Here is a 111,811-nt window from a genome sequence, read left to right as displayed (position 1 = left end):
GACCGTGTGCTCTCCACCGGTGGAGGGCAGGACGAGATCACCTGACCAGATGCCGTATCCGTCGAGCTCACCCGCCTTCCCCGCGACTCTGCCGTCGACGACGATCGCCACGACGGCGCCGGCGGTTCCGCTGACCGACAGGTGGGCGATCGGAATGCAGTCGGGGTCGGCCGGGTCGAGCTCGATCGAGACCTCGACGTACCACGTCGCAGAAGCGGTCTTCGTCATGAAGGTGTTCGGCGCCACCGCCTCGTCATCGTCGGTCGGTGCGGCCGCGGCTGCACCGGCGTGCCCGTCGGCGGTCGGCGGCGATGTTGCCGGAGGGGTGATGTGCGGAACTCGGGCCGCGTCATCACCGGTGACGGGCCGATCCGGGTCGGTGGCGGGGATGGTGGCGACTGTCGGAGTCGTCGGCGCGGGGAGCGAGGCGGCGGGCTCCGGCGCGGATGCCGCGGGCGGCGGCAGCGCGACCGCCGGTGCGACGACGGCCGTGGCATCCGGTTCGGTCGGGGTGCGTACGAGGAGACTGCCCCCGATCGAGAGTGCCACGGCCACGGCTGCCGCGACGGGCCACAGCACCGGAGCCGCATATCCGACCGCGGCCGCCGCCTGCGCGGTGGGGAAGAAGGCCGGAGCGATGACGAGACCGGCACCTCCGACGAGGAGCGGGCCGAGCGTGATGGCGCGGGCCAGATGCCTGGCCTCGCCGGCGGCCGCGCGGCAGTCGGCGCACGATTCGAGGTGCGCCGCGACGAACTTCTGCGGGCGCGGGCCCAGATCGCCCTGCACATATCCGCCGAGGAGCTCGATCACGCGCCGGTGGTCGGAACCGGCGGCCGCGCGGCGAAGGTGCGCGCCGATCCACGCCTTCCGGAGTCCGTCCCTCGCGCGGTACGTCAGAGCGGCGACGGCGTTCGCCCGCATGCCGAGCACATCGGCGATCTCGCGAGGGGGGAGATGCTCGACCTCGCTGAGCCAGAGCGCATGCTGCCAGCGCTCCGGAAGCGCGCCGAACGCCTCGACGAGGGCTGCGGAGTTCATCATCGCCTCGACGTCGATCGTGCCGATGCCCGACGGCGGCTCCTCGACCTCGTCGAGCGCGACCGTCGACGGCGCGCGCCGAGCCGCTGTCAGCCAGGTGTTGCGCACGGTGGTGAGCAGATAGGGGCGGAACCTCTCCTCCGGTCCTCGGCCGGCGCGCACCAGCTGCAGGATGCTCAGGAACGCATCAGAGACGACGTCCTCGGGGTCGGGCGGCGCGGTTCCCAGGCTGCGGGCGTAGGCCACGGCGGTCGGAGCGTGTCGGCGCCAGAGCTCGGAGAACGCACGGCGGTCGCCGTCGCGACTGCGTCGGAGGAGGTCGGCGTCGGTCTCGTGGGCGGTGTCTGCGCCAGAGCTTTCCATGGGACCTCGTGTTCCGTCGCACGACGTCCAGGTGTCGCGAAGGGGATTCAGAGATTACCGCAGACCGGGCGGCCGCCCGGTCAGGGTTACGGCGACCATCGGGCCCCGGAACCAGGGAAAGAGGGTGGGATCCCGGGGAAAGGGATCCCACCCTCTGGCCGCTCGATGTGAGGGGTGGGCGGCCGATGACGGAGCGAGCCGATATCCCCAAAGGCTCGGACCTCCGTCATAGGCAAGACCCCGCGGTGGACGGATCATGACGCGAGTCCGCCGAATCGATCGGCTGCTCTGTCCGCGTCAGCGGATGGCGTACACCGCGCCGCCGACGATCACGGCGACCACGGTGGTCCAGCCGATGATCGCGAGCGCCTGCCAGAACAGCACACGCGCCTTGCCGACACCGGCGGCGGCGAGCATCGTGGCGGTGAAGTGCGTCGGAAGCAGCAGCGGGCCGAGGAGGCTGACTCCCGGCACGCCGTAGCGCTCGAACGCGCGCTGGAACTTCTCCCGGCGTGCGGCCTTGCGATCGGCGTGCGGCGCCTCGGGCTCGACCGCCGCCGACCCTGCTCCGGCGAGGACGGGGTCGCCCACGCGAGAGCGGTTCACGATGGCGGTGCGGGCGCCCGAGCTCAGCAGCACGAGCACGGCGACGCACAGGAAGTTTCCGACGATGGCCGCGATGGCGGCGATCACCGGGTGGATGCCGCCGATGATCCCGATGCTCGCAGCACCCTCGCCCTCGATGAAGGGGATCGCGCCGGCGAGGGCGACGATGAGCGGCTGCAGGAGGTCGGGGACCTGGGCGACCCAGTTCTGGAAGATCTCGATGAGGTTCATGGGGTGTGCTCCCGTGGTCTGTGCGGACGGCGTCTCCGTCACGATGGATCCAGTCCACCGCTCGCGGGCTCCGCACGACAGTGCCGGGCCGTCACTGCTTCACGGGTGTATCGCACGTCGTATCCCTGACAACTGTCACGCCCGTATCGTGAGAGCGTGAGCAGCCGCATCGAGCCCCTCGCCCCCGCCGTATCGAGCCCCGGGGCGGTCTCGCTGACGCGCGGTGTCACGGCCACCTGGTGGTACACGCTGACCGCGGTCCTGTTCATCGAGGTCATGCTCATCGGCGCCTGGGTGGGCTTCGTGGCGGCCATGGACTTCCGCGTCACGGTCGTCCTCGTCGTCGCCGTGGGAGGCCTGCTGTGGTGCGCGTCGACGCTGCTGCTGCTGTTCGACTACCGGCACCGCATCGACGCCGGACCGGGCGTGCCCTGGCGTCGGCTGGCCGTGCCGCTTGCCGTCGCCGTGGTCTTCGGCGGAGTGGCGGGAGCGCTCACCGGCAGCTGGCAGCTCGCGGTCATGCCGCTCGCGCAGTCGCTGGTGCTGCTCAACTGGCCGCGCGGCGTGCGCTTCCGCGTGGTCGTGGCGGCGACCCTGCTCCTGGTGGCGCTCGCCTTCGTCGACTCGGCCACCGACGCGCTCGGGATGGGGATCCCCACCTGGCTGCCCGGCGCCTACGCCGCGCTCCTCCCCGGGATGACGGTCAGCTCGCTGTGGTTCTGGGATGTCATGGTGACGCTGGATCGCGCCCGTGCATCGGAGTCTCGGCTCGCCGCGACGCAGGAGCGACTGCGTGTGGCGACCGATGTGCACGACCTCCAGGGGCACCACCTCCAGGTCATCGCGCTGCAGCTGGAGCTGGCGGAGCGGCTGCTGCCACGGGATGCGGATGCCGGTATGGAGCAGCTCCGCGCCGCGCGCGTCAGCGTCGACGAGGCACGACAGGGCACGAGGGACCTCGCGACCCGCTTCCGCTCCGTCCCGCTGAGCGATGAGCTCGCCAACGCCCGAGATCTCCTGTGCGCCGCCGGCCTCGAGGTCGAGGCCGTGATCGATCCGGATGCCGCTGCCGCACCGGCATCCGCTCTCGGTCCGGTGATCCGGGAGACGACGACGAACGTGCTGCGACACGGCGGCGGACGCCGTGCCCGTCTCTCCCTCACCCGGACCGCGGATGCCTGGCGCTACGAGATCGCCAACGACGCGGTGCAGGGCGCCGCAGTCGGTGACGACGGCTCCGGTCTGGAAGGTGTGCGACGCCGGATCGACGACGCGCGGGGCACGCTGGAGGTCCATGCGGACGAGGAGGAATTCGTGGTCGTGGTGACGGTGCCGTCGAATGCCGAGGAGGTCCGATGATCCGCGTGCTGCTCGCCGATGACGAGGGGATGATCCGGTCCGCGCTGGCGGCTCTGCTGCGGCTGGAGGACGACATCGAGGTCGTCGCCGAGTGCGAGGACGGGGAGCAGGCGGTCGCCGAGGCCCTGCGCCTGCAGCCCGACGTCTGCCTGCTCGACCTCGAGATGCCGGGGCTCGACGGCGTGCAGGTCGCCGAGCGTCTGAATCGGGCGATCGCGACGCGCTGCGTCGTCGTCACCCGTCACGCGCGTCCCGGCGTGCTGCGTCGCGCGCTGGCATCCGGCGTCGCGGGGTTCCTGCCGAAGTCCCGCGGTGCCGACGAGGTCGCCGCCGTCATCAGGAGGGTCGCCGCGGGGGCCCGCTACGTCGACCCGGAGATCGCGGCCGATGCGCTCAGCGACGAGCGCTCGCCGCTGACCGACCGCGAGCTGGATGTGCTGCGTGCCGGGCGGCGGGGGGAGACGACGGGACAGATCGCCCGTGCCCTCGCGCTCGCGCCGGGAACCGTCCGCAACCACATCTCGGTGATCCTCGGGAAGCTGCACGTCGGCACCCGGCAGCAGGCCGTGCTGATCGCCGAGGAACGCGGCTGGATCTGAGTGGAACCGCGTCCTGGGGGTCGCTAGGCTGGCGGCCATGGGAACAATATGCTTCGCGCCCGTGATGGGGCGCACCCTCGTGTTCCGCGACCGCCGCGCCTGACGGCGCGCCCGCTCGCACGCATCTGCGCGCCGTCCACCGAGATGTCATCGCACCTCGGGACGGGCAGTCCTCACTGACGCTACTCTCTGCGTCCTGCCACCTTCGAGGTGCTCCGAATCATTCTTCTGGAGCGCACTCATGCCTCGCTCGATCCATGGCGGCCGCCACGAACTCGGCCAGAACTTCCTCACCCATCGCCCCACCCTCGGACGCATCACGACGATCGTCCGGGGAACGTCCGGGTCGATCCTCGAACTCGGCGCCGGCGACGGCGCACTCACCCGCTCGCTGGCCGAACTGGGACGACCGGTCACGGCGATCGACATCGATGAGCATCGGGTCCGCCGACTGCGCGGGCGATTGCCGAGCGTGCGCGTCGAGCACGCGGACGCGACGCGCCATCCGCTCGACGCCGACGTGGTGGTCGGCAACATCCCCTTCCACCTGACCACTCCGATCCTGCGGCGGCTGCTGTCGACGGGGCGGTGGCGCGAGGCCGTCCTGCTGACCCAGTGGGAGGTCGCGCGCAAGCGCGCCGGGGTCGGCGGCGGCACCATGCTGACCGCGCAGTCGGCGCCGTGGTTCGAGTTCGCTCTCGAAGGGCGCGTCCCGGCGTGGGGCTTCTCGCCGCAGCCCAGTGTCGACGGCGGCCTGCTGTCGATCACTCGCCGCGGCTCACCGCTCGTGCCGGTCGCCGAGCGCCGTGCGCATGAGGGGTTCGTCCGGGCGATGTTCACAGCCCGCGGGGCGACCCTCGACGCCGTCGTGGCCACCGCGGGCCGGGTCGCGAGGTCGCGGGCGCGGCAGGCGCTGGCGGCGGCCGGTGCCGCGGACACGCGACTCCCGCGCGACCTCGGACCGGAGCAGTGGGCCGGGCTGTGGCAGCAGATCGGACGACCGGTCTGAGGGGAGGAGGGGTGCGCCGATGCGCACCCCTCCTCCTCTCACAGGTTCTCGAGCACGTCCCGCAGCCGAGCGGCGAACGCGGCCGGGTGGTCGACGAAGCCGGTGTGATCGCCGGGGAACCTCGTCGGCGCGACGTCGAGCTGCACGCCCAGGGCGGTGGTCGTGCGCTCGCACAGCTGGCCCACCGACTCCTCGCCGATGCCGAGCACGAACCGCACGTCTGCACGCCGCAGCACGTCGAGATCGGGCTGCCAGCCGACGCTGCCGAGGTATTCGCGCGCGAACCAGAACTGCTCGTCGGCGAGGCTCTGCGGATCGGCATCCCCGCCGAACCACTGCACGAGAACCTCCTCCGGCATCGCGATGTTCGCCTGTGCGAAGAACATCCGCCACGCGCCGAGGCGGTCGCCGCCGAGGGCGAGCGCGATGAGATCCTCCGCGGTCTGCAGTTGCTCGACGTGATCGGGGAGCAGACGCAGCAGCGGGGGTTCGTGGGCGATCACGACGTCGACGAGGTCCGGCCGATCCTGTGCGAGCGCGAGGACGGTCACGGCGCCGCCGCTCGAGCCGAAGACCGTCGCCGGTCCGCGATCGACGTGCTCGACGAGGGCGGCGAGATCCGCCGCGCGCACGGCAGGGCTCGAATCGCGTGTCGGATCCGCGACGGTGCTGCGCTTGATCCCGCGAGGGTCGGCGGTGAGCACGGTGTGGTCGGACGCCAGCTCGTCGGCGAACGGAGCGAAGGCGTCGGCATCCATCGGCGAGCCGATCAGGGCGAGGAGCGGACCTGCCCCGCGCACCTCGTAGTGGAGGCGCGCGTCCGGGCGGTCGAGGGTCGAGGTGATGTTCATGGGATTCTCCTTCTCTCGGTCACTGCTTCTGGGGTACTGCGGTGGTCAGGGGCGTAGAGGACGACGCCGGGCGGATGCGGCGGCAGCGGCGGATCACGGCGGGCGCGGCGATCGCGGTGAGTACGGCGAGGCCCGCGGGCAGCAGCAACGCGACGGGCAGGGTCCCCGCGGCGGCGAGGAAGCCGATCAGGGCGGGGCCGAGGAGGCCGCCCCCATAGCTGATCATCGTGACGACGGAGAGTCTCCGAGCGGTCTCGCCGCGCTCGGCGAGCGTGCCGATCACGATCGGCCAGATCAGAGCGGTTCCTGCGCCCGCGAGGGCCCAGCCCAGGAGGGCGATGAGCACGGCGATCGGTCGATCGGGCAGCAGACCCGACGCCAGCACGGCCGCATAGCCGATCGCGGCGAGGCCGCTGGTGAGGCGGACGGTGTGCAGCGGTCCGAGCGTTCGACGGAGCGCGTCCCCGGCGAACCGCATCACGGTCATCGCGGCGAAGAAGATGCCGTAGACCAGGGAGCCGGTCGCCGGATCCGCTCCGAGGATCCGGGTCGCGTGCACGCCCGCCCAGTCGGTGGCGGCGCCTTCGGTCAGGAAGGCCGCCGCCCCCAGCGCGCCCAGGGCGACGAGGTGCCCCGATCGCAGGGGAGCGGGCGCGTCGTCTCGCGCGTCCTCCTCAGCGGGCCGGTCGAGCGCGGTCTCGTGAGCCTCCGTCGCCGGCAGCCCGCGCAGCCGCATCCCCACGAGGGCGGATGCCGCCACGAGGAGGCCCGCGCCGCCGGAGATCGCGAGTCGACTGTCCAGGCCCGCGTGCAGAGCGGCGGCGAGCAGCAGTCCGCCGCCCGCGGCGCCGAGCGTCCAGCAGCCGTGCATGCGGGCGATCACCGGCCGACCCATCGCGGCCTCCACCGCCATCGCCTGGGAGCTGAGCGCGATGTTCGTCGCGCCGCAGCTCAGACCGAACAGTCCGGCCGCGAGCAGCAGCATGGGAAGAGACGGGGCGACGCCCGCCAGCATGAGGGCGGCGCCGGCACAGGGCAGCGCCGCCGCCAGCATCCGTCCGTCCGTCCCGGAGAAGCGGCCGGCGGCACGCATCGCCAGCAGGGCGAACCCCGCCACGACGAGCAGCATCACGCCGAGAGCTGCCGGACCGAGGTCGAGGCGCGCGTCGAGCGCGGGGAGCCCGGCGCCCCACACGGCGGTCATCAGGCCGGTCAGCCCGTGGCTGAGGGTGATGATGCGGTGGCGGGAGCGGAGCGTGTCCATGGCTCCAGGGTGCGCCGGGGTCGCCTCTCACCTCCAACACCCGTTCGCGCCCGATTGACGCATTCCTGTTGTGAATCGACGGGCACCGAATCCGGAATGTCACGAACCGTCCCCGCTCGACACCTCAGGGTGACGATGCACGAGGGGATAGCCGTGACTGAGGAAGCGCCGACGAGAGCGAACAGCGAGCTCACGAGACGAGAGACAGAGGTCGCGGAACTGGTGGCAGACGGACTCAGCAACCGCGAGGTGGCCGTATCCCTGCACGTGAGCGTGCGCACCGTGGAGAGCCACGTCGGGACGATCCTCCGCAAGCTCGGACTGCGTTCCCGTTCGGGTCTCGCGCGGCGGCTCGATTCTGTCGTCGACGGCGGGTGAGCGCCGACGGGCGCCGAGCGATTTCGCTGCGGATGTCATGAACTCGCTCCACCGGACACTGCATGATGAGAGCGGGCAGGAAGACGCAGGGAGACCGATGTATGCCACCGAGGCCGACGGCGAGCTGATCCGGCTCGCCCGACGAGGTGATCGCGGCGCCTTCTCCGCCCTGTACGCGCGGCATTCCAAGGCGGTGTACCTCTACGCGTGGAGCATGATGCGCGCGGATTCGGATGCCGAGGACATCGTGCAGGAGGCCTTCCTGATCGCCTGGCGGCGACTGCGCGACATCCGCATCCACGAGTCTTCGGCGCTTCCCTGGCTGCTCGTCACATGTCGCAATCTCTGCCGCAACGCGACGCGTGCACGGCGCTCGGCTCTGCCGCTGGTCGAGGAGCTCCTTCCCGGAGATCGGGTGCGGCAGGAGCGGATGGAGGAGCTCAGCTGGGTGCGGCAGGCGGTTGATCGTCTCGGCGGCATCGATCGGCGGATCATTCACCTGTGCCTCGTCGAGGGGTACTCCTACGACGAGGCGGCAGCGCATCTCGGGCTCTCCTCCGCCGCCCTCGCGAAACGCCTGCAACGCGCGAGGGCGAGTATCCGGGTCGCGCTGCGAGGTGAAACATGAACAACGGGCCCAAGGAAGGCATCTACCTCGATGCCGCCCTCGGGGTGATCGGCGAGCAGATCGAGGAACGCATCGACGAGATGAGCCGTCGTCGGCGGCTGCTCATGCGCGTCGCGGTCCTGGCTCTCAGCGCGGTGACCGTCGTGAGCGGGTCGTACGCCGCCGCTGCTCTGTCCGGCGTGTTCGGCAGTCCTGACGCGGCACCCGCCCCGGCGGCGAGCACCGTCGACGCCCGAGTGCTCTGCATCGACGGGGGCGACGCAGCGGACGCGCCGTTCTTCACCGTGTCGTATCGCGTCCCGGCGGCCGAGGACACGGACGAGGTTGCCCTGTGCAGCGCGGCCCGTGAGCTGCTTGCCTCGGACGCGGCCGACATGGCCGACTCGACACCGGAGACGGTCGTGGCGGTCGCCGCAGGGCTTTTCGACGAGACGACGGCCGCCGCCCCGGGGTTCGTGGTCGAGGGCGCGTCGTTCGCTCCGCTTCGGCTGCGGTCCGGAGTCGCCGCCGTCACCCCCACGATCTGCGTCGACGCCCGCGCCACGATCGTACTGTTTGCCCGCGACGACGAACAGCGGATCGCCGTGTGCACGGAGACCGGGCGGTGACGCGGTCGCGCGTGCCCGGCCCGTTCCGCCGGCTTCGACGGCAGCCGCTGCGTCTCACCGCGGTGGTGCTGCTCTGTGCGACCGCGGTTGCCGGATCGGCGGTGCAATCCGCCGCCGCCGTCGCGCTGGGGACGACAATCAGCGAGAACTGGCGCGGCAGTTATGACATCCTCGTCACGCCGCCGGACGAAGAGCCCGCGGTCACCGGTGACGCCCTGCCGCCCAACGCTCTCGCCGGAGGGTCGTCGGGGCTGAGCATCGCGGACTGGCAGCGGATCGCCGCGGTCGAGAACGTCGAGGTCGCCGCACCTATCGGAGAGATCCTCGTCCCGGCTCTGCGGCCTAGCGCGCCAGCGGTCGTGCTGCCCCGTGCCGTGGTCCAGCAAGCGATCCCACCGCAGGCGTACCGGATGACCCTCACCTACGCGACGGACGACGGACTCGGCGAGCGCATCGTCGAGAGGTCCAGCATCCCACTGGTCGTGGACGGTGTCGGAGACGACCCCCCGTCCGCGGAAGCCCTCGAGGAGTGCATGAACGGAGTTGTCGGCTACGGGTGGAACGGGACGACTCACGACGTCGACCGGCAACGCTACCCCGCGCTGGTGAGTGAGCTCTGCTACAACCCGCTGAGCAGCGGTCCCGCGGCGGGGACGCAGGGCGGCACCGGGGAGTGGAGCAGGGCGCACGCTGCGCCGGGAGAAGACGTCATCGCCCTCGCGCTTCCCGTCGCACCGCAGCCGGTGACGAGGATCACGCTCGTCGACCCGACATCCGAACGTGCGCTTCTCGGCGACGAGGGTGCCTTCCTCGAACCGCTTCTGTCGGTCGCCGACGTGGACCAGGCCGACGTCGAGGCGATGCAGGCATGGGCGGAGGGTCCGGGAGCGGAGTTCGGTGCCGGATTCAACGCGATGCTGGCAGCGGAACTGGGCGCAGCCACGGCTCTGAACGATCCGGCCGCCATCGACGACATCCGCCGCCTGCTTCGTGACAACGGGGAGGATCTCGACGCGCAGATCCGAGCCGGGATCGCCGGCGCCGGCTTCACGCCGCTCATCGTGAGCGAGGCTGAGATCGCCCCGCTGACGTTGAAGATCGAGATCGAGGGATTCGGCGGCGCCGAACGGAGCGGCGACGGCTACGTCCTTCCTGCCGGCATTGACACCGACGGCATCGGCGCACCGCTGGGCACCAGCGTCGCCGATGTGTCGAGCCTGCTGAACCCGTTCCTTGCCGGTGCCGAACGAGTGGCCTGGCCGGGCACCTCCGCCGTCGCCGACGCGGGAGTCGTGTCGTGGAACAGTCTGCGCATCCAGACCATCGGCAAGGGAGCGCCGGCCGTCTACGGCTCGTCGGACGGCGGGATCGTGCTGGAACCGTCCGGCTACTCGGCCGCGCTGCACGCATATGGAGCGTTTGCGGACTCCCTGCAGCTTGGTGCCGACCCCGCGCGAGCGGGAACCGAGTCGGCGTACACCTCGCCTTCGCTGTTCAGCGATGCCAGTCGCACCGAGCGGGAAGGCTCGACGGCGATCCCCGTCGGGTCGTTCGATCCCGACGCGTTGGCCATCGATGAAGCCGCCGCGGATTACGTGCCGATCGGTGCATACGGTGCAGTCGATTCGACGATCATCGGCGGCGAGAACGCCGGAGCGACGATGCGCCCCAGCGTCTCCGGGCTCGGGTTGGTGTCGCCACGCACGGTAGCGATCGGATCGATCCGAAGCGCGGCGCTGTGGGGCGACGAATCACCGATCGCCTCCGTCCGAGTGCGCGTCGGCGGGCTCGACGGATACACGCCCGCAGCGCAGCGCGAAGTCGTGCGGGTGGCTCAACAGATCGAGGAGGCGGGATTCACCGCGACGATCATCGCCGGCTCCTCGCCGCGAGCGGTCGAACTGGCCGTCGACGGATACGCCTTCGGCACCGATGATCCGGCCCAGCCGCAGTCCGTCGGACGACTCGGAACGATCGTGCAGAGCTGGTCTGAACTCGGCGCGGCAGCGCGAGTGGAGCTCGCGGTGTCGTCGACCGTGTGGGCGATGCTCGGCATCGCGCTCGCCGCGGGGCTTCTCCTGCTCGGTGCGACCCAGTTCGCCGCGGTGCCCGCGCGACGGAACGTGGCCGTGGTCCTGCGCGAGATCGGGTTCACGCGACATCGGATTCTCCGCTGGTTCGCGGCCGAAGAGCTCCCCGGCCTGCTCACGGTGGCGATCGTCTCTGCCGCCGCCTGGTTGCTCTCCGGATTCTCACCCCTCGCCGGAGTCGCCGGAGGGCTGAGTGTGGTCGTGCTCTCGCTCACGTCCGCTCTGGCGATTCTCGAGGCATCGCGTCGCGGAGGGGCTACGCCCGCCGATCGTCGGTCACACAGGGTCGGAGCGCGCACCGTCGCGGGATTCGGAGTGCGCCAGGCGCTGGTCCACGCGCCGACGAGCCTCGTGCACCTCTTCGCCGTGATCGTCGTCGGCGTGGCCGCCGCGGCGGTTGCCGAGACGATGATGTCGGGACGTCTGCACGCCGGGCAGAGCAGTCTCGCGCTGCTCTCGTCCGCGCAGCAGGTGCTGCCGCAGGCGGTGCTCGGGGTGATCGGCATCGTCGGTGGTCTGCTGCTCGCCCGAGTGGCCAGACGAGTGGATCTCGAACGTCGGGCGGAGCAGTGGTCGTTGCTTCGTGCGGCTGGCTGGACCGGATCGCAGATCGCCATGGCTCAGCGCGTGGAGGGCGTGACGATCGGCGTCCCAGCGCTGATCGCGACGGGAGCGATCGCCGTGCTGGCGTCGATCCTGCTGGGATGGTCGAGCGGGATCGTGCCGGTGCTGACCGCACTCGTCGCCGGTGCGGCGAGCGCGATGCTCGCCCTGGCGATCAGGATCAGAGGAGGCACGGAATGAGCATCGACGCCGAAGGTGCGGAGGATGCCGCGGCTCCACGACCGAGGAGCCTAGAGCTCCTGGGCGCGGCGGTGGGGCTCGACGGTGTCTCCATCCGGTTCGAACGGCCGGGCGACGAACCGCTGATCATCGTGGACGACTTCGACCTGTCGCTCGAACGCGGCCGTATGCACTGCCTCGCCGGACGCAGCGGCTCCGGCAAGACCAGCGTCCTGCGCGTCGCCGCCGGTCTCGTGCCTCCGGCAGGGGGCGCGGTGACCTGGGAGGGGCTCGAGATCACGGGGCTCGCCGACGACGTGATCACCGCCCGCCGTCGGAAGCACGTCGGATACCTCGATCAGCGGGGGAGTCTCGTGCCTGGGCTGACGGCGTTGGAGAATGTCCTGCTGCCGGCCCTGCCCGAGAAGCGGAGCCGCGTGCACGCACGGCGCGCCCGCGATCTGCTGCATCGTCTCGGCGTCGGTGCGCGGGCGGGGTACTACCCCGAGCGTCTCTCCGGCGGCGAGCGTCAGCGGGTCGCGTTCGCGCGAGCATTGCTCCAGCAGCCCGCCGTCATCATGGCCGACGAACCCACGGCCAGCCTCGACCGGCTCACGGCCGATCGGCTCATCGCCCTGCTGCGCGATCTCGCGGACGACGGCATCGCCGTGCTGGTCGCCTCGCACGATCAGCGGTTGATCGATGCCGCCGACACGCGAACGCTGCTCGCCTGAGACCGATGCTCGCCTGACGCGCGGTGCTCGTCGGAATCATTGACGCATTCCTGTTGTGAATCGGCTATAACGGGACCATGGCCGATGAGCTGGAGCTGCGTCTGCTGCGGCATTTCGTCACGGTGGCGGAGGAGCTGCATTTCCGTCGCGCCGCCGAGCGGCTGTTCATCGCGCAGCAGGCGCTGAGTCGCGACATCCGGCGGCTCGAGGATCGGATCGGCACGTCGCTGCTCATCCGCTCCACCCGCAGCGTCGACCTGACGGATGCCGGTCGCCGGCTGCTGCCGCGTGCCAAGGAGCTCCTCGCGCTGCACGACCTCGCCCTGCGCGAGCTCCGCGACCACGAGCCGCTCGTCGTCGACGTGGTGGACGCGGAGCTGACCCCGGCTCTCGTGCTGGAGGCTGTGCGGAGCCGGGCGCCGGGGAGCGAGTTCATCGCCCGGTTCGGTCAGCGCGGCGGCGGCCGAGGCGGATCGGCGGACGTCGTCTTCGATCGCGTGAGCCGCCCGTCGCCCGAGATGTCGACTCAGCTCGTCCGCTTCGAACCGCTCGCGGTGCTCGTCCCCGACGGGCATCCGCTGGCGAGCCGGGACATCGTGCCCTTCGAGGACCTTCGCGGAACCCGCGTCTGCTCGCGGGCGGGAGGTCACGTGACCGAGGGGTGGATCGACGCCACCGCGCAGCTGCTCGCGCCCTTCGGCATCGATCCCGCGATCGGCCACCCCGTGGTCGCGGGAGGGGAGGAGCTCGCGCAGCACCTGCGCCTGCGCAGCGCGCCCGTGCTCGCTCTCGCCTCGCAGCGGCCGGTCGACGGGGCCGTCCTCCTTCCGGTGATCGACCCCGTCCCGCTCTTCCCGTGGGCGATGTCGTGGCGCAGCGATCTCGACCACCCGGCGCTCGCGGAGCTGCGGGCCGCCGCGGCCTCGCTCTCCGCCGCGAACGGATGGCTCGACGTCCCGGACGGTGCCTGGCTCCCGTCGCCGGAGAGTCGATCCGGCCGCTGAGGTGCGCCGCCCGGACGCACGGTGTCCGTGGCCGGGAGTAGCCTCGGCACATGCCCACGTTCGGAACACTCTCGACTCCGGTCGGGGTGATCAGCGTGGTCAGCGACCGCACGGCCATCGTCCGTGTCGGATGGCGAGCGCCGGCGCCGGCCGATGCCGATGCCTCGCCGGATCCGCTGCTCGCGGAAGCACTCGCCCAGCTGACCGCCTACTTCGCGGGAGCGCTGACGGTGTTCGATCTGCCGATCGACCTCGGCGTGCAGACCGATGCGACGAGGGCCGTGCTCACCGCCCTCCATGAGACCGTGGGCTACGGCAAGCCCGTCACCTACGGCGAACTCGCGGAGCGCAGCGGGACGGCGGTGCCCGCACGCGGTATCGGCTCGATCATGGGCGCGAACCCGCTCCCGATCATCGTGCCGTGCCACCGCGTCGTCGCCGGCGACGGTCTCGGCGGATACTCGGGCGGAAACCCGGGTGAGGGCCTCGCGACGAAGCGCTGGCTGCTCGAACTCGAGGGTGCGCTGCCGACCTCGCTGTTCTGAACCGGCCCTCGTCATCCCGTCATCCGCGGCCGTCGCAGCCTGAGAGAATGGAGGCGCCGAGTCCCGATCCGAGGAGCCAACGTGCCGTTCATCTCCACCCGCGGCGGCATGCAGCCGCAGTCGTTCAGCGAGACGCTGTTGGAGGGCCTTGCGCCAGACGGAGGACTCGCGGTCCCCGAGGTCATGCCGACGGTGGACGGTGAGACGCTCGAGCGCTGGCGCGCCTTGACGTACCCGCAGCTCGCGACCGAGGTGCTCGGACTGTTCGCGACCGACATCCCTCGCGAGGACCTCGCGCGGATGACGGCCGACGCCTACGCGGACTTCCCGGACGGCGTCGTGCCGCTCCGCGCGATCGACGACGACATCACGCTGGTCGGACTCTCCGAGGGGCCGACCCTCGCGTTCAAGGACATGGCGATGCAGTTCCTCGGCCAGGCGCTCGAGTACACCCTGGAGCGGCAGGATTCGGTGCTCAACATCCTCGGCGCCACCTCCGGTGACACCGGATCGGCCGCCGAACACGCTCTGCGCGGCAAGGAGCGCGTCGCGGTGTTCATGCTCTCGCCGCAGGGGCGCATGAGCGCCTTCCAGCGCGCGCAGATGTTCTCCCTCGACGACGCGAACGTGCACAACATCGCCGTCGAGGGCGTGTTCGACGACTGCCAGAATCTCGTCAAGCACCTCGCGGGCGACCTGGTGTTCAAGCGCGCCCAGCACCTCGGCGCGGTGAACTCGATCAACCTCGCGCGGATCACGGCGCAGGTCGTGTACTACTTCTGGGCCTGGCTGCGGGCGACGGATGCCGGGGGCTGGACCGAGCTCTCGTTCACGGTGCCCTCCGGCAACTTCGGCAACATCCTGTCGGGCTTCTACGCCAAGCAGATGGGCCTCCCGATCCGCCGGCTCGTCCTCGCCGCGAACGAGAACAACGTGCTCGACGAGTTCTTCCGCACCGGGATCTATCGTCCGCGCAGCGCGGCGCAGACCCTGGCCACCTCCAGCCCGTCGATGGACATCTCGAAGGCGTCGAACCTCGAGCGGTTCATCTTCGAGCTCGTCGGCCGGGACGCGTCCCGTGTCGTGGGCGCATGGCGCGACCTCGAAGAGCAGGGCTTCTTCGACTTCTCGGCCGACCTGTCGCGCTTCGTCTCGGAGTTCGGCATCGTCAGCGGGACCTCGACCCACGACGACCGGCTCGCGACGATCCGGTCCGTCTACGAGACCACGGGCGAGATCATCGACCCGCACACCGCGGACGGGGTCCGCATCGCGCGGGAGTACCTCGAGCCCGGCGTGCCGATGCTCGTGCTCGAGACCGCGAAGCCCGAGAAGTTCGCCGAGACGATCCATGAGGCGATCGGCATCGAGCTCGCCTACGCGCCGGAGCTGCGCGAGATGCTCGATGCTCCGCAGCACGTGACCGAGATGGCCGACGACGAGCATGCGCTCCGGGCCTTCATCGCGGAGAACGCGCTGCACTGAATCGCAGAGCCCGGGGAGACTCCGGTCACTCCGGGTTGCCGTGCAGCATCCAGGCGATGCCGAACCGGTCGACGAGCATGCCGAAGGTCCCGCCCCACGGCGGGACGTCCAGCGGCACGGTGATCGTCGCGCCGTCGGACAGCCTGTCCCACACCTGTTGCGTGACCTGCTGGGTGTTGCCGCTGAGCGACACCGAGATGCCCTGCGGCTTCTCGTAGGTCATGCCGGAGGGGGTGTCCGAGGCCATCAGGACCAGGCCCTCGGGTGTCGTCAGCTGTCCGTGCATCACCAGGTCGTTCTGGCTCGGATCCTGCACCATGTCGGGGAAGTCCCCGAAGACGCTGATGTCGAGCACACCGCCGAGGACGCTCTGATAGAACTCGAGCGCCTCCCGCGCGTCGGTGCGGAAGGAGAGATACGGGTTGAGATCGGGCATGGACGACTCCGAGGTTGTGCGGACGAGACCCGGGGCGGCCCCGATGCAGGTCAGTCTGCGCCGGGCCGCGCTCGTCCGCAAGGGGTCGTGCGTCAGCTCGGCAGTGCTTTCACCGCTGCGGTCAGCACCTGCGGAACAGTGGGCACGCCCTCGGCGCGGAAGACCTCGGCGCCGGCGTCGTCCCGGATGATGACGGTCGGTGTGAAGCGGATCTCGAGCGCCTCCGCGGCGTCCGGCTCGCGGGCGACGTCGATCTCCGTGATCGTGGCGTCCGGAAGGAAGCGCACGGCATCGGCGAGCACCGAACGGGTGCGCGAGCATGCGCCGCAGAACGACGAGGAGACCAGGGTCAGCTCCATCCGCACCTCCTCGGGGTCGTGTCCGTCCCTTCGATGCAACCTCCGGCGATCGTCGCGTGTTCCCTGACGGGCCAGCGCGCTTCGACCGCTTCAGAACTCCGTGCGCTTGACGAGGCCGCGGTTGGTGCGGATGTGCTCGTAGTCCCACTGGATCTCGCGAGCCGCCGACAGCCAGGCGCCCAGCGCGTCGACGTCGATCTCGTCGGCGCTCCGGTAACGCACCTCTGCGGCCTCGAACGAACCCGACGGCGCGAGTCCCGCGGCATCGAAGGACTGCCCGCTCCAGAACATCAGCCGCACCGCATCCTTCAGGCGGTCGTATCCGACGATCGGGTTGCCGTCGAGGAACCAGACAGGATGCGCATGCCAGACCTTCGCGGTCGCTTCGGGGAGTCCTCGGTCGATCTCCGCCGCCAGCAGGTCGCAGATCTCCCGATCCTCGGGCGCGAGCTTTCGGTGGTAGTCGCGGACGTCGTCGGGGAGGGGCATGTCGTCAGCCTCGGTCCAGCCCGAAGGTGTGCTTCACGAGTGCGCGGACGTCTCGGTCGAGCCCGTCGATGCGGGAGTCGATGGCATCGAATCGGGAGTTGACGGAGTCGAATCGGGAGTTGACGGAGTCGAATCGGGAGTTGACGGAGTCGAACTGGGAGTTCACGGAGTCGAACCGGGAGTTGACGGAGTCGAATCGGGAGTTGACGGACTCGAACTTCCAGTCGACGGCGTCGAACCGGCCGATCACCTCCCCGCGCAGCCCGCTGATCTCCGCCCGGAGAATGCGGATGAAGAGCGTCGACACGATCGTGAGCATGCCGAACATCAGGGCGATGACCGCCCCGATCATGGTCCAGGTCTGAGGTTCGGTCAAGGCGGGCACGCTCCCATTCTGTTCGGACACGGCCATCCTGCCAAGGGGGTGCGTGCGGCGGCAGCCGTTGGGGACAAGTCGAATCCTGCAGGTGCTGGGGAGGAGCGCTGATGTCCTCAGCGGCCCTCGGGCACCGCCCGCGGATGCAGCAGGCCGGATGCCGCGCCGAGCGCGGCCCCGACGAGAGTGTCGACGATGCGCTCGCCGGCGACGTCCATCGCGCCGATCTCCCCGGTCGCGGCTCCCGTGAGCAGCAGGACGAGCGGCGTGATGAACACCAGAGCCAGGGCGTAGTGACGCACCACGACGAGCTCGATCGTGAACTGCAGCGCGGCGAGGAGAAGAGCGAGCCAGAGTCCGGACGGATGCAGCAGCGCGAGAACCGCGTAGACGCCGGTGCCGGCGACGGTGCCGAGCATGCGATGCAGCCCGCGCTGGAACGCCTCTCTCCGTGCCGCCGCGACGCCGATCACGGCGACCGCCGATCCGACGATCCAGTAGGTGCGCGCGGGATCGATGACGAGGCCGAGGAGCACGCCGACGACCGCGACGATGGCGACGCGAAGGAGGAGCACTCGCGCGCCGGTGTCGAGCGTGGGCCCGGGGAGCAGCGTGCTCAGCCGACGCGCGCTCTTCATCCGTGTCCGGGGAGCGAGCAGCGGCGCCATGGCGACGGCGTACGAGAAGACGCATCCGGCGGCGAGGGCGCCGACGTACACGAGGGGCGAGACGTCCGAGACCGCCACCACGTGCGCCGAGAGCCCGAAGACCAGCACGAAGAACAGCGGGTCCGGCGGGCCGAGGCGGAAGCCGAAGGCGAGTGCGGCCGAGACGACCGCCACGACAATCACACCGATGCTCACCAGCCACGGGCTCCCCGCGACGAGCACGCCGGACGCTGCGCTGAGGACGAGGCCGGCCGCGATCAGCGGGAGCGCCCGTGCCCGATCGACGGTGGGCGCTGAGCCGACGTACAGCACGGTGAACGCACCGCTCGCGGCGATGTATCCGAGGGCCGGCTGGCCGAGGAGGGTCATCACGGCGATCGGAACCCCGATGCCGAGCGCGGCCTGCAGCGCGAGCGGCCAGCGCGGCCCTCGTGACGGGGCGAAGGCGAAGAGGCTCACCCCTCCATTGTCGTCTCCGCGCGGCATCCGTCAGCGCGTGGCGAGCCATTCGTCGAAGGTCTGTCGCCCCAGAATGGCATCCGGTCCGGGGAGAGCGTCTCCGGCACGCATGCCGGCCATCTGCGGGCCGGGCACGTTCAGGGCGGGAATCCATCCGTGGTAGCCCTGTCCGCGCGCATAGGCGCGGATCATGTCGGCAAGTCGCTCCTCACGCGGGCCGGCGAGGTCCGGAACCCGTCCCTGCGGCGCTCTGACGGCGAGGTCGGCGAGACGCTCGCCGACCTCGCGAGCGGCGATGGGCTGGGTTCGTGCGTTCGGGGCGACGTGCAGGGGACCGACCTTGGCCCTCGCGAACATCTGCGCCGCGAACTCGTGGAACTGCGTCGCGCGCTGGATCGTCCACGGCACTCGCGAAGCCTCGATCACCTTCTCCTGTGCGACCTTGCCCGCGTAGTAGTCGTAGGGGATGCGATCGATGCCGACGATGGAGAGCAGCACGATGTGCGCGACGCCGGCGTCCGCGGCGGCCGAGACGAGATTCCCCGTCGCCGCGGTGAAGAACTCGATCGCCTCCGCGGCTTTGAGCGTCTCGATGCTCGCGACGTCGATGACCGCGTCGACGTCGGTGAGGGCAGCGTCCAGTCCAGCGCCGGTCACGAGATCGACGCCGTGCGAGCGGCTCAGCACGACGGCGTCGTGCCCGGCCGCTCGCACCGCCTCGACGGTGTGTCGACCGACCACTCCGGTTCCTCCTGCGACGGCGATCTTCATGACGGGCTCTCCTCGGTTCGGGCTCATACTCTTCCGACGACGCGGGAATCGGAAACGTGAGGTGCTCCGGCGGAATCGTGTCGACGCACGATCCGATCGGGGACAGGATAGAGGCGATGGACGATATCGACGCTCTCGAAGCCGAACGCCGCAACCTTCTCGCCCTCGCGTACCGCATGCTCGGCACCGTGGCCGACGCCGAGGACGCCGTGCAGGAGACGTATGTGCGCTGGTACCGCATGTCGGAGGAGGAGCGCGCCGAGATCATCAATCCGGCCGCCTGGCTCACGCGCGTCGCGGGGCGCGTCTGCCTCGACGTCCTCGGATCGGCGCGGGTGCGGCGCGAGAGCTACGTCGGTCCGTGGCTGCCCGAGCCGCTTCCGCGCAGTTCTCCGCTCGTGTCCTCCGCACCGCTCGATCCGCTCGATCGGGTCACGCTCGATGAATCCGTGAGCATGGCGCTGCTGGTGGTGCTGGAGTCGCTCACGCCGGCGGAGCGCGTCTCGTTCGTGCTGCACGACGTGTTCGGCGTGCCGTTCGCGGAGATCGCCGAGACCGTCGGCCGGAGTCAGGACGCGGTCCGCCAGCTCGCCTCGCAGGGGCGACGACGTGTGCGGGATCGTCGAGCGGGGAGGGCCACGCGTGAGCAGCACGACGCGGTGGCGCGCGCCTTCCTCGAGGCGTCGGCGACCGGAGAGCTCGAGCGGCTCATCGCCCTGCTCGATCCCGACGTCGTCCTGCGGTCCGACGGCGGCGGCAAGATGTCCGCAGCGCGCCGTCCCGTGGTCGGCGCCGACCGCGTGGCCCGGTTCCTGCTCGGCATCCCGCATCTCAACCCCGGCATCGAGCTCCATCCCACAGAGATGGCCGATGGCATCGCGCTACTGGCCACGCTGAACGGCCGTACCGACTCGGTCGTGTCCTTCGTCGTCGCAGATGATCGCATCACCGAGATCTTCCTCGTGCGAAACCCCGACAAGCTCACCCAGTGGCAGTGAGAGGGTGCTCGATACGATGGCGACTGTGACCACAGCGACCGTGCGCCCCGGCATCGCCGACCGGCTCTCGCAGATGATCCGGCTGCCCACCGTGTCGGCCGAGCTCGAGGAACGCGGGTCCGGACCGTTCGAGGACTTCGTCGCCCTCATCGCCGAGCTGTATCCGCTCACGCACGAGAAGCTGCGGCTGGAGCGGCATACGGATTTCGGACTCCTGTTCCGCTGGGCGGGGCGCGGCGGGGCATCCGACGGCCCGCTCGTGCTGATGGCGCACTACGACGTCGTCCCGGTCGACGAGAGCGACGCCTGGACCCATCCGCCCTTCGACGGCGTGATCGCCGACGGCTCCGTCCACGGCCGCGGCGCGTTGGACGACAAGGGCCCGCTGATCGTGGTGCTGGAGGCCGTCGAGAATCTGCTCGCCGACGGGTTCGTCCCGGCGCGTGACGTGTATCTCTCCTTCGGTGGCAACGAGGAGACGTACGGGCGTGCGGCAGAGGAGATCGCACGCGTCCTCCGCGAGCGCGGGATCGTTCCCTGGCTCGTCGTCGACGAGGGCGGCGCGGTCGTCGACGCGCCGCTGCCCTTCGTCCCCGGACGTGCGGCGATGATCGGAGTCGGAGAGAAGGGCGTGATGACCCTGCGGCTGTCGGCCCGCGGCGAGGGCGGCCACGCCTCGGCGCCGCCGTCGCTGACGGCCGTGCGGCGCATCGCGCGTGCCGTCGACCGGCTCGGACCCGCCACGTTCCGACCGCACGCCTCGACGGCGATCCGACGGATGCTGACGCAGCTGGCCGCCCAGACGCCGGGCCCCGCCCGCCACCTGCTGCGCCTGCTCGGCTCGGCGCCGCTGCTGACCGCCCGGCTGTTCGCCGCGCTCGGCGGTGAGCCCGCGGCTCTCGTGCGCACCACCGTCGCGCCGACCATGCAGTCCGGCGGCACGGCGGCGAACGTGCTTCCATCCCAGGCATCGGCCACGGTGAACCTCCGGATCGCCCTGGGGGAGACGACGCGACAGACGGTGTTCCGCGTGCGTCGTCGCATCCGCGATCCGCTCGTCGCCGTCGAGGTGGTCGAGGCGAGCGAGCCGTCACCGGAGTCCCCGACCGACAACGCACAGTTCGCACTCCTCGCGGAGGCGCTCGAGGTCTCCCACCCCGGGGTCCCCGCGGTGCCCTACGTGATGATGGCCGCCACGGATTCGCGGCACCTGCACCGGTTCTCGCCGGCGGTCTACCGCTTCGCACCGCTGGACATGTCGAACGCGCAGCGCGCGTCGATCCACGGGGTCGACGAGAGCGTCGAGATCGCCGCGCTGGAGCGCGGGGAGCGATTCCATCGCGCTCTTCTCGAACGGCTACAGTGTGCTTCGACTCGTCGCTGCGCTCCTCGCTCAGTAACCGAGCAAGGAGAGGATCTCGGATGACGCGCACCCGCACGCTGGGAACCCTCGCCGTCGTCGTCGGTTTCCTCGCCTTCGTCGAGTTCACCAGCGGGGTGCTGCAGGGCTATTACACGCCGATGCTCAGCGACATCGCCCGGCACCTGGGCATCCACGACGCCGACGTGAACTGGCTCGAGGGAGCTCAGCTCATGCTGTCCGCCCTCGTCGTCCCCGCGTTCGCGAAGCTCGGCGACATGGTCGGCCACAAGAGGATGCTGTTGATCTCGACGGCCCTCACCGCCGCGGCTGCCCTCGTGCTCCCGTTCACCGACTCGTTCGGCGTGTTCCTCGCGGCCTGGGCTCTCATGGGGTTCTACGTCGTGTGGCTCCCGCTGGAGATCGCCCTCATCTGGTCGCGGTCGCGTCGGATGGAGGGACGCTCGTCGATCACGGCAAAGGCGGCAGGACTCCTCGTTGCCGCTCTCGAAGGCGGCGCGATCATCGGTGCGCTCGTGGGCGGAGCACTCATCGACGTGCTGCCGCTCACCGTCGTGCTGCTGGTTCCGGCGGTGCTCATCGTCGTCTGCTTCTTCGTGATCCTCTTCGGAGTGAAGGAGTCGCCGGATCCGACCGGCGGCATCTTCGACACCGTCGGTCTCGTGCTCATCTCGCTGGCCCTCGTGTGCTTCACCGGCGGGCTCAGCCTGCTCCGCCTCGAGGGCGGACTGGTGAACCCCTGGTCCTGGGCCGTCGTGCTCCTCGGCCTCCTGCTGGTCATCCCCTTCGTGCTCTGGGAGCTGCGCTGCGACGACCCGCTGATCGACGTGCGCATGTTCCGGTCGCCGGCTCTCGGCCCGGTCTTCCTGACCGCCGGGCTCTTCGGGGTGAGCGTTCTCGGCGCGCAGGCGCCGCTGTCGACCTTCGCGCGCACCGACCCGACCGTGTACGGCTACGGACTCGGGACGACCGGATTCGCCACCTCGCTCATCATCGGCGTCTATCTCGTCGCCATGATCACCGGTGCACTGCTCTTCCCGACGATCGCCCGACGGCTGTCGCCGCGGATCACGCTGATGGGAGCGTCCGTGCTCGTGGGCATCGGCTTCCTGCTGTTCCTGCCGTTCCATCACGAGTACGCCCAGGTCATCACGAACATGGTGATCGTGGGACTCGGCTCCGGTGCGCTGGTCGCCGCGCTTCCGGCCGCCGCGGCATCCGCTGCCCCCGCCTCGCAGACCGGTGTCGCCACCGGGCTGACCAACTCGGTGAAGACGGTCGGAGGCGCGATCGCGTCGTGCGTCTTCGGCATCGCCCTGCTGAACGGCGTCGCGACCACGGCCGGTGCGACAGAGGGCACGGCGGGGTCGCTCGCCGGCTACTTCACGGTCTGGGTCGTGTGCGGCGTGACCGCGCTCGCCGCAGCCGTGCTGCTCGTCTTCGTTCCCAAGGCGGCCTTCACGGACCGCGCCGTCGATACCGAGGCGGCACCGGCCGTCTGAGTCCAGCCGCGCCGGAGGCGAAGCTCCCTGACGGAACTCGGAAAGGGGCGGGCGGAGAACACTCCGCCCGCCCCCTCCTGTCAGTCGCCCTTCACGTTGACGAGCTGCCGCAGCGTGTGCCGGATTGACACGAGGCCGGCGGCATCCGCCATCACCTGGTCGATCAGGGGCGATTCTCCGGCTTTCTCGTGGTGCTCCGCCGCGATCTGCGAGCGCGCCACAGCGCGGTCAAACCACTGCCGAGAAAAGCGATGCCGAGCCCGCCGACGACGACGGCTTCCCAGGATTGGTCTCCTCTTCTCATCGACGGCACCCCGTCGCGGACGTCCAGCCAGATCGCCAGCGCGATGAGCGCTCCGCCAGCGAAGACCAATCCCGCGAACAGCCAACGATCCCGGGCCCTGCTCCGCCCGGGCGTCAAGCCTGCTCGCGCGGAGGGTTGTACATGAATTCGATGCGGATGCCGTCGGCGTCTTCGACGAACGAGGCGTAGTACCGGTCGCTGTAGCGGGGATACTCCTTGGGTTCGCGCACGGCGGTCCACCCGGCGTCGAGGGCCACCGCGTGCAGCCGGTCGACCTCTTCGCGGGTGTCCATCGCCCACGCGAGATGCTGCCATCCGACGCGTCCGTGTCGATGCGGACCGGAGTCCTCGTCCCACGTGTAGAGGATGATCTCGGTCTCGTCGCCGTTGTTCCACGAGATCGAGTGGTCGTCCTCGCCGCCGCTGCGGTAGCCCAGCGCCGTGAGAACAGGGTGGAACTGCGCCCGGCCGCGCTCGAGGTCGTCGACGGTGATGCCCAGGTGATCGAGAAGTGCCATGCCGCCAGTCTTCCAGGGGCCGCGGACGTCGCACTAGTGCGGGGCGTGGTACTCGGCTTGGCCGCGCTTCCAGTAGCCCTTCACGACGGCGTTCGACGTATCGACGCCCCACCGGTCGAGGAGCGCCCGGCCCGGCTTCACGATCGACTGCTCGGCGGCGAGGAAGACGAACGGATCCTCGCCGACGGCGTCGTCAGCGGTCAGCGCCTCGAGGAACGCGATGAGCGCCGAGCCGGAAGGAGCGTCGCCGCGGTGCAGCCATTCCACGTCCACCGGAGCGTCGAGCTCGATCTCGCGACCGGCGGAGACTGTCTCGATCACGATGCGCGCGGGGGCGCCAGTGGGGATGAGCGTCGCGAACCGGCGGATCGCGGGGATGGCCGTCTCGTCGCCGGCGAGCAGCCAGGAGCCGGGCGTGCCGACCAGGACCGCGGATCCGCGCGGGCCGCCGACGCCGATCGACGAGCCGAGCGGTGCCTTCGCCGCCCAGGGCGCCGCGACGCCGGCATCGCCATGGACCGCGAACTCGACGTCGAGCCAGTCCTCGCCCCAGGCCAGCGGCGTGTACTCGCGGCTGGGAGCGGCGCGCAGTTCCTCGACCGAATCCGTGGGGCCGGCGGGGAAGAACAGGCGCATGTGGTCGTCGGAGCCGGGGGAGTCGAAGCCCGCGAGATCGGAGCCCGTCAATCGCACCCGCACATAGTCCGGAGCGAGCCACTCGCGGGCGCTCAGGGTGACGTTGCGGAAGCGCAGATCGAGGCCGCGACGCTCGATCGAGAAGTCGGATTTCGTTCGCTCATAAAGTAAGGCTAACCTAATCATGACGAAGCAAGGTCACCCTAACTTCGTCCGTCCGGCGCCCCGTCGCGTGCGCGCAGATCCCGCAGAACAGGAGCCTCTCCATGTCCGTGCCCAGAACCCTCACCGCCACGAGTCTCGGCCTCGTCGGCCTTCTCGCCCTCGCCGGCTGCGCCGCAGGCGCGGCTGCCGAACCCGAGAAGACGGAAGCTGCACCGGCATCCGTCACGATCGAGGACAACACGGGCGAACACGAGATCGCGACGCCTCCGGCATCCGTCGTGGCCCTCGACAACCGCACCTTCCAGACGCTGTCCGATTGGGGAGTGGAGCTCTCCGCCGGCGCCGTGGCCCTGATGCCGGAGACGGTCTCCTATGTGAAGGACGACGCCATCGTCGACGTGGGCCTGCACAGCGAGCCGAACCTCGAGGCCGTCGTGGCGGTCGAGCCGGATCTGATCATCAGCGGCCAGCGCTTCACCCAGCACAACACGGCCATCGCCGAACTCGTGCCGGATGCCACCATCATCGACCTCGAGCCGCGCGAGGGTGAGCCCTTCGACGAGGAGCTCAAGCGGCAGATCACCGTCCTCGGCGAGATCTTCGGAAAGCAGGACGAGGCGAAGAAGCTGGTCGACGAGTTCGACGCTGCCGTGGAGCGCGCGAAGGCCGCGTACGACGACGCCGACACCGTCATGGCCGTGAACACCTCCGGCGGTGAGATCGGCTATCTCGCGCCGACCGTCGGCCGCTCGCTCGGCCCGGTCTACGACATCCTCGGCCTCACCCCGGCGCTCGAGGTCGACGACGCGACGGACGACCACCAGGGAGACGAGATCTCCGTCGAGGCGATCGCCGCGTCGAACCCCGACTGGATCCTGGTCCTCGATCGTGACGCCGTGTTCGCGGCCGAGACGCCCGATTACGTGCAGGCAGCCGAGATCCTCGAGAACTCCGAGGCGCTCGCCGGCGTCACCGCGGTGAAGGACAAGCAGATCGTCTACATGCCCACGGACACGTACCTGAACGAGGGCATCCAGACGTACACGACGTTCTTCAACGACCTCGCCGACGCCCTCGAGGACGCGAAGTAACGCCTACCGGTCGTCGGGTGGGCGAAGCGAGACGACACGTCCGCTTCGCCCGCTCGACGCTTCGGGACTCCCTCATGACCTCCGCTGACCTCGCCTCGCCGCCCCGCACCTCCGGGCGGCTCTTCGACGTGAAGCTGCTCATCGGTGTGCTCGTCGTCGCCGCGCTTCTCGTCATCTCGCTCTTCACGGGCGTCTACGACATCGCGGGCGCCGGTGACGGCGGCGAGATGTTCCAGATCACCCGCGTGCCGCGCACGATCGCGCTCGTGCTCGCCGGCGCCGCCATGGCCATGGCCGGGCTTGTGATGCAGCTGCTCACCCAGAACCGCTTCGTCGAGCCGACCACGACCGGCACCACGGAGTGGGCGGGTCTCGGTCTGCTCGCCGTGATGATCCTCGTCCCGCACCCGTCGCTGACGCTCCGGATGGTCGGCGCCGTCGCGGCTGCCTTCGTCGGCACCCTCGTGTTCTTCGCCTTCCTCCGCCGCGTCGCCCTGAAGTCCTCGCTCATCGTGCCGATCGTGGGGATCATGCTCGGGGCCGTGGTCGGCGCCGTCTCGACCTACCTGGCCCTCGCCACCAACTCCCTCCAGATCATCGGGGTCTGGTTCGCCGGCAGCTTCACGTCGGTGATGCGCGGACAGTACGAGATGCTGTGGATCGTCGCGATCGTGGGCGTGATCGTGTTCATCGTGGCGGATCGCCTGACGATCGCGGGACTCGGCGAGGAGATCGCCACGAACGTCGGCGTGGACTACAACCGGGTCATCCTGCTCGGGACCGTGCTCATCGCCATCACCACCGGAGTCGTCACGGTGGTCGTCGGCAATCTGCCCTTCCTCGGGCTCATCGTGCCGAATGTGGTCTCGATGGTGCGGGGCGATGATCTGCGCAGCAATCTGCCGTGGGTGTGCCTGCTCGGCATCGCGATCGTCACGGTCTGCGACATCATCGGCCGCACCATCATCATGCCGTTCGAGGTGCCGGTGTCCCTGATCCTCGGGGTCGTGGGCGCGATCGTCTTCGTCCTCCTCCTGCTCAGGCAGCGTCGACGTGGCTGAGGGCGCGACGCTCGCCGTGCTTCCGCGGACGGCCGGCGCCTTCACGACGGCACGCGCGCGACGGCGCTGTCTGCTCGTGCTGGGCATCCTGATCGTGCTGGCGGTCGGGTCCGGATTCGGCTTGCTCGCCTGGGGCAATCCGATGCCGGCGGGATCGCCCGGGTTCTGGCGCATCGCGCAGCACCGCGCGACCGACGTCACCGTGATGGTGCTCGTCGCCATAGCGCAGGCGGTCGCGACGGTCAGCTTCCAGACCGTCACCAACAACCGCATCATCACCCCGTCGATCATGGGATTCGAGTCGCTGTACCGTGTGGTGCAGACCTCGACGGTGTACCTGTTCGGGGTGGCGGGACTCGTCGCTATCCAGGGCGTCGGGCAGTTCGCGATCCAGGTCGCCGTCATGGTCGGACTGGCCGTGGCACTGTACGGGTGGCTCCTCTCCGGGCGCTACGGCAACCTGCAGATCATACTGCTGATCGGCATCGTGATCGGCGGCGGGCTCGGGGCCGTGTCGACGTTCATGCAGCGCCTCCTCACACCGAGCGAGTTCGATGTGCTCGCGGCCCGCCTGTTCGGCAACGTGTCGAACGCCGACCCCTCGTACCTCCCGCTGGCGATCCCGCTCGTGATCGCGGCATCCGTCGTGCTCTGGTTCCGCTCGCGGAGGCTCAACCTGATGGCGCTCGGTCCGGATGCCGCGCGCTCGTTGGGTCTGGATCACCGGCGCGAACTCTTCCTCGTGCTGTTCCTCGTCGCCGTGCTGATGGCGACGTCGACCGCACTCGTGGGTCCGATGACGTTCCTGGGTTTCCTCGTCGCCACACTCGCCTACCAGTTCGCCGACACGTACGACCATCGGCTCATCTTCCCGGTGGCCGTGCTCACGGCGTTCACGATCCTCGCCGGCGCGTACTTCGTGATGAAGAACGTCTTCTACGCGCAGGGGATGGTGTCGATCCTCATCGAGCTCGTCGGCGGCACCGTCTTCCTCATCGTCATCCTCAGAAAGGGCAGGCTGTGATCGCACTCGACGGCGTCCGGCGGGACTACAGCAGCGAGGTCGCCATCGGCCCCGTCGACCTGGAGATCCCCGCCGGGGGGATCACGGCCCTCATCGGTCCGAACGGCGCCGGCAAGTCGACCCTGCTCACGATGATCGGTCGGCTGAACGGGATGGATGCCGGTGCCATCGAGATCGCGGGTCTCGACGTCGCCTCGACCAGGTCGAAGGACCTGGCGAAGGTGGTCTCGATCCTGCGCCAGGAGAACCACTTCGTCACCCGGCTCACGGTGCGTCAACTCGTCGGCTTCGGGCGCTTCCCGCACTCGAAGGGCCGGCTGAACCGGGTGGACGAGGAGATCATCAGCCGCGCGATCGACTTCCTCGACCTGGGCGCCCTGGAGGGGCGCTACCTCGACGAGCTCTCCGGCGGGCAGCGCCAGCGCGCGTATGTCGCGATGGTGCTCGCGCAGGACACCGAGTTCGTGCTGCTGGACGAACCGCTGAACAATCTCGACATGAAGCACGCCGTGCAGATGATGAAGCACCTGCGCCGCGCTGCCGAAGAGCTCGGGCGCACCATCGTCATCGTGCTCCACGACGTGAACTTCGCCGGGCACTACGCCGATCACATCTGCGCCATGAAGGACGGCGCGGTGGTCGATTTCGGTTCACCGGAGGAGATCATGACGGATGCCGTGCTCACCCGCGTCTTCGAGACACCGGTGCACGTGATCGACGGCCCCTCGGGACCGCTCGCCGTGTACTACTGACGGACGCGGGCGATCAGAGCTCGATCCCGTGGTCCTCGTCGTTGACGCCGGCGTTGTTCCCGCGTCGCGACTCGTAGCCGAGGAACCAGCCGAGCCACACGATCGCGGCGAGCAGCAGACCGAGCCAGACGTTCTGGAAGATCAGCCCGATGACGACGCCCAGGACCAGCAGGCCGGCGGTGACGGAGACGCGGAGCACGGTGCGGGACATGACCTCAGCCTAGATCCTGTCCCACGGAGGGCGCGGGGTCTTCAGCGGTCGCGATGGTTCTCCGGTGCGAGGCGCGGACCACGGCGCGGCTCCTTCACCCCGCTGGCGTAGATCAGGCGGATGACGCGCTGGCGATGGCCCGCCCAGGGAGCGAGGAGCTCCAGCATCCCGTCGTCGTCGGTGCGGGCGCCCGCGAGCACATGGCCCACCTCGTGCGCCAGATGGAAGTCGCCGACGCTCACGGCGTCGGGGTCGCCGAGCGCCCGGATGCGGGTCTCGGCCGAGGTCCAGGCGCCGACCCCCGGAAGGCTCGTGAGGATCCGTTCGGCTGCCGCCCCATCGTCAGCGGCGCGGACGGCTCGCTCGATCCGGTCGCCGCGCTCGGCGGACCGCACGATCGTCTTCGACTGCGGCGGCTCGACACCTGCCCGGTGCCACGACCACGACGGGATGGTGCGCCAGACGGATGCCGCGGGCGGCGCGAACATCGGCCGCGGGGTGGGGCCGGGCGCACGCTCCCCGAAGCGCGACACCAGGAAGCGCCAGGCGCCGAAGGCCTGCACGGCCGTGACCTTCTGTTCGAGGATCGCGCCGGCGAGTGCATCGAAGATCTCGTCCGTGCGCGTGAGACGCAGACCCGGGTTGCGACGGGCGACCTCGGCGATGAGTGGATGCCGCGACGCGTCGAAGCCCGTGGCGTCGTCGCGCGCGCCGCACAGGTCGGGCACCCGGTCGAGGGCCTCGGCGGCGCCGGCGCCCCACGCGGTGGCCCTGACCTCGCCGCCGCTCGCCCGCAGCGCGAGTGTGGCGGCGCCGAGCGGCGTGCGCACGGCCCGCCAGATCACGGCGCCGTCGATCACGGTCGTCGGGTCCGTTCCCCCGCGGCGCAGCACGCCGACCGTGCGTGCAAGATCGAGGTCGTGCGAAGGGCGGTAGACCGTCTCCTGCGCAGCATCCTCCCGCGCGGCTCCGGCCGCTCCGGCATCCGCTGTCAGGGTCATGCGCCCACCCTACGCGGCGGTGCTGACACCGGTCCGCGCCGCGCGATCCGGCGCAGGAGCGACTCGGGTCAGAAGCGGTCGGGCGAGGGCGTGCCGTGGCCGTAGCGGATGACCACGTCGGCGTGACGGTCGAACCGGTAGCCGATGCCGCGCACGGTGCGGACGATGTCCTCGTAGCGGCCGAGCTTGGCGCGCAGGCGACGCACGTGCACGTCGATCGTGCGCTCGCCGGGGGTCTCGTCGTCCTGCGCCTGCCAGAGAGCCGAGACGAGCTCGGAACGCTCGATGGTGCGACCCTCGCGGAGGACGAGGTACTGCAGCAGCTCGAACTCCTTGTACGTGAACGCGGCGGACTCGCCGTCGATCAGGACGCGCTTGCGGGAGATGTCGACGGTCACGCCCGTCTCCTCCTCGGCGATGTCCTCTTCTGCGGCGGCCTTGGTGCGGGCGATAGCGCCGGGCTCCTGCAGTGCGAGGCGGACGACGTCGAGGTCGCGGCCTCCGGAGCCGTGCGGGGCGAGGGCGACGGTGGCGTGGGTCTCGGCGCCCGGTGCGAGTTCGGCGAGCGTGCGACGCAGGGCGTCGACCAGGAGCGGGAGGCTCACGCCGGCTTCGGCGGCCTTGATCTCGTCGAGTCCGACGTAGAGGGCGAAGCCGCGGGGGGAGCGGACGGCGGGGAGGTCTGCGGCGGCGCCGTTCAGGGGCGCTGCGGCCTCGGACGAAACGGTGCGGGCCTGGGCGGAGGAAGCGGGACGCTCGAGAAGTGCGGTGTTCGACATGATGATGAAGTCCTCAGGACGTGAGCCGGAGAGCGGCTCTGATGCGTTGCATGAATGACCGGCGGAGCCGGGAAGCGAGCAAGGGTGGATGCTCGGTGACGCTGACATCGCAGATGGCGAATGATCAGGTCAGGCGGGGTGGCTGTTCGTTCAGCGACACATTCGGCAACACATGCCAACGCGACCGGGCATCATCATCCCGGCAGTCCCGTTCGCCTCCTGGGCGGACAAAGGGCGTGCGTTGGTGGTCATGGGGGGATTATGTCTGATCGTGTCGCCTCGTGTCAAAACGGGCTCCGTGCGCAGAAGCGGGCGTAACGTTGCTCGAATGACGATCTCGACCACTGTCGGCGGCTTCATCCTCACCGACGAGAAGGATGAATCGCGTTACACCCTCATGCGTGACGGACGGCTGGTGAGCGTGCTCGACTACCGTGACGACGGCCGCACGATCGCGCTGACCAGGGCGTTCACCATCCCGACTTTCCGCGGCCACGGCTATGCGGGGAAGGTCGTGGAGGGCGCCGTGGCCGACATCGAGTCGCGCGGCGATCGCAAGGTCGACGCCGTCTGCTGGTACGTCGCCGACTGGTTCTCGGCGAACCCGGAGCACGCACACCTCCTGCGCTCGCGCTGACGCGCCCGAGTATTTCGTTCTGTTACGCGGCGGCCCTGCGAGGATGAAGCCATGAAACTCGCCGAGGCCCTCACCGCACGAGCCGATCTGCAGCGCCGCATCGAGCAGCTGCGCGCCCGCATCACCTCGAACGCGCGCTACCAGGAGGGCGAGGAGCCGGCGGAGGACGCGGGGGCCCTGATCGTCGAAGCGGATGCCGCGCTCACCCAGCTGCGTGATCTGATCCGCCGCATCAACGCCACCAACTCGCGCCTCGATCTCGGCCGCGACGGCACCATGACCGACGCCCTTGCCGCGCGCGACGTGCTGCGCCTGCAGCACTCCCTGCTGACGGATGCCGCGGCCGCGGCATCCGGAGCGAACGATCACTTCCAGCGCCAGATGAGATCGGAGCTCCGGAAGATCTCCGCGCTCCCGGTCGCGGAGCTGCGCGCCAGGGCCGACGCGGTCGCGCAGGAGCTGCGCGAACTCGACAACCGGATCCAGCAGGCGAACTGGACGAACGAGCTGGAGGAGTAGGGCGGAAGTCGGTAGTCACGACGAAGCGGGCACAACCCCCGCCGGGAGGGGCAAGTTCCGGCACACCTGGAGGGCGGAGGGCAGCCCGGATCGCATCGCGCAGCCCCGCACGCCGCACAGGTGAAAGCGCACAGCGCACCATGCACCACCGCGTGCCGATCGTCGTGACGAGGGTGGGTCAGGGGACCTTCCGCTCTTCTCCTCCGAAGACCATGCGATAGAATGGAGTTCTGCTCAGCCCGTTGGCTGAGGTGGTCAGGCGCCGGGAGGCGTGCTGATCCGAGGCTCGAAACCTCCGGCATCCTCAACAGACACCGGAGGTTTTTCCATGTCTTCTTCCCTGCGCGCCCACCCCCGTACTCGTTGGTGGGCCCTCGCCGTGATCGCTCTCACCCAGCTGGTCGTCGTCCTCGACGGGACCATCGTCAGCATCGCCCTGCCGCGCGCTCAGCAGTCCCTCGATCTCTCCGACGGGCAGCGGCAATGGGTGGTGACGGCGTACGCGCTCGCGTTCGGCGCTCTCCTGCTGCTGGGAGGGCGGCTGTCGGACTACGTCGGGCGCAAGCGCATCTTCATGATCGGGATGGTCGGGTTCGGGGCGGCGTCGCTGTACGGCGGATTCGCGCAGCAGGGCTGGGAGCTCATCCTCGCCCGCGGACTGCAGGGGGCGTTCGCCGCGCTGCTCGCCCCGGCGGCTCTCGCACTGCTGACCGTGACGTTCCCATCGGGGCGCGACCGCAACACGGCGTTCGCGGTGTTCGGCATCGTCGCCGGAACCGGCGCCGCGGTCGGGCTCCTCCTCGGCGGTGTGCTCACCGAGTTCGCCGACTGGCGGTGGTGCCTGTTCGTGAACCTGTTCTTCGTCGCCGTCGGACTCGTCGGGGGAGCGCTGTTCCTCAGCGAGAGCAGGGCGGACGGCGACACGCACTACGACGTCTGGGGCACGATCACGGTGACCCTCGGTCTCGGAGCCCTGGTGTACGGCTTCAGCCTCGCGGAGAACGGCTGGGGGCAACCTCTCACGATCGCCTTCCTGGCGCTCGGCGCGGCGCTGCTCGGAGCGTTCGTCTGGATCGAGAGTCGCGTCGCGCACCCGCTGCTGCCGCCGCGGATCGTCGCGGACCGCGTGCGCGGCGGGGCGTTCCTCATCCAGGGCGTCGCGGGGGCGATCATGATCGGTGCCACGATGTACCTGACGTTCCACTTGCAGTTCGTGCTCGGGATGGGCGCCTTCACCGCAGGACTGGCGACGCTCCCGCTCCCCATCGCGACGATGGTGGTCGCGCCGCTCGCTACCCGGCTGCTGCCGGTCATCGGACCGCGACCGATGCTCATCGTCGGGCCGCTCCTCGCCGCCGCAGGGATGCTCTACCTATCGGGAATCACGCCCGATGGCGCCTACTTCCTTCAGGTCGCGCCCGCACTCGTGATCCTCGGCGTGGGCATGGCCCTCGTCTTCGTCCCGCTCCAGAACCTGGCGCTCACCGGCATCGCCTCCGAGGATGCCGGAGTCGCCTCCGCCGTGGCCAACTCCGCGATGCAGATCGGCGGGTCGATCGGCCTGTCGGTGTTCACGGCGGTCTACGCGGCTTCCGTCGGAGGCCACGCGCAGCGGGATGTGACGGCGCAGCAGCTGACCGACGCGTACGGCTGGACCTTCATCGTGGCGGCGATCTTCCTGGTCGGCGCTTCGGTGATAGCCGTCTGTATGGTGCGGGGCTCGAAAGACGAGCTGATGCCCGCCCACGGTGAGCTCGCGGTCGCCGCGCACTGAGCGCGCCGCGGCATCCGCGCCGGGTGGGCTCCCTGTGATTCACCTGCCAGGAGCGGATGCTGCGGCACGCCTCGGACCGAATGTCCGTGGGGGTTCGTAGCGTGTGAGTATGCGAATCCTGCACACCTCCGACTGGCACATCGGTCGCACGTTCCACGGTCACTCGACCATGGACGCGCTGGCCGAGGTGCTCGCGGCGCTCACCGCGCAGGTGCAGGAGAACGCGGTCGACGTCGTGGTCGTCGCCGGAGACGTGTTCGACTCGGCCACGCCTTCGGGCCCTGCCTACACCCTGCTCGGTGACGCGCTGGTCGCGCTGCACGAGACGGGCGCCCGCGTCATCATGACCAGCGGCAACCACGACTCGGCGGCCCGGCTCGGTTTCCAGGCCCGGCTGCTGCGCGACGGGATCCACGTTCTGACCGACCCGCTCGCCGTCGGTGAGCCGATCACCATCGCCGACGCCGACGGGCCCGTGCATTTCTTCGGCATCCCGTACCTCGAGCCGGCGATCGTTCGTCAGCACTGGCCGGAGGGCGACGCCGAAGGGCGTCAGCTGCGCACCCAGGCGCAGACCATGGCGCATGCGATGCATCTCGTGCGCGTCGGCATGGCCCAGCACTCCGGTCGGTCGGTCGCCATCGCGCACTGCTTCGCCGCGGGCGTCGATGCGACGATCGGGCTGGAGCGCGAGGTGCGGCAGGGCGGACTCGACGTCGTGCCGCTGAGCGTCTTCGACGGTCCCGACTACGTGGCGCTCGGCCATATCCACGGACGCCAGCAGATCAGCGAGCGCGTGCGCTACGCGGGGGCTCCGCTGCACTACAGCTTCGGCGAGCAGCACAAGCCTCGTGGCTCCTGGCTGGTCGACCTCGATGCCGACGGGCTCGCCGGTGTCGAGTGGCTCGAACTGCCGGTGCCGCGGCGCCTGGTCACGCTCACGGGTCCGCTCGAGGAGATCCTGTCCGAGGCGAACGTCGCCGCACACATCGACGACTGGGTCTGCGCGATCTACACCGACGCCGCCCCGCAGGCCGAGCCCATGCGTCGGCTGCGCGAGAGCTTCCCGTTCTGCGCGATGGTGCAGCACCAGCCCGAGGTCGTCGCCGAAGAGCGCGAGCGGAGCTACTCGCAGCGGCTGCGCGCCGCCGTCACCGACGCGGAGCGCATCGACGCCTTCCTCGAGCATGTGCGCGCGGGGCATGGGCCGACCGAGACCGAGAGCCGGCTGATCCGTGCCGTGCTCGACGACCGTGTGCGCGCGGAGGCGCTCGTCTAGATGCGCCTCCATCGCCTCGAGGTCGAGGGATTCGGCCCGTTCCGGTCCCGCCAGACCGTCGACTTCGACGCGTTCGCCGACGACGGCATCTTCCTGATCGCCGGACGAACCGGTGCGGGCAAATCCAGCATCCTGGATGCCGTCTGCTTCGGGCTCTACGGCGGGGTGCCGCGCTACGACGGCGGAGAGAAGCGGCTGCGCAGCGACTACTGCGAACCCGATGACATCTCGGAAGTGGTGGTGGAGTTCAGCGCCTCCGCCGGTCGCTTCCGCGTGACGCGCTCGCCCGAGTACCCGCGCCCGGCCAAGCGCGGCGGCGGCATGACCAAGCAGGCCGCGGCCGTCTCGCTGGAGGAGCGGACGGATGCCGGGTGGGTCGGCCGCGCGGCGCGGGCGGTCGACGTGGCCACCGAGCTCGACGAGATCCTGCAACTGAGTCGCGAGCAGTTCCTGCAGGTCATCCTGCTGGCGCAGAACAGGTTCTCCGAGTTCCTGCTCGCGGGGAGCAAAGATCGTCAGGCGCTGCTCCGGCGACTTTTCGGCACGCAACGGTTCGAAGACGTCCAGTCGCGTTTCGACGACCGGCGGAGGGTCGCAGAGCAGGCCCTCGGTGCTCGCCTCGCGACCGTCGCCGCGCGGGTCGACGAGGCGGAGCGTCTCGTCTCCACCGCCGGCCTCTGGGGGGACGGGAGCGACGACGAGGCGAGTGCCGGCGAGTCCGCGCGTTCAGCCGTGACGACGACGCCGGACCGGCTCGACGACCTGCGGCGCGCGAAGGCTCGTGCCGACTACCAGGCCGAGCGTCGCGCATCAGAACGCGTCGAAGCGGAGAAGCGTTCGGCCGCCGCAGATGCCGTGCTGGCCACCACACGCGAGGAGCAGCGCGCGCAGCGCGAGCGGGATCGTGCGCGAGCCGCTCTCGACCGCCTCGATGCCGAGGAGCCGTCGATGGCGGCGGTCCGCTCCGAGCTGAACGAGGCCCGATCGGCCGAGGGGCTCCGTTCGACCATCGCCTCCGCGGACCGAGCGCGGAAGGCGCTCGACAGCGCGAGCGGAGGAGAAGCCGACGCCCGTGAGGCATGGCAGCGCTTCGCGGTGGAAGTCGATGACGACCTGGCCGCGTGGGCCGCCGAGCGCCTCAAGGAGAGCGGAGCGTGGGAACGCGCGCACGAGCTCGAGCAGCGCGAGGCGGCGCTCGAGGAAGAGCTCCAGACCGCCGAGGCCGCTGTGCAGACTGCAGCGAGTCGCGCTTCGGCAGGAGCCGCAGAGCGCGATGACCTGCCGGTGAAGATCTCCGCCCTGACCGTCGAGCGCGACGACGCGAGGCGCACCGCCGACCGGAGGGGCGATCTGGCCCTGGCTCAGGAGGCCGCGGAAGCCCGCCTGCGGGCGGCCCGCGACGCTGCCCGTCTGCGCACGGACCACACGCGCGCCGAGCAGGAGCTCGCCGCGGCGACCACCGCACACGCCGCTGCGCAGACGGCGCTGGCGCAGCTGAGGCAGCGCCGCTTCGACGGAATGGCCGGCGAGCTCGCCTCGGGCCTGTCCGACGGCGAGGCGTGCCCCGTGTGCGGCGCGCACGAGCATCCGGCGCCGGCGACGCACGTGGATCCCGTCTCAGCCGACGACATCGCCACCGCCGAGAGCGCGCGTGACGCCGCGTCCGAGATCGAGCGTGCGGCGGCAGCGACGTCTTCGTCCCTCCGGGCAGCGCTCGCGGCGGCCGAGACCAAGGCGGACGGACGAACGGTCGAGCAGGCCGAGCACGAGCATCTCGAGGCCGTCGACGCTCACGCGGAGGGTGTCGTCGCGGCCGATCGCGTCAAGACCCTCGAGGCGCAGCTGCTGGCCCTCTCCGACCGGGCTGCGCTGCTCGAGCGCCGACGTGCCGACGATGATGCGGCTCTCGCGGCCTCGCGAGAGCAGCTCGTGCTGCTGACCCAGCGCGTGGCCGACGCGCGCACGCTGATCGCCGATGCCCGGGGGTCTTTCCCCACCGTCGCCGAGCGCCTCGCCGACACGACGGCCAAGGTGACGGCGGCACGTGCTCTCGCCGAGGCCACGGCCGAACGCGCGCGGCGCGCGCAGTCCCTGAGCGAGGCCGAGGCTGAGAGAGACGCCGCATTGGCTGATTCGGCGTTCGACGATGTGGCCGCAGCCGTCGGAGCCCTGCGGTCGGCCGAGGTGCAGGAGGCACTCGACGCGCGGATCTCCCAGCACGCGGTGCAACGCGAGAAGGAACGCGCCATCCTGTTCGACCTCGAGCTGCGGACCCTCCCCGAGGAGCCGATCGACCTCTCGCCCGCCGAAGAAGCCGCAGCGACAGCGCGCGCGAGCTGGATGCACGCGGTCGACGAGGCGAGTCGCGCGAGCGGAACCGCCGAGCGGCTCGACGGGCTGATCGACTCCGCCGCCGCGGAGCATGCCGAGACGGCCGACGACGCCGCCGAGTTCGAGATCCTCCAGGGGCTCGCCGACACGATCGCCGGGCGCGGTGCCAACACCCGCAAGATGGCGCTCGAGACCTTCGTCCTCGCCGCAGAGCTCGAGGAGATCGTAGAGGCCGCGAACCGCCGGCTGTACGACATGTCCACGGGGCGCTACCAGCTGCAGCACTCCGACGCCCTCGCCGCGCGCGGCGCGGCATCCGGTCTGGGGATCGTGGTGTCCGATGCCTTCACCGGGCAGACGCGTCCGCCTCAGTCGCTCTCCGGCGGTGAGACGTTCCTCACCTCGCTCGCGCTCGCTCTCGGCCTCGCCGAGGTGGTCACGGCGAGGGCCGGCGGTATCCAACTGGACACGCTCTTCATCGACGAGGGCTTCGGATCGCTCGACGGCGACACGCTCGACGTGGCCATGCGCACTCTCGACGAACTGCGGCAGGGCGGCCGCACCGTCGGGGTGATCAGTCACGTGGAAGCCATGCAGGAGCAGATTCCCGCGCAGCTCACGGTGCGCGCCACCCCCCACGGCCCGAGCATCATCGAGACGCGCTGAGACGGCCCGGGATGGGGCGGCGCGTCGGCGCCGTCAGACCCCGTATTCGTCGCGGATGAAGTCGCGCAGCTGCACGCTGCACCGCGCGACGGCCTCGCGCCAGTCGGTGAGGGCCCCGTCCTCGGCCTGATCGGAGACGGCGCGGAAGACGCGGATCGGCACGTCGAACTGCTCGGCGACCCAGATGTACGCGTACGTCTCCATGTCCACCAGCGCGGCACCGGTCGGCCGGATCACGGCGGTGACCTCGGCGTCGTCCACGAAGTGATCGCCCGTGGCGATCAGCACGCCGTCGCGGCCGGTCGCCACGCGAGCGGGAAGCGAGACGTGCTGGCCCGCGACGCCGTCGAGATCGGTGACGTCATGCTGGAACGCGGTGCCGATCTCGTGGACCGTCGCCTCGAGATCCGGATCGATCGCACCGGCGGTGCCGACCGCGACGATCTCGTCGTAGTCGCGCGCGTCGAGCGCGCGGGTGAGCGCATACGTGGCCTGGAGCTTGCCCGGGCCTGTCACGAGGCGATCGAACCCATCGAGTGTGTCCGGGAAGGCGGTCAGTTCGGACGCGAGGGCGGCGACGAGGAGTTTCACTTCCTCATTCTTTCAGGTCGCGCCTGGCAGGAGCGTCCATGTGCGGTTCTGTCACCCGGGCGTAACACAGAAGCGCGATACTGATTCGAGGAAGAGTGGAGGCCCCCGTGTCGTTGCAGCAGCAGATCTCCGAAGCCCTCGGTGTCCGGCCCGAGATCGATCCCGAAGCTGAGGTGGAGCGTCGAGTCGGATTCCTCGTCGACTACCTCCGCACGACGGGAGCGCGTGGCTTCGTCCTCGGCATCTCGGGCGGGCAGGACTCGACTCTCGCGGGTCGCCTGGCGCAGCTCGCCGTCGAACGCGTGCGTGCCGAGGGCGGCGAGGCGAGATTCCTCGCCGTGCGTCTGCCGTACCGGGTGCAGAAGGACGCGGCGGATGCCGAGGCCGCACTCGAGTACATCGCGCCGGACTCATCCGTCGAGGTGAACATCCAGAACGGCGTGGACGGCGTCGAAGAGGACATCGAGTTCGCGGTGACGAGCGACATCAGCGACTTCAACCGCGGCAACATCAAGGCGCGCGTGCGCATGGTCACCCAGTACGCGCTCGCCGGACACGACGGCCTGCTGGTGATCGGGACGGACCACGCGGCCGAGGCCGTGACGGGCTTCTACACGAAGTTCGGCGACGGCGCCGCCGACATCCTGCCGCTCTCCGGCCTCACGAAGCGGCAGGGCCGTTCGCTGCTGCAGTTCCTGGACGCGCCCGACCGGCTCGCCTTCAAGGTACCGACGGCCGACCTCCTCGACGGCCAGCCCGGCCGTGCGGACGAGGACGAGCTCGGCCTCACGTACGAGCAGATCGACGACTTCCTCGAGGGACGTCCCGTCGACCCCGAAGCGGCCGGACGCATCGAGGCGAAGTACCTCGCGACGCAGCACAAGCGCCACCTCCCGGTGACCCCCGACGACGACTGGTGGCGCTGAGCGCAGGTGCGCGCCTTTCGTCCCGTGTCGGATGCCGCGGATAGTGTCGAAGCATCCGACAGAACGGGAGCATCGTGCGGATCGACACTGCGGCGCAGCGCGTCATCTGGAGCGCCAGCGATCTGAAGGCGGCCGCGGAATGCGAGTTCGCCTGGTGCCGTGCGATCGACGCGAAGCTCGGCCGCGTGCCGGCCGTCGAGGAGCCGGAAGACGCCACGCTGAAGCGCGCCGCCCTGCTCGGAGATGTGCACGAGCAGAACGTGCTCGCGCGGTACGTCGAAGAGCTCGGTGACGACAGGGTCCACCAGATCGAGAAGGTCTCGTCCGTCGATGCCGACGCTCTCCGTGCAGCCACCGACGAGACGGTCGCGGCGCTCGAGTCCGACGCGCTCGTCATCTTCCAGGCCGCGTTCGCGACCGAGGAATTCGTCGGATTCGCCGACTTCCTGCGCAAGGACGACGATGGTCGCTGGCGCGTGCAGGACTCGAAGCTGGCGCGCAAGGCGCGGGTCACCGCCCTCATGCAGCTGGCGGCATATGTCGATCAGCTCGACCGGCTCGGCATCCCGCGGTCCGATGAGGTCGACCTGATCCTCGGCGACAGCACCCTCAGCACGCACAGTGTCGACGATCTCCTTCCGCTCTTCCAGGTGCGCCGATCGCGGCTGCGGGCGCTGATCGCCGATCGCCGCGTCGGCGATGGTGCGACCGGTGCTCCGCTCGCCTGGGGCGACGATCGCGACGACCTGCAGATCGTCGCGTGCGGTCGGTGCGCCACCTGTGAGGAGCAGGTTCTCGCACACCGGGACCTGCTCGTGGTCGCGCGCATGCGTCCGGTGCAGCGCGCACGTCTGCGCGCGTCCGGCATCGACACGATCGATGCCCTCGCGACGGCATCCGAGGCCCCCGTCGGCATGAACATCGATTCGTTCGAGACCCTCCGCGCGCAGGCGCGCCTGCAGATCCGCGCCGATGCCGAGGGCCTGCCGACCTACGACGTGCACTACGCCCCGGCGATCCACACCCTTCCGCTCCCCAGCCACGGCGACATCTTCTTCGACTTCGAGGGCGACCCGCTCTACACGGAGCCGGCGCCGGACGGCGAAGCGCACTGGGGGATCGACTACCTTTTCGGCTGGGTCGACAACACGGATCAGTACTCGGCCCTCTGGGCGCACACCTTCGAAGACGAGCGTCGTGCTCTCGAAGCGTTCCTCGACTTCGTGAAGGTACGACGGGCCGCGCACCCCGCGATGCACATCTACCACTACGCGCCGTACGAGACCTCGCATCTCGTAGCGATGGCGGCTCGGCACGGAGTGCGGGAGGGGGAGGTCGACCGGCTGCTGCGCGAGGGCGTGTTCGTGGATCTGTATCCGCTCGTGCTGCGCACTGTCCGGGTCGGCTCGCGCTCGTACTCGATCAAGAAGCTCGAGCCCCTCTACATGGGCGACGACGTGCGCACGAGCGATGTGCAGAAGGGCGACGACTCGATCGTGCAGTACGTCGCGGCGCGAGAGCTCGCCGCCGCGGGGGAGCAGGCCGAAGCGGATGCCGTGCTGGCCGACCTCGCCGACTACAACCGCTACGACTGCGTCTCCACCCGTCGGCTGCGCAACTGGCTGATCGACATCGCCCGGAAGGAGGGCGTGACACCGGCGCCGCCGGACGAGATCGACGAGGTGATCTACGAGCCCTCTCCGCGGTCCGTCGCCCTGCTCGCCGACGCGGAACGCGCTGTCGATGCCGGTGGCGACGGGCTCGTGCACCGCATCGCGGCGGCGGCGATCGACTACTTCCCTCGCGAGGCGAAGAGCTTCTGGGTCTCGCACTTCCAGCGTCTGCGCGAGCCCGTGACGATGTGGGACGGCACCCGCGACGTGGTGCGGGTCGATCGACCGTCGTCGACGGTCCGCCGGGATTGGAGCATCGGCGAGGGGCGACGGGCGATGTCCCGTGACATCGAGGTCCGCGGCGAGGTGTCGCCGGGAACGACATTGGGTGTGGGTGCGCAGCCCTTCGCGCTGTACGAGGTGCCGGCGCCATTCGACACCGAGATGCCGTCGCGGGCGGTGCACGTGCCCCACACGGTGACCGTGTCGGAAGTGCTCGACGACGGCTATCTGCTGACCGAGTCCGCGGTGCAGGGGCAGACGTGGGACGAACTTCCGCTCGCCCTCACGCCTGCCGCGCCGCCGCGGGTGGTGTCGCTGCAGGGTGCGATCGACGAGTGGGCCGACGCCGTGCACGCCGCAGCGCCGGGCTTCCCTGCCGACGCCGCGACCGACATCCTGCGACGCCTTCCGCCGCGCACTGCATCGGGTGCACCGATCCCCGCGGCCGGCGACGATGTCATCGACGCGATCGTGCGCGGTGTCCTCGATCTCGACCGCAGCTATCTGGCGGTGCAAGGACCTCCCGGAACGGGCAAGACCTACACCGGGTCGCGGGTGATCGCGCGGCTGGTGAGCGAGCACGGTTTCAAGATCGGCGTCGTTGCGCAGTCGCACGCCATCATCGAGACGCTGCTCGATCGCGTGGTCGCCGACGGAGTGGCGCCGGCGCAGGTCGCCAAGGCGCCGAAGGACAGCGAGGCCGAGACCTCGTACACGGCGATACCGAAGAACGGCATGGCGTCGTTCCTCGCCGAGCATGCCGACGAGGGGGCCGTCGTCGGCGGAACCGCCTGGGACTTCAGCAACACCCAGCGCGTCGATCGGGCCGGTCTCGACCTGCTGGTGATCGACGAGGCCGGGCAATTCTCGCTCGCGTCGACGATCGCTGTCGCGGCGGGCGCCAAGAGGCTGCTCCTCCTCGGCGACCCACAGCAGCTCCCGCAGGTCAGTCAAGGCGCTCACCCCGAGCCGGTCGACACGTCGGCCCTCGGCTGGGTGATGGACGGCGATCCCGTCGTGCGTCCGGAGTACGGCTACTTCCTGGCGCGCTCGTGGCGGATGCATCCACTCGTGGCCGCGCCCGTGTCGAAGCTCGCCTATGCCGGGAAGCTCGCATCGGCACCCGGCACGGAGCGCCGGTCGGTCGACGGCATCGAGCCGGGGCTGCACGTGATTCCTCTCCGGCATCGTGGCAACGCGACCCAGTCGCCGGAAGAGGCTGCCGAAGTGGTGCGTCTGGTCCGTGACCTCGTGGGCCGGCCGTTCACCGACAACGATGCGGATGCCACGACCAGGGCGCTCGAACAGTCCGACATCATCGTCGTCACGCCGTACAACGCGCAGCGCCAGCTCGTCCTCGATGCGCTGGCGGAGGCAGGGCTCCCCGATGTGCCGGTCGGCACGGTCGACAACTTCCAGGGGAAGGAGGCGGTCGTGTCGATCACCTCTCTGGCGGCGTCGAGCGGACGGGATGCTCCTCGGGGCCCGGAATTCCTCCTGCTGCAGAACCGGCTCAACGTCGCGATCTCTCGGGCGCAGGTGGTCGCCTACCTGATCCACTCCCCGGCGCTGCTCGACGACCTGCCGTACACGCCCGAGGGGGTCGCCCGCCTCAGCGCCTTCGCTCGTCTGGTCGGAGCAGCGGAATGAGCGCAGCCCTGCACGGGACCGCCGACATCCTTCGCGCCGCGGCATCGTGGGCGTGGTTCCCGCGAGACAGCGATCGGGCCGACGATCACCTGCTGCTCGTGCGCTATCCGACGCGGTTCGGAGGAGGAGTCCGCGGCTCGCAGGTGCGCTCGTCGTCGGAGGCCGCGACGGTGCTGGATCACGCCGTCGAGCGAACGAGGGAATGGGGCGAGTCGCGGCTGACGTTCTGGACCAATCCTTCGGACGGCCCCGACCTCGAGGAGGAACTGCGGCGACGCGGTGCGGAGCACATCGACACGGTCGCGGTGCTCGCGGGCGCGATCGACGAACTCACCGTCGACGTGCCGCCGGAGGCGACGGGCGAGGTCGTGCGCACGCTCGATCAGGTGCGCGCTGTCGACGCGATCAACGTGCCGGTGTGGGAGCAGGCTCCGCTCGACGACGAGGGTCTCCGCGTCGAGCTGGCGGAGGTGACCGCCCGGCGCGAGACCGGTGAGGGCGTGCGCGTGCTCGGGCGCCTCGACGGCCAGCCCGTCAGCACCGGTGGGTGCACGATCGTCGACGGCTTCACACGGCTCTGGGGTGCGGCCACTCTCCCGGAATTCCGCGGCCGAGGGGTGTATCGGGCCGTGCTCGCCGAAAGGCTGCGCGCGAGCGTCGGACTCGGCGCGACGACGGCACTGGTGAAGGGCCGCGTCGCCACCTCGGCGCCGATCCTCACCAGAGTCGGATTCCACCACTACGGCGATGAGCGGGCGTATCGCCTGGACCTCGCGTAGATCCGTCGGCGAGGGAGCGAGCTCGAGAACTCAGACCGTGCCGTAGAGCCGGTCGCCCGCGTCGCCGAGTCCGGGCACGATGTACCCCTTCTCGTTGAGACGCTCGTCGAGCGCGCCGAGCACGAGCGTGACATCGCGATCACCGGCCATGGCCTCGATCGCGGCCACGCCCTCCGGGGTGCCGAGCAGGCAGATCGCGGTGACGTCCTTCGCGCCGCGGTTGAACAGGAACTGGATCGCCGCCGCGAGCGAGCCGCCCGTCGCGAGCATCGGGTCGATGGCGAAGCACTGCCGGTCGCTCAGATCGTCGGGGAGACGTTCGGCGTAGGTCGTCGGCTCGAAGGTCTCCTCGTCGCGGACCATGCCGAGGAAGCCGACCTCGGCGGTCGGGAGAAGCTTGACCAGGCCCTCGAGCATGCCCAGGCCGGCACGCAGGATCGGCACCACGATCGGGCGCGGCTCCGAGATCTTCACGCCCATCGTCGTCGTCACCGGCGTGGTGATCTCGATCGGGCTGACCTTGACGTTGCGCGTCGCCTCATACGCGAGCAGCGTCACGAGCTCTTCGGTGAGCTGCCGGAAGACCGGCGACGAGGTGCGCTGGTCGCGCAGCACCGAGAGCTTGTGGGTGATGAGGGGGTGGTCGGCGACGTGAACACGCATGGGTACAGGCTAATGCGCGGCGCGGCTCCGCACGACATCGGTACCGCCGGATGCCGGAGACGGCTGTCGTAGGCTCGACCCATGACCGCCGCCGACGACCTCGCGATGCGACGCGCGCTCGTGCTCGCCGCAGAGGCGGCCGCCGCCTCGGAGATCCCGGTGGGCGCCGTCGTCGTCGATGCCGAGGGCCGCATCATCGCCGAGGGGCGCAACAACCGCGAGGAGACGCACGACCCCACCGGCCACGCCGAGGTCGAAGCGCTGCGCCGTGCCGCGGCATCCGCCGGCTCCTGGAACCTCCAGGGGCACACGCTCGTCGTGACGCTGGAGCCGTGCATCATGTGCGCCGGCGCGATCCTGCAGGCGCGGATCAGTCGCGTCGTGTTCGGGGCGTGGGACGACAAAGCCGGGGCCGCAGGCTCCCTGTACGACGTGCTGCGCGACCGCCGCCTGCCGTACCGGGCGGAGGTCATCGGCGGCGTCGAGGCGGATGCGGCGACTGCTCTGCTCCGCGCCTTCTTCGAGCCGCGACGCTGACTCCGTTTTTCGGAGACGTCCACGTTCTTCGGATCGAACCGCACGAATCGTCCGCAGACCGTCGAATCCTCCGAAAAACGTGAGGCGGGTCAGTCCGAGGACTTGAGCACGAAGACGTCGGTCGAGGGCTGCGGGTCGATCGCGGGGCGGTACACGTCGGGCTCGATGTAGACGACTCGTGCGACCGGCACGGCCTCGCGGATGCGGGCTTCGATCGCGTCGATGTCGTCGGCGGCCTCGCGCAGCGGCTTGTCGGCGCTGAGCGCGATCTTCGCGGCGACCATCAGCTCGTCCGGGCCGAGGTAGAGGGTCTTCATGTGGATGATCTTCTCGATCTCATCGCCCGCGTTGATCGCGTCGACGATCCGGTCGTAGTCGGCCTGCGTCGCACCCTCGCCGACGAGCAGGCTCTTGGTCTCGACGCCGAGCACGATCGCGATGAGCACGAGGAGCACGCCGATCATGACCGTGCCGAGCGCATCGAAGACCGGGTTCCCGGTGATCAGCGTGAGACCGACGCCGAGCAGCGCGAACGTGAGACCTGTCAGCGCGCCGACATCTTCCAGGAGCACGACGGGGAGCTCCGGCGCTTTGGAGCGGCGCACGAACGAGACCCACGACTGCCCCTTCTCACGAACGAGGTTGCTCTCGCGGACGGCCGTGCGCAGCGAGAATGACTCGAGTCCGATCGCGATGACGAGGACGACGAGGGGCAGCCACCACCACGTCTTGTCGAGTTCGTGCGGGTGCGTGAGCTTGTCGACGCCTTCGTAGATCGCGAAGAGGCCGCCGACGGAGAAGAGGATGATCGAGACCACGAACGCGTACACGTAGCGCTCGCGGCCGTAGCCGAACGGGTGGGAGCGGTCGGCCTCGCGCCGCGCCTTGCGTCCACCGAGCATCAGGAGCAGCTGGTTGCCGGAGTCGGCGACCGAGTGGATGGCCTCGGCGAGCATCGACGCGGAACCCGAGAGCGCCCAGGCGACGAACTTCGCGAGGGCGATGCCCAGGTTCGCCAGGAACGCCGCGACGATGGCCTTGCTGCCTCCGGATGCACTCATGCCACGAGTCTAGAACTGCTCCCCGATGGATTCCGGAGCGCCCGCCGTAGGATGACGACATGGCTGAATCGCTTCCCTCTCTCGCGTTCCTCGGTGCCGGTTCGATGGGGGGCGCGATCCTCCGGGGTGTCGTCGCCTCCGGCATCCGCATCGACGGCGGAATCACCGCGACCAACCGCACTCCCGAGAAGGCCGCAGCCTTCGACGACGTCGACGGCGTCACCAGCATCGCGCTCTCCGAGCAGCCGGAGGGCAACGCGGATGCCGTCGCCGGAGCGCGCATCGTGCTGGTCGGGGTCAAGCCGGCGATGGTGCCCGATCTGCTCCGCGAGATCGCCCCGCACCTCGCTGACGATGCGATCGTCGTGAGCCTTGCGGCGGGCGTGACGCTCCAGACCTTCGCCGACGTCCTCGGCGAGGATGCCCGCGTGATCCGCTCCATGCCGAACACGCCGTCCACGGTCCGCAGGGGCGTGGCGGGACTCGCTGCCGGCGCGTCCGCGACCGCCGAAGACCTGGCGCTCGTCCGTCGCCTCTTCGAGACCGTCGGCGCGGTCGTCGAGGTGCCCGAGTCGCAGATCGACGCGCTCGGGACGATCTCGGGTTCCGGCCCCGCGTACGTCTACCTGCTGATCGAGGAGTTCACCAAGGCGGCCGTCGGGCTCGGCTTCAGCGACGCGGATGCCCGGTTGATGGCGGAGCAGACGTTCATCGGCGCGACAGCGCTGCTCGAGGCGTCAGGAGAGGATCCTGCCGAGCTGCGCCGCCGCGTCACGAGCCCGAAGGGCACGACCGAGCGCGCGATCGCCGTGCTGCAGGACGCCCGGCTCGACCGCACGTTCTCGGACGCGGCCGCGGCGGCTCTCGCCCGCTCCAAGGAGCTCGCGGCAGGAGCCTGAGCGATGCGGCTGCTGATCGCCGGGGAGATCTGGTACTGGCGCGGCCCCGCGCCGTTCCACTTCGTGACCGTGCCGCCCGCGGAGAGCGAGATGATCCACGAGATCGCTTCGGTCGTGACCTACGGCTGGGGGATGATCCCCGCGACGGTCACGATCGGCGCGACCACCGTGACGACGGCCCTCTGGCCCAAGGACGGCGGCTACATCGTGCCGATCAAGAAGGCGCTGCAGGACCGTGAGGGCGTGACCGTGGACGACGTCGTCGATATCGCCCTCGACATCGACGCCTGATGGCCGGCGGAATCAGGCGAACGCGCGGAATCAGGCCGTTTCATGGGGAATCGGCCTGATTCCCGATGATTGCCTGAATCGACGAGGCGCCGCGGGGTCCGGTGTGCGCGACCGGACGCCGGGTCAGCGGTCGAGGGCCGCGAAGCGTTCGATGTCGCTGTTGGTTCCCGACACGATGATGAGGTCGTGGTTAGTGACGATCGTGTTCGCCTCCGCGTAGCGGAACGGCTTGCCGGGGCTCTTCACTCCGACGACGGTCACCTTGTACTTCGAGCGCACGCCGGATTCGTTGAGTCCGACGCCGCGGATGAACTTCGGCGGGTACATCTTGGCCAGCACGAAGTCGTCGTCGAAGCGGATGAAGTCGAGCATCCGGCCGCTCACGAGGTGCGCGACGCGCTCGCCGGCCTCGCGCTCAGGGTAGATGACGTGGTTCGCGCCGACGCGGGCGAGGATCTTGCCGTGCGACTGCGAGACGGCCTTGGCCCAGATCTGCGGCACCTTGAGGTCGACGAGGTTGGCGGTGATGAGGACGGATGCCTCGATCGACGAGCCCACGGCGACCACGGCGACCTGGAAGTCGCCGGCGCCGATCTGCCGCAGCGCGTCGATGTTCTTCGCGTCGGCCTGCACGGTGTGCGTGACGCGGTCCGACCACTTCTGCACGAGCTCGAGGTTGTCGTCGATCGCGAGCACCTCGCGGTCGAGCCGGTCGAGCTCGCCAGCGCACGCGGCGCCGAATCGACCGAGACCGATGACGAGGACGGGAGCGTCGCCCCGGAGGACTTCAACCAACGATCGGCCTTTCCACGGGCAGCGAGTAATACTGCGATCGCGACGTCGCGGCGACTGCCGCGGCGAGAGTCACTGTACCAACGCGCCCCATGAAGATGGTCGCTGCCATCACGTAGGACGCCGAATCGGGGAGCTCCGCCGTGAGACCGGTCGACAGCCCGACCGTGCCGAACGCCGAGATCACATCGAAGAGCACGTGACTGATGTCGGCCTTCGTGATCTGCGCGATGATGATGGTCGACAGGGCCACGATCGTGGCTCCCCACGCGACGACGCTGAGCGCGACGCGCTGCACATCGCTGGGGATGCGACGGCCGAAGACCTCGACGGACTGGCGTCCCTTCGCCTCCGACCACACGGCGATCGCCAGCACGGCCAGCGTCGTGACCTTGATACCGCCGGCGGTCGATGCCGAACCGCCGCCGACGAACATGAGCATGCTGGCGGCCAGGAGCGAAGACCCGTTCAGGTCGTCCATCTCGATGACGTTGAACCCGCCGGAACGGGTCATCGCCGACAGGAAGAAGGCCTGGAACGTCGTGTCGGCGGCATCCATCGACCCGAAGGTCTTCGGGTTGGCGTACTCGAGGATGAGGAACACGGCGGCGCCGAGCACGAACAGCAGCACGGTCGTCACGAGGGTGAGCTTCGTGTGCAGAGACCATTTCTTCACGTGCCAGACGTGTTTGGCCAGCGTGTAGATGACCGGGAAGCCGATGCTGCCCAGGAACACGCCCACCATGAGCAGGAAGAGAACGAGGTAGTCGTCGGCGAAGACCGCGACACCGCCGTCGTTCGGCGCGAAGCCCGTGTTGGTGAAGGCCATCGCCGCGAAGTACGGCGCCTCCCACAGGGCGGCGATGGGATCGACCTTCGCCATCACCAGCGCGGGGTAGAGGAGTGCAGCGAGGGAGGCTTCGATGATCAGCGCGGACACGGCGACCGTGGTGAGCAGTTGGCCGACCTCGCCGAGGCGCACGGTCTGGCTCTCGTTCACGACTCCGCCGTGCGCGCGCAGAGGGTTGGTGTCTCCGGCGGCCATCAGCTTGGCCCGCAGTCCGAGGCGCCGGGAGATGAGCATGCCCATGAGCGAGGCGAGCGTCAGTACCCCGAGCGCACCGATGTTGACGCCGATGAAGACGACCACGTGGCCGAACGGTGACCAGTAGTTCGCCATGTCGACGGTCGCGAGGCCCGTGACGCAGATCGTCGAGACCGCGGTGAAGAGGGCGTCACTCAACGGGGTGACCGTGCCGCTCGCCGAGGCGATCGGCAGGGACAGCAGCACGGTGAACACCAGGATGAGCAGAGCGAAGACGACGATCGCGAAGCGCGACGGCGACGAGGTGACGATGTGCTTGACCCAGTCGGCGACGCCTTCCAGGCGCTCGCGAGGAGACGACGCCGAAGCGATGCCCGACATCGCGTCCCCCTTCGTCCTGCGCCTGCCCGCTGTGCGGTCACACGGCGCCTTTCGCCGAGCCTTCGTCATGGTACTCCGTGCCGGGGACGACTACCCTGATCTCATGACGGACATCTTCGACGTGATCGCAGACGGTACGAGGCGCGACATCCTCCAGCTCCTGCTGCGACGCACGGCCGAAGGCGAGTCGGGCACGAGCGTGAGCCACATCGTCGCCGACCTCGGCATCAGTCAGCCCACGGTGTCGAAGCACCTCAAGGTCCTGCGCGACGCCGAGCTGGTCTCGGTGCGCGAAGACGGGCAGCGCCGCTTCTACAGCCTCTCCGTCGAGCCGCTCGAGGTCGTCGACGACTGGCTGGTGCCTTTCCTCGTGGACGCGTACGGCGACGATGCGCCCGACATCGACTACCCCGTCATCCCGCTGACCGACAGCGCCGCCCACGCGGCCGAGGTGGTCGGCCGCGCCGCGGCATCCGCCAAGCATGTCGTGACGTCTGCGCTCAAGCGCTTCGGCGCCTGACGGCATCCGCTCGGGCGGTCGCATTCCGCTCCGGACATGACTCGCCCCCGATGACAGGGGGGCATGTCATCAGGGGCGATCCGCGGGCCCCAGCCCGCGTGGACTCGGCGGTGCCGGCACAAGTCCTGCCGTCACCATCGCAGGTCTGGCTGGGTGGAAGGCCCGCAACAGCTATGCCTCAGCTGGGACTCCGTCCGTCCTCCGCGGTTCCCGGTGTCATCGGCGAGCGGCCTTGCGGCGGAAGAGCCATGCGCCCCACATCACCGCGATCAGGAGGATGAGCAGGCACCAGCCGATCGCCCACCACGGCTCGTCGTGCAGCGGCGCGTCGGTCAGCAGTCCGCGGATGGTCTCGACGATAGGCGTGATCGGCTGGTTGGCGGCGACGGGCTGCAACCACGCGGGCATGCTGGCCACGGGGACGAAGGCGCTGGAGAGGTACGGCAGGAACAGCAGGACGAAGCCGTAGCCGTTGGCCCCCTCGGGGCTGCCCGCGGCGAGACCGATCGCGGCGAACAGGTACGTGATCGCCAGGATGTAGAGCGCGATCAGACCTGTCAGGGCGATCCACTCCAGCAGCGTCGCGCTCGGCCGGAAGCCGACGAGGATGCCGACGCCGATCACGATCGCCGTTGCGATGAGGTTGCGCAGCACGCTGGCGACGACATGCCCGGTGAGCACAGCTCCGGCGCGCAGCGGCATCGTGCGGAAGCGGTCGATGATCCCGGTGCGCATGTCGTTCGCGACATACACGGCTGTCGACGACGCGCCGAAGCCGGCGCAGGTGAGGATGATCCCCGGGACCACGTAGTCGACGTAGGCGCCGGAGGGATCGATCGCTCCGCCGAACACCCACGTGAACATGAGCATGAGCATGATCGGGAGCATGATCGCCATCAGCAGCGATTCGCCGTCGCGCAGGGAGTGACGCAGGCTGCGGCCGACGAACACGGCCTCGGCCGTGAGTCCGCGCAGGCGAGGCCGCGGCGCGGGGAGCGGGGGGACGGATGCCGTGGCGCGGGGCGCGGCGATGGCGATGTTCATGCGAGCTCCTTCGAGGTGCGAGCAGCGGGTGAGGTGACGGCGAGGAACACGTCGTCGAGTGTCGGACGACGCAGAGTGACGATGCCGTCCGCGCCCTCCTCGTCGAGCAGGTCGAGGGCACGACGGAGGTCGGGGATCGATCCGTCGGTGGGGATCTCGCGGCGGAGCTCGCCGCGGGAGTCGTGCAGCTCCATGGTGTCGCCGCCGATGCGGGACTTCAGCTCCGCCGGAGTGCCGAGGGCTGCGATCTTCCCGTCATGGAGCACGGCGACCCGGTCCGCGAGCTGATCGGCCTCTTCCAGATACTGCGTGGTGAGGAAGACCGTCGTGCCGGCGCTCGCGAGCTGGCGGATGATGTCCCAGAGGTCGCGGCGGCTGCTCGTGTCGAGGCCGGTCGTCGGCTCATCGAGGAACAGCACCTCGGGTGTCACGACGAAGCTGAGCGCGAGGTCGAGCCGGCGACGCATGCCGCCCGAGAACGTCCGCACGATCCTTGCCGCGGCATCCGTCAGGTCGAACTGGGCGATGAGGTCGGCAGCGCGTCGCTTCGACTCCGCCCGGCCGAGACCCGACAAGCGGGCGAACATGACGACGTTCTCGGTGGCGGTCAGAGCGTCGTCGATCGCGGCGGACTGGCCGGTGAGACTGATCCTGCGCTGGACCTCGGCGCTCTGCGTGCGCACGTCCCATCCGGCCACCTCGGCCTTGCCGGCGTCGGCGGCGGTGAGCGTGGTGAGGATGTTGATCGTCGTGGTCTTGCCGGCGCCGTTCGGCCCGAGCAGGGCGAAGACCTCTCCGCGCGCGACGGTGAAGTCCAGGTCGTCGACGACGACCCTGCCCCGGAAGGCCTTGCGGAGACCCTGCACTGCGATGGCTGTGTGCATCGTTCGGTCCTCTCTGTGTAGGGGAAAAACTGTGTACGTCCGAAACAACTGTGTATGACCGTAACACACTGTTTATCAAATAAACAGAAGTAGGATGAGCGCATGACTGAGACCGAGCCGCCGGAGCTGCCGCGGGGGATCGCGCTCGCCTGGGGCGTGGCCGCCGATCCGCAGCGGGGGCCCAAGCGCGAGATGAGCGTCGAGAAGATCGTCGATGCGGCCGTGGAACTGGCGGACGCCGAGGGCATCGGCGCCGTCTCGATGGCCGCCGTCGCCGCCAAGCTCGGCTTCACGCCGATGTCGCTCTACCGCTACGTGAGTGCGAAGGACGACCTGCTGCTGCTGATGCAGGAGCAGGCGACCGGGCTGCCGCCGGAGAGCCACCTCGAAGCCGACGGCTGGCGGGATCGGCTGCTCGCCCTCTACGAGGAGCAGGTGCTCCTGTATCTCCGGCATCCCTGGATGCTGTCCGTGCCGATCACGGGGTCGCCGATCACGCCGAACAGCTCCGCGTGGCTGGACGCATCGCTCGCCGCGCTCGAGAGCACGCCTCTCAGCGCCGATGAGCGGATCTCCGTCGCGCTGGCGGTGACCGGCGACGCGCGGTGGTGCGGGATCGTCCAGGCCGGCTACACCGCGCAGTCCCGCGGCTCCGGGCTCACCCCCGAAGAGGTCGCCGTGCGCGAGGCGACGCTCTACGACCGCGTGATCACCGCCGACGAGTTCCCGGCTCTTCGCCGCGCGATCGAGGAGGACGTGTTCCTCTCCCCGGCCGACCCCTTCCGGTTCGGCGTGGAACGGATGCTCGACGGTGTCGCCGCCTACATCTCGACGCTCGATCGTGGCGAACCGCGTGATCCCGCGGGGGAGTGGGTCGCCCTGGACCCGGCCGAACTCGCCGGCGACCGCCGGCTCCGTGAGGCGCAGAAGGCCGTCCGCGAAGCCGAGAAGATGCTGCGCACGGCGCGCAAGATCGAGCGACAGACCCTGCGCGAGGCCGGAGAGCGACTCGCGAAGGCGAAGAAGATCGGCTGACACGCGCCTCGGGCGCCGAGTCGCCTGCAAGATGGGGGGATGACGACCGACTTCAGAGCGCATTTCGACTTCGCGATCGCCTTCGCCAACGGCGGCGGCATGCAGGGTGAGGGTTTCCGTCTCGACGTGCCGCGCGAGGAGATGACGTCGGATCAGGTGGGCGCGCTTCTGGTGGCGCACCTGGGCCTGGCGCTCGTCAGCGAGGTCACGATCCGCGACCTCCTGATCGTCGCCGAGACGCATCGCGGCAGTCGAGGTGTCGACGCACAGGGCGACATCGACGCCCCCGCCGCGAGGCGCGTCATCGATCTCAGCCACCCGATCGAGGCGGGGCTGGTCACCTACCCCGGCCTTCCGGCGCCCACCATCACGTCGCATCTCACGCGCGAGGACTCGCGAGCCAGGTACGCGCCGGGCACCGAGTTCGCGATGGACATCATCACCATGATCGGGAACACCGGCACCTATATCGACTCGCCGTTCCACCGCTACGCGGACGGCGGTGACCTGGCATCGCTCGACCTCGACACCCTCGTCGATCTGCCGGCCGAGGTCTTCCATCTGCGGGATGCTTGGACCGCCGAGCGGCGCGGCATCGCGGCGATCACTCTCGCGGATCGCGACCTCCGCGGCGCCGCCGTGCTGCTCGACACCGGCTGGGACCGGCACTTCGGGACGCCGGCGTACGGCGTCGGCTCGCCGTTCCTCACCGAGGATGGGGCCCGTTTCCTGGTCGACGCGGGCGTGCGGCTCGTCGGCATCGATGCGCTCAACATCGACGACACCGAGAGCGGAGGGGAGAGGCCGGCGCACAGCATCCTGCTCGCCGCCGGGGTTCACGTCGTCGAGCATCTGACCGGGCTCGACGCGGTGCCGCCGCGGGGCGCCCGGTTCACCGCGGCACCTCCCGCGGTGCGCGGCTTCGGCACATTTCCCGTCCGCGCGTTCGCGACGGTCGCCGCACCTCACTGATCACACGAGCCACATGGGTTTACAGGTGTCCCACCCACCCCATAGAGTGTGCACATCGAGAAAGGGGTACGTGGGATGCCCGAAGTACCTGACGTCCGGTTCCTCACAGTGGCCGAGGTCGCCGAGCTCATGCGCGTGTCGAAGATGACCGTGTATCGGCTCGTCCACGCGGGCGAGCTGCCCGCCATCCGCTTCGGCCGCAGCTACCGCGTGCCCGAGTCCGCCGTCGCAGACGCGCTGCAGCGACCCATCGCCGACGTCGGCTGACGACTGAGGAGAGGATGCCGTGGATGTCAGCACGTTCTACGCCCTCTTCTCCACCACGTGCTTCACACTCACGGGGCTCTGGTGGAATGTCGTCCGTGCCCGACGCGACTGGACAGCCGACCCCGCGATGCGGCGCACGATCGGCGGCGTCTATCTCTCCTTCCTTCTCCCGGCCCTGATGGGCCTGTTCGCGCAGGTCGGGGGCACCGAGAACCCCCTGCTGTGGCGCATGTCGTTCGTGGTCGTCGCCGTCGTCGGCGGGGCATCCATGGTCCGCCTGGTCGCGCAGGCCGGTCGCGACGGCACTTCCGCGGCGATCCGCTGGACGCAGATCGGGTCCGTGGTCGTGTACGCGGCGATCGCCGTCATCGGCGTCGCGCCTCAGCTCGTGACACCTCTCGGCCTCACCGGTATCCAGGTCGAGGCGCTGCTCCTCATCGCGCTGGTCGCTCTCGGACACGCTCTGGTGTGGCGGTTCCTGGTCTCGGACGAGGTCCCGGACTGAGACCGCACAGAGAGCCCGCTCGGGTTTGCTAGACTGATCCGAGGCATTTTTTCGTGCCCGTTACCCGGGCGTCCGATTTTGCGCGACGCCCAGCCGCTGACTTAGTGAGGTTTCCGTGGGTTCTGTCATCAAGAAGCGCCGCAAGCGCATGGCGAAGAAGAAGCACCGCAAGCTGCTTCGTAAGACTCGCCACCAGCGCCGCAACAAGAAGTAAGCGGCCAGACACGAGCGCCTGTCTTCGGACGGGCGCTTTGTGTCTCTGCCCGCATGTCTGCACCGTCGAGAGGACGTCATGAAGTCGATCACCGTCACCGAGCTCGCCGAGCGCTCCACCACGCCGCTCGTCGACGTGCGCGAGAAGGACGAGTTCGCGGCGGGCCACGTGCCCGGTGCGGTCAACATCCCGATGTCCGAGATCGGCAACCGCCTGGAAGAGCTGCCCGGCGAGGCATTCGACGTGATCTGCCAGATGGGCGGTCGTTCGGCTCGAGTCGTCGAGGCGCTCGAGGCGCGCGGCTACGACGTGACGAACGTCGAGGGCGGCACCGGGGAATGGATCGCCCAGGGTCGCGAGGTCGAGGTGCCGTCGGCGTGACCACGCTGACCCTGATCGGCAAGCCCGACTGCCACCTCTGCGATGTCGCCTCCGAGGTGATCGACGCCGTCGTCGCCGAGCTGCCGGATGCCGCGGCGGAGCAGATCGAGATCGCCGAGGTCTCCATCACGGACGACCCGGCCCTGTACGAGCTGTGGTGGGAGAAGATCCCGGTGGTGCTCATCGACGGAGAACTCCACGCGCACTGGCGGGTGTCGCCCGACCGGCTGCGCCTCGCGCTCGAAGAGTCCGTCCGCGCCGTCGCGCTCAGCGATCAGAAGGAGTCGAGATGACCGTCCGCCATGTGGTGACCTGGAAGCTCGCGGCCGAGGATGCCGCAGAGCGCAGCGCGCAGGCGGCCGAGGTCGCCCGTCGCCTCAACGCCCTCGACGGCGTGGTGCCGCAGCTGCTGTCGATCTCCGCCGGCGCCAACATGGCGTACCCCGACGCGAACTGGGATGTGACCCTGGTCGCCGACTTCGCCTCGATCGACGCGCTCGAGGAGTATCAGGTGCACCCCGCGCACGAGGAGGTCGTCGCCTACGTGCGCTCGGTCGTCTCGTCGCGCGTCGCCGTCGACTTCGAGGTCTGACCGGCGCCGCCCGACCGGTGCGGCGGCGACGGCATGGAAGAGATCACCTGGCACGGCGCGACCATCGCCTGGGCGCGCGTCGCCGACCTCGGTGACTTCACCGAGGCGGATCTCGCGGCGATGGGAGAGCGTCAACTCGCGAGATACCGGCAGCTGAGCGGGGCGCGAGCCGCGGGATTCCTGGCGGGGCGCGCGCTGATCCGCACGCTCGTCGTCGGTCTCGGTGGGGGCGACGACGTGCCGCTCGACAGCTCGTGCGCGCGGTGCGGTGAGGATCACGCCGCGCCGCGCACGCCGGGCTTCGTGCTCAGCGTCAGCCACGCGGAGGATCTGGTAGCGGTCGCGGTGTCCAGGGGATCGACGCCGCTGGGCGTCGATCTCGAGCGGAACTCCGCGGAGGACCGCGTCGCGGAGCTCGGGCCGATGTTCCCGGCGGGGAGCACCCCCGACCTGGCCGGCTGGACCCGCATCGAAGCGGCCGTGAAGGCCGATGGGCGCGGGGTGGAGATCGATCCGAACACCGTGCGGCTGGAACCGGCGCGCTCGGTCCCGCAGGGCGCGGGACCGCTCGTGTGGTCGGCCGTGCTTCCCGGACGCCGATCGCCCGTTCAGGTCGCGACCCTGCCCGGCCCGGACGGCCATACGCTCAGCGTCGCGCGCGGCTGACCGGGGGAAGAGCAGGAAGCGGCAGATCGTCGAGCCATGCCCGCATCAGCGCGCGTCCTTCTGCTCCGGCGATCTCGTCGACCAGGCCGAGGAAGTCGTCGGTCGTCACGGCGAGTCCTTCGAAGCGGGACGCCCAGGTGCGCGTGACCGTGAAGAAGAGTCCGTCGCCGATCGTGAGCCGCAGCGCGTGGAGGGCCAGCGCCCCGCGCTTGTAGACGCGGTCGTCGAACATGTCGGCGGGGCCGGGGTCGGACAGCAGCAGGTCCTGCGGAAGAGCCGCGAGGCGCGCGTGGTGGGCTCGCGCCTTCGCATGCGCCGTCGCACCTCCCGAGGCCTCGGACCACACCCATTCGGCGTAGCAGGCGAACCCCTCGTTCAGCCAGATGTCCTGCCAGCGGCTCACCCCGACGCTGTTGCCGAACCACTGATGCGCGAGCTCGTGCGCGATCAGCCGCTCGCAGCTCTGCGCCCCGTCGATGTGGTTGGCACCGAAGATCGCCATGCCCTGCGCTTCGAGCGGGATCTCGAGATCGTCCGGCGTGACGACGACCTTGTACGAGTCCTGCGGGTACGGACCGAAGGCCTCGACGAAGACGCGCATCATCTCGTCGAGGGGAGCGAAGTCCGCGCGCACACGCGGAGCGAGCGCCGTCGGGAAGTAGAGCCGACCAGGGGTGTCGCCGAGCGCGACCCTCTCATCCGCGTACTGGCCGATCTGCACCGTCATGAGGTACGTCGCCGTGGGCAGCGTCTGCTGGAACGTCCAGCGGGTGCGTCCGCGTTGCGTCGAACGGGTCGCCGCCCCGCCGCTGACCACCGTGTACTCCGGGTCCGCCGTGAACTCCAGCCGGTACGTGGCCTTGTCCGAGGGGATGTCGTTGCACGGGAACCACGTCGCGGCGCCGGTCGGCTGCGAGGCGACCAGGGCGCCGTCTTCGAGCTCCTCCCAGCCGATCATCCCCCAGCGGGTGCGGCGCGGGGCCGGTGCTCCCGAGTAGTCCACCGTGACCGTGAACTCGTCGCCCGCCGCTCGCTCGGTGCCGAAGTCCACCCTGATGCGGCGCTGATCCTGCCGGAAGGTCGCGCCGCGGTCCCCGCTCACCCGCACCTTCGTGGCCTTGAGCCCGACGAGGTCGAGCGAGATGTGCTTCGCCGCCTCCTGCATCCGCACCTGCAGCGTGGCCGTGCCGACGAGGCGATTCGTCGGCACCCGGTAGTCGATCGAGAGGTCGTAGTGCAGCACCCCGAAGCGGCGGTCTCCGCTGTGCGGGGTGTAGGGGTCGACGGTCATGCGTCGGAGGCCTGGTACGAACGCACCTTGACGGCCCGCCAGGGGCCGATCGGGTTGCCGCTCCACCGGCTCCCGACGGGCACGAACTCTCCGCGCATCACGAGAGAGGCCGGGCCCACCGTGGCATCCGCGCCGATCGTCGCCGCAGGCAGGATGACGCTGTGCGGCCCCAGGGTCGCACCGTTCTCGAGGGTCACGGAATCGATGCTCATCACACGATCATGGAACAGATGCGTCTGAACCACACATCCGCGGTTCACGGTCGCGCCGTCGCCGAGGGTGACCAGGTCGGGTTCGGGAAGCCAGTAGCTGTCCGTCCAGACCCCTCGGCCGATCTTCGCGCCGAGGGTGCGCAGCCAGATCGCGAGAGCGGGTGTGCCCGATGCCGCGTTGGCGAACCAGGGTGCGGCGACCATCTCCGTGAAGGTGTCCGACACCTCGGTGCGCCACACGAAGCTCGACCAGAGCGGATGCTCGCCGGCACGGATCGGACCGACGATGACCCACTTCGCGGCCGAGGTGATCAACGCCGCGAAGGCACCGGCGGCCAGCATCACGGCGGGAGAGAGCGCGACAGCCCACGCCAGGCCGACCGCTTCGATGAGGGCGGCCAGGGTCAGCATCACCGCCAGCCCGATCGCGCAGGTGACGAACACCGGGACGATCCGGCCCGCCTCCCAGAGGGCTCGAGCGACCCGCAGGCCGCTGCGGGGACGATACGTGCGCTCGAGGTCGGCATCGTTGACCACGCGCCGCAGACGGGTGGCGGGCGAGCCCAACCAGGACGATCCGGCCTTGGCCTTCAGCGGGGCCACCGAGAGGACGGCGACCAGACCATCCTTCGGGACGTTGTGCCCACCCGCGGCGAGCCCCGAGTTGCCGAGGAAGGCGCGCTTGCCGATCCTGGCGTTCGCCAACCGCATCCAACCGCCCTGCAGCTCATACGTGGCGACCATGGTGTCGTCGGCGAGGAAGGCGCCGTCGGCGATCGTCGTGAGCTTCGGGATCAGCAGCACGGTCGACGCCTCGACGTCGCGGCCGACGTCGGCGCCGAGGGCGCGCAGCCACAGCGGGGTGAACCCGCTGGAGTACAGCGGGAACAGGAACGTGCGGGCCGAGTCGAGCAGCCGCTCGGTCGTCCACGCCTGCCAGGCGACCCGGGAGCGCACGGGATGGATGCCCTCCGCCAGCCCGATGCCGAGCAGGCGGACGAGGACGAGCACGACGACCGCGAAGACCGCACCGGTGAGGAGCACGGCCGGCACGAGCATCGCGAGGATCCCCGGCACCGCGGCGAGCAGCGAATCGGCGCCGCGGATCCCGGACGCGAGGAGAGCACCACCGGCGCCGAACGCGAGAAGCGGCAGGACGCCGAGGGCGGCGGACGACGCCGCGTACGCCCACAGCCAGCGGCGCTTGCTCGGCGGGCGCGTCGGAGCGAAAGGCTGGGAGAGCCCACCCGTGCGGGCCGCGGGAGAACCGGCCCAACGCTGACCCGCGCGCACCCGACCGAAGACCGCCGATCCGGGGGCGATCTCGGCTCTCCGGCCGATCTTGGTGCCGGGGGCGAGCGTGCTGCGGGCGCCGACCGTGGCATCCGCGCCGATCCGGATGCTGCCGATGCGCACCGTGTCGCCGTCGATCCAGTAGCCCGTGAGGTCCACCTCGGGCTCGATCGATGCTCCGGCCCCGATGTCGAGCATCCCGGTGATCGGGGGCACCGTGTGCAGGTCGACGTCCCGGTGGATGCGGGCGCCGAGCGCGCGTGCGTAGTACACGACCCACGGTGCTCCGGCGAGGCCGACCGGATCGACCTGCTGCGCGATCTGCTCGGCGAGCCAGAGGCGCAGGTGCACGCCGCCGCCGCGGGGATAGTCTCCCGGGCGAACCCCGGCGAGGAGGAGCCGGGCGGCCGTCGCCGCGATCGTCATCTTGCCCAGCGGAGTCGCGAAGACGAGCAGGCCCACCAGCACGACCCATCCCGAGACGTCGGGGAGGAACTCGAACCCGGGAGAGAGTCGCAGCAGCCAGCTCGCGGCGAGGAGGAAGAGGAGCCAGCGGATGCCGGTGAAGACGAAGAGCGGGAACCCGGCGATCGTCTGCACCCACTGCATCCTGCGCGGGGTCGGCCGAGGCTGGCTGAAGACGCGCTCCTCGTGCTCGGCCTCAGCGTCGGTCTCCTCTTCGACGGCATCCGCCATCTGGCGCAGCCGCGGAAGATCATAGACGTCGGTCATGGTGAATTCGGGGGCGCGCGTCCGCAGGCGCGAGACGAGCTGGGCGGCGGCGAGCGAGCCGCCACCCAGCTGGAAGAAGTCGGCGTCCTCATCGGCCGGACGGATGCCGAGCACCGCGAACCACTGCTCGGCCAGCCAGGCCGATGTGCCGGAGAGCGACGAGTCTCCGGCGTCCCCGGAATCGAGCGGCCACGGGAGAGCAGCCTTGTCGACCTTGCCGGAGGTGCGCACCGGCAGATCGTCCACCGTCGCGAGGAGCGGGATGAGCGGAGCGGGCAGCGTCTCGGAGAGCTCGGCGCGCGCGATCTGGCGGTCGAACCCCTCGTCGGGCACGACGTAGCCGACGAGGACCGACATGCCGGTCTCGGTCTTCTGGACGACGACGGTCGCCGCGGACACCGCGGTGAGGGCCTGCAGCGCCGATTCGACCTCGCCCAGTTCGATGCGACGCCCGCCGATCTTGACCTGGTCGTCGGCGCGGCCCTGGAAGATCAGGCCATCGGACTCGAAGCGGACGAGGTCGCCGGAACGGTAGGCGCGGTCCCAGCCCAGGGACGGCATGGCGGCATACTTCTCGGCATCCTTCGCGGGGTCGAGGTATCGCGCGAGCCCGACGCCGCCGATGATGAGCTCTCCGGTCTCTCCCTCGGCGACGCGCTCGCCGGTGCCGTCGACGACCGCCAGCGACCAGCCGTCCAGCGGCAGTCCGATGCGCACGGGACCTGCCCCGTCCATCAGGGAGGCGCACGCGACGACGGTGGCTTCGGTGGGACCGTACGTGTTCCAGACCTCCCGGCCGTCGGAGGCGAGGCGGGTCACCAGCTCAGGTGGGCATGCCTCTCCGCCGAAGATGAGCAGGCGCACGTTCTCGATCGCATCCTGCGGCCAGAGGGCGGCGAGCGTCGGGACGGTCGACACGACCGTGATGCCGTGGCCGAGCAGCCACGGGCCGAGATCCTCACCGGAGCGCACGAGCGCACGGGGAGCGGGCACCAGGCAGGCGCCGTGGCCCCAGGCCAGCCACATCTCCTCGCACGAGGCGTCGAAGGCGACCGACAGCCCGGCCAGCACACGGTCACCCGGGCCGAGCGGAGCGTCCTGCAGGAACAGCCGGGCTTCGGCGTCGACGAAGGCGGCGGCAGAGCGATGCGACACCGCGACCCCTTTCGGGACGCCCGTCGAGCCGGAGGTGAAGATGATCCAGGCGTCGTCCTCGACGGTCGGTGGCGCGATGACCGGGACGGCGGCCGTGCTCGGGTGCGGGTTCTCACTGTCGAAGAGATCGGACGACGGTGCGGCGTCGGCGGGGTGGTACACGCCGCCGCCGGTGATGGTGCCGGTGACACGGGCCTCACGGAACACGAGGTCGGCGCGCTCTTCGGGGTCGTCGGCGTCGACCGGCACGTACGCCGCTCCCGCCGCCATCGTGCCCAGGATCGCGATGTACAGCTCACGTCGGCCCGACGCCATGCGGATGCCGACGCGATCGCCCGCACGAACGCCCTGCGCGTGCAGCAGCGCGGCGGTGCGCCAGACGCTCGCCAGCAGCTCGGCGTAGCTCAGGGCGCCGTCTGCGTCTTCGATCGCCGACGCCTCGGGATGCCGCGCGGTCGTCTCGCGGAGGATGTCGATGAGCGTCCGGGGCGGCGGTGCCTCCGCGCTGCGGTCCAGCGCCGTCTGCACGTCAACGCGCAAGGAGGTCGATCAGTGCCGCCTTCGAGAGGCGGGAGTAGCCGACGTGTCCGGCGGCACGGGCGCGGGACCGCAGTTCGACGACCGTGAGCGCGCTCAGATCGCCCGTGGATGCTGGTGCCTCGACGGCGGGCGCCTTGATCACCGGCGTCTTGACGCGACGCGTCGGCGTGACGACCGGGGCGGGCGTCGCGGCAGGTGCGTCGACGGGGGCCGGGGCGATCACGGCACCCTTCGTCGGAGCCGTCTTCTTCGGAGCGCGGGACTTCTCGTCCGCCTTCTTCTCGGCCTTCTTCTCCGCCCTCTTCAGGTCGGCCTTCTTCTTGTCCGCCTTCTTCGCGGCCTCGAACCGGGCGGTGGCGACCTGCAGACTCTCGGTCGCCGCGGTGGCCGACTTGGTCACCTTCTTGGGCTTGTCGGCGACCTTCTTCTTCGACACCTTGGACGCGTCCTTCGCGTCCTCCACGAGCGGCTTGAGCTTCTTCGCGGCCTTCTTCGGCAGCGACTTGATCAGCTTCTTCGCATCCTTCGCCGCATCCTTGGCGGCGTCGACAGCGGCCTCTGCGGTGCGCTGTGCGGTGGTCTTCTTTGCCATGATCTGTTCTCCCTGCATCCGGAGCGTCGTCGCTCATGTCTTGGGCACAGAGGATAGTCACTCGAGGTGAACAGCCGGTGCCGCGCCCGCTGCGTCCCGTCGGGTACGTCATGATTCGTCACACTTGCAACACAAATGTGATCCGCCGCAGTACCCTCCCGTTGGTCGGCGCGACGAGCCGCATGTTTAGATGATCACCTACCTGTCCGTGGGCGTCATTGCCCTCGTCTCACTCTGGAGTCGACATGCAACGTCGCAACATCCTCGCCGGCCTCGCTCTCGTGGCGACCGCCACCCTCGCCCTCGCCGGTTGCGCCACGGGCGCCGGTGACTCCGGCGGGGAGCCCGCCGCGGGCGACGAGTACGGCCTGGTCGAGGCGGGGACGCTGACGGTCTGCTCCGATATCCCCTACGCTCCCTTCGAGTTCGAGGGTGGCGACAACGGCACCGGCTACACGGGCTTCGACATCGACCTGCTCGACGCGATCGCCAAGAAGCTCGACCTCAAGCTCTCCGTCCAGGACGTCGGATTCGACGCGCTCCAGTCCGGAACGACCCTCGCGGCCGGCACCTGCGACATCGGCGCCTCGGCCATGACGATCACCGACGAGCGCAAGGCCAACATCGACTTCTCCGACCCGTACTACGAGTCGCTGCAGTCGCTGCTCGTGCGCACCGACTCGGGCATCAAGTCGATCGACGACCTCTCCGGCAAGAACGTCGGCGTGCAGCAGGGCACGACGGGCGAGGCCTACGCGACCGAGAACGCGACCGGCGCCCAGCTCGTGCAGTACCCCTCCGACGGCGAGCTGTGGCCCGCGATGCAGGCCGGCCAGATCGACGCCATCCTGCAGGACCAGCCGGTGAACCTCGAGCACGAGAAGGCCGACAAGGCCTACAAGATCGTCGAGGAGTACGAGACCGGCGAGTCCTACGGCTTCGCCTTCGCCAAGGGCGAGAAGGACGAGCTGCGCGAGGCGATCAACGGCGCGCTGAAGGAGCTGCAGGACGACGGCGACTACCAGACGATCTACGACAACTACTTCACCGCGAAGTAATCGGCGAGCAGCGTAGAGCAAGGAGACCTTGACAATGGCGTCGAGGCGCAGCACGAAGAGCAAGCTCTATCGGTACATCGTCTACGTGGTGCTGATCGCCGTCGTCGTCTGGGCGGCGGTCAGCACTGACTGGGCGAAGATCGGTCCGCTGTTCTTCAACCCCGAAGTCGCGATCAAGATGTTCCCGGGGATCATCACGACCGCGCTCGTCAACACCCTGTGGTTCACGGCGGTGGCGTTCGTCGCCGGGCTCGTGCTCGGCGTCGTGCTGGCACTGCTCAAGCTGTCGAGCATCGGGCCGTTCCGGTGGATCGCAACGGCGTGGATCGAGCTGTTCCGCGGGCTCCCCGCGATCCTCACGATCTTCGCGGTGGCCTTCATCCTGCCGATCGCGCTCGGCATCTCGGGGCGCGATCTCGGCGGTCCTGTCGTCCTGGGACTGATCGGTCTGATCCTCGTGGCGTCCGCCTACATGGCGGAGACGATCCGCGCCGGCATCCAGGCGGTCCCGAAGGGCCAGACCGAGGCGGCGCGCTCCCTCGGCATGTCGCCCATGAAGACCACCTTCTGGATCATCGTGCCGCAGGGATTCCGGATCATCATCCCGCCGCTGACGAACGAGTTCGTTCTGCTGCTGAAGGACACCTCGCTGCTCTTCGTGGCGGGAACCTTCATCTGGTCGAAGGAGCTCACCAACTTCGCCCGTGACGCGGCGACGCAGAACACGAACGCGACGCCGCTGATCATGGCGGCGATCCTGTACCTGATCGTGACGATCCCCCTCACACGCTTCAGTGCGTGGCTGGAACGACGGATGGCGAAGCAGCGATGATCACCGACCTGATTGATGTGCACGCCCCGGCGATCGACCTGCAGGGGCTCGTGAAGAGCTTCGGCGACAACGAGGTGCTCAAGGGCATCGATCTCACGGTCACCGCCGGCGAGGTCGTCTGCGTGATCGGCCCCTCGGGGTCGGGCAAGTCGACGCTGCTGCGGTCCGTGAACCTGCTCGAGGAGCCGACCGGCGGCAAGGTGCTCATCGAGGGCATCGACATCACCGACCCCGACGTCGACATCGACCGCGTGCGCACGCGCATCGGCATGGTGTTCCAGAGCTTCAACCTGTTCCCGCACCTCGACGTCATGGGCAACCTCATGATCGCGCAGCAGCGCGTGAAGAAGCGCTCCAAGGTCGAGGCCGAGAAGGTCGCGCTCGCGATGCTCGCCCGCGTGGGTCTGGCGGAGAAGGCCGACGCCTATCCGGGGCACCTGTCGGGTGGTCAGCAGCAGCGCGTGGCGATCGCCAGGGCGCTCTGCATGAACCCCGACATGATGCTGTTCGACGAGCCCACCTCGGCGCTCGACCCCGAGCTCGTCGGCGAGGTGCTGCAGGTCATGCGCTCCCTCGCGGACGAGGGCATGACGATGCTCGTCGTCACGCACGAGATGGGCTTCGCCCGTGAGGTCGGCTCACGCCTGATCTTCATGGACGGCGGTCACATCGTCGAGGAGGGCGATCCGCGCGAGGTCCTCGGGAACCCGCAGAACCAGCGCACGAAGGACTTCCTGTCCCGCGTGCTGTGACCCGCTGAGACGAAACGCCTCATGCTCCGCGGAGCATGAGGCGTTTCGCGTGCTGCGGGGCTCCTCGCTCGGCGAGGAGCGAGCTGTCAGACCTCGACGACGTCGGCGCCCGGCGCGTTCTTCTGGACGGACTCGATCCCGTTCTTCGCGGCGGCCTTCGTGGTGTAACTCTCGCTGGTCGCGATGACCTCGCCGTTGCCGGCCTTCAGACGGAAGCGGTACCCGCCGGACTTGTCGGTGTACAGCTCGAACTTGCCTGCCATGGAGGCGTCCTCTCTCTGCTGGGCCGGGAGATCGACCCTTCGCCCTCACGCTATCCCCACCCGTATATCGGAGGGAAGAGGCGGATCAGCCGCGCGGATGCACCGCGACGGGCTCCGGAGCGACGGCGATGCGCACGCGGTCGCCGAAGGAGGGATGGATGCCGGGGGCGTGCTGCACGCGGACGAGCTCGCCCGACTCCGTCCGCACGAGTGTGCGTCGCATGCTCCCGAGGAACGTGCTCTCCTCGACCAGCGCGTCGGTCGCGGCATCCGCTTCGGAGGCGAAGTACACGTTCTCGGGCCGCAGGTACACGTCGACCGGACCGTCGGCGGGCGTCTGCAGCGGCAGCGCCTGCCCCCACACCATGACGTGATCGCCCTCGGCGACGCCGGAGACGACGCTCGACAGTCCGACGAACGCCGCGACGCCGGCCGTCGAGGGGGTCGTGTACAGCTGCTCCGGCGAGCCGATCTGCTCGATCCGGCCGGAGTTCATCACCGCGATCCGGTCGGAGACGGCGAGGGCCTCCTCCTGGTCATGCGTCACGAAGACGGTCGTGATGCCGAGGCGCAGCTGGATGCGGCGGATCTCGTCGCGCAGCTGCACGCGCACCTTCGCGTCGAGGGCCGACAGCGGCTCATCGAGGAGCAGCACCTTGGGCTCGGTGACCAGTGCGCGTGCGAGCGCGACCCGCTGCTGCTGACCGCCCGAGAGCTGATGCGGGAAGCGATCGGCGAAATCCGCGAGACCGACGAGCGCGAGGGCGTCGAGCGAGCGCTTCGCGGCATCCGCCTTCCCGGCTCCACGCCGGCGCAGGCCGAACGCGGTGTTGTCGACCACGCGCAGGTGCGGGAACAGCGAGTAGGACTGGAAGACCATGCCGATGTCGCGCTTGTTCGTCGGCACGCGCGACACGTCTCCGCCGCCGAGCAGCACGGCTCCCTCGTCGGCACCCTCGAGGCCGGCGAGCACACGCAGGAGCGTCGTCTTGCCGCACCCGGACGGGCCGAGCAGCGAGACGAACTCGCCGGGGGCGATGTCGAGGTCGACGCCGTGCAGCACGCGGGTGCCGGCATAGCTCTTCACGATGCCCTGCAGTTCGACGCGGGTGCCTTCGCCGGCTTCGGCGAGCAGCACGTTGTCCTTCGTGCGGGGGAGGGCGTGGTCGAGGGTCATGATCGGGCCTTTCCGGTGCCGCGGGCGACGCGGCCGATGACGAGGAGCAGGACGAAGACGAAGACCAGCGCCAGCAGGGTGAAGATCGCCGGCGCGTACGGGTCCTGCTTCTGGACGACCACCATCGCGGTCTGGAACACCTGGCGGTTCAGGAGCGAGGCGATCGTGAATTCGCCGAGCACGACGGCGATGGAGATGAGCGATGCCGCGAGCAGACCCTGGCGCAGATTCGGAGCGAGCACCTTCAGCACGACCGTCGGCCAGCTCGCCCCGAGGGAGCGGGCGGCCTCGGCAAGCGTGCGCAGATCGGCCGCGTCGATCGATGCCTGGATGGAGCGGAAGGCGAACGGCAGCACCGTGATGCCGTACGCGAAGGCGAGCGTCCAGGTGCCCGTGCCGAGCGCTCGACCGATCTGCAGGTAGATCGGGGCGAGACCGACGACGAGCACGATCGCCGGGATCGAGATCGGCAGCAGCACGGCGAACTCGAAGGCCGGCTTGATCTTCGGGAACCGCAGGTTCACCAGGATCATCGTCGGCGCCAGCAGGAAGAGGACGATCAGGACGGTGACGAGCGCCAGGATCAGCGAGTTGCCGAGTCCGGTCCAGATCGGCTTGATCGCGGCGGATGCCGCAGGGTCGAACAGGGCGGCCCAGTGCGTGAGGGACATCCCGCCGGACGGATCACGCAGCGTGAACAGGAACGTCGACACCAGCGGGATGGCGAAGAAGGCGCCCACGAGGATGCCGATGACCCAGCGGGTCGCGAGCGAGGGGCCGAGCCGGTTCATGACTGCCACCTCGCGGCTCGGCGCTGGATGAGCGAGTACAGGCCCATCACGACTCCGACGATGAGAATCATGCCGAGCGCGAGCGCCCCGGCGAGGTTCTCCCGACCGAGCACGGTCTCACTGGTGAGGGCGGTGCGGATCTGCAGCGGCACGATCTGCGAGCCCTGGCTGGCGAGAGCCGCGGCGGTCGCATAGGACGAGAAGGCGTTCGCGAACAGCAGCAGCAGGCTGGCGAGGAAAGAGGGCGCGAGCACGGGGATGCCGATGCGCAGCCAGAAGCTCGCGCGGGTGCCGCCGAGAGTGAGGTTCGCCTCGGACCACTGCGGCTTGAGCGCGGCGAGTGCGGGCATGAACGTGATCACCATGAGCGGGATCTGGAAGTAGATGTACGGCAGGATCAGGCCGGGCAGCTCGTACAGCCACGTGCCGTTCGCGTAGATGTCGATCCCGAAGGCGTCCTGGAGGAAGAGTTTGAGGACGCCCTGGATGCCGATCGTCGCGATGAACGCGAACGCCAGCATGACGCCGCCGAATTGCGCGAGCACGCCGGACGCGGCATCCACCATAGAGCGGACCGCGCCTTCGGGGTTCATGCCGAGCAGTGCGTAGCAGACGAGGGCGCCGACGAGGGCACCGACGACGGCGGTCAGCAGGGACAGGCCGGCGGAGTTGGCGAACGTGGTCAGCACGACCGGGTCGGCCAGCGCCGAGACGTTGGTCCAGGTGAAGCTGCCGTCGTCCGCGAAGAAGCCCGAGCCGATCGCCAGGATGGTCGGGACGGCCAGGAAGAGGACGACGTAGGCGGCGAAGGGCACGAGGCCCAGCCAGGCCCATGAGGGCGCGGACCGCCGGGCCCCCGCTTCACGCGAGGACCCGGCGGCGGTGACGGGGACGGATGCCGCGGCATCCGTCCCCGCTACGGAGATCGTCGTCACTGGACGGCCGCGGCCCACTTCTCGCCGAGCAGCGTGCCGGCGTTCGTGGACTGCTCCTCGGTCGGGACGACCGTCTCGGCCGGAACCTCGGGCAGGGCTGCGGCGAGGTCGGCGTCGATCGTACCGGCCTCGGTCATGGCCTCCATGCGCGCGGGACGTGCGCCGCCCTTGAGCCACAGGTTCTGCACCTCGTCGCTGTAAAGGAACTCCTGCCACAGGCGTGCGGCTGCCGGGTTCGGGGCATCCTTGTTGATCGCCTGGTTGTAGTAGCCGGCGTAACCGGTGCCGTCGAGGACGACGACCTTCCAGTTCTCGTTGTCGGCCGTGTGCGCGGCGTTCAGGTAGTCCCAGTCGAAGACGACCGGGGTCTCGCCGCTGGCGACGGTGGCGGTGGTGACGTCGACCTTGAGCAGGTTGCCGGCCTTCTGCATCTCGGAGAAGAAGTCGATGCCGGGCTGGAAGTCGTCGAGCGTGCCATCGGACTGGACCGTGGCGAGGCCCACCGCGGCGAACGCCGCGCCGGCCTGCGTCGGGTCGCCGTTGATCGCGACCGCACCCTTGTAGTCGGCGCTCTTCAGGTCGTCGAGCGATTCGGGGGCGTCGAACTTCGAGGAGTCGTAGCCGATCGACATGTACCCGCCGTAGTCGCCGACGAACAGACCGGTCTTCTCCTTGAGGGCCTCGGGGATGTCGTCCCAGGTCTCGACCTTGTAGGGAGCGAAGGTGTCGGTGTTCTGCAGCGCGACCGTGAGGCCCAGGTCGAACACGTCGGGAGCGGTGTCGAGGCCCTTGTTGGTCTCGGCCGCCTGGATCTCCTCGGCGCTCGAGACATCGGGGGAGGCCTCGTTGATCGTGATCTCCGGGTACTTCTCGGCGAACAGGTCGAGGATCTCGCCGTAGTTCGCCCAGTCGCGCGGGAGCGCGATGACGTTCAGCTGCCCCTCTTCCTTCGCCGCGGCCTCGAGGTCGGCGAACGTGCCGAAGTCGGCGACGGACGTCGCGGATGCCGCGTCGACATCGGAGTCGCCGCCACCGGCGGTGGCGTCAGCAGCGCCGGAGCAGGCGGTGAGCGCGAGTACGGCCGTGGTGGCCAGGGCGATGCCGGCGCCGATGCGCGCGCGGCGGATGTTGCGAGCCATGAATGTCCTCTCGGGTGACCGGCGAAGGCCGGTTCGGGGTTGCGAGAGGACACTATGGGTGCGGAGTTACCGGTCGGCGCGGCGCGGGTGAACGCCGGGTGGCCGGGTGGTGGCGGATCGGATGCCGGTGGCGATCAGTCCTGCGGCACGGCGAACTTGAATCCCTTGTGCGACCCGACGTAGCCGAGGTGCTCGTAGAAGCGGTGGGCGTCGATGCGGCTCGCGTCGGATGTGAGCTGCACCATCGCGGCTCCGAGTGCGGGGGCGGCGGAGTCGGATACCCAGCGCATGATCCCCGAGCCGATGCCGGAGGAGCGCAGGTCACTGCGCACGCGCACGGCCTCGACCAGCAGACGGCGCGCGCCACGCCTCGCCATCCCGGGAATCGACGTCAGCTGCAGGGTGCCGACGATCACGCCGTCGAGTTCGGCGACCAGCAGGTCGTTCGACGGATCGGCGAGGATCTCGACGAGCCCCGCGACATACGCGGGACGGTCTTCTTCGGATGCCACATCGCCGCGTGCCGCGCTGATCGGATCGTCCGCGAGCAAGGCGATGACGGCATCCGCGTCGTTCGGTGTCGCCCTGCGAACGGTCGCTTCGCCCAGGCGGGAGTCGATCGGGTGCGGGAGGGGGAGCGCGTCGAGCATGGTCCCAGTCTGACATCCTGAGGGGATGGACATCGGCGCACTCCTCGGGCTCGAGCAGCTCACCTGGGGGATGCTGATCCTCGTCGTCGTGGCGGCTTTCGCGGCCGGCTGGATCGACGCCGTCGTCGGAGGCGGAGGCCTGCTGCAGCTGCCCGCTCTGCTGCTGATCCCCGGCATCGCGCCGATCCAGGCGCTCGCGACGAACAAGCTCGCATCGGTCTTCGGCACGGCGACCAGCAGTGTCACGTACTATCGGCGGGCGAAACCCGACATCCGCACGGCTCTGCCCATGGCCGGGATCGCGCTCGCCGGATCCTTCGGCGGCGCGGCCGTGGCGACGATCCTGCCGCCGGCTGCCTTCAAGCCCATCATCGTGGTGGCGCTGCTCGCCGTCGCTCTGTTCACCGCGTTCAAGCCGCAGATGGGCGCGGCGACGAAGCTGCGATTCCAGGGGCACAAGCATCACGTCATGGCGGGGCTCGCGGGGCTCGCGATCGGCTTCTACGACGGCATGATCGGCCCGGGAACCGGCACGTTCCTCGTGATCACCCTCGTGGCGCTGCTCGGCTACGACTTCCTGCAGGCGAGCGCCAAAGCCAAGATCGTGAACTTCGCCACGAACGCGGGCGCGCTGCTGCTCTTCATCCCGAACGGATCGGTGCTGTGGCTGCTCGGCGGCATCCTCGCGGTGGCGAATGTGGCAGGCAGCTACCTCGGCTCGCGGATGGCGATCTCACGAGGCACGACGTTCATCCGTGTGGTGTTCCTCGTCGTCGTCATCGGCCTGATCGGCAAGCTCGGCTTCGACGTATGGAACGAGAACATCGCGCCTGCGCTCGCGTCGATCTGACCGTCACCGTATGTTGCTGACCCTGCCCGGGGTTGCTGAGCCTGTCGAAGCACCCGTGACGGGCCCTTCGACAGGCTCAGGGACCCAGGTCCGTCCCCGCGTGGGTCAGGCCTCGTCGTCCTCGGGCTCGAAGTCGACGCCGGCCTCGGCGCGCTGCGCCGGGGTGATCGGCGCAGGAGCGGCGGTCAGCGGGTCGAAGCCGTTGCCGGACTTCGGGAAGGCGATGACCTCGCGGATCGAGTCGGTCTTCGACAGGTGCTGCAGCACGCGGTCCATGCCGAGCGCGATCCCACCGTGCGGTGGGGCGCCGAACTTGAACGCGTCGAGGAGGAATCCGAACTGCTCGTCGGCCTGCTCGTCGCTGATGCCCATGACCTCGAACACGCGCTTCTGCACGTCTTCGCGGTGGATGCGGATCGAGCCTCCGCCGAGCTCCGAGCCGTTGCACACGATGTCGTACGCGTAGGCCAGAGCAGAGCCGGGGTCGATGTCGAACGTGTCGGCGAACTCCGGCTTCGGACCCGTGAATGCGTGGTGCACGGCGGTCCAGGCGCCGGCGCCGACGGCGACGTCGCCCGAGGCGACGGCATCCGCCGCAGGCTCGAACATCGGGGCGTCGACGACCCAGGTGAACGCGAATTCGTCGGGGTTCAGGTAGCCGAGGCGACGGCCGATCTCGACGCGTGCGGCGCCGAGCAGCGCGCGGCTCTCCTTGGTGGAACCAGCGGCGAAGAAGACGCAGTCGCCGGGCTCCGCGCCGACGAAGGCCGCGAGGCCCGCCTGCTCGGTCTCGGACAGGTTCTTCGCGGCGGGGCCGCCGAGCGAGCCGTCCTCGTTGAAGAGCACGTAGGCGAGTCCGCGGGCGCCGCGCTGCTTCGCCCAGTCCTGCCAGGCGTCGAGCTGCTTGCGGGGCTGGCTCGCGCCGCCCGGCATCCGCACCGCTCCGACGTACTCCGCCTGGAAGACGCGGAAGGGCGTCTCCGCGAAGTACTCGGTCGCCTCGACCAGCTCGAGTCCGAAGCGCAGATCGGGCTTGTCGGAGCCGTACTTCGCCATGGCGTCGGCGTAGGTCAGGCGCGGCAGCGGGGTCGAGACCTCGACGCCGATGGTCTTCCACATCGCGACGACGAGCGACTCCATCAGCGCGATGACGTCTTCCTGGTCGACGAAGCTCATCTCGATGTCGAGCTGCGTGAACTCCGGCTGGCGGTCGGCGCGGAAGTCCTCGTCGCGGTAGCAGCGTGCGATCTGGAAGTACTTCTCGACACCGCCGACCATCAGCAGCTGCTTGAACAGCTGCGGCGACTGCGGCAGGGCGTACCAGCTGCCGGGGCTCAGGCGCGCGGGCACCAGGAAGTCGCGGGCGCCCTCGGGCGTCGAACGCGTGAGCGTCGGGGTCTCCACCTCGGTGAAGTCCTCGGCGTGCAGCACGTCGCGGATCGCCTTGTAGACGTTCGAGCGCAGGCGCAGGTTCGACGCCTGAGCCGGGCGGCGCAGGTCGAGGTAGCGGTACTTGAGGCGCGCCTCTTCACCGACCGTCTCGGTGTCGGCGACGGCCGTCGACACCTGGAACGGCAGCGGCGCGGACTCGTTCAGAACCACGACGTCGCTCGCGATGAGCTCGATCTCGCCGGTCGGCAGGTTCGGGTTCGCGTTGCCGTCGGGGCGCCGCGAGACCTCGCCGGTCACCTGCAGCACGAACTCGTTGCGCAGCGGATGGGCGATCTCCTCGTCGCGGATCACGACCTGGGCGATGCCCGACGCATCCCGCAGATCGATGAAGGCGACTCCTCCGTGATCACGACGGCGATCGACCCAACCCGAGAGGGTGACGGTCTGACCGATGTGCTCGGCTCGCAGTGAGCCTGCCGAGTGGGTGCGAAGCACGGAGGATTCCTTCTGATCTGGGAAATGGCGAACCCGCCCAGTCTACGGGCGCGAGAACACGCGACGATGCGGGGTGGGCGTTGCCACCACGACGAGTCGAGCGCAGTCGCTAGACTCACGCCGAAAGCCACGGACGGTACGAGGGACCGTCGGGTGAACAGTGAGGGAGAACCATGGATTCCAACATGCTCAGCGAGCAGGTCTTCAATACGAGCTCGGTCGTCATCTCGGTGATCTACTACCTGATCTACGCGATCACGATGTGGAAGGTCTTCTCGAAGGCGGGATACCCGGGCATCCTCGCGCTGATCCCGATCGTCAACTGGGTGATCCTGGTCAAGATCGCCGGCATGTCGGGCTGGGCGGCTCTGCTCTATCTGATCCCGATCGTCAACATCGTCTTCGCGATCGTCGTCGCCATCAAGGAAGGCAAGAACTTCGGAAAGGGTGGAGTCTTCTCCTTCTTCCTGCTGTGGCTGTTCCCCTTCATCGGCCACCTGATCATCGGCTTCGGCTCGGCCCAGTACAACAAGGTCTGATGCCGGGAGAACGCCTGCATCTCGTCAGACACGGTGAGGTGCACAATCCTCATCGCGTGCTCTACGGGCGGCTGCCGGACTATCACCTGAGTGAAGCCGGCCGGCGGATGGCGAGGGCGGCGGCGGACCATGTCGCCGCCCTCGACCGGCCGATCGCGGCACTGTACTCCTCGCCGCTCGAGCGTGCGCAGGAGTCGGCCGAGCCGTTCGCTGAGCGGTTCGATCTCGTGCCGGAGATCGAGATCCGTCTGATCGAGCCGACGAACGTCTTCGAGGGCACGCAGATGCGACGCTCGCTGATGAACCCGCTCAACTGGTGGCACCTGCGTCAGCCGGCGACCCCCAGCTGGGGCGAGCCGTACGCGTCGATCGCCGAGCGGATGCTGGGCGTCATGGACGAAGCGTGGGATGCCGCCGACGGCGGCGATGTCGTGATGGTGTCGCACCAGGCTCCGATCTGGATCACGCACCTTCGCGTCGCGGGTCTTCCGCTCCGTCATGATCCGCGCACGCGGCGCTGCGCGCTGTCGAGCGTGACCTCGTTCGAGCGGGTCGGCGACGTCTGGCGCGAAGTGGGCTATGCGGAGCCCGCGGCGACCGATGGGGCGGTGGACGTCGGGGCGGTGTGACCCTGCAGCTGACGCCCACCGGATGCCGGGAGCTGTCCACCCCATGCATAGGAACCCGCACGTAAACTGGGAATCGTGCCATCCGCGAATTGGGTCCCCGAGCCCGTCGAAGGTTCGATCCGCAGCGGCCGCCCCTCCCGCACGCGCTTCCCGCGCCGTGCGCTCGGAGTCGCGCTCGCCGCGGTCTTCGCCGTCGGCTTGAGCGCCTGCGCTCCCGATCCGGTCAGCGAATCCTTCCTCAGCGGAGACAACACCGGCTACGTCGCCGCCGACGGTGCGATCGTCGAGATCCCCGAGGCCGAGCGCGGAGAGCCGGTGGACTTCGGCGGCGTCACCGAGACCGGCGACACCTTCGACAGCGCCGACCTCGCGGGCCAGGTCACGGTCGTCAACTTCTGGTACGCGGGGTGCGCACCCTGCCGGGTCGAGGCCGCCGCGCTGGAGAGCGTCTGGCAGGAGCACGAGGGCGACGGCGTCTCGTTCGTGGGCATCAACACCCGCGACCAGGCCGACACCGCCGTCGCGTTCGCCGAGGAGTACGGCATCACCTACCCGAGCCTGATCGACGTCGACACCGCCGAGGCCAAGCTCGCCTTCGCCGAGGTCACCCCGATCGCCGCCACGCCGACGACGCTGGTCCTCGACAAGCAGGGCCGCGTCGCCGCCCGCATCATCGGCCCGATCGACGGCACCTCGATCCTCTCCACGCTCGTCAAGGACGCGCTCGCGGAGACCACGTGACCGCCTCGGGAGCGCTGTGAACACCGAGACGATCATCGGATCCGGCGCCCTCTGGCTCGCGATCCCGGTGGCCATGCTGGCGGGGCTCGTGTCGTTCCTGTCCCCGTGCGTGCTGCCGCTCGTGCCCGGCTATCTCGGATTCCTCGGGGGTGCTGTGGCGCCGCGCGGCGTGACGTCGGAGGGCGCCCTTCGACAGGCTCAGGGGCCCAGTCGTGCGACCGCTGAGGCTCCCACGCGGGGGCGGCTCGTGCTCGGGGTGCTGCTGTTCATCCTCGGGTTCAGCATCGTCTTCATCCTCTACACCGTGCTCGGCGGCACGGCAGGTGTCTTCCTGCTGCGGTGGGGCGACCTGATCACGCGCATCCTCGGCGTGGTCATCATCGCGATGGGGCTGGTGTTCCTCGGACTGTTCGGCTTCGCCCAGCGCGAGTTCCGGTTCCACGTCGACTCGAAGGTCGGCATCGCGGGCGCTCCGCTGCTGGGCATCGCGCTCGGCATCGGCTGGGCTCCCTGCATGGGGCCGACGCTCGCCGCGATCGTCGCACTGTCGTTCAACGCCGGCGACCCCGTGCGGGCGGGCTTCCTCGGACTCGCCTACTCCCTGGGCCTCGGCATCCCGTTCCTGCTCGTGGCTCTCGGCTTCGGCTGGGCGACCAAGGCGATCGGATTCCTGCGCCGGCACATCCGCGTCGTGAACATCATCGGGGGCGTGCTGCTCGTCGTCCTCGGCATCCTGATGGTGACAGGGCTGTGGACCGACATCATGTCGCGGCTGACGGCGGTGATCGGCAGTGTCATCCTCCCGCTCTGAGACCGACGCAACGAAGAACAAGGATGCCGTGAACAGCGACACCACCAGCGATCCGCTCCGCCCGTCCGACCACGTCGACGGCGACGACACGATCACGCAGCCGCGCCTCGGCCTCGTCGGTTGGCTCCGGTGGGGGTGGCGACAGCTCACCTCGATGCGCACCGCGCTGATCCTGCTGCTCGTGCTCGCGATCGCGGCGATCCCCGGCTCGATCTTCCCGCAGCGGATGGCAGACCCGAACGGCGTCACGCAGTGGCAGCGCGACAACCCCGACCTCTTCCCGGTGCTCGACGCGCTGAAGCTGTTCGACGTCTATCTGTCGCCGTGGTTCTCGGCGATCTACCTGCTGCTGTTCGCCTCGCTGGTCGGCTGCGTCATCCCGCGCATCAAACACCATGCGAAGGCGCTGCGCGCCCGTCCGCCGCGCACGCCCGCGCGGCTGCAGCGGCTCGAGGACTACCGCGCAGTGGTGCGGGATCCTTCGGGCCCCGGGATCCAGTCGGATGCCGAGGCCGCGGCGTCCGCGTCGATCGATGTCGCGACGAAGCAGCTGAAGGCCCTCGGCTACCGCGTCGAGCGCTACGACCGCGGCCGCACCTTCTCCGTGTCGGCCGAACGCGGCTACTGGCGCGAGACGGGCAACCTGCTCTTCCACCTGGCGCTCGTCGGCGTGCTGGTCACCGTCGGCATCGGCGGCGGGTTCTCGTACACGGGACAGCGCGTGCTCGTCGAGGGCGAGACGTTCGCGAACACGCTGGTCGACTACGACTCGATGAACCGCGGGCGCTTCGTGGGCGACGACGCGCTCGCGCCGTACTCGATGCGGCTCGACTCGTTCGATGTGTCCTACCAGCCGTTCGGCGAGCCCGGCTCCGGTCAGGCGGGCGACTTCTCCGCGAACATGACCGTGCAGGAGAAGGGCGATGAGCGCACCGGCGCCGTGAAGGTCAACGAACCCCTCGCGGTGGCCGACGACGACGTCTTCCTGCTCGGCAACGGTTACGCCCCGACCGTCACGGTGCGCGACCCCGACGGCGAGGTCGTCTTCACGAACAGCACGCCGTTCCTCCCGCAGGACAACAACATGACGTCGCTCGGCGTCCTCAAGATCCCGGACGGGCTCGCGGAGCAGGTCGGCCTGGTCGGCTTCTTCTATCCGACGACGGGCATCCTCGAGAGCGGTGCGTTCTTCTCCGCCTACGGCGACCTGACCAACCCGACGCTCACCCTCGACGTCTACACCGGCGACCTGGGCATCAACGACGGCGTCCCTCGCTCGGTCTACGTGCTCGACACCACCGGGATGACCAAGCTGACCGGACGCACCACCGACGTCGAGTCGATCGAGCTCACGCCGGGCGAGACGGCCGAGCTCCCGAACGGCCTCGGCAGCGTCACGTTCGACGACGAGTCGCCGGCGGGGGCCACCGACGCCTCCGAGTCCGTGAAGCGGTTCGCGTCGCTGCAGATCCACCGCGACGACTCCGGCCCCTGGGTGCTCGGCTTCGCGCTGCTCGCCCTCGCGGGCCTCATGATCGCCCTCTTCGTCCCCCGACGCCGTGTCTGGGTCAAAGCCACGGCCGACGGCGGCGCCGTGAACCTCGAGTACGCCGCGCTCGCCCGGGGCGAGGACCCGACCCTCGCCGGCGCCGTCGACGACCTCGTCGCCGGTCACGCGCGTCTGCTCGACGCGGCGGGCGGCACGATCGCCCGCGAATCCCAGGACGACGCCGATCCGTCCACGGAGCAGCAGCCCCCGGCATCCGATTCCCCGAAAGTAGACTGACACCATGCTCGAGCTCAACGAGATCTCGCCGATCCTGCTCTGGACGGCGATCGCGATCTACGCGGCCGCCTTCGTGGCGTTCGCCTTCGATCTCGCGCGCCGGTCCGAGGTCTCGGCGGATGCGCAGACCGTCCGCGAGTCCGTACTCGTCGGCGCCGGCAGGGGAGCGGCCGTCGCGGCATCCGGTGCGGCATCCGGGGCAGACGCCAAGCCGCAGCGGTTCGTGATGGCGCGGATCGGCACCTCGCTCACCGTGCTCGCCTTCGCCTTCCATCTCGGGGCGACCCTGACCCGCGGCATCGCGGCCGGACGCGTGCCGTGGGCGAACCTCTACGAGTTCGCGATGATCGGCACGCTGCTGATCGTCGCGGTCTTCCTCGTGGTGCTGACGCGCATCGATCTGCGCTTCCTCGGCACGTTCATCACGGGTCTGGTCGTGGTGCTGCTCGGGCTCGCGGCGACGAATTTCTACGTCGAGATCTCGCCACTCATGGACCCGCTGAAGAGCGTCTGGCTCGTCATCCACGTGTTCGTGGCGTCGCTCGCGACCGCGTTCTTCGCCCTCGCATTCGCCCTCTCGGTCATCCAGCTCATGCAGTCGCGACGGGAGCGCCTCGTCTCGGAGGGCGCCGAGAAGACCGGCCCCGGCTTCCTCCGCACGTTCCCTTCCGCCGAGCGGCTCGAGAGCATGGCCTACCGCTTCACGATCATCGGGTTCATCCTCTGGACCTTCACCCTGATCGCGGGGTCGATCTGGGCGTACTACGCGTGGAGCCGCTTCTGGGGCTTCGACGTGAAGGAGACCTGGACCTTCGTGATCTGGGTCATCTACGCCGGATACATCCACGCGCGTGCGACCCGCGGGTGGCGCGGCAACCCCTCGGCATGGCTCGCCATCGTCGGATTCTCGGCCGTGATCTTCAACTTCACGATCGTCAACGTGTTCTTCAAGGGGCTGCACGCGTACTCGGGCCTGAGCTGAGTCCGGTTCCATTCGGCTTGCGCTCGCTCTCGGAAACGCAGAGCGGATGCCGTCGCCTCGGCGCGCCGAACGGGGACACGCCCAGTCGTCCGCGAACGGTCCGGGTTTTCCAAGCCTCAGCGGCCGAGGGGGATGAGCTCCGCGTGCTCGGTGCCGTCCTGGTACCAGACCAGTTCCGCCTCGACGATCGTCTCGGTGGGCTTGCGTCCGAGCTCGCTCACCGACGCCTCACGGAAGTCCTCCCACACCGCGGGCTCGAGTGACCGGCCGTAGACGACGGAGAGGTGGAACGTCCAGTCGTCGACGCTGAGCTCGTCGAGTCGCTGGAAGTCCGTGTGCTCCAGAGCCGCGCTCAGGCTCGCATAGGCCGAGACGAGCGAAGCGGTGCGGGCGAGGCGCACGATCAGGACCTGCCAGGGTGCGGGGAAGGCATCGACGGCCTCGGCCGTCACCTCGATCGGATGCTGGTCCGCCGCCCACCGGCGGATCAGAGCCGCCAGTTCCGCCCGGCGATCGGGTTCGGCGAACGCCCGCAGAGTGGCGTGCTCGGTACGCGGATGCCGGATGTCTCCGCCGAAGCGCGCGAGCGCGGCATCCTGCACCTCTCGGAAGAGCGAGGCGACGCCGATCGTCGGACGCAGCACGAGATACTGCTGCCCCTCCAGCGAGGCGAGCTGATCGGGTGTGTCCATGAACGGTCGGCGCATGACGCGAGCTTAGGCCGCGCGCGTGCGATCCCGGGCACGGCTTCGGAGTTGTGGCCCGACTCGCCGTGATCGAAGGGCGATCCTCGGCGAGTCGAGGCCGATCTCCGAAGCTGTGCGGTGCTCGGAGGGGCGTGCGCGCCTAGGCGGTGGCGAGGACCGCCTTCGCCGAGGTCGTGCGGCGCAGGGTCACCGCGAGCGTGGTCGCGACGAGCGACAGCACACCCCAGACGACCAGCGCCGCGATGGCGGATCCGTTCCCTGCGATCAGGCCCGCGAACGCCGGAGCGGTCGGCAGTGCGGCGCCGAGACCGGCGAGCCAGTCGGGCACGGTGGAGATGAGTCCCGTCGCGACCGCGAGGACGCCGACGAGGGCAGCGATCCAGCGCCCGGTCCCGCCGAACAGGGCGACGAGCGCCTGGTTCACGGCGGCGAACACGATGCCGGCGAGCACCGCCGTGCCGGCGAAGGCCCACCAGGCGGCGGCGTCGTAGCCGGCGATGATCTGCACGACCAGCGAGACCAGCAGTCCCTGTGCCGCGCCGATCAGCGCTGCCGGGGCGAACGCGCGCAGCGTCAGGGCGGCGGACGGACGCCGTGAGGTCAGGGTGCGGGCGGTGTGCGCGCGCATCACGAGGAAGGACGCGAAGCCGCCGAACCACAGCACCACGGCAGCGAGCAGCGGGATCGCGGTCGGGCCGAAGATCGTGTTCATCGAGGAGTTCGTCGACACCGGGTCGGCGATCACCGAGGCGAGCGACGTCGATTCCTCATCGCTGAACGAGGGGAGGGAATCGGCTGCCGTGCGCAGACCGCCGGCGAGGTCGCCTGTGCCCGTCGCGAGGGTGTCGAGGCCGGTGGCGAGTTCGGTCGTGCCGGTGGCGAGCTCGGTCGCGCCGCCCGAGAGCTGCGTCGCACCGGAGGACAGCGAGCGCGCGCCGGCCGCGGACTGGTCGATGCCCTCGCCGGCGAGCTGGTTCAACCCGCCCGCGAGCTGTGAGGCACCGGCGCCGGCCTCGCGCAGCTGCGCGGCCAGGGTGGCCGGAGCCTGCGCGGCCACGGCGCTGATCCCGGCCGACGTGCCCTCGGCGCCGCCGGCGAGCTCGTCGAGCGTGTCGCAGTACTTCTGCGTCGAGACGAGCGGGTCGCAGGCCGTCGCGAGCGCTCGGATTCCGGTGGCGACGTTCCCCGCACCGGCCGTCAGGTCGGCGGGGATGATGCCGTTCTGCTCCAGGGCGGCAGCGCCGCTCGTCAGCCCGGCGCCGATCTGCCCGGCGCCGGCGGCGGCTTCGCGCGTCTTGCCCGCGATGGTGTCGAGTCCGGAGGCCAACGACGACGCGCCGGTGGCGAGCTGGTCCGCGCCGGAGGCGAGCTGCGTGGCGCCGTCGGGGATGGCGGCCGCGCCGTCTGCGGCAGACCGGGCACCCGTGGCGAGCTCGACGGCGCCGTCTGCCGCCTCGCCGATCTGGTCGCCGATCGTGGTGAAGCCGACGAGGATGTTGTCCGTCGTCGCCTCGGTGAGCATCGTGCCCATGGTCGACGCGGCGACGTTCGCGATCTGACCCGTGATGAGGTCGTCGGCGACGAGTCCGTCGTCGGGGGTGGTCACGGTGATGGTGGCCTTCTCCGCGTCGCCCCCGCCGGCGGCGACCGCCTGGCCGGCCGAGGTCGCCGCGGCCGAGAACTCCTCGGGGATGGTGATGACGGCCTGGTAGGTGCCGTCGGCCAGCCCTTCCTTCGCGTCGTCCTCGTTCGAGATCACCCAGGTGAGGTTGGAGTCCAGCTCGTCCGAGCCCTCGACGAGTCCCGAGGCCAGCTGGCGCCCGAGAGGGGTGACCTGGTCGTCGATCGTGACCGGCTCATCGAGGTTCACGATCGCGGCCGTCATGGAGTCGAGGCGCTCGGTCGGATTCTGCAGCGCCGCGACGAGGATGCCGCCGACGGCCGCCGGCAGCAGCAGGACGCCGAGGATGGTCAACCAGGTGACCGGCTTGCGGGAGCGGGCGCGCTCGATGGGGAGTGTCATGCGGTCACCTCGGTGGATTCTGCGGCGATTCGGCGCGGAGCGCGCGTGTCGAGAGTCTCGGCGGCGGGCCATCCGGCCTCGGCGAGAGTGGTGCGAGCCGATGCGGCATCGGCTGCGGTGGCGAAGACGGCGAGCGGGCGGGAGGCCGCGGCATCCCGCAGCATCGCCTCCGCCTGGTCGCGCTGACCGCCGCTCAGACGGTCGAGTCCGTCGATCACGACGACCGCGGAGGTGCCCCGCAGGGCTTCGGCGAGATCGGCGAGCGCGGCATCCGCATCGTCGACGAGCACGCATCCGACGTGCGAGCGCACCCAGGCCGCGCGGCCGGGGAGGAGGTGGCCGGCGACCCGGAGTCGCCCGTCGCTCGGAGCGATGCGGCCGGCGATCGTGAGCGCCAGTGCGCGGCGGGTGCGCGCGTCGCTTCCGGTCGCGATCACGGCGCCGCCCTCGAGGATGCGCACGGACAGGCCTTCGACGACCGGCGCGTCCGCGCTGATCACCAGGTCGTCCGCTGCCACGACGGAGCCGTCGCCGGGCCACTCGGCCAGGTGGCGCTCCCGCTCGACGGCTTCACCCTCGATGTCGACGCGGGGGAGGATCTTCTCCAGCCACGACGGGATCTCCCAGGCGCGCTCGCCGAGGATGGCCATCAGCGCGGGGATCAGGGTCATGCGCACGAGGAAGGCGTCGATCGCGATGCCGGCGGCGAGACCGAGGGCGATGGGCTTGAGCGAGGAGTCGCCCTCGGGGACGAACGCCACGAAGACCGCGAACATGATGAGCCCTGCGGCCGTGACGACCTTCGCCGACCCGGTGAATCCGCTGCGCACCGCGCGGAGTGCGGCGGCTCGACGGGTCGCGCGGTCGGGGCTTTTTGAGGCGGGATCGTGGACGAAATCCTCGCGCATGCGGGAGACGAGGAACACCTGGTAGTCCATCGCCAGGCCGAACAGCACGCCCATCAGGATGATCGGCATGAAGCTGATGATGGGGCCGACCTTGGCGACGTGCAGGGCGTCGGCGAACCAGCCCCACTCGAAGACCGCGCCGACGACGCCGAATGCGGCGACGATCGAGAGGAGGTAGCCGAGTGCGGCCGTGATCGGCACCCAGAGCGAGCGGAACACGATCGTGAGCAGGATCAGCGAGAGCCCGATCACGAAGATGCCGAACGGCAGGAGCGCGTTGCCGAGCTGATCGGAGATGTCGATGCCGACGGCCGTGAAGCCGGTGACCTTCAGATCGATGCCGAACTCGTCGAGCCACTCGTCGTGGTGCGACCGGAGCTCGCGGACGAGATCCGCGGTCGCGGGGTCGTCGGGTGCGGTCTCGGGGATGATCTGCACGATGCCCGTGTCGGCGGTCTCATTGGGAGTCGCGAGGGCGACCTCCTTCACGCCGGGGATGTCGGCGACGGCGTCTCCGAGATCCTCCATGAGCGTGAGCGGATCGGTGGAGGTGACGATGGTCCCGGTGAGGATCAGGGGGCCGTTGAATCCGGGCCCGAACTCCTCGCCGACGAGATCGTAGCTCTGGCGCGCTTCCGAACTCGCGGGAAGCACGCCGGCGTTGGGCAGCGCGAGGTTCAGGCTCAGCGCGGGAACCGCGACGACCCCGAGGCCGATCACCACGGCGGCGGAGACCAGGATCGGATGCTTGGTGACGCCGCCGACCCAGCGGTCGCTGAACCTGCGACGCGGTGCGGCGACCTTCTGGCCCTTCTTGGGCTTGGGTTCGCGACGCGGGCGGCCGACGACCTTGCCCTTCATGAAGCCGAGCAGCGCGGGCGTGAGGGTCACAGCGATCGCGACCGCGATGGCGACGGCGACGGATGCCGCGATGCCCATCGTGGTGAGGAACGGGATGCCGGCGAAGCCGAGGCCGATCAGGGCGATGAGCACAGTGACGCCCGCGAACACGACGGCGGATCCGGCCGTGCCGACGGCTCGGGCCGCGGATTCCTCGGGGTCGACTCCTTCCCGCACCTGGTCCTGATGCCGGGCCATGATGAACAGCGCATAGTCGATGCCGACCGCCAGGCCGAGCATGAGCGCGAGGAGAGGGGTGGTGGAGGAGACGGTGGCGAACGCGGTCGCCGCGAAGATGCCGGCCATCGAGATGCCGACGCCGAGGACCGCGGTGAGGAGGGGGAGGCCGGCGACGACGAAGGAGCGGAACGTCACGATCAGCACGAGCAGGGCGATCAGCAGTCCGACCGCCTCGGTGAGCGTCAGGCCGGGGATCGATGTGGCGAAGAGGTCGCCGCCGAGCGCGGTCTGTGCACCGTCGGGGAGCTCGGCGCCGAGATCGTCGGACACGGAACGCAGCGCATCCTTCGTCTCATCGGAGACGTCGGTCGACTCGCCGTCGAACTGCAGCCGTACGATCGCCGCCGTCTCGTCGTCGTTGATCATGCCGCTGACCATCTCGTCATACGGCGAGTTCGCGGCGAGCACCCCGTCGAGGTCCTCCAGTTCGCCGATCGACTGCTCGATCTCGTCGCGATAGTCGTCGTCAGTGACCTTGTCGCCGTCGGCGGCGACGACGATGATCTGCGCGCTGGTGCCGCTCACCTGGGGGAACGAGCGCGAGAGCTGCTCGAGTCCCGCCTGCGACTCGGTGCCGGGGATCGAGAACGAGTTGTCCGTCCCTGCGCCGAGGACGAGGGCGCCCGCCCCGGCGATGCCGAGCGCGAGGAGCCAGGAGACGAGGACCCGCCACGGGTGCCGGTAGGACCAGCGGCCGAGCGAGGACAGGAGAGTGGACACGCGTTCCTCCGAGAGATGCCGATTGGATACACAGGTGTATTCAATACATAGATGTATCGTAAAGTGAACCGCCCGCCAGAGTCTGTGTGCGGGGTGTGAATCATGCGAGAGTGAAGGGTCAGGAGGTTTCGATGACGACACCCGCAACCCGCAGTCGGGAGAACACGCGAGCCCGGCTCCTCGAGGCGGCGGCACAGGTCTTCGCCGAGGTCGGACTCGACGGCGCTTCTGTCGAAGCCGTGTGCGAGCGCGCCGGCTTCACCCGCGGAGCGTTCTACTCGAACTTCGAATCGAAGGACGAGCTGTTCCTGATGCTCACGGCCAGCGTCGCCGAGGTGCACGTCAGCGCCGTGCGCACGAGGGTCGAGGAGATGACCGCCGAGGGCGCGCTCGCCGAAGGCTGCGATCCCATCGATCTCGTGCAGCAGGTGATGGAACTCGGGGGCGATGATCGCCTCGGAGTGATGCTGATGAGCGAGATCCGCATCCGCGCCCTGCGCGACGAGCAGTTCGGCATCGCCTACCTGGCGCAGGAGCGCGAGATGGTCGCGAGCATCGCGCAGATCGTCGAGGACATCGTCGCGGCGGGGCGGCTGAAGCTGCGGCTGCCGGCCGACGTCGCTGCCCGCATGCTCATGATCGTCTGGGAGGGGATGACCGTTCGCGGAGCCATGGCCGGTCAGGATGACGAGCGACTGCGTCACTCCGGCAGCGAAGAGCTCGGCCGCCTGGTCCAGCTGCTCGTCGTGGACGAGCGCCGCATCGACTGAGTCGGCTCAGGCCGAGGCGAGCAGCTCGTGGCAGCGGCCGAGTCGCTGCAGCCACCAGTCGCGCCGTTCGTCGGAGGCGGCGAGGCGAGCGAGCGCTCCGTCGTCGGGTGCGACCCTGCCGACGGCGATCGAGCCGTCCACCGGGCGCAGTTCCGCGACGTCGTCGAGGAAGAGCGAGGCGGTGCCGAGGCCGCAGTCGTAGTCCAGGTTCGGGAGAGCGGCGGCGAGCGCCGCGCCCTGGGACAGACCGATCGCGGTGTCGAGAGCGCTCGAGACGACGGCCGGGAGCCCGGCGGCCGTGACGATCTGCAGAGCGTGGGTGACGCCGCCCAGCGGCTGGGCTTTGATCACGAGTACGTCGGCAGCGCGGGCGCGGGCCACGGCGAGGGGATCGGACGACTTGCGCACGCTCTCGTCCGCGGCGACCGGGATGCCCATGTACTTCACTCGCCGGCGCAGGTCGGCCAGTTCCGGCACCGACGCGCACGGCTGCTCCACGTACTCGAGGTCGAACTCGTTCAAGGCGTGGACGGCGTGTTCGGCCTCGTCGACGTTCCACATGCCGTTCGCGTCGACGCGGATGCGGCCCTCCGGTCCCATGGCCTCGCGCACGGCACGCACGCGGGCGATGTCGTCCGAGAGCGTCTGTCCCGGCTCGGCGACCTTCACCTTGGCGGTCCGGCATCCGGAGAAGCGGGCGAGCACCTCGGCGACGCGCTCCGCCGGGATCGCGGGGATCGTCGCGTTCACGGGGATCCGATCGCGCAGCGGCGCGGGCTGCGGCTGCCAGCCGAAGTCGATGGCGCCGGCGAGCCAGGTCGCGGCCTCGGCGTCCTCGTACTCCACGAAGGGGGAGAACTCCGCCCACCCTTCCGGCCCCTCGAAGAGCAGGGCCTCGCGCGTGTCGACGCCGCGGAAGCGGGTGTGCATCGGGAGCGCGACGACGCGGGCGGAGGCGAGGAGGTCTGCGAGCGGGGGGAGCATGTCCCCATTGTGCCCCGCGGGTCTGCTTCTGCCGCTCCCGTGGCAGGTGTGGCGGGTTGAAGGACGTTGCACCCGCCACGTTCGCCACGGGAACGACGCGCAGCAATGTGTGATTGACAATGGTGTGTGACGCACAGTAACGTGTGATTCATGAACGAGACGCTCGACACACACCTGCAGGAGTTGCGACGCGGCACCATCGTGCTCGCCTGCCTGCAGCTGCTGCGGTCGGCGGGCTACGGCTACGGGCTTCTCGAGGAGCTCGAGCGCCGCGGCTTCGCCACCGACGCGAACACGCTGTATCCGCTGCTCCGCCGACTGGAGAAGCAGGAGTACCTCACGAGCGAGTGGAACACCGACGAGGCCCGGCCCCGCAAGTTCTACCGCACCTCGGAGGCCGGCATCCGCCTGGCCGACACCCTCACCGACGAATGGCGATCCCTCACGACGGCGATCGCATCCCTCACCTCAGAGGAGAACTGACATGCCTACGAAGACCACCCTCACGGAGCGGTACATCACCGCAACGATCCGCAGCCTCCCCGCGACGGCACAGGCCGATGTGCGCGCCGAGCTCGAGGGGTCGATCGCCGATGCGGTCGAGGCTCGCGTCGAGCAGGGCGAGCCTCGGGAGACCGCGGAGCGCGCTGTGCTCACCGAGCTGGGCGACCCCGGCGTCCTCGCGGCCGGCTACGCCGATCGCCCGCTGCACCTGATCGGGCCGCGCTACTTCCTGGTCTGGTGGCGGCTGCTGAAGCTGCTCCTCTGGATCGTGCCGGCCTGCGCCGCGTTCGGCGTCACGATCGCGAAGATCCTCGAGTTCGCCACGATCGGCGAGACCATCGGCGCGGTGGTCGTCGTCATCATCCAGGTGATCGTCAACGTGGGCTTCTGGACCACGCTCGTCTTCGCCATCCTGGAGCGGACCGTGCCGGTACCGGAGACCGGATGGGCCGTCGACCAACTACCGGAGATCTACGACACCCGCGCCGGATTCTCGGAGATGATCGGCTCGATCATCTTCCTCGTCCTCGCCGGCGCCGCGATCCTGTGGGATGCGCTGCGCGGCTTCGTCCGCACCGACGGCGACGCACTGCCCATCCTGAACCCGGAGCTCTGGCCCTGGTGGATGACGGCGCTGCTCGTCTTGATGGCGGCCGAGCTGCTGCTCGCGATCGGCGTCTACCGCGCCGGACGCTGGAACACCGGGTTCGCGGTGACCAACACCGTGCTGGCGATCGCCTTCGCCATTCCCGCGCTGTACCTGCTCGCCAGCGGTCAGCTCGTCAACCCCGAGTTCCTCGACTACCTGTCGACGAACCATGCCGACGACCTCGCGAACGCGAACGCCGGTGCTGCCGAGCAGGGCGGGGTGCTCCGCGTGGTCAGCGTCGTCCTCGGGGTCGTGACGATCGGCATCGTCGTATGGGACATCATCGACGGGTGGCTGAAGACCTTCCGCGCTCGCCGGAGCTGACAGCATCCGCGCACGGAACGCCGCCTTCCTCGGGAAGGCGGCGTTCCGTCGTTCTCCGGGAGGCGGGGAATAGGCTGGATGCCGTGACCACCGCATTCGTCTCCGACCTGTTCGACCCCGCCGAATGGGTGCTCGCGCCCGGAGCCGAGGACTACACCGACATCACCGCGCATGTGACGCACGACGGCGGTGTCGCCCGCATCGCCTTCCACCGGCCGGAGGTGCGCAACGCCTTCCGCCCGCACACGGTCGACGAGCTGTACCGTGCGCTCGACATCGCCCGTCAGGACCCTCGCATCGGCGCGGTGCTGCTGACCGGCAACGGCCCGAGCCCGAAGGACGGCGGCTGGGCGTTCTGCTCCGGCGGCGACCAGCGCATCCGCGGTCGGGACGGATACAAGTACTCCGACTCCGACCCTTCGACGGGCTCGGGGATCAAGGACGCGTCCGCCCGGGTCGGACGGCTGCACATCCTCGAGGTGCAGCGTCTCATCCGCTTCATGCCGAAGGTCGTCATCGCCGTCGTCCCGGGATGGGCTGCCGGTGGCGGGCACTCGCTGCACGTGGTGTGCGACCTGACGATCGCCTCCGCCGAGCACGGACGTTTCAAGCAGACGGATGCCGACGTCGGCAGCTTCGACGCCGGATACGGCTCCGCCTACATGGCCCGCCAGACCGGTCAGAAGTTCGCGCGGGAGGTGTTCTTCCTGGCCGAGGAGTACTCCGCGCAGCGCGCCTATGAGGCCGGTGCCGTGAACCGCGTCGTGCCGCATGCCGAGCTCGAGCAGGAGGCGCTGAAGATGGCGCGCACCGTGCTGACCAAGTCGCCCACCGCGATCCGGATGCTGAAGTTCGCGTTCAACGCGGTCGACGACGGGCTGGTCGGGCAGCAGGTCTTCGCGGGTGAGGCGACGCGCCTGGCCTACGGCACCAACGAGGCCGTCGAGGGACGGGACTCCTTCCTCGAGAAGCGCGACCCCGACTGGTCCTCGTTCCCCTGGCACTACTGAGGCCGGCGGACACGCCATGACCGCCCTGATCGCGACCGACGCCGAAGATCCGGCGCAGCTCCGCGACGCGCTGCGGCGTGCTCTCGACGACGGACCGGCCCTGGGATTCGGGATGCTCGCCGGCGCGCCCGAGGAGGTGCCGGAGGGCATCGCGGCGGTCATCGCGACCTCGGGTTCGAGCGGCATCCCGAAGCGCGTCTCCCTGAGCGCGGAGGCGCTGCGGGCGAGCGCCGAGGCGACAGCGATCCGCATCGGCAGCGGGCGGTGGCTGCTCGCGCTGCCCGCGGGCTACGTCGCGGGGCTCCAGGTGCTGGTGCGCTCGATCCTGGCCGGCACGGAGCCGGCGGTGATCGAGGGACGCTTCTCACCGAACTCCTTCGCCGAGGCCACTCTCGCGATGCTGCGTCCGGCTCCCGGGGCGGGCGCCGGCATACCCGACCTGTTCACGTCCCTCGTGCCCGCCCAGGTCGCGACCCTGCTCGACGCGGCCGACGACACCGCCGTGCGCGCCGCCCTGCAGGCGTACCGGGCGATCCTCGTCGGCGGCCAGTCGCTGCCCGAACCGCTCCGAGAGCGCGCGGCCGATCTCGGCGTCCGCCTCGTGCGCACCTACGGCTCGACCGAGACGAGCGGCGGCTGCGTGTACGACGGCGAGCCGCTCGAGACGGTCACGGTGCGTACGATCGATGGAGAACTGCGGATCGCAGGTCCGATGCTCGCCGAGGGCTATCTCGGCGACGGGACGCTGACCGCACGGACGTTCGTGCGCGACGAGCACGGCATCCGCTGGTACCGCACCGGCGATCTCGGGCTCGTGGAGGACGGTGTCGTGCGCGTGCACGGTCGTGCCGACAACGTCATCGTGTCGGGCGGGATCAACATCTCCCTCGACCGCGTCGAGCGGATCGTGCGGCGCGTCCCCGGCCTCCACCAGGCCGTCGTCGTCGGCGTCGAGGATGCGCGCTGGGGAGAGGCGTCGGTGATCGTCGTCGCGCGCGGCGAGGTCCTGCGGCGGAGCGAGGGGGAGCAGCTCGCGCATGCCCGCGACGCCGTGGGCGACGACCTCGGAAAGCACGCGAGGCCGGCCCGGCTGATCGTGGTCGACGAGCTGGAGGTGCTCTCCTCCGGCAAGCCGGACCGCGAGGCGATCCGGCGCGCGGTCGTCGAGCTCCACTGACGCGCGGCCTGCCAGACTCGTCGGATGGACGTGCTGCGACTGGCCGGAGTGCCCGGTGTGGGCAAGAGCACCGTCGCCTGGGCGGTCGCCCGGGGATTGGCGGCCGACGGCGAGCGCGTCGGATACGTCGACATCGACCAGCTCGGGATGTGCTACCCCGCTCCACCCGACGATCCGGACCGCTGGGATCTCAAGGAGGCGGCGCTCCAGCGCGTCGCTGCACGTTTCGCGGAAGCCCGCGTCGAGCGGCTCGTCGTCTCGGGCGTCGCTGATCCGGCGGACCCGCCCCGGGCGAACGGGCACCCGACGGTCTCGCTGTGGCTGGACGCGGAGGAGGTGACGAGGCGGGAGCGTCTCGCTCCGCGTGGCTGGCCGCAGGGGCAGGTCGACGAGGTGGTCGCGATCGGAACGGCGGAGTCCGCGACGGCGCATCCGTCTTGGGCTCGCGTCGACACCGACGGGAGCGCCGTCGACGACACCGTGCGCACCGTGCTCGCCCGATGGCGGACGGATGCCGCGACTGCGGCGACGACGGTGGCCCCCGTGCCCGCACCCGCGAGCACGGAGGACGACGTGACGGGTCGGGTGATCTGGATCACGGGGCCGCGGTGCTCCGGCGCCTCGAGCGTCGCCTGGGAGATGGCGAGCGCGCGATGGGCGGAGGGACTGCGGACGGGGTTCGTCGACGTCGCCCAGCTCGGCTTCGCGTGGAATGCGCATCGCGCGGTCGGAACGCGGAACACCGCGGAGATGCAGGGGCTGTTCGCCGGCGTGGGGGCGCAGACCCTCGTCGTGACGGCGCCGTTCGAGATCGACCCCGCGGAGGTCGGCCAGGCCTTCCCCCACGCGGATCTCCGCTTCTTCCGGCTCGACGCGGACCCCGAGAACCTGCGCGCGCGAGCCGTCCGGAGAACCACGGGCGAGGGTCCGCGGATCATCGGAGACGATCTGCTCGACGGAGCGCCCGAGGCGGTCGACCTCGCCGTCGCCCAGGGCGTGCGGCAGCGGCAGACGCCGGTGCGTGCCGGAGAGCAGATGATCGACGCGACAACGTCGTCGGCATCCGAGATCGCCGAAGCAGTGCGGGCGCACCTGCCAGACTGAGCCGTATGGCCTTGTACACCCACGGACATCATGAATCCGTCCTGCGCTCTCACAACATCCGGAACATCGCGAACTCTGCGGCCTATCTCCGCCCGCACCTCGAGGCGACGACCCGCCTCCTCGACGTCGGCGCGGGCCCCGGCTCGATCACGGTCGACTTCGCGAGCGTGGTCGCCCATGTCACGGCCACGGAGATCGATGAGTCCGCGCTGTCGCTGTCGCAGGGCCTCGCCGCCGAGCGCGGCCTCACGAATCTCGACTTCTCGGTCGAGGACGTCCACGCGCTGAGCTTCCCGGACGACTCCTTCGACGTCGTGCACGCGCATCAGGTGCTGCAGCATGTCGGCGATCCGGTGCAGGCGCTCCGCGAGATGCGTCGCGTCACCGTCCCCGGTGGCATCGTCGCGGCGCGCGACGCCGACTACGCCGGTTTCCTGTCGTTCCCCGTGCTGCCCGAACTCGACCGCTGGCTCGCGCTGTACCGCGAGGCCGCCCGTGCGAACGGCGGGGAGCCGGATGCCGGTCGCCGCCTGCTGTCCTGGGCGCGCGCCGCCGGGTTCGAGGACGTCACGGCGACGGCATCCACCTGGTGCTACGCGTCACCTGCCGAACGCGCGTGGTGGGGCGGGATGTGGGCCGATCGGATCCTCGAGTCCGCCCTCGCGCGCCAGCTCGTCGACAGCGGGATGGCGACCCCGGCCGACCTCCGCGACATCAGCGATGCCTGGAAGCGCTGGGCCGACGACGGCGACGGGTGGTACCTGGTTCCGCACGGCGAGATCCTCGCCCGCGCGTAGGCGCAGGGATACATCTCGAGGCGGATGCCGGTGCTGAGGCGCTCGCGTAGCGTGGGGGAGTGATCCGCCCGCTCTCCCGCACGGCGCTGATCCTCGACATCGTCGGGGCGGCGCTGCTCTTCCTCGTCCTGACGCCGATGTCGGTCGTGTTCTACGGCCCCGGCACGGGGAACCAGGCCATCAACGGCGTGGCGGTCGCAGCCGTGGCCGTCGCGGGCTTCCTGATGTTCGGCGGCGTCGCGATCGGCCGACTCGCCCCGGGACTCGCGCTCGCCGCCGCCTGGGCGGGTGCGGCCGTGCAGATGCTGGCGGGCTTCGGCCCGCTGCCGATCGACTTCGCGATCCTGCTCGTGCTGTACGCGACGTCCGCCTGGGGGACCAGGCGGGTGCTCTGGTGGGGGTTCGGATCGGCGCTGGTCGGCGGGCTCATCGCCGCGCTGTACATGGTCTTCGTGAACGGCGTCGCCCTCGGCCCCGGCACCGGCTGGGAGAAGGTCACCGCGGGAACGCTGCTCCTGATCGTCTCGGTGCTGGCCCTGGGATTCGCGTGGGTCTGCGGTCTGCTCTGGCGTGTCGTGCTGCGTGCCCGGCGCACCCGCTCCGCACAGCTGCAGGCGGAGTCGCTCGCCGCCGAGGAGCAGGAGCGTGTGCGCATCGCGCGCGACATGCACGACATCGTCGCCCACTCGCTGGCGGTCGTCATCGCGCAGGCGGACGGCGCCCGATATGCGGCCGCGACGAAGCCCGAGATGGCCACCGAGGCGCTCGGCACGATCGCCTCGACGGCCCGCGGCGCGCTGAGCGACGTGCGGATGCTGCTCACGCAGCTCCGTCACCGTCAGGGCGACGGACCGCAGCCGACGCTCGCAGACCTCGAGGCGCTGTTCGCGCAGGTGCGCCAGGCCGGCGTCGAACCCCTCGTCACGGTCGATCCGATGCCTCCGGGCGAGCCGCCGGGATCGATCCAGCTGGCGGTCTACCGCATCCTCCAGGAGGCGCTCACGAACGCGATCCGCCACGGCGACGGCACCGTCCACGTGCACCTGGCCTGGCTTCCCGAGCGCGTCGACATCGAGGTGCGCAACACGGTGTCTGGCGGAGCATCCGCGGCTCCCGGCGGTCACGGGCTCATCGGCATGCGCGAACGGGCGCAGCTCGTCGGCGGTAGTCTGCAAGCCGAACGCCGAGGGGCGCAGTTCGTCGTCCACGGCTCGCTCCCGATCGGCCAGGGAGGAGAGCAGGCATGATCAGAGTCGTCCTCGTCGACGATCAGGCGCTGTTCCGCGCTGGCATCCGCATGCTCGTCGCGTCGCAACCCGACCTCGAGGTGGTCGGCGAGGCGGGCAACGGCCAGGAGGCGCTCGAGGTCGTGCGCTCCAGCCGGCCCGACGTCGTGCTCATGGACATCCGGATGCCGGTCATGGACGGGCTCACCGCGACGGCGGAGATCCTCGCGCGTCCCGAACCGCCGCGCATCGTCATGCTCACGACGTTCGACCTCGACGAGGCGGCGGCCCGGGCGATCCGGCAGGGAGCGAGCGGCTTCCTGCTCAAGGACGCCGACCCGGAGTTCCTGCTCGCCGCGATCCGCACGGTGCACGCCGGGTCCAGCGTCATCGCGGCATCCGCCACGCGCGATCTGTTCGAGCACTTCGCCGAAGCGCCCAAACCGGTGCCCCCGCAGTTCGCCGACCTCACCGACCGCGAGAGGGAGATCTTCGCGCTCGCTGCGCGGGGCCTGTCGAACGCGGAGATCGCCGGGCGCGAGTACCTCAGCGAGGCCACGGTGAAGACGCACATCAGCCGCATCCTCACCAAGCTCGCGCTGCGCGATCGGGTGCAGCTCGTCGTGTTCGCCTTCGAGCACGGACTCGCCTGACGCCGAGCCGCCCCTTTCGGTACGAGCCGCCCCCTTGCGACCGCTCAAAGAGGGCTGGCTCGAACACAAAGGGGCGGCTCGGCGAGGGAAGACGATCATCCTTCCGATGTACGCGGATGCCTCCTCCGGGCGACGCGCCGGGACGGTCGCGGAAAATAGCGTCGGTGTCATGGAGATCACGACCACCGACCTCGGGCTCGCCGCCCGCGTCCAGCACCTGAAGAAGACCTACGGCTCCGGTGAGGGGACGGTCCGCGCGCTCGACGATGTGAGCGTCGGCATCCGCCGGGGCCAGTTCACCGCCATCATGGGCCCGTCCGGCTCGGGCAAGTCCACGCTCATGCACATCATGGCGGGGCTCGACAGCCCCAGCGAAGGACGAGCCTGGATCGGGGACACCGACATCACGGGCCTCGGAGACCTCGAGCTCACGATCCTGCGGCGCCGCCGCGTGGGGTTCATCTTCCAGGCCTTCAACCTCGTGCCGACGCTCGACGCGCTGGGCAACATCATGCTGCCGTTCGAGCTCGACGGGCGCCGTCCGAGTGCGATCGAGCGAGCTCGTATCGACGGGCTCATCGACTCACTCGGACTCGGCTCCCGCCTGAACCACCGACCGCATCAGCTCTCCGGCGGACAGCAGCAGCGCGTCGCGATCGCGCGGGCGCTCGCGACAGCCCCCGACCTCGTGTTCGCCGATGAGCCGACCGGCAATCTCGACTCGAAGACCGGGCGCGAGGTGCTGCAGCTGCTCGCCTCGGCCAGTCGCGAGCACGGCCAGTCGATCGCCATGGTCACGCACGACGCGATCGCCGCGAGTCACGCCGACCGCGTGCTCTACCTGGGCGACGGCCGGATCGTCGCCGACCACCCGCGGCAGACCGCCGAGGAGATCTCCGCGTACATGCTCGCCGCTGAGGTGGCGGCATGACCGCCGTCGCGACCGTCGTCCCCGAGACGGCAGCGACCGGTCCTCGCCTGGGCTGGCTCCGCGACCGGGGGATGGGAGCGAGCATCCTCGTGGCCGCCCTGTCGGCGGCGTTCGGCGTGATCCTCGTCGAGGTCACGGCGTACATCGGCGCGGTGCTGCAGGCCGATCCGTTCATCGGCGACAGCGGCACGCTCGCGTTCATCGTGGGGTTGCTGTCGGTGCTGCTGACCGCGGTCGCGATGTACGTCGCCGCGATCGTCACCGCGAACACGTTCGCGACCATCATCGCCGGCCGCACCCGGCAGATCGCGCTGATGCGCCTGATCGGTGCGACCGCGCGCTCGCAGCGGGCGCAGGTCGGCAGACAGGGCTTCATCGTCGGCGTGCTCGGCGCCGGCATCGGCCTGCTCGCGGGACTCGTGCTGGCGGCTGTGGGAGTGCAGATCGGCGCGCAGTTCCTCGACAACGACCCCTCCGGTTTCTCGCTCGCGCAGCCGTTCATCGCGCTGCCGGTGATCGGCGTCGCGCTCACCACGTGGGCGGCCGCATGGGCGGGCTCGCGCCGGGTGCTCTCCGTGACGCCGCTGCAGGCGCTCGGCGGCTCGGTGGAGCGCACGCACGACGAGGTCTCGGGAAAGGCGGGTCGGCACATCGGGTCCTGGATCCTGGTGATCGCCGGTGCCGTGCTGCTCGCCGCCGGTGTGGTGATCGGATTGGTGAGTCCTCTCGGCGTCGTCGTGGCCTTCCTCGGCGGCATCCTCTCCTTCACCGGGCTCGTCCTCGGGGCCGTGATGTTCATGCCGCCGGTGCTGCGTCTGGTCGGCCGCCTGTTCGGGTCGGGCGCGACCGCCCGTCTCGCCGCGGAGAACGCGCTGCGGTATCCGGAGCGCTCCTCGCGCATGGCGATCGGCGTGGTCATGGGCGTGACGCTGGTGACGATGTTCGCCGTCGCGCTGGAGTCCGCGAAGCGTCTCATGATGAGCCAGGTGACGGGCGAGATCCCGGAGGAGTTCTTCGCCCCGTTCGACGCGTTCGCCTCGATCATGATGGTGCTCGTGGCCGTCTCGGCGGTGATCGCGGCCGTCGGACTCGTCAATCTCCTCACGATCGGCGTGGTGCAGCGTCGCCGGGAGCTCGGACTCCTGCGGTCGATCGGCCTGTCCAACGCCCAGGTGCGGACGATGGTGCTGCTCGAGGCGACGCACATCACGGTCACCGCGACTCTGACCGGGCTCGTCCTGGGCGTCGTCTACGGGTGGATCGCGGCGCAGTCGCTGCTCGGCTCGGTGCCGACCCTGCCGGAGTTCACGCCGGCCGGACTCGTCGCACCGCAGATCCCCTGGATCCCGGTGGTGATCATCGTCGTGGCCACCGCTGTGCTCACTCTCGTGGCGGCGGCGACGCCCACGCGACTGGCGACCCGAGTGGCCCCGGTCGAGGCGCTCGCCGCCGACTGACGCCTCTAGGCTGGACGGATGCCGTCGCCGTTCGATCAGTCCACGTATCAGGTCCGTTTCGACTGGGGGACCGCGGGCCTCGCCCGTCTGGCCCCGGCCGACATCGTCGTGGTCGTCGACGTGCTGCGGTTCTCCTCGACGGTGACGGATGCCATCGCCGCCGGCAGCGAGATCGACCTGGCGGACGCGGTGGAGTGGTCGACCAACGGCGCGGCCGTCGCGACGGCAGCCGGTATCGAGGCCACCGTGCTCGTCGGCGGCATCCGCAACGCGTCGGCCGTGGCGCGGGCGGTCCAGACGGTGCAGGAGCGCCGGCAGGCGCGGACGTCGGTCGCCGTCATCGCGGCGGGGGAGTGGGACGAGGCAGGGCGACCGCGGTTCGCGGTCGAGGACCACCTCGGTGCGGGAGCGATCATCGCCGCGCTCACGGATCTCGGCATCGACCACACCGCACCGGACGCGGCAGTCGCCGCCGAGGGATTCCGCGCACTGCGCCGCGCACTCCGGCATCTGCTCAGCGCGAGCGGCTCCGCCCGCGAGCTCGAGGTCGGCGTCCCGTCGACGGCGCGGATGGCGGCATCCGGCGTGGTGCCGACGACACCGGCCGATGCGGCCGTGCTCGACGCGGTCGACGCCGTGCCGGTGCTGCGCGAAGGACGGTTCACGCGTTTCGAGTGAGCAGCCGCGCCTCCCTCGGGAGGAGTTCTCGGTGATCGGAGGAGCTTCCGCGTCGCATCCCCCGCCCATCGGGGTGATCTCCGCCCGGAACCGCGGGGCGCGCCAGGGCTCGGTGCCCGGCACGTAGGGTCGTGGCATGAGGTTCCTCCCCGCAGTCATCGTCGACGCCCTCTTCGTGCTGATCTTCGCCGCCATCGGTCGCGCGTCGCATCAGGAGGACCCGGCCGGATTCCTGCTGACCGCGTGGCCGTTCCTGGTCGCGCTGGTGATCGGGCACCTCGTGGCCGCCCTGCTGCCGGGCAGGCCCCGTCGGCCGTGGTCCCTGATGTGGGGTGTGGTCGTGTGGGTGGTGACGGTCGCGGGCGGGATGCTGGTGCGCGTCGTCGCCGGTGACACCGCCGAGGTGCCGTTCATCATCGTCGCGGCGATCGTGCTCGGCGTCTTCCTCGTCGGGTGGCGTGCGGCCGCGGCCCTCGTACGACGTCTGCGCGGCTCTCAGTCCGCAGACGAAGCGGATGCTGCAGCCGTCGAGGATTCCGTCGGGCCGATCGACTGACCGTTCTGCGGGCGGCTGCGTGTCAGCGCGGCATCTGCGCGGACAGGCGCGCGTCCGTGGTGATCTCGCGGCGCGTCCAGGCGAACACGTGGCGCGGGTCGAAGGTGCGGGAGCATCGCGCGCACGAGGTCGCTCTCGTGGGGCGGCGATGGCGGTAGGTGACGTGCCCGGCGGGGCAGCGGCCGACCCAGGGGGCGAGCTCGACGGCCGTCTCGCCGCGGTGCGTGGTGCCGCCGACGTAGCCGAGGTCGCGTGCGACGCCCTTCCACGCCGGACCGTGCGCCGCCGTGTGCCCGGCGAGCGCATGTGCGACCTCGTGCAGGAGCACCTGATGGATCTCGTCGTCTTCGAAGCGAGCAGCGAGATACCGCGACACGGTGATGCGCTTCTTCGTGTAATCGCACAGTCCGGCACGGCGCTTGGCGTTGTCGAAGCCGAAGGACCAGGTGTCATCCAGATGCATCCTGATCAGTGCTTCACCCCAGATGCGCACACGGTCGAGTTCCGCCATGCGCCCAGGCTAAGCCATGCCGCGGACATCGCGGTGGAGGCCTGCTCAGCCCGCGACGAGCTGCGAGGTGCGCCGGCGCTCGGCCGCCTCGATCGCCAGCAGCGCGGTCTCGAGATCGCGATCCTCCGCTCCGGACTCCCGACGCAGGAACAGCGAGCGCTTGAAGCTCTCGCGCGCCGTCTCGTAGTCCTCCGCGTCGTAGGCGTTCTTGCCGTGGTGGTGGTGCGCGAACGCCGCGATCGACACCCAGCGCTGGCCCTCCGCCTCGTCGGCGCAGGCCGCCAGCTCCTGCTCGGCCGCGGCATAAGCGCCCCGATACTGGAGGATCGTCGCGTGCAGCACCCGCGCCCGCAGCACGTCCTTGCGCGTGCCCGCCATGCGCGCCTGCCGCACCGTCTCGTCGGCCAGCTTCAGCGCCTCGTCGAGACGATCGAGCACCTTCAGCAGCCACACGCGCTCGAGCAGCGCGGGGAGACTGCGCTGCGACTCGATCTCCGCGAGGCGCGCCGCGCACTCGTCGAGGTCGACCAGCTCGCGGAGGGTCTCCTGGTCGTATCCCTGGATGAAACTCATTGCTCTCCTTCCGCAGCGTCCCCGTCCAGTCTGCCTGGCCGTCGCACGCTCCCCGGGGCGGCGCGCCCCGCACGACGGCATCTGTTCCGGAAGTCCGCCGAGGTGCGGGCTCAGCGCAGGAAGAGCGACGCGTCGGGGCGAGGGGATGCCACGGCGTCGGCGTCCGTGACGATGCGCGCGCCCTGCACGAAGGCATCGACCTCGGCGCCCTGCGCGATCTTGGCGGGGTGGGGACCGGCGGCCAGCATCCGCGGCAGCCACTCGGTCGGGAGCGGCGCGGCGGACGCGGCGATCACGAGGTTCCCGAAGCGGCGTCCCTTCAGCACCTGCGTGTCGGCGAGGACGCCGATCTCCGGGAGCACCTCGGCGATCGTGGCGGCCTGACGTCGGGCGAAGGCGAGGCCCGGTCCGTCGGCGACGTTCACCAGCAGCACGCCCGACGGGGCGAGCAGAGCGGCGAGCTCGCGGTAGAACTCGATGCTGGTGAGGTGCGCTGGCGTCTGGGCGCCCGAATAGACATCGGAGACGACGAGGTCGCAGTTCTCCTGCAGGGCGGCCGGGAGGCGGCGGACACCCTCGCGCGCGTCGCCGATGCGGATGCGGATGCTCGCGCCCTTGGGCAGCGGCAGGTGCTCGCGGACCAGCTGCGCGAGCGGTGCTTCGAGCTCGATGACCTGCTGCCGAGAACCGGGGCGCGTGGCGTCGATGTAGCGGGGGATGGTCAGCGCTCCCGCGCCGAGGTGCACCGCGGTGAGCGGGCCGGGAGGCAGCTGGTCGATCACCGCGCCCATGCGCACGATGTACTCGAAGTGCAGGTGGGTCGGGTCGTCCAGGTCGACGTGCGACTGCGGAGTCTCGTCGACGACAAGCTCGAATCCGGTGGTGAACTCGCTCGGAACGATGCGCGCGATTCCGCCGTGGTCGAGGCGGGCCTGAGGGTGCTCGGTGTCCCTCGATCGCGTCCTGCCCATGCGCACGAGCCTACGCCCGCACGCGCGGCGGTCAGTTCTGTCTGCCGTTCGCGCAGGTCTCCTGATCCGCGGTCTGACCGGAGATGCTCGGGTCGAGCTCGGCTCGAGGAGCAGGAGCATCGGTGGCCGGCGCGTCGGTCGACGGCGTCTCGGTCTGCGGCGCCTCCTCTTCTGTCCCCGGTGCGGGGTCCACGAGTTCGACTCCCTCGTTCGTCGTCACGTCGCCGGTGATCTGCACGGCCTGCCCGGCGCGAAGTGCGGCCCAGATCGTCTCGGCTGCGTCGTAGTCGGGCACCCGTCGGTCCTCGTCATCCGGGTCGACGAAGACCGGATACTGCAGGAATGCGAAGTCCGAGAAGGGCACGTCCTTGATCGAGATGGCCAACTGGGCCAGGCGGATGGGATTCGAGAGCTCGTCGCTGGGTTCGATGTTGTCGACGACGGTGTTCGCGAGGCCGAGCACCTTGGCGGGATCGGTGAGGACCTCGTCGCTCATGATCTTCTGGATCAGTCGCGACATGTACTGCTGCTGGTTGGAGATCCGTGCGAGGTCGCTGCCGTCGCCGACACCGTGTCGGGTGCGGATGAACTGCAGGGCCTCGATGCCCGACACCGAGCGCATGCCGGCGGGCCAGTCGATGCCGGTCTGCTCATCGCGGATGCCTTCGCCGCCGATGCAGACCTCGACGCCGCCGATCGCATCGGTGACCTCCATCACGCCGTCGAAACCGATCTTGGCGGCGAACGGGATGTCGATGCCCGTCAGGTCGGTGACGCTCTTCGCGACGCAGGAGAGGCCTGCGCGCTGGTAGATCTCGTTGATTGCGGAGTAGTCGGTGGCCGAGGCGATCGATCCGTCCGTCAGGGTGCACTCCGGCGTCGACATCATGAGGTCGCGGGGGAAGGACACGACGGTGACGTTCCGCGGCTCGGCGGAGACGTGCACGAGCAGGTTGACGTCGTTCAGCACACCCCCGTCCGCTTCCGAGCAGCGCTCGCCGAGAAGGCCCGTCGAGACCTCTCCGCATTCGTCGGTGCCGACGATGAGCATGCTGAATTCGCCGGGGTAGGCGTCGATCGTGGGCGGCTCGACCTGCGGAGCATCCTCCAGGGTCACAGCGCCGTCGCCCATGCGGTTGACCAGGTCCACGACGACGAATGCGGCGACGGCCAGGGCCGACGTGAGGACGATGGCCACCACGATGCCGGTGACCTTCAGGAACCGGGAGGCGGTGCCGCGGGTGCGCGTGTCTGCGTGGCGGGCGACCCGGGATCGGTCGCTGTCTCGAGTGCGTCTGGGCATCCGGCGAGCATACCCACGGCAGTGCACGGGCAGCCGAGAACCGGCAGGGAAGCCCGATGTTACGGGCGCATGACGATTGTGAGAGGAACTTGCAGCGAATTAGTTAGTCGTGGATACTTTTTCCTACCAGGTGAGCATCCGATGCCCGCCAGGAGCAATTTCGAAGAGGAGATCCCTGATGCACAAGCGCATTCTTCCGGTCGTGGCGCTGGGCGCCGCGGCCACGCTCGGCCTGGCAGCCTGCGCCGGCGGTGCCACCGAGAGCGGCGGCACCGACGGAGAGGGCCAGGAACTCACCGTCTGGATCATGAAGGGCACCAACCCCGACGCGACCGCCTTCTACGACAAGGTCTCCGAGGCCTTCGAAGAGGAGACCGGGGCGAAGGTCACCATCGAGGAGATCCAGTGGGCCGACGCCCACGATCGCTTCGTGACCTCCATCGCCGGCGGCACGACCCCCGACATCGCAGAGACGGGCACCACCTGGACCGCCGAGTTCGCCGACGCGGGCGCGCTCGAGCCGCTCGACGAGTACGTCGACTCCGAGAAGGGCCTGCGCGACGACCTCGTCGAGGGCCTCGCGGTCGCCGGCACCTATGACGACGAGCTCTACGGCATGCCGTGGTACGCCGGCGTCCGCTCGATCGTCTACCGCACCGACGTGTTCGAGGAGCTCGGGCTCGAGGCTCCGAAGACGTGGGACGACATCGTCACGGCGGGCGAGGCCATCAAGGCCGCGAAGCCCGAGATGCTCCCGTTCCCCGTCGCCGGCGACGCCGAGTTCCAGGTCTACCCCTGGGTCTGGGGCGCGGGCGGAGAGATCGCCACGCAGGACGGCGGCGAATGGACCAGCGAGCTCGACAGCAAGGAGTCGCAGGCCGGCATCGAGTTCTACACGGGCCTCGCGACGCAGCACGGCTTCTCGTCCGCCGGTGCCACCACCTGGAAGGAGACCGACCTGCGCGACGCGTTCACGCAGGGCAACGTCGCCATGATGCTCTCCGGCTCGTGGACGCCGAAGGCGCTCATCGAGGCGAACCCCGACCTCGAGGGCAAGATCGGCGCGGCGGTCATCCCCGGCGAGGACGGCGGCATCGCTCCGTCCGTGCTCGGCGGATCGCACCTGTCGGTCTTCAACACCACGAAGAACGCCGACCTCGCGTGGGAGTTCGTCAAGCTCATGACCACCGGTGAGTTCGCCGAGCAGTGGTCGAAGGAGACGGGCTACTTCCCGGGCGTCCAGTCCGCGATGGAGGAGGCCCTGGCCTCGACCGACCCGCTCGTCGCACCGTTCGCCGAGCAGATGGTCGACGGCGGAGCATCCGTCCCGGTCACGCCGAACTTCGGAGCCGTCCAGGCGAAGAAGACGACCAACGCCATGATCCAGGCCATCCTCAGCGGGCAGAAGGACGTCGCGACCGCGACGAAGGACGCCGCCGCCGAGATGACCGAACTGCTCAACCAGTAAGGAAGCATCCCTTCCATGTCGATGGTGCAAGCGCCACTGCCGGCCACGAAGGCGGAGTCCACCTCCGCCTCCGTGGTCGGCGGCGGCCGGCAGGGGCGAGGCATCTCGCTCCTCAAGGCCCGCCCCTGGCTCCTCCTCGCTCCCGGGCTGATCATCCTCGCGGTGCTCATGCTCTGGCCGCTCGTCCAGGTCGTCATCTACTCGCTGCAGGACTACGGCCTGCGCGAGATCAACACGGGCGAGAACAACTGGATCGGTCTCGAGAACTACGCCGAGGCGCTCACCAACCCGACTCTCTGGACGGTGGTGCTGCCCAACACGGTCGGCTTCGCGGCCGTCGCGGTCTTCGTCACCGTGGCGGTGGGCACGCTCGTCGCCCTGCTGCTGGCCCGTCTCGGCACAACGTGGCGTGTCATCGTGTCGAGCTGCATCATGGTCGCGTGGGCAATGCCCGCCGTGACCGGCACCTACGTCTGGACCTTCATCTTCGATGCCGACCGCGGCATCTTCAACTCCGTGCTCAAGGACCTCGGTCTCATGGACGGCTCGGTCAACTGGTTCACGAACCAGTGGTCGTTCTACGCGATCGTGCTCCTCAACGTCGTGCACCACGGCTTCCCGTTCGTCGCCATCACGGTGCTCGCGGGTCTCCTCGGCGTCTCGAAGGAGATGCTCGAAGCCGCAGCCCTCGACGGCGCCGGCGCCTGGCGCCGTTTCTGGAAGATCATCTTCCCGACGCTCAAGCCGGTGTTCTCGGTCGTGATCATCCTGTCGACCATCTGGGACTTCAAGGTGTTCGCGCAGGTCTACCTGATGCCGGGTGGAAGCGGCGGGAACCGCTCCGTGCTCAACCTCGGCGTCTGGTCGTACGTCGAGTCGTTCGGCCAGAACCGGTACGGCTTCGGTGCCGCGCTCGCGGTGCTGCTGACGCTCGTTCTGATCGGCATCACGATCGTCTACATCCGCTCCCTCATGAAGGAGGACGAGCTGTGAACCCGCGCGCTTCGCTCCGGTCCCGCATCGGCATCGGCATCGCGGTCGCCGCGGTCCTCATCTTCACGCTGTTCCCGGTGTACTGGATGGTCTCCAGCGCCTTCGACAAGAAGGCGTCCAGCGGCGGGCAGTCGCTGCTCCCGCAGGAGTTCACCTTCGACAACTTCGCGTTCGTGCTCAATGAGGGCGGCTTCGGCACCTTCCTGCGCAACTCCGCGATCGTCGCCCTCGTCACCGTCCTCGTCAGCGCTCTCGTCTGCCTGCTGGCGGCGGTCGCCGTGGCGCGCTTCCGCTTCAAGTTCCGCACCACGGTGCTCATGATGATCCTCGTCGTGCAGATGGTGCCTCTCGAGGCGCTCGTGATCCCGCTTTTCCTCCAGGTGAAGAGCCTCGGCCTGCTGAACAGCATCCTCGGCCTGATGATCGTCTACATCGCCCTGTCGCTCGCGTTCGGCATCTGGATGCTGCGCGGCTTCGTCGCCGCGGTGCCCGTCGAGCTCGAAGAGGCCGCGTACATCGACGGGGCGAGCTGGTGGCGCATGTTCCGCTCGATCCTGCTGCCCCTGGTGATGCCCGGCCTCGTCGCGACCAGCATCTTCAGTTTCATCACGGCGTGGAACGAGTTCATCTTCGCCATGACGATCCTCGGCGCCGAGACCGACCAGTACACGGTGTCGATCGGCCTGAAGTCGTTCTTCGGCCTGTTCTCGAACGACTGGGGGAGCATCATGGCCGCCTCGACGATCATCACGGTTCCTGTCATGATCTTCTTCGTGATCGTTCAGCGTCGACTGGCCTCCGGCATGGTCGCGGGGGCGGTGAAGGGATGAGCTCCGACCTCGAGCGTCTCGCCAAGGGCGTGCTCTGGCCCGGATTCCTCGGGACCGCGGCTCCGGCCTGGCTCCTCGACGAGCTGCGCGACGGTCTCGCCGGTGTGGTCTACTTCGGGCAGAACGTCGGCGACGGGCTCCTCGCCCTCAGCGACGAGATCCTCGCAGCCAACCCCGACGCCCTGATCGGCATCGACGAGGAGGGCGGGAGCGTCACCCGGCTGGAGTCCGCCTCCGGCTCGACCGTTCCCGGAGCCGCACAGCTGGGCCTGCTCGACGACCTGATCGCCACCGAGCGGACCGGGGCAGAACTCGCCCGGCGCGTGCGCGCCATCGGGGCGAATGTCATCCTCGGACCGGTCGCCGACGTCAACACCGACCCGACCAATCCGGTCATCGGGGTGCGCGCCTTCGGTGCGGATGAGGAGCTCGTCTCGCGTCACGTCGTCGCGACGGTCGACGGCATCCAGGACGGCGCGGTCGCCGCGTGCGTCAAGCACTTCCCGGGTCACGGCGACACGCACGTCGACTCGCATCACGCGCTGCCCGAGATCTCCCTCGACCTCGAGGAGTTCGAGCGCGTGCACCTCGAGCCCTTCCGCGCCGCGATCGAGGCCGGAGTGGATGCCGTCATGACGGCGCACATCGTCGTCCCCGCCTGGGGCGAGACGCCGGCGACCCTGAACCCCCGCGTGCTGGGGATGCTCCGGGAGTGGGGCTTCGACGGCGTGATCATCACGGATGCCCTCGACATGGCCGCGATCCGGGAGACCGTCGGCATCGGCGGCGGAGCCGCTCTCGCGCTCGCAGCGGGCGCGGACCTCCTCTGCATCGGCAACCCGACCAATCCCGGCGCCGCCGCGCTCCCCGACCAGGACCTGCGGGACTTCCTCGCGGCCCGTGACGGGATCGTCGCCGCTCTGCGCGACGGGTCGCTGTCCCGGGAGCGCGTCGAAGAAGCCGCCCGACGGGTCGCGGTGCTCGCCGCCCGGCTCAGGAACGCTGCGGACGGGCAGCAGGAGACGACCGAGGAGTTCGACGCGGCCGAGATCGTCCGTCGCGTCGTCTCGTTCACCGGTGACGCGCCGACGGCCGCATCCGGACTCGCGGTGGTCGACGCGCGCCGCCGCTCCTCGCTCGCGGTCGACAGCGCCGCCGGCTACGTGTCCGGTGCTCTCGCCGCGGACGGTTTCCGCGTGCGCCTCGACGTCGCGAGCAATCCTGTGGCCGAGCAGGACCGGGTCCTGGACGAGGCCGCCACGGCCAACGGGACCACCGTTCTCCTGATCGACCGGCCGGACGCGGATGCCGCGCAGCGCGCCCTCGTGGAACGCGCTGCCGTGCGCGACCCTCACGCGGTCGTCGTGAACGTCGGCCTGCCCGCCCGGCATCCGCTGCCCCTGCCGACCATCGAGGTCGCCGCAGCGAGCCGGCTGGGCGCACAGATCGCCCGGGAGACGCTGTTGGGGCGCACCGCTCCGCCCGAGAGGGTCGCCGCCGCCGGCTGAGGCGGGTTCCGCCGATGGACGCCGACGTTCTCGCACTGGTGCGCCGCTCGCTGCCGAAGCTGAGCGCTGCCGAGGCGCGCGTCGCGGAGACCATCCTGGGCGACCCGACGCTCGTGATCGATCTCGCGATCAACGATCTCGCGAAGCTGTGTCGCACGTCGTTGTCGACCGTCGCGCGCTTCGCGCAGACGCTGGGGTACAGCGGGTACCGGGAGCTGCGGGTCGCGGTCGCGCGCACGGTCACGCTCGCCCAGGCGCAGCAGGCGCGGTTCGGGCTCGACAGCACGACGATCGACCCCGAGGACGAGCCCGCCGCCATCGCGGCGAAGCTCGCCGCGATGGAGATCGACGCGATCGAGAAGACCGCGCTGGCGATCGATGCGGCCGGAATCGATCGCGTCGCGAGGGCCGTGGTCGCCGCCCGGCACATCGACCTGTTCGGGCAGGCCGCCTCGTCCCTGACCGCGCAGGACCTGCAGCTGAAGCTGTCTCGCATCGGCTGCTCGGTGTCGCACTCACCCGATCCGCATCTGGCGGTGACCACGGCGTCGCTGCGCACGAGCGACGACGTCGCGATCGCGTTCTCTCATAGCGGGGAGACCCTGGAGACGCTTCGGGCGCTCGAGGTGGCGCGAGACGCCGGCGCGCTCGTCGTCGCGGTCACGAGCGTGGTCGACTCGTCCCTCGCCCTGGTCGCCGACGTGGTGCTTCTCACTCACGCGCACGAGTCGCCGTTCCGGATGGCGGCGATGTCGAGCCGCATCGCCCAGCTGGCGCTGGTCGACGTGCTGTTCGTCCGCGTCGTGCAGCACCGCGGCGAGCCCGTGGCCGTGCCGCTCCAGCTCACGCACGACGCGGCCGCGGCGCGCCGCCGCACGTCCCCCGGTCGTTGAGCGAGGAGCGCCGTCGCACGTCCCCCGGTCGTTGAGCGAGGAGCGCCAGCGACGAGACGAAACGCGGTTTCGTCGCTCGACCTGAGTGTCGGCATCCGCTCCTAAGTTCTCAGGCATGGGCTATGTCTACATTCTTCGGTGCTCCGATGGCACGTTCTACGTCGGGAGCACTCGCGACCTCGATCGGCGGCTCGTCCAACACCAGCAGGGCATGGGGAGCGCGTACACGAAGCGACGTCTGCCGGTGGAGCTGGCATGGAGCGGAGAGTTCTCCCGCATCGACGAGGCCTTCGCCTGGGAGAAGCGGCTGCAGGGCTGGAGCCATGCGAAGCGCGCCGCCTTCATTGCAGGCGGTCTGGATGCCGTCATCGGCTGGAGCGCCCGGACGCGGGCTGCTGGCTAGGGCGTTTCGTCTCGCTGGCGCTCGCTCAACGACCGGGGTGGGGCGTTTCGTCTCGCTGGCGCTCGCTCAACGACCGGGGTGGGGCGTTTCGTCTGGCTGGCGCTCGCTCAACGACCGGGGTGGGGCGTTTCGTCTGGCTGGCGCTCGCTCAACGACCGGGGTGGGGCGTTTCGTCTCGCTGGCGCTCGCTCAACGACCGGGGTAGGGCGTTTCGTCTCGCTGGCGCTCGCTCAACGACCGGGGTGGCGCGGATCAGTCGACGTGGTCGCGAGTGCTCGCGAGAGCGCGCGTGGCGATGCGGTGGCCGCGTGCGAGGCTGCCCGCGAGCGAGAGGCCGGTCAGGATGCCGGCGAGGAAACCCGCGGCGAACGCGTCTCCGGCGCCGATCGTCTCGACGACCGGGACATCGAGGGCCGGACTCTCCGCCCGCTCGGCACCGTCGAACGCCACGGCGCCGCCCGGGTCGGTCACCAGCAGGTATCGGGGCTCCGGGAACAGGGCGCGCAGCCGATCCGGATCGCCGGCCCCGAACACGGCCTCGGCGTCGGGCCGCGAGCAGAAGACGACATCGGATCGGCGCGCGAAGTCGGCGATCAGAGCCGTGCCTTCCTCCTCGCGGCCGCGCCACAGCGCCGGACGCCAGTTCACGTCGAAGCTGAGCAGTCGGTCGGGGCGGCGATCCGCGAACAGCGACTCCTGCGCGGCGCGCGCCGACGGCGAGAGAGCCGGGGTGATCCCGGACGTGTGCACGAGCGCGGCCTCGGCGAGAAGAGCGGATGCCGCGGGCGACTCCAGCGTCTGCGGCGACAGGCCGGCCGCCGCGGACCCCGCGCGGTAGTAGTGCATCGTCCCGTCGACGGCGCCGTCGGGTCGAGGCGCGAGCTCCTTCACGTAGAGCCCGGTCGGAGCATCCGGATCGATCTCCACCGCGGCGTCGTCGACGCCGTGCCGGCGCAGCTCCGCCGTGAGGAATCGCCCGAATCCGTCGTCGCCGACGCGCGAGACGACGGCGGTGCGGATGCCGGCCGATGCCAGCGCGATCGCGGTGTTCCACTCCGCGCCGGCGAGGGAGCGGTGGAAGGTGCGACTGTCCTCGAGCGGGGCGGCCAGGGCGGGGACCAGGGAGACCATGCCCTCACCGAAGCAGACGACGAGAGGGGAGGAGTCGGGCACGATCTGGACACTACCGGATGACACCCAGTCGCGAGATGTCGATACCGGATCGCAACCTGTGGGTGTTTGGTATCTGAGAATTCACTGGGTAGCGTCGAGGCATCACCGTGTCCGGAGCGAAGAGGCTCCGGGACGTGCACAGAAGCGCCCTACAGGGAAGGTCACAGAATGCACCACACAGTCACCCGACGGCGAGGACTCATCGCCATCACCGGAGCAGCGATCGCCGCTCTCACCCTGGCGGGATGCGTCGCCAGCGACCGCGGCGATGAGGGGGCAGAGGGCTCCGGCGATGTCGACGGCACGTTCGTCTTCGCCGCATCCTCCGACCCGGCCAGCCTCGACCCCGCCTTCGCGCAGGACGGTGAGACGTTCCGTGTCTCGCGTCAGATCTTCGAAGGGCTCGTCGGCACGAAGCCGGGCACCGCCGACCCGGCACCGCTCCTCGCCGAGTCGTGGGAGTCGTCCGAGGACGGCATGTCCCACACCTTCACCCTCAAAGAGGGCGTGACCTTCCAGGACGGCACCCCGTTCAACGCCGAGGCTGTGTGCTTCAACTTCGACCGCTGGTACAACTGGACCGGCCTGGCCGCGTCCGAGGCCTTCGGGTACTACTACAACAAGCTCTTCAAGGGCTACTCGTCGAACCCCGAGGAGGCCGTCTACAAGTCCTGCGCCCCCGACGGGGACAACAAGGTCACGATCGAGCTGAACAAGCCGTTCGCCGGATTCGTCGCCTCGCTGTCGCTGCCGTCGTTCGGCATGCAGAGCCCGTCCGCGCTCGCCGAGTTCGGCGCTGACGAGGTCGGCGGCTCCGCCGAGGCTCCGCAGCTCTCCGAGTACGCCATGGGGCACCCGGTCGGAACCGGCCCCTACCAGTTCGACGAGTGGGCCCCGGGCGAGCAGCTCACCCTCAAGGCCTACGGCGACTACTGGGGTGAGGCAGGCCAGGTCGACGAGATCATCTTCCGCACCATCGACGACCCGACCGCCCGTCGCCAGGCGCTCGAGTCCGGCTCGATCGACGGCTACGACCTCGTCGGACCCGCTGACACCAAGGCTCTCGAAGACGACGGCTTCACCATGGTGTCGCGCCCGCCGTTCACGATCCTCTACCTGGCGTTCAACCAGGCCGTGCCGGAGCTCCAGGACCCGAAGGTCCGTGAGGCGCTCTCGTACGCGATCGACAAGGACGCGCTGATCAGCCAGGTCCTCCCGGAGGGCACCGAGAAGGCGATCGAGTTCGTGCCGCCCGTCGTGAACGGATACAACCCCGACGTCACGACGTACGACTTCGACCCCGAGAAGGCCAAGTCGCTCCTCGCCGAGGCCGGCTACACCGAGGCCAACCCGCTGAAGCTCGACTTCAACTACCCGGTCAACGTGTCGCGTCCCTACATGCCCGACCCCGAGCAGATCTTCACCGTGCTGTCGTCGCAGCTCGCCGACGTCGGCGTCGAGACCACCCCGGTCTCGGAGGAGTGGGTCGAGTACCTCGACCGCACCACCGGCACCCCGGACCACGGCATCCACCTGCTCGGCTGGACCGGTGACTACAACGACACCGACAACTTCGTCGGCGTCTTCTTCGGCCAGGAGGGTTCGGAGTGGGGCTTCAACAACCCCGACCTGTTCCAGAAGCTGACCGAGGCCCGTGGCGTCGCCAGTCTCGAGGAGCAGACTGCGCTGTACGAGCAGATCAACGAGGATGTCGCGCAGTTCATCCCCGGTGTCCCGCTCGCGCACCCGGCGCCGACCCTGGCGTTCGACCCGCGCGTGAAGAGCTACCCGGCCAGCCCGGTGAACGACGAGGTCTTCACGGACATCGTCCTCACCAAGTAGGTCTGACCATCTGAGGTGCCGTGTTCCGGTCCCCGCGCATCGCGGGGACCGGAACACGGCGTACCTTCCGATCATCGGAGATCTCTTTGCTGCGCACCATCGGCAGGCGACTGCTTTTCCTCGTCCCCACTCTGATCGGCCTCAGCATCCTGCTGTTCGCCTGGGTCAGGGCCCTCCCCGGCGGCCCCGCGGTCGCCCTTCTCGGTGAGAAGGCGACGCCAGAGGCCGTCGCCAGAGTCAACGAGCTGTACGGCTTCGACAGGCCGCTGCTCGAGCAGTACTTCATCTGGATCGGACGCCTCCTCCAGGGAGACTTCGGCACCTCGATCCAGACCAACCGTCCCGTCGTGGAGGAGTTCTTCCGGCGCTTCCCGGCGACCTTCGAGCTGAGCGTCGTTGCGCTCATCTTCGCCGTCGGCGTCGGCATCCCGCTCGGGTACTGGGCCGCTCGCCGGCACGGCAAGCTCACCGACCATGCGTCGGTCGTGCTGAGCCTCGTCGGCATCACGATCCCGGTGTTCTTCCTCGCCTTCATCCTGAAGTACGTCTTCGCGGTGCAGCTGGGCTGGCTGCCGTCCGACGGCCGGCAGAACCCGCGAATAGATGCCACGCATCCGACCGGGTTCTACGTCTGGGACGGCATCATCACCGGCGAGTTCGACGCGTCGTGGGATGCGATCCTGCATCTCATCCTTCCCGCGCTCGCCCTCGGCACGATCCCGCTCGCCATCATCGTCCGCATCACGAGGGCGAGCGTCCTCGAGGTGCAGAACGCGGACTACGTCCGCACCGGACGGGCGAAGGGCGTCGGGTCGTCGACGCTGCGCAGTCGCTTCATCCTGCGCAACGCGATGCTCCCGGTGATCACCACGATCGGCCTCCAGACCGGTCTGCTGATCTCGGGCGCGGTGCTCACCGAGACCGTGTTCGCCTTCCCCGGGATCGGCTCGTTCCTCGCGCGAGCCATCTTCACGAGGGACTTCCCCGTGCTCCAGGGATTCATCATCTTCATCGCAATCGCGTACGCGCTGATCAACCTCGCGGTGGATGTGTCCTACAGCTTCATCGACCCGAGAGTGAGAGTGCAGTGATGTCCCTCACCATCGTCCGCAAGGAGGCCGCATCATGAGCGTCGCACTCCCACCCGCGCAGGGACCGTCCGCGGAGAGCGGCGGCGCCATCGACACCGTCGCGATCGCCCAGGCCGGCCTCAGAGAGGGCTCCGGTGGATTCTGGAGCGATGTGTTCCGTCGGCTCCGCCGCAACCCGACGGCATGGATCGGCGCGGCCATCGTGCTCGCCTTCATCCTCGTCTCCGCTCTCGCACCGCTGCTGGCGCCGTACCCGGAGACCGCGCTCCCCGGGGCGAAGTTCATCACCCCGACCCACATCCCCGGTCCCGGTGAGCTGCCGGAGTTCCCGCTCGGGCTCGACCGCTTCGGCGGCGACGTGCTCTCCAAGCTCATCTGGGGCGCGCAGGCATCGCTCCTGATCGGCGTGATCTCGACGGCCATGGGTCTGGTCGGCGGCATGGTCCTCGGCCTGCTGGCCGGCACCTTCGGCGGATGGGTCGACACGATCATCATGCGTGTCGTCGACATCATCCTGTCGGTGCCGAACCTGCTGCTGGCCGTGTCGATCGCGGCCATCCTCGGGCAGACGCCGTTCGCGGTCATGATCGCGATCGGAGCTTCCCAGGTGCCGATCTTCGCCCGTCTGCTGCGAGCTTCTATGCTGCAGCAGCGGTCGAGCGACTACGTGCTGTCGGCGCAGACGCTCGGCCTCGGCCGCGGTCAGATCACCATGTCGCACGTGCTGCCCAACGCCATCGGCCCGGTCATCGTGCAGGGAACCCTGACGCTGGCCACCGCGGTCATCGATGCGGCCGCGCTGTCGTTCCTCGGTCTCGGCGGCGGTCGCCCCGAGACGGCGGAGTGGGGTCGCATGCTCACCTACGCGCAGGCGGAGCTCGCGATCGCACCGTGGCTGGCCTTCCTGCCCGGTATCTGCATCGCGGTCACCGCGCTCGGCTTCACCCTGCTGGGTGAAGCGCTGCGTGAAGCGATGGATCCCCGGACGAGGGCGCGATGAACGCGCGGGAGGAGGGCGCCATGAGCGCCGCGAAGGAGAATCGGATGCCGGCCGAGCCGTTGCTGTCGGTCCAGGGCCTCGCCGTGGACTTCGCCACGATGGACGGCGTCGTGCACGCCGTCGAGGGCGTGGACCTCGAGATCGCCGCCGGCGAGACCGTCGCGATCGTGGGGGAGTCCGGTTCGGGCAAGTCCACCACCGCGATGGCCATCATCGGCCTGCTGGCCGGGGGTGGGAAGGTCGCCTCCGGCAGCATCCGCCTCGACGGCCGGGAGATCGCGCATGCTCCCGAGAACGAGCTGCGGATGATCCGCGGCCGCGACATCGGCCTCGTGCCGCAGGATCCCATGTCGAACCTGAACCCGGTCGCGAAGATCGGCACGCAGGTGGCCGAGACACTGCTCGCGCACGGTCTCGCCAACCGGCAGAACGTGCAGGCGAAGGTCGTCGAGGCGCTCACCGCCGCGGGGCTTCCCGACCCGGAGCGTCGTGCGAAGCAGTATCCGCATGAGTTCTCCGGCGGCATGCGCCAGCGCGCGCTCATCGCGATCGGCCTGGCGTGCAAGCCTCGCCTGCTGATCGCGGACGAGCCCACCAGTGCGCTCGACGTCACCGTGCAGCACACGATCCTCGACCAGATCGGCGCGATGACGCGCGAACTCGGAACGGCGGTCCTGCTCATCACGCACGACCTGGGTCTCGCCGCCGAGCGCGCCGAGCGGGTCGTCGTGATGCACCGCGGCAAGGTCGTGGAGCAGGGGCCCGCGCGGCAGATCCTCGAGGCTCCGCAGCATCCGTACACCCAGTCGCTCGTGGCGGCGGCGCCGTCGGTCGCGGCCGCGCGTCTGCGGCCGGAGGCGTTCCGCGTCGAGGAGCGCGCGGAGGCTGTGGACGAAGCCGAGGCGGCGAAGCCGAAGGACAACATCGTCGCGATCGAGAACC

The 111,811-nt window shown here is 69.7% G+C and carries 114 protein-coding genes (2 of these 114 running past the window's edge); 72 read left to right on the top strand and 42 right to left on the bottom strand.

Features of this window, described 5'->3' with window-relative positions; genetic code table 11:
- Both ABD648_RS07985 and ABD648_RS07980 read right to left on the bottom strand, forming a co-directional pair.
- Positions 1 to 1,404 carry the 5' portion of a sigma-70 family RNA polymerase sigma factor gene (locus ABD648_RS07985; protein WP_282214430.1) on the bottom strand. Its footprint begins 69 nt before the window's first position, so the window shows 1,404 of its 1,473 coding nt (coding positions 1-1,404); it begins with the start codon at positions 1,402 to 1,404; the stop codon falls past the left edge of the window.
- Positions 1,405 to 1,701: 297 nt separating this feature from the next.
- The gene (locus ABD648_RS07980; protein WP_282217521.1) at positions 1,702 to 2,241 is read right to left on the bottom strand and encodes a small multidrug efflux protein; all 540 of its coding nucleotides are present in this window, start codon (positions 2,239 to 2,241) and stop codon (positions 1,702 to 1,704) included.
- 156 nt (positions 2,242 to 2,397) lie between these two features.
- Here ABD648_RS07980 and ABD648_RS07975 point away from each other — a divergent pair, with 156 nt between their 5' ends.
- The 3 genes from ABD648_RS07975 (at position 2,398) to erm (ending at position 5,208) form a co-directional block, all read left to right on the top strand.
- Positions 2,398 to 3,600: a sensor histidine kinase gene (locus ABD648_RS07975; RefSeq protein ID WP_282214429.1), complete on the top strand. Its 1,203-nt coding sequence runs from the start codon at positions 2,398 to 2,400 to the stop codon at positions 3,598 to 3,600.
- Positions 3,597 to 4,199 (top strand): response regulator transcription factor, encoded by a 603-nt coding sequence (locus ABD648_RS07970; protein ID WP_282214428.1) that lies wholly within the window; start codon positions 3,597 to 3,599, stop codon positions 4,197 to 4,199. The genes ABD648_RS07975 and ABD648_RS07970 overlap by 4 nt, the downstream gene beginning before the upstream one ends.
- Before the next feature lie 241 nt (positions 4,200 to 4,440).
- Positions 4,441 to 5,208, top strand: a complete 768-nt coding sequence (gene erm, locus ABD648_RS07965; protein ID WP_282214427.1) for a 23S ribosomal RNA methyltransferase Erm — start codon at positions 4,441 to 4,443, stop codon at positions 5,206 to 5,208.
- A 38-nt stretch (positions 5,209 to 5,246) separates the two neighbouring features.
- On the opposite strand, the gene ABD648_RS07960 is transcribed toward erm, so the two are convergent.
- Positions 5,247 to 6,059, bottom strand: coding sequence for an alpha/beta fold hydrolase (locus ABD648_RS07960; RefSeq protein ID WP_282214426.1), 813 nt, complete (start codon positions 6,057 to 6,059; stop codon positions 5,247 to 5,249).
- 19 nt (positions 6,060 to 6,078) lie between these two features.
- Positions 6,079 to 7,323 (bottom strand): MFS transporter, encoded by a 1,245-nt coding sequence (locus tag ABD648_RS07955; RefSeq protein ID WP_282214425.1) that lies wholly within the window; start codon positions 7,321 to 7,323, stop codon positions 6,079 to 6,081.
- A 153-nt stretch (positions 7,324 to 7,476) separates the two neighbouring features.
- Between ABD648_RS07955 and ABD648_RS07950 the strand changes: the two genes are divergently transcribed.
- From ABD648_RS07950 to thrC, 8 genes are all read left to right on the top strand, one after another.
- Positions 7,477 to 7,701, top strand: coding sequence for a response regulator transcription factor (locus ABD648_RS07950; protein ID WP_282214424.1), 225 nt, complete (start codon positions 7,477 to 7,479; stop codon positions 7,699 to 7,701).
- A gap of 97 nt (positions 7,702 to 7,798) precedes the next feature.
- Positions 7,799 to 8,329: an RNA polymerase sigma factor gene (locus ABD648_RS07945; RefSeq protein WP_282214423.1), complete on the top strand. Its 531-nt coding sequence runs from the start codon at positions 7,799 to 7,801 to the stop codon at positions 8,327 to 8,329.
- Entirely contained in the window at positions 8,326 to 8,937 is a 612-nt protein-coding gene (locus ABD648_RS07940) for a hypothetical protein (RefSeq protein WP_282214422.1), read from the top strand. The genes ABD648_RS07945 and ABD648_RS07940 overlap by 4 nt, the downstream gene beginning before the upstream one ends.
- Entirely contained in the window at positions 8,934 to 11,831 is a 2,898-nt protein-coding gene (locus tag ABD648_RS07935) for a hypothetical protein (RefSeq protein WP_282214421.1), read from the top strand. The genes ABD648_RS07940 and ABD648_RS07935 overlap by 4 nt, the downstream gene beginning before the upstream one ends.
- On the top strand, positions 11,828 to 12,544 hold the full coding sequence (locus ABD648_RS07930) for an ABC transporter ATP-binding protein (RefSeq protein WP_282214420.1): 717 nt from the start codon (positions 11,828 to 11,830) through the stop codon (positions 12,542 to 12,544). Before ABD648_RS07935 ends, ABD648_RS07930 begins: the two co-directional genes overlap by 4 nt.
- A gap of 77 nt (positions 12,545 to 12,621) precedes the next feature.
- Positions 12,622 to 13,548, top strand: coding sequence for a LysR family transcriptional regulator (locus ABD648_RS07925; RefSeq protein ID WP_282214419.1), 927 nt, complete (start codon positions 12,622 to 12,624; stop codon positions 13,546 to 13,548).
- Between the two features lie 50 nt (positions 13,549 to 13,598).
- Entirely contained in the window at positions 13,599 to 14,093 is a 495-nt protein-coding gene (locus ABD648_RS07920) for a methylated-DNA--[protein]-cysteine S-methyltransferase (protein ID WP_282214418.1), read from the top strand.
- A gap of 81 nt (positions 14,094 to 14,174) precedes the next feature.
- Positions 14,175 to 15,578 (top strand): threonine synthase, encoded by a 1,404-nt coding sequence (gene thrC, locus ABD648_RS07915; protein ID WP_282214417.1) that lies wholly within the window; start codon positions 14,175 to 14,177, stop codon positions 15,576 to 15,578.
- A gap of 25 nt (positions 15,579 to 15,603) precedes the next feature.
- On the opposite strand, the gene ABD648_RS07910 is transcribed toward thrC, so the two are convergent.
- The 6 genes from ABD648_RS07910 to ABD648_RS07885 form a co-directional block, all read right to left on the bottom strand.
- The gene (locus ABD648_RS07910; RefSeq protein ID WP_282214416.1) at positions 15,604 to 16,014 is read right to left on the bottom strand and encodes a VOC family protein; all 411 of its coding nucleotides are present in this window, start codon (positions 16,012 to 16,014) and stop codon (positions 15,604 to 15,606) included.
- Positions 16,015 to 16,106: 92 nt separating this feature from the next.
- Complete coding sequence (locus ABD648_RS07905) at positions 16,107 to 16,373, bottom strand: glutaredoxin family protein (protein WP_282214415.1); 267 nt, start codon at positions 16,371 to 16,373, stop codon at positions 16,107 to 16,109.
- A 90-nt stretch (positions 16,374 to 16,463) separates the two neighbouring features.
- Positions 16,464 to 16,862 (bottom strand): DUF1801 domain-containing protein, encoded by a 399-nt coding sequence (locus tag ABD648_RS07900; RefSeq protein WP_282214414.1) that lies wholly within the window; start codon positions 16,860 to 16,862, stop codon positions 16,464 to 16,466.
- A gap of 4 nt (positions 16,863 to 16,866) precedes the next feature.
- Complete coding sequence (locus ABD648_RS07895; protein ID WP_282214413.1) at positions 16,867 to 17,247, bottom strand: hypothetical protein; 381 nt, start codon at positions 17,245 to 17,247, stop codon at positions 16,867 to 16,869.
- Between the two features lie 107 nt (positions 17,248 to 17,354).
- The gene (locus ABD648_RS07890; protein WP_282214412.1) at positions 17,355 to 18,365 is read right to left on the bottom strand and encodes an FUSC family protein; all 1,011 of its coding nucleotides are present in this window, start codon (positions 18,363 to 18,365) and stop codon (positions 17,355 to 17,357) included.
- Positions 18,366 to 18,395: 30 nt separating this feature from the next.
- On the bottom strand, positions 18,396 to 19,136 hold the full coding sequence (locus tag ABD648_RS07885) for an SDR family oxidoreductase (protein ID WP_282214411.1): 741 nt from the start codon (positions 19,134 to 19,136) through the stop codon (positions 18,396 to 18,398).
- Positions 19,137 to 19,252: 116 nt separating this feature from the next.
- On the opposite strand from ABD648_RS07885, the gene sigJ reads away from it, so the two are divergent.
- Genes sigJ through ABD648_RS07870 form a run of 3 tightly spaced genes read left to right on the top strand, consistent with a single transcriptional unit; the run spans position 19,253 to position 23,017 of the window.
- Positions 19,253 to 20,134, top strand: a complete 882-nt coding sequence (sigJ, locus tag ABD648_RS07880) for an RNA polymerase sigma factor SigJ (protein ID WP_282214410.1) — start codon at positions 19,253 to 19,255, stop codon at positions 20,132 to 20,134.
- A gap of 25 nt (positions 20,135 to 20,159) precedes the next feature.
- Positions 20,160 to 21,560 carry a M20/M25/M40 family metallo-hydrolase gene (locus tag ABD648_RS07875; protein ID WP_282214409.1) on the top strand — a complete coding sequence of 467 codons (1,401 nt, stop codon included), beginning with the start codon at positions 20,160 to 20,162 and terminating at the stop codon, positions 21,558 to 21,560.
- Positions 21,557 to 23,017, top strand: coding sequence for an MFS transporter (locus tag ABD648_RS07870; RefSeq protein ID WP_282214408.1), 1,461 nt, complete (start codon positions 21,557 to 21,559; stop codon positions 23,015 to 23,017). The genes ABD648_RS07875 and ABD648_RS07870 overlap by 4 nt, the downstream gene beginning before the upstream one ends.
- An 80-nt stretch (positions 23,018 to 23,097) precedes the next feature.
- Here ABD648_RS07870 and ABD648_RS07865 read toward each other — a convergent pair whose 3' ends face one another.
- From ABD648_RS07865 to ABD648_RS07855, 3 genes are all read right to left on the bottom strand, one after another.
- On the bottom strand, positions 23,098 to 23,238 hold the full coding sequence (locus tag ABD648_RS07865; protein WP_282217556.1) for a hypothetical protein: 141 nt from the start codon (positions 23,236 to 23,238) through the stop codon (positions 23,098 to 23,100).
- Positions 23,239 to 23,434: 196 nt separating this feature from the next.
- Positions 23,435 to 23,839 carry a VOC family protein gene (locus ABD648_RS07860; RefSeq protein WP_282214407.1) on the bottom strand — a complete coding sequence of 135 codons (405 nt, stop codon included), beginning with the start codon at positions 23,837 to 23,839 and terminating at the stop codon, positions 23,435 to 23,437.
- Between the two features lie 33 nt (positions 23,840 to 23,872).
- The gene (locus ABD648_RS07855; protein WP_282214406.1) at positions 23,873 to 24,661 is read right to left on the bottom strand and encodes a siderophore-interacting protein; all 789 of its coding nucleotides are present in this window, start codon (positions 24,659 to 24,661) and stop codon (positions 23,873 to 23,875) included.
- Positions 24,662 to 24,741: 80 nt separating this feature from the next.
- On the opposite strand from ABD648_RS07855, the gene ABD648_RS07850 reads away from it, so the two are divergent.
- From ABD648_RS07850 to ABD648_RS07835, 4 genes are all read left to right on the top strand, one after another.
- Positions 24,742 to 25,731, top strand: a complete 990-nt coding sequence (locus ABD648_RS07850) for a siderophore ABC transporter substrate-binding protein (RefSeq protein ID WP_282214405.1) — start codon at positions 24,742 to 24,744, stop codon at positions 25,729 to 25,731.
- A gap of 74 nt (positions 25,732 to 25,805) precedes the next feature.
- Complete coding sequence (locus ABD648_RS07845) at positions 25,806 to 26,792, top strand: iron chelate uptake ABC transporter family permease subunit (RefSeq protein WP_282214404.1); 987 nt, start codon at positions 25,806 to 25,808, stop codon at positions 26,790 to 26,792.
- The gene (locus tag ABD648_RS07840; protein WP_282214403.1) at positions 26,785 to 27,816 is read left to right on the top strand and encodes an iron chelate uptake ABC transporter family permease subunit; all 1,032 of its coding nucleotides are present in this window, start codon (positions 26,785 to 26,787) and stop codon (positions 27,814 to 27,816) included. Before ABD648_RS07845 ends, ABD648_RS07840 begins: the two co-directional genes overlap by 8 nt.
- Positions 27,813 to 28,568 carry an iron ABC transporter ATP-binding protein gene (locus ABD648_RS07835; protein WP_282214402.1) on the top strand — a complete coding sequence of 252 codons (756 nt, stop codon included), beginning with the start codon at positions 27,813 to 27,815 and terminating at the stop codon, positions 28,566 to 28,568. The genes ABD648_RS07840 and ABD648_RS07835 overlap by 4 nt, the downstream gene beginning before the upstream one ends.
- 13 nt (positions 28,569 to 28,581) lie before the next feature.
- On the opposite strand, the gene ABD648_RS07830 is transcribed toward ABD648_RS07835, so the two are convergent.
- The 3 genes from ABD648_RS07830 to ABD648_RS07820 form a co-directional block, all read right to left on the bottom strand.
- Positions 28,582 to 28,779, bottom strand: a complete 198-nt coding sequence (locus tag ABD648_RS07830; RefSeq protein ID WP_282214401.1) for a hypothetical protein — start codon at positions 28,777 to 28,779, stop codon at positions 28,582 to 28,584.
- A 41-nt stretch (positions 28,780 to 28,820) separates the two neighbouring features.
- A complete protein-coding gene (locus ABD648_RS07825; protein ID WP_282214400.1) occupies positions 28,821 to 29,780 on the bottom strand; it encodes a DNA-3-methyladenine glycosylase family protein in 960 nt (319 codons plus the stop codon).
- 68 nt (positions 29,781 to 29,848) lie between these two features.
- Positions 29,849 to 30,559: a winged helix-turn-helix domain-containing protein gene (locus ABD648_RS07820; protein WP_282214399.1), complete on the bottom strand. Its 711-nt coding sequence runs from the start codon at positions 30,557 to 30,559 to the stop codon at positions 29,849 to 29,851.
- 328 nt (positions 30,560 to 30,887) lie between these two features.
- On the opposite strand from ABD648_RS07820, the gene ABD648_RS07815 reads away from it, so the two are divergent.
- From ABD648_RS07815 to ABD648_RS07795, 5 genes are all read left to right on the top strand, one after another.
- Entirely contained in the window at positions 30,888 to 31,196 is a 309-nt protein-coding gene (locus ABD648_RS07815) for a GNAT family N-acetyltransferase (RefSeq protein WP_116634422.1), read from the top strand.
- A 51-nt stretch (positions 31,197 to 31,247) separates the two neighbouring features.
- A complete protein-coding gene (locus ABD648_RS07810) occupies positions 31,248 to 31,715 on the top strand; it encodes a DIP1984 family protein (protein WP_282214398.1) in 468 nt (155 codons plus the stop codon).
- Between the two features lie 328 nt (positions 31,716 to 32,043).
- Positions 32,044 to 33,489, top strand: a complete 1,446-nt coding sequence (locus tag ABD648_RS07805; protein ID WP_282214397.1) for an MFS transporter — start codon at positions 32,044 to 32,046, stop codon at positions 33,487 to 33,489.
- 109 nt (positions 33,490 to 33,598) lie between these two features.
- Complete coding sequence (locus tag ABD648_RS07800; protein WP_282214396.1) at positions 33,599 to 34,768, top strand: exonuclease SbcCD subunit D; 1,170 nt, start codon at positions 33,599 to 33,601, stop codon at positions 34,766 to 34,768.
- Positions 34,769 to 37,765 (top strand): AAA family ATPase, encoded by a 2,997-nt coding sequence (locus tag ABD648_RS07795; RefSeq protein ID WP_282214395.1) that lies wholly within the window; start codon positions 34,769 to 34,771, stop codon positions 37,763 to 37,765.
- A gap of 33 nt (positions 37,766 to 37,798) precedes the next feature.
- Here the strand turns inward: ABD648_RS07795 and ABD648_RS07790 are convergent, their stop codons facing one another.
- Positions 37,799 to 38,356 (bottom strand): phosphorylase family protein, encoded by a 558-nt coding sequence (locus tag ABD648_RS07790; RefSeq protein ID WP_282214394.1) that lies wholly within the window; start codon positions 38,354 to 38,356, stop codon positions 37,799 to 37,801.
- Between the two features lie 107 nt (positions 38,357 to 38,463).
- On the opposite strand from ABD648_RS07790, the gene nadE reads away from it, so the two are divergent.
- The 3 genes from nadE to ABD648_RS07775 all read left to right on the top strand — a co-directional run bounded on the left by nadE (position 38,464) and on the right by ABD648_RS07775 (position 43,606).
- Entirely contained in the window at positions 38,464 to 39,282 is an 819-nt protein-coding gene (nadE, locus tag ABD648_RS07785; protein ID WP_282214393.1) for an ammonia-dependent NAD(+) synthetase, read from the top strand.
- 74 nt (positions 39,283 to 39,356) lie between these two features.
- Positions 39,357 to 42,827 carry a TM0106 family RecB-like putative nuclease gene (locus tag ABD648_RS07780; RefSeq protein WP_282214392.1) on the top strand — a complete coding sequence of 1,157 codons (3,471 nt, stop codon included), beginning with the start codon at positions 39,357 to 39,359 and terminating at the stop codon, positions 42,825 to 42,827.
- Complete coding sequence (locus tag ABD648_RS07775) at positions 42,824 to 43,606, top strand: GNAT family N-acetyltransferase (RefSeq protein WP_282214391.1); 783 nt, start codon at positions 42,824 to 42,826, stop codon at positions 43,604 to 43,606. Before ABD648_RS07780 ends, ABD648_RS07775 begins: the two co-directional genes overlap by 4 nt.
- A 30-nt stretch (positions 43,607 to 43,636) precedes the next feature.
- Here the strand turns inward: ABD648_RS07775 and upp are convergent, their stop codons facing one another.
- Entirely contained in the window at positions 43,637 to 44,269 is a 633-nt protein-coding gene (gene upp / locus ABD648_RS07770; protein ID WP_282214390.1) for a uracil phosphoribosyltransferase, read from the bottom strand.
- 81 nt (positions 44,270 to 44,350) lie between these two features.
- Here upp and tadA point away from each other — a divergent pair, with 81 nt between their 5' ends.
- Positions 44,351 to 44,806: a tRNA adenosine(34) deaminase TadA gene (tadA, locus tag ABD648_RS07765; protein ID WP_282214389.1), complete on the top strand. Its 456-nt coding sequence runs from the start codon at positions 44,351 to 44,353 to the stop codon at positions 44,804 to 44,806.
- An 89-nt stretch (positions 44,807 to 44,895) separates the two neighbouring features.
- On the opposite strand, the gene ABD648_RS07760 is transcribed toward tadA, so the two are convergent.
- Positions 44,896 to 45,867, bottom strand: coding sequence for a cation diffusion facilitator family transporter (locus tag ABD648_RS07760; protein ID WP_282214388.1), 972 nt, complete (start codon positions 45,865 to 45,867; stop codon positions 44,896 to 44,898).
- Positions 45,868 to 45,926: 59 nt separating this feature from the next.
- On the opposite strand from ABD648_RS07760, the gene proC reads away from it, so the two are divergent.
- Entirely contained in the window at positions 45,927 to 46,766 is an 840-nt protein-coding gene (proC, locus tag ABD648_RS07755) for a pyrroline-5-carboxylate reductase (RefSeq protein WP_282214387.1), read from the top strand.
- Between the two features lie 3 nt (positions 46,767 to 46,769).
- On the top strand, positions 46,770 to 47,057 hold the full coding sequence (locus ABD648_RS07750) for a DUF1905 domain-containing protein (RefSeq protein ID WP_282214386.1): 288 nt from the start codon (positions 46,770 to 46,772) through the stop codon (positions 47,055 to 47,057).
- A 123-nt stretch (positions 47,058 to 47,180) separates the two neighbouring features.
- Here ABD648_RS07750 and ABD648_RS07745 read toward each other — a convergent pair whose 3' ends face one another.
- Both ABD648_RS07745 and ABD648_RS07740 read right to left on the bottom strand, forming a co-directional pair.
- A complete protein-coding gene (locus tag ABD648_RS07745) occupies positions 47,181 to 47,852 on the bottom strand; it encodes a potassium channel family protein (protein WP_116634434.1) in 672 nt (223 codons plus the stop codon).
- Positions 47,845 to 49,275, bottom strand: coding sequence for a TrkH family potassium uptake protein (locus tag ABD648_RS07740; RefSeq protein WP_282214385.1), 1,431 nt, complete (start codon positions 49,273 to 49,275; stop codon positions 47,845 to 47,847). The genes ABD648_RS07745 and ABD648_RS07740 overlap by 8 nt, the downstream gene beginning before the upstream one ends.
- A 103-nt stretch (positions 49,276 to 49,378) precedes the next feature.
- On the opposite strand from ABD648_RS07740, the gene ABD648_RS07735 reads away from it, so the two are divergent.
- The gene (locus ABD648_RS07735) at positions 49,379 to 49,795 is read left to right on the top strand and encodes an ArsR/SmtB family transcription factor (protein ID WP_282214384.1); all 417 of its coding nucleotides are present in this window, start codon (positions 49,379 to 49,381) and stop codon (positions 49,793 to 49,795) included.
- 216 nt (positions 49,796 to 50,011) lie between these two features.
- On the opposite strand, the gene ABD648_RS07730 is transcribed toward ABD648_RS07735, so the two are convergent.
- Positions 50,012 to 50,839, bottom strand: a complete 828-nt coding sequence (locus tag ABD648_RS07730) for an ABC transporter permease (protein ID WP_282214383.1) — start codon at positions 50,837 to 50,839, stop codon at positions 50,012 to 50,014.
- The gene (locus tag ABD648_RS07725) at positions 50,836 to 51,723 is read right to left on the bottom strand and encodes an ATP-binding cassette domain-containing protein (protein ID WP_282214382.1); all 888 of its coding nucleotides are present in this window, start codon (positions 51,721 to 51,723) and stop codon (positions 50,836 to 50,838) included. The genes ABD648_RS07730 and ABD648_RS07725 overlap by 4 nt, the downstream gene beginning before the upstream one ends.
- 102 nt (positions 51,724 to 51,825) lie before the next feature.
- On the opposite strand from ABD648_RS07725, the gene ABD648_RS07720 reads away from it, so the two are divergent.
- The 9 genes from ABD648_RS07720 (at position 51,826) to ABD648_RS07680 (ending at position 56,355) form a co-directional block, all read left to right on the top strand.
- Positions 51,826 to 52,758, top strand: coding sequence for a TetR/AcrR family transcriptional regulator (locus tag ABD648_RS07720; RefSeq protein WP_282214381.1), 933 nt, complete (start codon positions 51,826 to 51,828; stop codon positions 52,756 to 52,758).
- Positions 52,759 to 52,797: 39 nt separating this feature from the next.
- Positions 52,798 to 53,730: a cyclase family protein gene (locus ABD648_RS07715; protein ID WP_282214380.1), complete on the top strand. Its 933-nt coding sequence runs from the start codon at positions 52,798 to 52,800 to the stop codon at positions 53,728 to 53,730.
- Positions 53,731 to 53,805: 75 nt separating this feature from the next.
- Positions 53,806 to 53,997: a helix-turn-helix domain-containing protein gene (locus ABD648_RS07710; RefSeq protein ID WP_046013605.1), complete on the top strand. Its 192-nt coding sequence runs from the start codon at positions 53,806 to 53,808 to the stop codon at positions 53,995 to 53,997.
- Between the two features lie 19 nt (positions 53,998 to 54,016).
- Positions 54,017 to 54,502, top strand: a complete 486-nt coding sequence (locus ABD648_RS07705; protein WP_282214379.1) for a hypothetical protein — start codon at positions 54,017 to 54,019, stop codon at positions 54,500 to 54,502.
- A gap of 115 nt (positions 54,503 to 54,617) precedes the next feature.
- On the top strand, positions 54,618 to 54,716 hold the full coding sequence (locus tag ABD648_RS07700; RefSeq protein ID WP_003792170.1) for a 30S ribosomal protein bS22: 99 nt from the start codon (positions 54,618 to 54,620) through the stop codon (positions 54,714 to 54,716).
- A 78-nt stretch (positions 54,717 to 54,794) separates the two neighbouring features.
- Positions 54,795 to 55,097, top strand: coding sequence for a rhodanese-like domain-containing protein (locus ABD648_RS07695; protein ID WP_282214378.1), 303 nt, complete (start codon positions 54,795 to 54,797; stop codon positions 55,095 to 55,097).
- A complete protein-coding gene (locus tag ABD648_RS07690; RefSeq protein WP_282214377.1) occupies positions 55,094 to 55,390 on the top strand; it encodes a glutaredoxin family protein in 297 nt (98 codons plus the stop codon). The genes ABD648_RS07695 and ABD648_RS07690 overlap by 4 nt, the downstream gene beginning before the upstream one ends.
- Positions 55,387 to 55,689: a Dabb family protein gene (locus ABD648_RS07685; RefSeq protein ID WP_282214376.1), complete on the top strand. Its 303-nt coding sequence runs from the start codon at positions 55,387 to 55,389 to the stop codon at positions 55,687 to 55,689. The genes ABD648_RS07690 and ABD648_RS07685 overlap by 4 nt, the downstream gene beginning before the upstream one ends.
- 33 nt (positions 55,690 to 55,722) lie before the next feature.
- Entirely contained in the window at positions 55,723 to 56,355 is a 633-nt protein-coding gene (locus tag ABD648_RS07680; RefSeq protein WP_282214375.1) for a 4'-phosphopantetheinyl transferase family protein, read from the top strand.
- Here ABD648_RS07680 and ABD648_RS07675 read toward each other — a convergent pair.
- The 3 genes from ABD648_RS07675 to ABD648_RS07665 are packed head-to-tail and all read right to left on the bottom strand — an operon-like array spanning position 56,336 to position 62,170.
- Positions 56,336 to 57,646 (bottom strand): M1 family metallopeptidase, encoded by a 1,311-nt coding sequence (locus tag ABD648_RS07675; protein ID WP_282214374.1) that lies wholly within the window; start codon positions 57,644 to 57,646, stop codon positions 56,336 to 56,338. The genes ABD648_RS07680 and ABD648_RS07675 overlap by 20 nt on opposite strands.
- The gene (locus tag ABD648_RS07670; RefSeq protein WP_282214373.1) at positions 57,643 to 61,566 is read right to left on the bottom strand and encodes a Pls/PosA family non-ribosomal peptide synthetase; all 3,924 of its coding nucleotides are present in this window, start codon (positions 61,564 to 61,566) and stop codon (positions 57,643 to 57,645) included. The genes ABD648_RS07675 and ABD648_RS07670 overlap by 4 nt, the downstream gene beginning before the upstream one ends.
- Position 61,567: 1 nt before the next feature.
- Positions 61,568 to 62,170: a hypothetical protein gene (locus tag ABD648_RS07665; RefSeq protein ID WP_282214372.1), complete on the bottom strand. Its 603-nt coding sequence runs from the start codon at positions 62,168 to 62,170 to the stop codon at positions 61,568 to 61,570.
- Positions 62,171 to 62,415: 245 nt separating this feature from the next.
- On the opposite strand from ABD648_RS07665, the gene ABD648_RS07660 reads away from it, so the two are divergent.
- Genes ABD648_RS07660 through ABD648_RS07650 form a run of 3 tightly spaced genes read left to right on the top strand, consistent with a single transcriptional unit; the run spans position 62,416 to position 64,812 of the window.
- Positions 62,416 to 63,228, top strand: a complete 813-nt coding sequence (locus tag ABD648_RS07660; protein ID WP_282214371.1) for a basic amino acid ABC transporter substrate-binding protein — start codon at positions 62,416 to 62,418, stop codon at positions 63,226 to 63,228.
- 34 nt (positions 63,229 to 63,262) lie between these two features.
- Positions 63,263 to 64,060, top strand: a complete 798-nt coding sequence (locus ABD648_RS07655) for an amino acid ABC transporter permease (protein WP_282214370.1) — start codon at positions 63,263 to 63,265, stop codon at positions 64,058 to 64,060.
- Positions 64,057 to 64,812: an amino acid ABC transporter ATP-binding protein gene (locus tag ABD648_RS07650; protein WP_282217520.1), complete on the top strand. Its 756-nt coding sequence runs from the start codon at positions 64,057 to 64,059 to the stop codon at positions 64,810 to 64,812. Before ABD648_RS07655 ends, ABD648_RS07650 begins: the two co-directional genes overlap by 4 nt.
- Positions 64,813 to 64,898: 86 nt before the next feature.
- Here ABD648_RS07650 and ABD648_RS07645 read toward each other — a convergent pair whose 3' ends face one another.
- From ABD648_RS07645 to ABD648_RS07620, 6 genes are all read right to left on the bottom strand, one after another.
- Positions 64,899 to 65,075: a YegP family protein gene (locus tag ABD648_RS07645; RefSeq protein WP_282214369.1), complete on the bottom strand. Its 177-nt coding sequence runs from the start codon at positions 65,073 to 65,075 to the stop codon at positions 64,899 to 64,901.
- Positions 65,076 to 65,160: 85 nt separating this feature from the next.
- Positions 65,161 to 66,252 (bottom strand): ABC transporter ATP-binding protein, encoded by a 1,092-nt coding sequence (locus ABD648_RS07640; RefSeq protein ID WP_282214368.1) that lies wholly within the window; start codon positions 66,250 to 66,252, stop codon positions 65,161 to 65,163.
- Positions 66,249 to 67,043 (bottom strand): ABC transporter permease, encoded by a 795-nt coding sequence (locus ABD648_RS07635; protein WP_282214367.1) that lies wholly within the window; start codon positions 67,041 to 67,043, stop codon positions 66,249 to 66,251. Before ABD648_RS07635 ends, ABD648_RS07640 begins: the two co-directional genes overlap by 4 nt.
- Positions 67,040 to 67,978: an ABC transporter permease gene (locus ABD648_RS07630; protein WP_282214366.1), complete on the bottom strand. Its 939-nt coding sequence runs from the start codon at positions 67,976 to 67,978 to the stop codon at positions 67,040 to 67,042. The genes ABD648_RS07635 and ABD648_RS07630 overlap by 4 nt, the downstream gene beginning before the upstream one ends.
- Entirely contained in the window at positions 67,975 to 69,117 is a 1,143-nt protein-coding gene (locus tag ABD648_RS07625; protein WP_282214365.1) for an ABC transporter substrate-binding protein, read from the bottom strand. Before ABD648_RS07625 ends, ABD648_RS07630 begins: the two co-directional genes overlap by 4 nt.
- A 134-nt stretch (positions 69,118 to 69,251) precedes the next feature.
- Positions 69,252 to 69,767: a GNAT family N-acetyltransferase gene (locus ABD648_RS07620; RefSeq protein WP_282214364.1), complete on the bottom strand. Its 516-nt coding sequence runs from the start codon at positions 69,765 to 69,767 to the stop codon at positions 69,252 to 69,254.
- A 25-nt stretch (positions 69,768 to 69,792) separates the two neighbouring features.
- Between ABD648_RS07620 and ABD648_RS07615 the strand changes: the two genes are divergently transcribed.
- Complete coding sequence (locus ABD648_RS07615; RefSeq protein ID WP_282214363.1) at positions 69,793 to 70,617, top strand: sulfite exporter TauE/SafE family protein; 825 nt, start codon at positions 69,793 to 69,795, stop codon at positions 70,615 to 70,617.
- 105 nt (positions 70,618 to 70,722) lie between these two features.
- Here ABD648_RS07615 and aspS read toward each other — a convergent pair whose 3' ends face one another.
- Entirely contained in the window at positions 70,723 to 72,504 is a 1,782-nt protein-coding gene (gene aspS, locus ABD648_RS07610) for an aspartate--tRNA ligase (protein WP_282214362.1), read from the bottom strand.
- A gap of 173 nt (positions 72,505 to 72,677) precedes the next feature.
- On the opposite strand from aspS, the gene ABD648_RS07605 reads away from it, so the two are divergent.
- From ABD648_RS07605 to ccsB, 6 genes are all read left to right on the top strand, one after another.
- Positions 72,678 to 73,043 carry a DUF5684 domain-containing protein gene (locus ABD648_RS07605; RefSeq protein WP_282214361.1) on the top strand — a complete coding sequence of 122 codons (366 nt, stop codon included), beginning with the start codon at positions 72,678 to 72,680 and terminating at the stop codon, positions 73,041 to 73,043.
- Positions 73,043 to 73,672 (top strand): histidine phosphatase family protein, encoded by a 630-nt coding sequence (locus ABD648_RS07600; RefSeq protein WP_282214360.1) that lies wholly within the window; start codon positions 73,043 to 73,045, stop codon positions 73,670 to 73,672. The genes ABD648_RS07605 and ABD648_RS07600 overlap by 1 nt, the downstream gene beginning before the upstream one ends.
- 75 nt (positions 73,673 to 73,747) lie before the next feature.
- Positions 73,748 to 74,413: a TlpA family protein disulfide reductase gene (locus ABD648_RS07595; protein WP_282214359.1), complete on the top strand. Its 666-nt coding sequence runs from the start codon at positions 73,748 to 73,750 to the stop codon at positions 74,411 to 74,413.
- Positions 74,414 to 74,429: 16 nt separating this feature from the next.
- Positions 74,430 to 75,224 carry a cytochrome c biogenesis CcdA family protein gene (locus tag ABD648_RS07590; protein WP_282214358.1) on the top strand — a complete coding sequence of 265 codons (795 nt, stop codon included), beginning with the start codon at positions 74,430 to 74,432 and terminating at the stop codon, positions 75,222 to 75,224.
- 28 nt (positions 75,225 to 75,252) lie between these two features.
- Positions 75,253 to 77,010, top strand: a complete 1,758-nt coding sequence (gene resB, locus ABD648_RS07585) for a cytochrome c biogenesis protein ResB (RefSeq protein ID WP_282214357.1) — start codon at positions 75,253 to 75,255, stop codon at positions 77,008 to 77,010.
- A 4-nt stretch (positions 77,011 to 77,014) separates the two neighbouring features.
- Positions 77,015 to 77,992 carry a c-type cytochrome biogenesis protein CcsB gene (gene ccsB, locus ABD648_RS07580; protein WP_282214356.1) on the top strand — a complete coding sequence of 326 codons (978 nt, stop codon included), beginning with the start codon at positions 77,015 to 77,017 and terminating at the stop codon, positions 77,990 to 77,992.
- 116 nt (positions 77,993 to 78,108) lie between these two features.
- Here the strand turns inward: ccsB and ABD648_RS07575 are convergent, their stop codons facing one another.
- The 3 genes from ABD648_RS07575 to ABD648_RS07565 form a co-directional block, all read right to left on the bottom strand.
- Positions 78,109 to 78,699 (bottom strand): 2'-5' RNA ligase family protein, encoded by a 591-nt coding sequence (locus ABD648_RS07575; protein ID WP_282214355.1) that lies wholly within the window; start codon positions 78,697 to 78,699, stop codon positions 78,109 to 78,111.
- A 139-nt stretch (positions 78,700 to 78,838) separates the two neighbouring features.
- A complete protein-coding gene (locus ABD648_RS07570) occupies positions 78,839 to 80,722 on the bottom strand; it encodes a YhgE/Pip domain-containing protein (RefSeq protein ID WP_282214354.1) in 1,884 nt (627 codons plus the stop codon).
- Positions 80,719 to 83,490 (bottom strand): MMPL family transporter, encoded by a 2,772-nt coding sequence (locus ABD648_RS07565; RefSeq protein WP_282214353.1) that lies wholly within the window; start codon positions 83,488 to 83,490, stop codon positions 80,719 to 80,721. The genes ABD648_RS07570 and ABD648_RS07565 overlap by 4 nt, the downstream gene beginning before the upstream one ends.
- Before the next feature lie 131 nt (positions 83,491 to 83,621).
- On the opposite strand from ABD648_RS07565, the gene ABD648_RS07560 reads away from it, so the two are divergent.
- A complete protein-coding gene (locus ABD648_RS07560; RefSeq protein WP_282214352.1) occupies positions 83,622 to 84,260 on the top strand; it encodes a TetR/AcrR family transcriptional regulator in 639 nt (212 codons plus the stop codon).
- Positions 84,261 to 84,266: 6 nt separating this feature from the next.
- On the opposite strand, the gene ABD648_RS07555 is transcribed toward ABD648_RS07560, so the two are convergent.
- On the bottom strand, positions 84,267 to 85,244 hold the full coding sequence (locus ABD648_RS07555; protein WP_282214351.1) for an o-succinylbenzoate synthase: 978 nt from the start codon (positions 85,242 to 85,244) through the stop codon (positions 84,267 to 84,269).
- A 150-nt stretch (positions 85,245 to 85,394) separates the two neighbouring features.
- Between ABD648_RS07555 and ABD648_RS07550 the strand changes: the two genes are divergently transcribed.
- The 12 genes from ABD648_RS07550 to ABD648_RS07495 all read left to right on the top strand — a co-directional run bounded on the left by ABD648_RS07550 (position 85,395) and on the right by ABD648_RS07495 (position 96,310).
- The gene (locus tag ABD648_RS07550; protein WP_282214350.1) at positions 85,395 to 85,727 is read left to right on the top strand and encodes a PadR family transcriptional regulator; all 333 of its coding nucleotides are present in this window, start codon (positions 85,395 to 85,397) and stop codon (positions 85,725 to 85,727) included.
- Between the two features lies 1 nt (position 85,728).
- Positions 85,729 to 86,721: a permease prefix domain 1-containing protein gene (locus ABD648_RS07545; RefSeq protein ID WP_282214349.1), complete on the top strand. Its 993-nt coding sequence runs from the start codon at positions 85,729 to 85,731 to the stop codon at positions 86,719 to 86,721.
- 83 nt (positions 86,722 to 86,804) lie between these two features.
- Positions 86,805 to 87,731 (top strand): 1,4-dihydroxy-2-naphthoyl-CoA synthase, encoded by a 927-nt coding sequence (locus ABD648_RS07540; RefSeq protein ID WP_282214348.1) that lies wholly within the window; start codon positions 86,805 to 86,807, stop codon positions 87,729 to 87,731.
- A 16-nt stretch (positions 87,732 to 87,747) separates the two neighbouring features.
- Complete coding sequence (locus ABD648_RS07535; RefSeq protein WP_282214347.1) at positions 87,748 to 88,908, top strand: AMP-binding protein; 1,161 nt, start codon at positions 87,748 to 87,750, stop codon at positions 88,906 to 88,908.
- Positions 88,909 to 88,932: 24 nt separating this feature from the next.
- Positions 88,933 to 90,012, top strand: a complete 1,080-nt coding sequence (locus ABD648_RS07530) for an AAA family ATPase (protein WP_282214346.1) — start codon at positions 88,933 to 88,935, stop codon at positions 90,010 to 90,012.
- Positions 90,013 to 90,017: 5 nt separating this feature from the next.
- Positions 90,018 to 90,809, top strand: a complete 792-nt coding sequence (locus ABD648_RS07525; RefSeq protein ID WP_282214345.1) for a class I SAM-dependent methyltransferase — start codon at positions 90,018 to 90,020, stop codon at positions 90,807 to 90,809.
- 59 nt (positions 90,810 to 90,868) lie between these two features.
- Positions 90,869 to 92,056, top strand: a complete 1,188-nt coding sequence (locus ABD648_RS07520; RefSeq protein ID WP_282214344.1) for a sensor histidine kinase — start codon at positions 90,869 to 90,871, stop codon at positions 92,054 to 92,056.
- Positions 92,053 to 92,688 (top strand): response regulator, encoded by a 636-nt coding sequence (locus ABD648_RS07515; RefSeq protein ID WP_282214343.1) that lies wholly within the window; start codon positions 92,053 to 92,055, stop codon positions 92,686 to 92,688. Before ABD648_RS07520 ends, ABD648_RS07515 begins: the two co-directional genes overlap by 4 nt.
- A gap of 169 nt (positions 92,689 to 92,857) precedes the next feature.
- Entirely contained in the window at positions 92,858 to 93,619 is a 762-nt protein-coding gene (locus ABD648_RS07510) for an ABC transporter ATP-binding protein (protein WP_282214342.1), read from the top strand.
- Complete coding sequence (locus ABD648_RS07505) at positions 93,616 to 95,076, top strand: ABC transporter permease (protein WP_282214341.1); 1,461 nt, start codon at positions 93,616 to 93,618, stop codon at positions 95,074 to 95,076. The genes ABD648_RS07510 and ABD648_RS07505 overlap by 4 nt, the downstream gene beginning before the upstream one ends.
- A gap of 18 nt (positions 95,077 to 95,094) precedes the next feature.
- Entirely contained in the window at positions 95,095 to 95,754 is a 660-nt protein-coding gene (locus ABD648_RS07500) for a 2-phosphosulfolactate phosphatase (RefSeq protein ID WP_282214340.1), read from the top strand.
- 136 nt (positions 95,755 to 95,890) lie between these two features.
- On the top strand, positions 95,891 to 96,310 hold the full coding sequence (locus ABD648_RS07495) for a DUF3054 domain-containing protein (protein ID WP_282214339.1): 420 nt from the start codon (positions 95,891 to 95,893) through the stop codon (positions 96,308 to 96,310).
- Between the two features lie 22 nt (positions 96,311 to 96,332).
- Here the strand turns inward: ABD648_RS07495 and ABD648_RS07490 are convergent, their stop codons facing one another.
- The 4 genes from ABD648_RS07490 to ABD648_RS07475 form a co-directional block, all read right to left on the bottom strand.
- The gene (locus ABD648_RS07490) at positions 96,333 to 96,821 is read right to left on the bottom strand and encodes a SprT-like domain-containing protein (RefSeq protein WP_282214338.1); all 489 of its coding nucleotides are present in this window, start codon (positions 96,819 to 96,821) and stop codon (positions 96,333 to 96,335) included.
- A gap of 45 nt (positions 96,822 to 96,866) precedes the next feature.
- Positions 96,867 to 97,394, bottom strand: coding sequence for a hypothetical protein (locus ABD648_RS07485; protein WP_282214337.1), 528 nt, complete (start codon positions 97,392 to 97,394; stop codon positions 96,867 to 96,869).
- A gap of 110 nt (positions 97,395 to 97,504) precedes the next feature.
- A complete protein-coding gene (locus tag ABD648_RS07480; RefSeq protein WP_282214336.1) occupies positions 97,505 to 98,365 on the bottom strand; it encodes a spermidine synthase in 861 nt (286 codons plus the stop codon).
- 31 nt (positions 98,366 to 98,396) lie between these two features.
- Positions 98,397 to 99,668 (bottom strand): LCP family protein, encoded by a 1,272-nt coding sequence (locus ABD648_RS07475; protein ID WP_282214335.1) that lies wholly within the window; start codon positions 99,666 to 99,668, stop codon positions 98,397 to 98,399.
- Between the two features lie 178 nt (positions 99,669 to 99,846).
- Here ABD648_RS07475 and ABD648_RS07470 point away from each other — a divergent pair, with 178 nt between their 5' ends.
- The 6 genes from ABD648_RS07470 (at position 99,847) to ABD648_RS07445 (ending at position 105,763) form a co-directional block, all read left to right on the top strand.
- Entirely contained in the window at positions 99,847 to 101,136 is a 1,290-nt protein-coding gene (locus ABD648_RS07470; RefSeq protein WP_282214334.1) for a sugar ABC transporter substrate-binding protein, read from the top strand.
- A 15-nt stretch (positions 101,137 to 101,151) separates the two neighbouring features.
- Positions 101,152 to 102,129 (top strand): carbohydrate ABC transporter permease, encoded by a 978-nt coding sequence (locus ABD648_RS07465; protein ID WP_282214333.1) that lies wholly within the window; start codon positions 101,152 to 101,154, stop codon positions 102,127 to 102,129.
- On the top strand, positions 102,126 to 102,959 hold the full coding sequence (locus ABD648_RS07460) for a carbohydrate ABC transporter permease (protein ID WP_282214332.1): 834 nt from the start codon (positions 102,126 to 102,128) through the stop codon (positions 102,957 to 102,959). The genes ABD648_RS07465 and ABD648_RS07460 overlap by 4 nt, the downstream gene beginning before the upstream one ends.
- Positions 102,956 to 104,467, top strand: a complete 1,512-nt coding sequence (locus ABD648_RS07455) for a glycoside hydrolase family 3 N-terminal domain-containing protein (RefSeq protein WP_282214331.1) — start codon at positions 102,956 to 102,958, stop codon at positions 104,465 to 104,467. The genes ABD648_RS07460 and ABD648_RS07455 overlap by 4 nt, the downstream gene beginning before the upstream one ends.
- Positions 104,468 to 104,481: 14 nt before the next feature.
- Positions 104,482 to 105,360 carry a MurR/RpiR family transcriptional regulator gene (locus ABD648_RS07450; RefSeq protein WP_282214330.1) on the top strand — a complete coding sequence of 293 codons (879 nt, stop codon included), beginning with the start codon at positions 104,482 to 104,484 and terminating at the stop codon, positions 105,358 to 105,360.
- A gap of 115 nt (positions 105,361 to 105,475) precedes the next feature.
- Complete coding sequence (locus ABD648_RS07445; protein WP_282214329.1) at positions 105,476 to 105,763, top strand: GIY-YIG nuclease family protein; 288 nt, start codon at positions 105,476 to 105,478, stop codon at positions 105,761 to 105,763.
- Positions 105,764 to 106,015: 252 nt separating this feature from the next.
- Here ABD648_RS07445 and ABD648_RS07440 read toward each other — a convergent pair whose 3' ends face one another.
- Positions 106,016 to 106,936 carry a sugar kinase gene (locus ABD648_RS07440; RefSeq protein WP_282214328.1) on the bottom strand — a complete coding sequence of 307 codons (921 nt, stop codon included), beginning with the start codon at positions 106,934 to 106,936 and terminating at the stop codon, positions 106,016 to 106,018.
- A 168-nt stretch (positions 106,937 to 107,104) separates the two neighbouring features.
- Here ABD648_RS07440 and ABD648_RS07435 point away from each other — a divergent pair, with 168 nt between their 5' ends.
- The 4 genes from ABD648_RS07435 to ABD648_RS07420 form a co-directional block, all read left to right on the top strand.
- The gene (locus tag ABD648_RS07435) at positions 107,105 to 108,778 is read left to right on the top strand and encodes an ABC transporter substrate-binding protein (protein WP_223626776.1); all 1,674 of its coding nucleotides are present in this window, start codon (positions 107,105 to 107,107) and stop codon (positions 108,776 to 108,778) included.
- An 86-nt stretch (positions 108,779 to 108,864) separates the two neighbouring features.
- Positions 108,865 to 109,869: an ABC transporter permease gene (locus ABD648_RS07430; protein WP_282214327.1), complete on the top strand. Its 1,005-nt coding sequence runs from the start codon at positions 108,865 to 108,867 to the stop codon at positions 109,867 to 109,869.
- 34 nt (positions 109,870 to 109,903) lie between these two features.
- On the top strand, positions 109,904 to 110,869 hold the full coding sequence (locus tag ABD648_RS07425; protein ID WP_282214326.1) for an ABC transporter permease: 966 nt from the start codon (positions 109,904 to 109,906) through the stop codon (positions 110,867 to 110,869).
- Positions 110,870 to 110,889: 20 nt separating this feature from the next.
- Positions 110,890 to 111,811: the 5' portion of an ABC transporter ATP-binding protein gene (locus ABD648_RS07420; RefSeq protein ID WP_282214325.1), read on the top strand. 761 nt of this gene lie beyond the right edge of the window; the window shows 922 of its 1,683 coding nt (coding positions 1-922); the start codon lies at positions 110,890 to 110,892; its stop codon lies off the right edge, out of view.

Origin of the sequence: Microbacterium luteolum, assembly GCF_039533965.1 — a bacterium.
GTDB lineage: Bacteria > Actinomycetota > Actinomycetes > Actinomycetales > Microbacteriaceae > Microbacterium > Microbacterium luteolum.
The sequence above is the reverse complement of the archived record's forward strand: the minus strand, read 5'-3'. Positions and strand labels throughout refer to the sequence as shown.

Bases quoted from the DNA above. Each gene is read 5' to 3' on its own strand.
- ABD648_RS07800 (WP_282214396.1), top strand. From the start codon at position 33,599: ATGCGAATCCTGCACACCTCCGACTGGCACATCGGTCGCACGTTCCAC.
- ABD648_RS07945 (WP_282214423.1), top strand. From the start codon at position 7,799: ATGTATGCCACCGAGGCCGACGGCGAGCTGATCCGGCTCGCCCGACGA.
- ABD648_RS07650 (WP_282217520.1), top strand. From the start codon at position 64,057: ATGATCACCGACCTGATTGATGTGCACGCCCCGGCGATCGACCTGCAG.
- ABD648_RS07475 (WP_282214335.1), bottom strand. From the start codon at position 99,668: ATGCCCAGACGCACTCGAGACAGCGACCGATCCCGGGTCGCCCGCCAC.
- ABD648_RS07550 (WP_282214350.1), top strand. From the start codon at position 85,395: ATGAACGAGACGCTCGACACACACCTGCAGGAGTTGCGACGCGGCACC.
- ABD648_RS07905 (WP_282214415.1), bottom strand. From the start codon at position 16,373: ATGGAGCTGACCCTGGTCTCCTCGTCGTTCTGCGGCGCATGCTCGCGC.
- ABD648_RS07450 (WP_282214330.1), top strand. From the start codon at position 104,482: ATGGACGCCGACGTTCTCGCACTGGTGCGCCGCTCGCTGCCGAAGCTG.
- ABD648_RS07870 (WP_282214408.1), top strand. From the start codon at position 21,557: ATGACGCGCACCCGCACGCTGGGAACCCTCGCCGTCGTCGTCGGTTTC.
- ABD648_RS07500 (WP_282214340.1), top strand. From the start codon at position 95,095: ATGCCGTCGCCGTTCGATCAGTCCACGTATCAGGTCCGTTTCGACTGG.
- ABD648_RS07425 (WP_282214326.1), top strand. From the start codon at position 109,904: ATGAGCGTCGCACTCCCACCCGCGCAGGGACCGTCCGCGGAGAGCGGC.
- ABD648_RS07535 (WP_282214347.1), top strand. From the start codon at position 87,748: ATGACCGCCCTGATCGCGACCGACGCCGAAGATCCGGCGCAGCTCCGC.
- ABD648_RS07680 (WP_282214375.1), top strand. From the start codon at position 55,723: ATGGAAGAGATCACCTGGCACGGCGCGACCATCGCCTGGGCGCGCGTC.
- ABD648_RS07740 (WP_282214385.1), bottom strand. From the start codon at position 49,275: ATGTCGGGCATCGCTTCGGCGTCGTCTCCTCGCGAGCGCCTGGAAGGC.
- ABD648_RS07820 (WP_282214399.1), bottom strand. From the start codon at position 30,559: ATGTCGAACACCGCACTTCTCGAGCGTCCCGCTTCCTCCGCCCAGGCC.
- ABD648_RS07515 (WP_282214343.1), top strand. From the start codon at position 92,053: ATGATCAGAGTCGTCCTCGTCGACGATCAGGCGCTGTTCCGCGCTGGC.
- ABD648_RS07480 (WP_282214336.1), bottom strand. From the start codon at position 98,365: ATGGGCAGGACGCGATCGAGGGACACCGAGCACCCTCAGGCCCGCCTC.
- ABD648_RS07955 (WP_282214425.1), bottom strand. From the start codon at position 7,323: ATGGACACGCTCCGCTCCCGCCACCGCATCATCACCCTCAGCCACGGG.
- ABD648_RS07885 (WP_282214411.1), bottom strand. From the start codon at position 19,136: ATGAAGATCGCCGTCGCAGGAGGAACCGGAGTGGTCGGTCGACACACC.
- ABD648_RS07775 (WP_282214391.1), top strand. From the start codon at position 42,824: ATGAGCGCAGCCCTGCACGGGACCGCCGACATCCTTCGCGCCGCGGCA.
- ABD648_RS07555 (WP_282214351.1), bottom strand. From the start codon at position 85,244: ATGCTCCCCCCGCTCGCAGACCTCCTCGCCTCCGCCCGCGTCGTCGCG.
- ABD648_RS07750 (WP_282214386.1), top strand. From the start codon at position 46,770: ATGCGGCTGCTGATCGCCGGGGAGATCTGGTACTGGCGCGGCCCCGCG.
- ABD648_RS07830 (WP_282214401.1), bottom strand. From the start codon at position 28,779: ATGTCCCGCACCGTGCTCCGCGTCTCCGTCACCGCCGGCCTGCTGGTC.
- ABD648_RS07940 (WP_282214422.1), top strand. From the start codon at position 8,326: ATGAACAACGGGCCCAAGGAAGGCATCTACCTCGATGCCGCCCTCGGG.
- ABD648_RS07455 (WP_282214331.1), top strand. From the start codon at position 102,956: ATGAGCTCCGACCTCGAGCGTCTCGCCAAGGGCGTGCTCTGGCCCGGA.
- ccsB (WP_282214356.1), top strand. From the start codon at position 77,015: ATGCTCGAGCTCAACGAGATCTCGCCGATCCTGCTCTGGACGGCGATC.
- ABD648_RS07525 (WP_282214345.1), top strand. From the start codon at position 90,018: ATGGCCTTGTACACCCACGGACATCATGAATCCGTCCTGCGCTCTCAC.
- ABD648_RS07810 (WP_282214398.1), top strand. From the start codon at position 31,248: ATGAAACTCGCCGAGGCCCTCACCGCACGAGCCGATCTGCAGCGCCGC.
- ABD648_RS07615 (WP_282214363.1), top strand. From the start codon at position 69,793: ATGGACATCGGCGCACTCCTCGGGCTCGAGCAGCTCACCTGGGGGATG.
- ABD648_RS07505 (WP_282214341.1), top strand. From the start codon at position 93,616: ATGACCGCCGTCGCGACCGTCGTCCCCGAGACGGCAGCGACCGGTCCT.
- ABD648_RS07485 (WP_282214337.1), bottom strand. From the start codon at position 97,394: ATGAGTTTCATCCAGGGATACGACCAGGAGACCCTCCGCGAGCTGGTC.
- ABD648_RS07845 (WP_282214404.1), top strand. From the start codon at position 25,806: ATGACCTCCGCTGACCTCGCCTCGCCGCCCCGCACCTCCGGGCGGCTC.
- ABD648_RS07560 (WP_282214352.1), top strand. From the start codon at position 83,622: ATGACGACACCCGCAACCCGCAGTCGGGAGAACACGCGAGCCCGGCTC.
- ABD648_RS07725 (WP_282214382.1), bottom strand. From the start codon at position 51,723: ATGCACACAGCCATCGCAGTGCAGGGTCTCCGCAAGGCCTTCCGGGGC.
- ABD648_RS07735 (WP_282214384.1), top strand. From the start codon at position 49,379: ATGACGGACATCTTCGACGTGATCGCAGACGGTACGAGGCGCGACATC.
- ABD648_RS07815 (WP_116634422.1), top strand. From the start codon at position 30,888: ATGACGATCTCGACCACTGTCGGCGGCTTCATCCTCACCGACGAGAAG.
- ABD648_RS07760 (WP_282214388.1), bottom strand. From the start codon at position 45,867: ATGAGTGCATCCGGAGGCAGCAAGGCCATCGTCGCGGCGTTCCTGGCG.
- ABD648_RS07715 (WP_282214380.1), top strand. From the start codon at position 52,798: ATGACGACCGACTTCAGAGCGCATTTCGACTTCGCGATCGCCTTCGCC.
- ABD648_RS07445 (WP_282214329.1), top strand. From the start codon at position 105,476: ATGGGCTATGTCTACATTCTTCGGTGCTCCGATGGCACGTTCTACGTC.
- ABD648_RS07860 (WP_282214407.1), bottom strand. From the start codon at position 23,839: ATGGCACTTCTCGATCACCTGGGCATCACCGTCGACGACCTCGAGCGC.
- ABD648_RS07795 (WP_282214395.1), top strand. From the start codon at position 34,769: ATGCGCCTCCATCGCCTCGAGGTCGAGGGATTCGGCCCGTTCCGGTCC.
- ABD648_RS07710 (WP_046013605.1), top strand. From the start codon at position 53,806: ATGCCCGAAGTACCTGACGTCCGGTTCCTCACAGTGGCCGAGGTCGCC.
- ABD648_RS07470 (WP_282214334.1), top strand. From the start codon at position 99,847: ATGCACAAGCGCATTCTTCCGGTCGTGGCGCTGGGCGCCGCGGCCACG.
- ABD648_RS07970 (WP_282214428.1), top strand. From the start codon at position 3,597: ATGATCCGCGTGCTGCTCGCCGATGACGAGGGGATGATCCGGTCCGCG.
- ABD648_RS07900 (WP_282214414.1), bottom strand. From the start codon at position 16,862: ATGCCCCTCCCCGACGACGTCCGCGACTACCACCGAAAGCTCGCGCCC.
- ABD648_RS07825 (WP_282214400.1), bottom strand. From the start codon at position 29,780: ATGACCCTGACAGCGGATGCCGGAGCGGCCGGAGCCGCGCGGGAGGAT.
- ABD648_RS07960 (WP_282214426.1), bottom strand. From the start codon at position 6,059: ATGAACATCACCTCGACCCTCGACCGCCCGGACGCGCGCCTCCACTAC.
- ABD648_RS07720 (WP_282214381.1), top strand. From the start codon at position 51,826: ATGACTGAGACCGAGCCGCCGGAGCTGCCGCGGGGGATCGCGCTCGCC.
- tadA (WP_282214389.1), top strand. From the start codon at position 44,351: ATGACCGCCGCCGACGACCTCGCGATGCGACGCGCGCTCGTGCTCGCC.
- ABD648_RS07640 (WP_282214368.1), bottom strand. From the start codon at position 66,252: ATGACCCTCGACCACGCCCTCCCCCGCACGAAGGACAACGTGCTGCTC.
- ABD648_RS07510 (WP_282214342.1), top strand. From the start codon at position 92,858: ATGGAGATCACGACCACCGACCTCGGGCTCGCCGCCCGCGTCCAGCAC.
- ABD648_RS07850 (WP_282214405.1), top strand. From the start codon at position 24,742: ATGTCCGTGCCCAGAACCCTCACCGCCACGAGTCTCGGCCTCGTCGGC.
- ABD648_RS07635 (WP_282214367.1), bottom strand. From the start codon at position 67,043: ATGAACCGGCTCGGCCCCTCGCTCGCGACCCGCTGGGTCATCGGCATC.
- ABD648_RS07685 (WP_282214376.1), top strand. From the start codon at position 55,387: ATGACCGTCCGCCATGTGGTGACCTGGAAGCTCGCGGCCGAGGATGCC.
- ABD648_RS07980 (WP_282217521.1), bottom strand. From the start codon at position 2,241: ATGAACCTCATCGAGATCTTCCAGAACTGGGTCGCCCAGGTCCCCGAC.
- ABD648_RS07465 (WP_282214333.1), top strand. From the start codon at position 101,152: ATGTCGATGGTGCAAGCGCCACTGCCGGCCACGAAGGCGGAGTCCACC.
- ABD648_RS07575 (WP_282214355.1), bottom strand. From the start codon at position 78,699: ATGCGCCGACCGTTCATGGACACACCCGATCAGCTCGCCTCGCTGGAG.
- ABD648_RS07530 (WP_282214346.1), top strand. From the start codon at position 88,933: ATGGACGTGCTGCGACTGGCCGGAGTGCCCGGTGTGGGCAAGAGCACC.
- proC (WP_282214387.1), top strand. From the start codon at position 45,927: ATGGCTGAATCGCTTCCCTCTCTCGCGTTCCTCGGTGCCGGTTCGATG.
- ABD648_RS07730 (WP_282214383.1), bottom strand. From the start codon at position 50,839: ATGAACATCGCCATCGCCGCGCCCCGCGCCACGGCATCCGTCCCCCCG.
- ABD648_RS07855 (WP_282214406.1), bottom strand. From the start codon at position 24,661: ATGATTAGGTTAGCCTTACTTTATGAGCGAACGAAATCCGACTTCTCG.
- ABD648_RS07605 (WP_282214361.1), top strand. From the start codon at position 72,678: ATGGATTCCAACATGCTCAGCGAGCAGGTCTTCAATACGAGCTCGGTC.
- ABD648_RS07910 (WP_282214416.1), bottom strand. From the start codon at position 16,014: ATGCCCGATCTCAACCCGTATCTCTCCTTCCGCACCGACGCGCGGGAG.
- ABD648_RS07620 (WP_282214364.1), bottom strand. From the start codon at position 69,767: ATGCTCGACGCGCTCCCCCTCCCGCACCCGATCGACTCCCGCCTGGGC.
- sigJ (WP_282214410.1), top strand. From the start codon at position 19,253: ATGGACGATATCGACGCTCTCGAAGCCGAACGCCGCAACCTTCTCGCC.
- upp (WP_282214390.1), bottom strand. From the start codon at position 44,269: ATGCGTGTTCACGTCGCCGACCACCCCCTCATCACCCACAAGCTCTCG.
- ABD648_RS07545 (WP_282214349.1), top strand. From the start codon at position 85,729: ATGCCTACGAAGACCACCCTCACGGAGCGGTACATCACCGCAACGATC.
- ABD648_RS07920 (WP_282214418.1), top strand. From the start codon at position 13,599: ATGCCCACGTTCGGAACACTCTCGACTCCGGTCGGGGTGATCAGCGTG.
- ABD648_RS07675 (WP_282214374.1), bottom strand. From the start codon at position 57,646: ATGACCGTCGACCCCTACACCCCGCACAGCGGAGACCGCCGCTTCGGG.
- ABD648_RS07930 (WP_282214420.1), top strand. From the start codon at position 11,828: ATGAGCATCGACGCCGAAGGTGCGGAGGATGCCGCGGCTCCACGACCG.
- ABD648_RS07495 (WP_282214339.1), top strand. From the start codon at position 95,891: ATGAGGTTCCTCCCCGCAGTCATCGTCGACGCCCTCTTCGTGCTGATC.
- ABD648_RS07645 (WP_282214369.1), bottom strand. From the start codon at position 65,075: ATGGCAGGCAAGTTCGAGCTGTACACCGACAAGTCCGGCGGGTACCGC.
- ABD648_RS07490 (WP_282214338.1), bottom strand. From the start codon at position 96,821: ATGGCGGAACTCGACCGTGTGCGCATCTGGGGTGAAGCACTGATCAGG.
- ABD648_RS07600 (WP_282214360.1), top strand. From the start codon at position 73,043: ATGCCGGGAGAACGCCTGCATCTCGTCAGACACGGTGAGGTGCACAAT.
- ABD648_RS07805 (WP_282214397.1), top strand. From the start codon at position 32,044: ATGTCTTCTTCCCTGCGCGCCCACCCCCGTACTCGTTGGTGGGCCCTC.
- erm (WP_282214427.1), top strand. From the start codon at position 4,441: ATGCCTCGCTCGATCCATGGCGGCCGCCACGAACTCGGCCAGAACTTC.
- ABD648_RS07655 (WP_282214370.1), top strand. From the start codon at position 63,263: ATGGCGTCGAGGCGCAGCACGAAGAGCAAGCTCTATCGGTACATCGTC.
- ABD648_RS07435 (WP_223626776.1), top strand. From the start codon at position 107,105: ATGCACCACACAGTCACCCGACGGCGAGGACTCATCGCCATCACCGGA.
- ABD648_RS07925 (WP_282214419.1), top strand. From the start codon at position 12,622: ATGGCCGATGAGCTGGAGCTGCGTCTGCTGCGGCATTTCGTCACGGTG.
- ABD648_RS07625 (WP_282214365.1), bottom strand. From the start codon at position 69,117: ATGGCTCGCAACATCCGCCGCGCGCGCATCGGCGCCGGCATCGCCCTG.
- ABD648_RS07695 (WP_282214378.1), top strand. From the start codon at position 54,795: ATGAAGTCGATCACCGTCACCGAGCTCGCCGAGCGCTCCACCACGCCG.
- ABD648_RS07665 (WP_282214372.1), bottom strand. From the start codon at position 62,170: ATGGCAAAGAAGACCACCGCACAGCGCACCGCAGAGGCCGCTGTCGAC.
- ABD648_RS07660 (WP_282214371.1), top strand. From the start codon at position 62,416: ATGCAACGTCGCAACATCCTCGCCGGCCTCGCTCTCGTGGCGACCGCC.
- ABD648_RS07570 (WP_282214354.1), bottom strand. From the start codon at position 80,722: ATGACACTCCCCATCGAGCGCGCCCGCTCCCGCAAGCCGGTCACCTGG.